This is a genomic window from Enterococcus crotali (assembly GCF_000633635.1).
GTDB classification, from domain to species: Bacteria; Bacillota; Bacilli; order Lactobacillales; family Enterococcaceae; genus Enterococcus_L; species Enterococcus_L crotali.
Genome location: NZ_AYPQ01000004.1, coordinates 230,687 through 338,228 on the forward strand (window position 1 = coordinate 230,687; position 107,542 = coordinate 338,228).

General features: G+C 36.2%; 93 protein-coding genes and 8 pseudogenes. 84 read left to right on the forward strand and 17 right to left on the reverse strand.

Going from position 1 to position 107,542, the window contains the following annotated elements; all coding sequences use genetic code 11:
* Window positions 1-7 precede the first annotated feature (7 nt).
* The 5 genes from V192_RS0111350 (at window position 8) to V192_RS0111370 (ending at window position 5,070) form a co-directional block, all read left to right on the forward strand.
* The gene (locus V192_RS0111350; RefSeq protein ID WP_158001102.1) at window positions 8-370 is read left to right on the forward strand and encodes a DUF1541 domain-containing protein; all 363 of its coding nucleotides are present in this window, start codon (window positions 8-10) and stop codon (window positions 368-370) included.
* A 12-nt stretch (window positions 371-382) separates the two neighbouring features.
* Complete coding sequence (locus V192_RS0111355) at window positions 383-811, forward strand: CopY/TcrY family copper transport repressor (protein ID WP_025871828.1); 429 nt, start codon at window positions 383-385, stop codon at window positions 809-811.
* Between the two features lie 42 nt (window positions 812-853).
* Window positions 854-3,319, forward strand: a complete 2,466-nt coding sequence (locus V192_RS0111360; protein WP_025871830.1) for a heavy metal translocating P-type ATPase — start codon at window positions 854-856, stop codon at window positions 3,317-3,319.
* Between the two features lie 33 nt (window positions 3,320-3,352).
* A complete protein-coding gene (locus V192_RS0111365) occupies window positions 3,353-3,565 on the forward strand; it encodes a heavy-metal-associated domain-containing protein (RefSeq protein ID WP_025871832.1) in 213 nt (70 codons plus the stop codon).
* Window positions 3,566-3,657: 92 nt separating this feature from the next.
* Entirely contained in the window at window positions 3,658-5,070 is a 1,413-nt protein-coding gene (locus tag V192_RS0111370) for a multicopper oxidase family protein (protein ID WP_025871834.1), read from the forward strand.
* A gap of 103 nt (window positions 5,071-5,173) precedes the next feature.
* Here the strand turns inward: V192_RS0111370 and V192_RS0111375 are convergent, their stop codons facing one another.
* The gene (locus tag V192_RS0111375) at window positions 5,174-6,505 is read right to left on the reverse strand and encodes a serine hydrolase domain-containing protein (RefSeq protein ID WP_025871837.1); all 1,332 of its coding nucleotides are present in this window, start codon (window positions 6,503-6,505) and stop codon (window positions 5,174-5,176) included.
* The gene (locus V192_RS0111380; RefSeq protein ID WP_025871839.1) at window positions 6,495-7,520 is read right to left on the reverse strand and encodes a serine hydrolase domain-containing protein; all 1,026 of its coding nucleotides are present in this window, start codon (window positions 7,518-7,520) and stop codon (window positions 6,495-6,497) included. Before V192_RS0111380 ends, V192_RS0111375 begins: the two co-directional genes overlap by 11 nt.
* Before the next feature lie 238 nt (window positions 7,521-7,758).
* Between V192_RS0111380 and V192_RS0111385 the strand changes: the two genes are divergently transcribed.
* The 3 genes from V192_RS0111385 (at window position 7,759) to V192_RS0111395 (ending at window position 11,211) form a co-directional block, all read left to right on the forward strand.
* Window positions 7,759-8,547, forward strand: coding sequence for a 7beta-hydroxysteroid dehydrogenase (locus V192_RS0111385; protein WP_025871841.1), 789 nt, complete (start codon window positions 7,759-7,761; stop codon window positions 8,545-8,547).
* A 433-nt stretch (window positions 8,548-8,980) separates the two neighbouring features.
* A complete protein-coding gene (locus tag V192_RS0111390) occupies window positions 8,981-10,183 on the forward strand; it encodes a multidrug effflux MFS transporter (RefSeq protein WP_025871843.1) in 1,203 nt (400 codons plus the stop codon).
* A gap of 119 nt (window positions 10,184-10,302) precedes the next feature.
* Entirely contained in the window at window positions 10,303-11,211 is a 909-nt protein-coding gene (locus tag V192_RS0111395) for an AEC family transporter (RefSeq protein ID WP_025871846.1), read from the forward strand.
* A gap of 105 nt (window positions 11,212-11,316) precedes the next feature.
* Here V192_RS0111395 and V192_RS0111400 read toward each other — a convergent pair whose 3' ends face one another.
* Window positions 11,317-12,837, reverse strand: a complete 1,521-nt coding sequence (locus V192_RS0111400; protein ID WP_025871848.1) for a UDP-N-acetylmuramoyl-L-alanyl-D-glutamate--L-lysine ligase — start codon at window positions 12,835-12,837, stop codon at window positions 11,317-11,319.
* Between the two features lie 446 nt (window positions 12,838-13,283).
* On the opposite strand from V192_RS0111400, the gene V192_RS0111405 reads away from it, so the two are divergent.
* The 4 genes from V192_RS0111405 (at window position 13,284) to V192_RS0111420 (ending at window position 17,706) form a co-directional block, all read left to right on the forward strand.
* Window positions 13,284-14,933, forward strand: coding sequence for a putative polysaccharide biosynthesis protein (locus tag V192_RS0111405; protein WP_025871850.1), 1,650 nt, complete (start codon window positions 13,284-13,286; stop codon window positions 14,931-14,933).
* A 208-nt stretch (window positions 14,934-15,141) separates the two neighbouring features.
* A complete protein-coding gene (locus V192_RS0111410; protein WP_025871853.1) occupies window positions 15,142-15,864 on the forward strand; it encodes a pseudouridine synthase in 723 nt (240 codons plus the stop codon).
* 136 nt (window positions 15,865-16,000) lie between these two features.
* Complete coding sequence (locus tag V192_RS0111415; protein ID WP_025871855.1) at window positions 16,001-16,888, forward strand: ABC transporter ATP-binding protein; 888 nt, start codon at window positions 16,001-16,003, stop codon at window positions 16,886-16,888.
* Complete coding sequence (locus tag V192_RS0111420; RefSeq protein ID WP_025871857.1) at window positions 16,885-17,706, forward strand: ABC transporter permease subunit; 822 nt, start codon at window positions 16,885-16,887, stop codon at window positions 17,704-17,706. Before V192_RS0111415 ends, V192_RS0111420 begins: the two co-directional genes overlap by 4 nt.
* Window positions 17,707-17,886: 180 nt before the next feature.
* On the opposite strand, the gene V192_RS0111425 is transcribed toward V192_RS0111420, so the two are convergent.
* On the reverse strand, window positions 17,887-18,738 hold the full coding sequence (locus tag V192_RS0111425; RefSeq protein ID WP_025871860.1) for an NAD(P)H-hydrate dehydratase: 852 nt from the start codon (window positions 18,736-18,738) through the stop codon (window positions 17,887-17,889).
* A gap of 153 nt (window positions 18,739-18,891) precedes the next feature.
* Between V192_RS0111425 and pepV the strand changes: the two genes are divergently transcribed.
* The 3 genes and pseudogenes from pepV (at window position 18,892) to V192_RS0111440 (ending at window position 22,966) form a co-directional block, all read left to right on the forward strand.
* Complete coding sequence (gene pepV / locus V192_RS0111430; protein WP_025871862.1) at window positions 18,892-20,307, forward strand: dipeptidase PepV; 1,416 nt, start codon at window positions 18,892-18,894, stop codon at window positions 20,305-20,307.
* A 190-nt stretch (window positions 20,308-20,497) separates the two neighbouring features.
* Window positions 20,498-21,447: pseudogene (locus tag V192_RS20035) on the forward strand (ABC transporter ATP-binding protein).
* 1 nt (window position 21,448) lies between these two features.
* Entirely contained in the window at window positions 21,449-22,966 is a 1,518-nt protein-coding gene (locus V192_RS0111440) for an ABC transporter permease/substrate-binding protein (protein WP_025871864.1), read from the forward strand.
* 729 nt (window positions 22,967-23,695) lie between these two features.
* Here V192_RS0111440 and V192_RS0111450 read toward each other — a convergent pair.
* Both V192_RS0111450 and V192_RS20040 read right to left on the reverse strand, forming a co-directional pair.
* Window positions 23,696-24,679, reverse strand: a complete 984-nt coding sequence (locus V192_RS0111450) for a LacI family DNA-binding transcriptional regulator (protein WP_025871866.1) — start codon at window positions 24,677-24,679, stop codon at window positions 23,696-23,698.
* A gap of 13 nt (window positions 24,680-24,692) precedes the next feature.
* Window positions 24,693-26,173: pseudogene (locus tag V192_RS20040) on the reverse strand (sucrose-6-phosphate hydrolase).
* 248 nt (window positions 26,174-26,421) lie between these two features.
* Here V192_RS20040 and V192_RS20045 point away from each other — a divergent pair.
* Window positions 26,422-28,382, forward strand: a pseudogene (locus V192_RS20045) (sucrose-specific PTS transporter subunit IIBC).
* Window positions 28,372-29,984: pseudogene (locus V192_RS20050) on the forward strand (glycoside hydrolase family 13 protein). The pseudogenes V192_RS20045 and V192_RS20050 overlap by 11 nt, the downstream one beginning before the upstream one ends.
* A gap of 124 nt (window positions 29,985-30,108) precedes the next feature.
* On the opposite strand, the gene V192_RS0111470 reads toward V192_RS20050, so the two are convergent.
* A complete protein-coding gene (locus V192_RS0111470) occupies window positions 30,109-32,295 on the reverse strand; it encodes an alpha-galactosidase (RefSeq protein ID WP_025871868.1) in 2,187 nt (728 codons plus the stop codon).
* Between the two features lie 88 nt (window positions 32,296-32,383).
* Between V192_RS0111470 and V192_RS22240 the strand changes: the two genes are divergently transcribed.
* The 5 genes from V192_RS22240 (at window position 32,384) to V192_RS0111490 (ending at window position 35,993) form a co-directional block, all read left to right on the forward strand.
* Entirely contained in the window at window positions 32,384-32,872 is a 489-nt protein-coding gene (locus tag V192_RS22240) for a hypothetical protein (RefSeq protein WP_239644657.1), read from the forward strand.
* A 65-nt stretch (window positions 32,873-32,937) separates the two neighbouring features.
* On the forward strand, window positions 32,938-33,180 hold the full coding sequence (locus V192_RS22245; RefSeq protein WP_239644658.1) for a helix-turn-helix domain-containing protein: 243 nt from the start codon (window positions 32,938-32,940) through the stop codon (window positions 33,178-33,180).
* A 157-nt stretch (window positions 33,181-33,337) separates the two neighbouring features.
* Entirely contained in the window at window positions 33,338-33,793 is a 456-nt protein-coding gene (argR, locus tag V192_RS0111480; protein WP_025871871.1) for an arginine repressor, read from the forward strand.
* Window positions 33,794-33,830: 37 nt separating this feature from the next.
* Window positions 33,831-35,339: a phosphohexomutase domain-containing protein gene (locus tag V192_RS0111485; RefSeq protein ID WP_025871873.1), complete on the forward strand. Its 1,509-nt coding sequence runs from the start codon at window positions 33,831-33,833 to the stop codon at window positions 35,337-35,339.
* Between the two features lie 120 nt (window positions 35,340-35,459).
* A complete protein-coding gene (locus tag V192_RS0111490) occupies window positions 35,460-35,993 on the forward strand; it encodes a DUF5067 domain-containing protein (protein ID WP_025871875.1) in 534 nt (177 codons plus the stop codon).
* A gap of 53 nt (window positions 35,994-36,046) precedes the next feature.
* On the opposite strand, the gene V192_RS0111495 is transcribed toward V192_RS0111490, so the two are convergent.
* Together V192_RS0111495 and V192_RS0111500 are read right to left on the reverse strand one after the other, a co-directional pair.
* A complete protein-coding gene (locus V192_RS0111495) occupies window positions 36,047-36,907 on the reverse strand; it encodes an RluA family pseudouridine synthase (RefSeq protein ID WP_035011306.1) in 861 nt (286 codons plus the stop codon).
* Between the two features lie 575 nt (window positions 36,908-37,482).
* Window positions 37,483-38,439 (reverse strand): endo-beta-N-acetylglucosaminidase family protein, encoded by a 957-nt coding sequence (locus tag V192_RS0111500; RefSeq protein WP_025871879.1) that lies wholly within the window; start codon window positions 38,437-38,439, stop codon window positions 37,483-37,485.
* Window positions 38,440-38,960: 521 nt separating this feature from the next.
* On the opposite strand from V192_RS0111500, the gene V192_RS0111510 reads away from it, so the two are divergent.
* From V192_RS0111510 to V192_RS20930, 4 genes are all read left to right on the forward strand, one after another.
* Window positions 38,961-41,123, forward strand: a complete 2,163-nt coding sequence (locus V192_RS0111510; RefSeq protein WP_025871880.1) for a PBP1A family penicillin-binding protein — start codon at window positions 38,961-38,963, stop codon at window positions 41,121-41,123.
* Window positions 41,124-41,191: 68 nt separating this feature from the next.
* Window positions 41,192-41,533, forward strand: a complete 342-nt coding sequence (locus tag V192_RS0111515; protein ID WP_025871881.1) for a YlbF/YmcA family competence regulator — start codon at window positions 41,192-41,194, stop codon at window positions 41,531-41,533.
* Window positions 41,534-41,857: 324 nt separating this feature from the next.
* Complete coding sequence (locus V192_RS20925) at window positions 41,858-42,625, forward strand: helix-turn-helix domain-containing protein (protein ID WP_051581951.1); 768 nt, start codon at window positions 41,858-41,860, stop codon at window positions 42,623-42,625.
* A 53-nt stretch (window positions 42,626-42,678) separates the two neighbouring features.
* Window positions 42,679-43,395: a hypothetical protein gene (locus V192_RS20930; protein ID WP_051581952.1), complete on the forward strand. Its 717-nt coding sequence runs from the start codon at window positions 42,679-42,681 to the stop codon at window positions 43,393-43,395.
* On the opposite strand, the gene V192_RS0111525 is transcribed toward V192_RS20930, so the two are convergent.
* Window positions 43,381-44,904, reverse strand: coding sequence for a helix-turn-helix domain-containing protein (locus tag V192_RS0111525; RefSeq protein WP_025871882.1), 1,524 nt, complete (start codon window positions 44,902-44,904; stop codon window positions 43,381-43,383). The genes V192_RS20930 and V192_RS0111525 overlap by 15 nt on opposite strands.
* Window positions 44,905-45,061: 157 nt before the next feature.
* Here V192_RS0111525 and V192_RS0111530 point away from each other — a divergent pair, with 157 nt between their 5' ends.
* The 19 genes from V192_RS0111530 to V192_RS0111610 all read left to right on the forward strand — a co-directional run bounded on the left by V192_RS0111530 (window position 45,062) and on the right by V192_RS0111610 (window position 64,208).
* A complete protein-coding gene (locus V192_RS0111530) occupies window positions 45,062-45,745 on the forward strand; it encodes a winged helix-turn-helix domain-containing protein (RefSeq protein ID WP_025871883.1) in 684 nt (227 codons plus the stop codon).
* 142 nt (window positions 45,746-45,887) lie between these two features.
* Entirely contained in the window at window positions 45,888-46,523 is a 636-nt protein-coding gene (locus V192_RS0111535; protein WP_029948237.1) for a hypothetical protein, read from the forward strand.
* A 40-nt stretch (window positions 46,524-46,563) separates the two neighbouring features.
* Entirely contained in the window at window positions 46,564-47,625 is a 1,062-nt protein-coding gene (locus V192_RS0111540; protein WP_025871885.1) for a WxLIP family cell surface protein, read from the forward strand.
* A gap of 2 nt (window positions 47,626-47,627) precedes the next feature.
* Entirely contained in the window at window positions 47,628-47,951 is a 324-nt protein-coding gene (locus V192_RS0111545) for a hypothetical protein (RefSeq protein WP_029948238.1), read from the forward strand.
* A gap of 14 nt (window positions 47,952-47,965) precedes the next feature.
* On the forward strand, window positions 47,966-48,190 hold the full coding sequence (locus tag V192_RS21270; RefSeq protein ID WP_082266022.1) for a hypothetical protein: 225 nt from the start codon (window positions 47,966-47,968) through the stop codon (window positions 48,188-48,190).
* 69 nt (window positions 48,191-48,259) lie between these two features.
* Window positions 48,260-49,036, forward strand: a complete 777-nt coding sequence (locus V192_RS0111555; protein ID WP_025871889.1) for a WxL domain-containing protein — start codon at window positions 48,260-48,262, stop codon at window positions 49,034-49,036.
* 163 nt (window positions 49,037-49,199) lie between these two features.
* Window positions 49,200-50,270, forward strand: a complete 1,071-nt coding sequence (locus tag V192_RS0111560; RefSeq protein WP_025871891.1) for a DUF916 domain-containing protein — start codon at window positions 49,200-49,202, stop codon at window positions 50,268-50,270.
* Window positions 50,271-50,334: 64 nt separating this feature from the next.
* On the forward strand, window positions 50,335-52,419 hold the full coding sequence (locus V192_RS0111565) for a hypothetical protein (RefSeq protein ID WP_025871893.1): 2,085 nt from the start codon (window positions 50,335-50,337) through the stop codon (window positions 52,417-52,419).
* Window positions 52,416-52,994 carry a WxL domain-containing protein gene (locus V192_RS0111570; protein ID WP_025871895.1) on the forward strand — a complete coding sequence of 193 codons (579 nt, stop codon included), beginning with the start codon at window positions 52,416-52,418 and terminating at the stop codon, window positions 52,992-52,994. Before V192_RS0111565 ends, V192_RS0111570 begins: the two co-directional genes overlap by 4 nt.
* A 192-nt stretch (window positions 52,995-53,186) precedes the next feature.
* Window positions 53,187-55,658, forward strand: a complete 2,472-nt coding sequence (locus V192_RS0111575; RefSeq protein ID WP_128080819.1) for a lectin-like domain-containing protein — start codon at window positions 53,187-53,189, stop codon at window positions 55,656-55,658.
* Window positions 55,659-56,070: 412 nt separating this feature from the next.
* On the forward strand, window positions 56,071-56,676 hold the full coding sequence (locus V192_RS0111580; RefSeq protein ID WP_025871900.1) for a CDP-alcohol phosphatidyltransferase family protein: 606 nt from the start codon (window positions 56,071-56,073) through the stop codon (window positions 56,674-56,676).
* 21 nt (window positions 56,677-56,697) lie between these two features.
* Complete coding sequence (locus V192_RS20065; RefSeq protein WP_239644659.1) at window positions 56,698-57,465, forward strand: phosphatidylserine decarboxylase; 768 nt, start codon at window positions 56,698-56,700, stop codon at window positions 57,463-57,465.
* Window positions 57,466-57,559: 94 nt separating this feature from the next.
* Window positions 57,560-58,438, forward strand: a complete 879-nt coding sequence (locus tag V192_RS20070; RefSeq protein WP_239644660.1) for a metallophosphoesterase — start codon at window positions 57,560-57,562, stop codon at window positions 58,436-58,438.
* Window positions 58,439-58,482: 44 nt separating this feature from the next.
* Window positions 58,483-58,689, forward strand: coding sequence for a metallophosphoesterase family protein (locus V192_RS22250; RefSeq protein ID WP_239644661.1), 207 nt, complete (start codon window positions 58,483-58,485; stop codon window positions 58,687-58,689).
* Window positions 58,690-58,857: 168 nt separating this feature from the next.
* Entirely contained in the window at window positions 58,858-59,466 is a 609-nt protein-coding gene (locus tag V192_RS22255; RefSeq protein WP_239644662.1) for a metallophosphoesterase family protein, read from the forward strand.
* The gene (locus V192_RS22260) at window positions 59,430-60,089 is read left to right on the forward strand and encodes a hypothetical protein (RefSeq protein ID WP_239644663.1); all 660 of its coding nucleotides are present in this window, start codon (window positions 59,430-59,432) and stop codon (window positions 60,087-60,089) included. Before V192_RS22255 ends, V192_RS22260 begins: the two co-directional genes overlap by 37 nt.
* Window positions 60,086-62,782, forward strand: coding sequence for an ATP-binding protein (locus V192_RS0111600; RefSeq protein ID WP_025871902.1), 2,697 nt, complete (start codon window positions 60,086-60,088; stop codon window positions 62,780-62,782). Before V192_RS22260 ends, V192_RS0111600 begins: the two co-directional genes overlap by 4 nt.
* A 2-nt stretch (window positions 62,783-62,784) precedes the next feature.
* Complete coding sequence (locus tag V192_RS0111605; protein WP_025871905.1) at window positions 62,785-63,729, forward strand: 3'-5' exoribonuclease YhaM family protein; 945 nt, start codon at window positions 62,785-62,787, stop codon at window positions 63,727-63,729.
* Between the two features lie 17 nt (window positions 63,730-63,746).
* Window positions 63,747-64,208, forward strand: coding sequence for an ASCH domain-containing protein (locus V192_RS0111610; protein WP_029948240.1), 462 nt, complete (start codon window positions 63,747-63,749; stop codon window positions 64,206-64,208).
* 45 nt (window positions 64,209-64,253) lie between these two features.
* Here the strand turns inward: V192_RS0111610 and V192_RS0111615 are convergent, their stop codons facing one another.
* The 3 genes from V192_RS0111615 to V192_RS0111625 all read right to left on the reverse strand — a co-directional run bounded on the left by V192_RS0111615 (window position 64,254) and on the right by V192_RS0111625 (window position 66,365).
* Window positions 64,254-65,306: a peptidylprolyl isomerase gene (locus V192_RS0111615; RefSeq protein WP_025871909.1), complete on the reverse strand. Its 1,053-nt coding sequence runs from the start codon at window positions 65,304-65,306 to the stop codon at window positions 64,254-64,256.
* Window positions 65,307-65,595: 289 nt separating this feature from the next.
* Window positions 65,596-65,937 (reverse strand): YtxH domain-containing protein, encoded by a 342-nt coding sequence (locus tag V192_RS0111620; RefSeq protein ID WP_051581953.1) that lies wholly within the window; start codon window positions 65,935-65,937, stop codon window positions 65,596-65,598.
* Entirely contained in the window at window positions 65,937-66,365 is a 429-nt protein-coding gene (locus V192_RS0111625; RefSeq protein ID WP_025871914.1) for an HIT family protein, read from the reverse strand. Before V192_RS0111625 ends, V192_RS0111620 begins: the two co-directional genes overlap by 1 nt.
* Before the next feature lie 135 nt (window positions 66,366-66,500).
* Here V192_RS0111625 and V192_RS0111630 point away from each other — a divergent pair, with 135 nt between their 5' ends.
* The 6 genes and pseudogenes from V192_RS0111630 to V192_RS20935 all read left to right on the forward strand — a co-directional run bounded on the left by V192_RS0111630 (window position 66,501) and on the right by V192_RS20935 (window position 71,937).
* The gene (locus tag V192_RS0111630; RefSeq protein ID WP_025871916.1) at window positions 66,501-67,238 is read left to right on the forward strand and encodes an ABC transporter ATP-binding protein; all 738 of its coding nucleotides are present in this window, start codon (window positions 66,501-66,503) and stop codon (window positions 67,236-67,238) included.
* Between the two features lies 1 nt (window position 67,239).
* Window positions 67,240-68,457, forward strand: coding sequence for an ABC transporter permease (locus V192_RS0111635; RefSeq protein WP_025871918.1), 1,218 nt, complete (start codon window positions 67,240-67,242; stop codon window positions 68,455-68,457).
* A 2-nt stretch (window positions 68,458-68,459) separates the two neighbouring features.
* Window positions 68,460-69,316, forward strand: a pseudogene (gene dat, locus V192_RS20080) (D-amino-acid transaminase).
* Between the two features lie 116 nt (window positions 69,317-69,432).
* Window positions 69,433-70,211, forward strand: a pseudogene (locus V192_RS20085) (phosphotransferase family protein).
* Between the two features lie 153 nt (window positions 70,212-70,364).
* Window positions 70,365-71,008, forward strand: a pseudogene (gene trmB, locus V192_RS20090) (tRNA (guanosine(46)-N7)-methyltransferase TrmB).
* A gap of 296 nt (window positions 71,009-71,304) precedes the next feature.
* A complete protein-coding gene (locus V192_RS20935; RefSeq protein ID WP_025871920.1) occupies window positions 71,305-71,937 on the forward strand; it encodes a TMEM175 family protein in 633 nt (210 codons plus the stop codon).
* A gap of 65 nt (window positions 71,938-72,002) precedes the next feature.
* On the opposite strand, the gene V192_RS0111660 is transcribed toward V192_RS20935, so the two are convergent.
* Complete coding sequence (locus tag V192_RS0111660; RefSeq protein ID WP_025871922.1) at window positions 72,003-72,344, reverse strand: PepSY domain-containing protein; 342 nt, start codon at window positions 72,342-72,344, stop codon at window positions 72,003-72,005.
* A gap of 251 nt (window positions 72,345-72,595) precedes the next feature.
* Between V192_RS0111660 and pepA the strand changes: the two genes are divergently transcribed.
* The 11 genes and pseudogenes from pepA to lepB all read left to right on the forward strand — a co-directional run bounded on the left by pepA (window position 72,596) and on the right by lepB (window position 82,928).
* Entirely contained in the window at window positions 72,596-73,672 is a 1,077-nt protein-coding gene (pepA, locus tag V192_RS0111665; protein ID WP_025871924.1) for a glutamyl aminopeptidase, read from the forward strand.
* 10 nt (window positions 73,673-73,682) lie between these two features.
* A complete protein-coding gene (locus V192_RS0111670) occupies window positions 73,683-73,997 on the forward strand; it encodes a thioredoxin family protein (RefSeq protein WP_025871926.1) in 315 nt (104 codons plus the stop codon).
* 64 nt (window positions 73,998-74,061) lie between these two features.
* Window positions 74,062-74,523 carry a universal stress protein gene (locus tag V192_RS0111675; protein WP_025871928.1) on the forward strand — a complete coding sequence of 154 codons (462 nt, stop codon included), beginning with the start codon at window positions 74,062-74,064 and terminating at the stop codon, window positions 74,521-74,523.
* 185 nt (window positions 74,524-74,708) lie between these two features.
* Window positions 74,709-75,326 carry a YtpR family tRNA-binding protein gene (gene ytpR / locus V192_RS0111680; RefSeq protein ID WP_025871930.1) on the forward strand — a complete coding sequence of 206 codons (618 nt, stop codon included), beginning with the start codon at window positions 74,709-74,711 and terminating at the stop codon, window positions 75,324-75,326.
* A 462-nt stretch (window positions 75,327-75,788) separates the two neighbouring features.
* Window positions 75,789-78,314, forward strand: coding sequence for a WxL domain-containing protein (locus tag V192_RS0111685; RefSeq protein WP_025871932.1), 2,526 nt, complete (start codon window positions 75,789-75,791; stop codon window positions 78,312-78,314).
* A 17-nt stretch (window positions 78,315-78,331) separates the two neighbouring features.
* Window positions 78,332-78,664: an LPXTG cell wall anchor domain-containing protein gene (locus tag V192_RS0111690; RefSeq protein WP_025871934.1), complete on the forward strand. Its 333-nt coding sequence runs from the start codon at window positions 78,332-78,334 to the stop codon at window positions 78,662-78,664.
* Window positions 78,651-79,472 (forward strand): WxL domain-containing protein, encoded by an 822-nt coding sequence (locus tag V192_RS0111695; RefSeq protein ID WP_025871936.1) that lies wholly within the window; start codon window positions 78,651-78,653, stop codon window positions 79,470-79,472. The genes V192_RS0111690 and V192_RS0111695 overlap by 14 nt, the downstream gene beginning before the upstream one ends.
* A 64-nt stretch (window positions 79,473-79,536) precedes the next feature.
* Complete coding sequence (locus V192_RS0111700; protein ID WP_025871939.1) at window positions 79,537-80,391, forward strand: WxL domain-containing protein; 855 nt, start codon at window positions 79,537-79,539, stop codon at window positions 80,389-80,391.
* A 326-nt stretch (window positions 80,392-80,717) separates the two neighbouring features.
* Window positions 80,718-81,604 (forward strand): annotated as a pseudogene (locus V192_RS20095) (WxLIP family cell surface protein).
* 19 nt (window positions 81,605-81,623) lie between these two features.
* Window positions 81,624-82,295 carry a hypothetical protein gene (locus tag V192_RS0111710; protein WP_025871941.1) on the forward strand — a complete coding sequence of 224 codons (672 nt, stop codon included), beginning with the start codon at window positions 81,624-81,626 and terminating at the stop codon, window positions 82,293-82,295.
* A gap of 18 nt (window positions 82,296-82,313) precedes the next feature.
* Window positions 82,314-82,928, forward strand: a complete 615-nt coding sequence (gene lepB / locus V192_RS0111715; RefSeq protein ID WP_025871942.1) for a signal peptidase I — start codon at window positions 82,314-82,316, stop codon at window positions 82,926-82,928.
* A 95-nt stretch (window positions 82,929-83,023) separates the two neighbouring features.
* Here the strand turns inward: lepB and V192_RS0111720 are convergent, their stop codons facing one another.
* The gene (locus tag V192_RS0111720; protein ID WP_025871944.1) at window positions 83,024-84,322 is read right to left on the reverse strand and encodes a S1C family serine protease; all 1,299 of its coding nucleotides are present in this window, start codon (window positions 84,320-84,322) and stop codon (window positions 83,024-83,026) included.
* 424 nt (window positions 84,323-84,746) lie between these two features.
* Between V192_RS0111720 and rlmH the strand changes: the two genes are divergently transcribed.
* The 17 genes from rlmH to V192_RS0111815 all read left to right on the forward strand — a co-directional run bounded on the left by rlmH (window position 84,747) and on the right by V192_RS0111815 (window position 98,479).
* A complete protein-coding gene (gene rlmH, locus V192_RS0111725; protein WP_025871947.1) occupies window positions 84,747-85,226 on the forward strand; it encodes a 23S rRNA (pseudouridine(1915)-N(3))-methyltransferase RlmH in 480 nt (159 codons plus the stop codon).
* Between the two features lie 316 nt (window positions 85,227-85,542).
* Window positions 85,543-85,869: a hypothetical protein gene (locus tag V192_RS0111730; protein ID WP_025871949.1), complete on the forward strand. Its 327-nt coding sequence runs from the start codon at window positions 85,543-85,545 to the stop codon at window positions 85,867-85,869.
* A gap of 378 nt (window positions 85,870-86,247) precedes the next feature.
* Window positions 86,248-87,141, forward strand: a complete 894-nt coding sequence (locus V192_RS0111735) for a helix-turn-helix domain-containing protein (protein ID WP_025871951.1) — start codon at window positions 86,248-86,250, stop codon at window positions 87,139-87,141.
* Between the two features lie 95 nt (window positions 87,142-87,236).
* A complete protein-coding gene (locus tag V192_RS0111740) occupies window positions 87,237-87,557 on the forward strand; it encodes a DUF960 family protein (protein WP_025871953.1) in 321 nt (106 codons plus the stop codon).
* A 47-nt stretch (window positions 87,558-87,604) separates the two neighbouring features.
* Window positions 87,605-88,060 carry a JAB domain-containing protein gene (locus tag V192_RS0111745; RefSeq protein ID WP_025871955.1) on the forward strand — a complete coding sequence of 152 codons (456 nt, stop codon included), beginning with the start codon at window positions 87,605-87,607 and terminating at the stop codon, window positions 88,058-88,060.
* Window positions 88,061-88,132: 72 nt separating this feature from the next.
* The gene (locus V192_RS0111750; RefSeq protein WP_025871956.1) at window positions 88,133-88,444 is read left to right on the forward strand and encodes a hypothetical protein; all 312 of its coding nucleotides are present in this window, start codon (window positions 88,133-88,135) and stop codon (window positions 88,442-88,444) included.
* Between the two features lie 167 nt (window positions 88,445-88,611).
* Window positions 88,612-89,157: a DUF1643 domain-containing protein gene (locus V192_RS20940; RefSeq protein WP_025871959.1), complete on the forward strand. Its 546-nt coding sequence runs from the start codon at window positions 88,612-88,614 to the stop codon at window positions 89,155-89,157.
* 137 nt (window positions 89,158-89,294) lie between these two features.
* Window positions 89,295-89,585, forward strand: coding sequence for a Mor transcription activator family protein (locus V192_RS0111765; RefSeq protein ID WP_025871961.1), 291 nt, complete (start codon window positions 89,295-89,297; stop codon window positions 89,583-89,585).
* Entirely contained in the window at window positions 89,585-89,893 is a 309-nt protein-coding gene (locus V192_RS0111770; protein ID WP_025871963.1) for a hypothetical protein, read from the forward strand. The genes V192_RS0111765 and V192_RS0111770 overlap by 1 nt, the downstream gene beginning before the upstream one ends.
* 13 nt (window positions 89,894-89,906) lie before the next feature.
* On the forward strand, window positions 89,907-90,341 hold the full coding sequence (locus V192_RS0111775) for a hypothetical protein (protein ID WP_025871965.1): 435 nt from the start codon (window positions 89,907-89,909) through the stop codon (window positions 90,339-90,341).
* Between the two features lie 111 nt (window positions 90,342-90,452).
* Entirely contained in the window at window positions 90,453-91,463 is a 1,011-nt protein-coding gene (locus V192_RS20945; protein WP_025871968.1) for a DUF4767 domain-containing protein, read from the forward strand.
* A 319-nt stretch (window positions 91,464-91,782) separates the two neighbouring features.
* Complete coding sequence (locus tag V192_RS0111785; protein WP_025871971.1) at window positions 91,783-92,955, forward strand: hypothetical protein; 1,173 nt, start codon at window positions 91,783-91,785, stop codon at window positions 92,953-92,955.
* Between the two features lie 472 nt (window positions 92,956-93,427).
* Window positions 93,428-94,273 (forward strand): replication initiation factor domain-containing protein, encoded by an 846-nt coding sequence (locus V192_RS0111790; protein WP_167331077.1) that lies wholly within the window; start codon window positions 93,428-93,430, stop codon window positions 94,271-94,273.
* Window positions 94,274-94,341: 68 nt separating this feature from the next.
* On the forward strand, window positions 94,342-94,983 hold the full coding sequence (locus V192_RS0111795) for a hypothetical protein (RefSeq protein WP_025871975.1): 642 nt from the start codon (window positions 94,342-94,344) through the stop codon (window positions 94,981-94,983).
* Window positions 94,970-95,200: a hypothetical protein gene (locus tag V192_RS0111800; RefSeq protein WP_025871977.1), complete on the forward strand. Its 231-nt coding sequence runs from the start codon at window positions 94,970-94,972 to the stop codon at window positions 95,198-95,200. The genes V192_RS0111795 and V192_RS0111800 overlap by 14 nt, the downstream gene beginning before the upstream one ends.
* 218 nt (window positions 95,201-95,418) lie before the next feature.
* Window positions 95,419-96,627, forward strand: coding sequence for a recombinase family protein (locus V192_RS0111810; RefSeq protein ID WP_025871979.1), 1,209 nt, complete (start codon window positions 95,419-95,421; stop codon window positions 96,625-96,627).
* Between the two features lie 166 nt (window positions 96,628-96,793).
* Complete coding sequence (locus V192_RS0111815) at window positions 96,794-98,479, forward strand: recombinase family protein (protein ID WP_025871980.1); 1,686 nt, start codon at window positions 96,794-96,796, stop codon at window positions 98,477-98,479.
* 285 nt (window positions 98,480-98,764) lie between these two features.
* Here the strand turns inward: V192_RS0111815 and V192_RS0111825 are convergent, their stop codons facing one another.
* Together V192_RS0111825 and V192_RS0111830 are read right to left on the reverse strand one after the other, a co-directional pair.
* Window positions 98,765-101,890, reverse strand: coding sequence for a hypothetical protein (locus V192_RS0111825; protein ID WP_128080820.1), 3,126 nt, complete (start codon window positions 101,888-101,890; stop codon window positions 98,765-98,767).
* 71 nt (window positions 101,891-101,961) lie between these two features.
* Entirely contained in the window at window positions 101,962-103,710 is a 1,749-nt protein-coding gene (locus tag V192_RS0111830) for a hypothetical protein (protein ID WP_025871985.1), read from the reverse strand.
* 563 nt (window positions 103,711-104,273) lie between these two features.
* On the opposite strand from V192_RS0111830, the gene V192_RS0111835 reads away from it, so the two are divergent.
* From V192_RS0111835 to V192_RS0111855, 5 genes are all read left to right on the forward strand, one after another.
* A complete protein-coding gene (locus V192_RS0111835; protein ID WP_025871987.1) occupies window positions 104,274-104,561 on the forward strand; it encodes a TIGR04197 family type VII secretion effector in 288 nt (95 codons plus the stop codon).
* Window positions 104,561-104,728 carry a hypothetical protein gene (locus tag V192_RS21545; protein ID WP_158001103.1) on the forward strand — a complete coding sequence of 56 codons (168 nt, stop codon included), beginning with the start codon at window positions 104,561-104,563 and terminating at the stop codon, window positions 104,726-104,728. The genes V192_RS0111835 and V192_RS21545 overlap by 1 nt, the downstream gene beginning before the upstream one ends.
* Window positions 104,729-104,936: 208 nt before the next feature.
* The gene (locus V192_RS0111845; protein ID WP_025871989.1) at window positions 104,937-106,202 is read left to right on the forward strand and encodes an LXG domain-containing protein; all 1,266 of its coding nucleotides are present in this window, start codon (window positions 104,937-104,939) and stop codon (window positions 106,200-106,202) included.
* A gap of 14 nt (window positions 106,203-106,216) precedes the next feature.
* Window positions 106,217-106,555 (forward strand): hypothetical protein, encoded by a 339-nt coding sequence (locus V192_RS0111850; RefSeq protein ID WP_025871991.1) that lies wholly within the window; start codon window positions 106,217-106,219, stop codon window positions 106,553-106,555.
* Between the two features lie 215 nt (window positions 106,556-106,770).
* Window positions 106,771-107,196: a hypothetical protein gene (locus V192_RS0111855; RefSeq protein ID WP_025871993.1), complete on the forward strand. Its 426-nt coding sequence runs from the start codon at window positions 106,771-106,773 to the stop codon at window positions 107,194-107,196.
* Window positions 107,197-107,542 lie beyond the last annotated feature (346 nt).

Here is a 107,542-nt window from a genome sequence, read left to right on the forward strand (position 1 = left end):
TGAGCACGTGACCCTATCAACAGGATACAGCGCAGGTATGCAAGGAATGACAGGAAAAATCACAGGCTCATATGATACAAGAGCATATACCGTTACCTATCAACCAACGAATGGGCAACCGTTAGTTGTTAATTATAAATGGATCGTCCAAGAAGAAATCGTAAATTCACCTAAAGAGAAACTGACCAACGGGAAAATGATTTTGTTAAAAGCGGATCATCAAGTCGGTATGGAAGGTGCCAAAGCGGTTATTGAGTCTTCAATAGATACGACAGTTTATAAAATAGAATATCCCGAAATACGGAATGAAAGAGTCGCTCATCAAGTTTGGGTGATCGAAGAGGACTTAATGCAGCCAAAGAATGGTTAGGAGGTAATGTTGATGACAGCGGGAGCGATACAACACATAACGGATGCAGAATGGGAAGTTATGAGAATTGTTTGGACGCAAGAGACAACCACAAGTAAAGAAGTGCAGCAATTTCTCAATCAAAAAATGGATTGGAAAATGACCACGATCAAAACATTACTCGCTCGCCTAGTTGAAAAGAAATTGTTATCTACTGAAAAAAGCGGTAATAAATATATTTATCGATCTCTAGTTGAAGAAAAAAGCAGTATCCAATCTGAAACTGCGGAGCTATTAGAGAAAATCTGTGCAAAAGAAGTTGGTGCAGTCCTTAAAACAATCATCGATGAAAGTCTGTTAAGTTTTGATGATATTGCACAATTAGAACGAGCATTACAAGCTAAAAAGGAAAACGCTGTGGAAGTTGTGGGGTGTAATTGTACACCGAATCAACATTCATAGAAAGTATAAACACAAATCTTATTATTAGAGGAGATGGGGAAAATGGAAGCAAAGACGTTTGATATAGAAGGGATGACGTGTGCATCTTGTGCGCAAACGGTCGAAAAGGCGACAGCTAAACTAGCTGGTGTGTCTAAAGCCACAGTTAATCTGGCAACAGAAAAATTAAACATTGAATACGATGAAAGCAAACTTTCAGAACAAGACATTCAAAAAGCGGTGTCGGATGCTGGTTATGAGGCATTAAGCAATGTTCAACAACGAACCTTTGACATTGAAGGAATGACGTGTGCTTCATGTGCACAAACGATTGAAAAAGCAACAAACAAATTAAATGGTGTGACAAAAGCATCGGTTAACTTAGCCACTGAAAAAATGGTCGTTGCTTTCGATCCAACAGTTTTGAATGTTTCCGATATTACCAAAGCAGTATCCGATGCTGGATATGGCGCAGTTGAGCAAATCGATTCAGCTGATACGGTCGATAAAGACCGTGAGAAAAAACAAAAACACATTAAAAATATGTGGCAACGTTTCTGGATGTCAGCGGTCTTCACAGTTCCATTATTATATGTAGCAATGGGGCATATGGTTGGGTTACCTTTACCAGCATTCCTAGATCCAATGATGCATGCCGATGTTTTTGCAACAGTTCAGTTGATCTTGACGATTCCTGTGTTGTATTTAGGTAGAAGCTTCTTTACCGTTGGATTTAAAGCCTTATTCAAAGGTCATCCTAATATGGATTCCCTAGTCGCTTTAGGAACAAGTGCTGCGGTAGCTTACAGTTTATATGGAACAGCAATGATCTTTGCTGGCGATCCGCAATTTACAATGGCACTGTACTATGAGTCTGCCGGCGTGATTTTAACGTTGATCACTCTAGGAAAATATTTTGAAGCAGTTTCAAAAGGAAAAACCTCAGAAGCAATCAAAAAACTGATGGGATTAGCTCCAAAAAATGCCCGTGTTTTCCGTAATGGTCAAGAAATGGAAATTCCAGTTGATAGCGTGCAATTAGAAGATATTATTGTTGTTCGTCCAGGAGAAAAAATTCCAGTCGATGGTGTTGTGATGGAAGGATCATCAGCGATCGACGAGTCCATGCTAACAGGAGAAAGTATGCCTGTTGAGAAAAAAGTCGGTGATAATGTCATCGGTGCAAGTATCAACAAAAACGGCAGCTTCCGCTTTAAAGCAACAAAAGTTGGTAAAGATACTGCATTATCACAAATCATTAAATTAGTAGAAGATGCCCAAGGATCAAAAGCACCGATCGCTAAAATGGCGGATAAAATTTCTGGTGTCTTTGTACCGATCGTTATGGTTCTATCTGTTTTAGCTGGTTTGGCATGGTACTTCTTAGGTCAAGAGTCATGGGTTTTTGCTCTAACCATTACAATTTCAGTGTTAGTTATAGCTTGTCCATGTGCGTTAGGTTTAGCAACACCAACAGCGATCATGGTTGGAACAGGAAAAGGCGCTGAAAATGGCGTATTGATTAAAAGTGGTGATGCACTTGAAACGACACATAAAATCCAAACAATCGTGTTCGATAAAACAGGAACGATCACAGAAGGAAAACCAAAAGTTACGGATATTGTAACAGCAAATGGGATGGAGCAAGATGAGTTGCTACGTTTAGCTGCTTCTGCTGAAAAAGGTTCTGAACATCCGTTAGGTGAAGCCATTGTCAATGGCGCTGAAGAAAAGAATTTGACATTTGCAACAACGGAAGCATTTTCAGCGATTCCAGGTCATGGGATCGAGGTAACGATCGAAGGTAGTCGTTTATTATTAGGAAATAAAAAGCTGATGGATGATCGCGCTATTTCTTTAGGAAATCTAGGCACAACATCTGATCAATTGGCAGAACAAGGGAAAACACCGATGTATATTGCAAAAGACGGTGAAATCGCTGGAATTATCGCTGTTGCAGATACGATCAAACCAAATAGTATCCCGGCAATCAAAAAATTACACCAAATGGGTATCGAAGTGGCAATGATCACAGGTGACAACAAACGGACAGCTCAAGCAATCGCCAAACAAGTGGGCATCGATCGTGTTCTAAGTGAAGTTTTACCAGAAGATAAAGCCAATGAAGTAATGAAACTTCAAAAAGAAGGTAAGAAAGTGGCAATGGTTGGTGATGGCATCAATGATGCACCAGCACTAGCACAAGCAGACATCGGAATCGCCATCGGTTCTGGTACAGACGTAGCAATGGAATCAGCAGATATTGTGTTGATGCGTAGTGATTTGATGGATGTACCGACAGCCGTAGAGTTGAGTAAAGCAACAATCAAGAATATCAAGGAAAACTTGTTCTGGGCATTTGCCTATAATACACTAGGCATTCCAGTTGCAATGGGTGTGCTTTATCTATTTGGTGGACCTTTATTGAATCCGATGATTGCTGGCGCTGCAATGAGTTTTAGCTCAGTATCTGTGTTGATCAATGCGTTAAGATTAAAAGGATTTAAACCTTCTGCACTAAAAAAGTAAAAAGAGTGATCAAGATAAAGGAGCGAGAATAGAATGGAAAAAACAGTTGAAATGACCGGTCTATCATGTGAAGGATGCGCAACTAACGTAAGAGAAAGATTTGAATCAGTAGCAGGGATTCAATCAGTATCAATCGATTTAAGCCGAAAAACAGCAACGGTTATTAGTGACCAGGTTGTGGACAAAGCAACGCTAGATCAAGCGCTAGCAGATACAAAATATAAAATTGTTAATGAATTAGCTTAAAAAGAAAAATAATGAAGAGTTGGTTTTCTAAGCTCTTCATTATTTTTTAACAAAAATGACTACGAATGTAGATGTAAAAAGGAGTATTATTCATGGATAACAATATTTACACAGACTATTTTTTTGACGACCCAGTTTTTGATACGAAAGGAGATAGTTATTTTCCTTTAGAACAAGCGGATTCTCCTCAAAATCCATTAGCTATCCCTCCGATATTAGTGCCGGATTCAGAATCCGACCTGTATACGACGTACACCATCACGTCACAAGAAGGGGAAACAGCTATTTTACCGGGAAAGAAAACTAAGACCTGGGGATATAATGCTTCTCTATTAGGAACGACAGTTATTTTGGAACGAGGTAAAACCTATGGCGTATCTTTAAAAAACGAGCTGCTGGAGACAACAACGTATCACTGGCACGGTCTGAATGTTTCCGGACCTGAGACCGACGGCGGACCCCATGCGCCAGTCAAGCCTCAAGAAACACGTGAAATTGAGTTCACCGTTGACCAGCCCGCATCAACGGCATGGCTGCATCCGCATCCTTGTCCAGATACGGCTGAACAAGTGTGGAAAGGTCTAGCTGCGATGGTGATCATAAAAGATGAGCAGGAAAGTAAACTGGCTTTGCCTCGGGACTATGGAATCGATGATATTCCAATCGTTTTACAAGACAGAAGCTACCACGATAATCAATTAGATTATCAAAAAGACTATAATGTAGATGGTACATTAGGCAAGTTTCCGTTGATCAACGGGACTGTGAATGCCTACTTTGACGTGACAACTCAACAATTACGATTGCGTTTGCTGAATGGTGCGAACCGTCGAGAATTCCGCCTGCATTTTTCTGATGATCTACCTTTTTCGCAAATTGCCTCTGATGGCGGTATTTTGCCAGAGCCGATCACATTTACACATCTTATGTTGACTTGTGGAGAAAGAGCAGAGATCATCGTTGATTTCAAAGAGTATTCAGTGGGAGAAGAAGTGATTCTTTATAGTGATGATCGTCCGCTAATGACGTTTAGAATAGGTGAATTCGAAAAAAATCAATGGACCGTTCCAGAAAAATTAATAGAAGTTGAACCGCTCAAAATAACTGACTCAACGAAGCTGGAAGAAACAGTGATGTCTGGGATGAAGGATTTTGTTAAGATCGATGACAAAATTTTTGATATGAAACGAATGGATAAACAACAGAAGATGGGAGAAACTCAAATCTGGGATGTATCGAACATCAACCCAGCAGATGTAGGGATGATCCATCCATTCCATATTCACGGAACACAATTTCAAGTCATCAGTAGAAATGGTCAACCACCTTATGCAAACGAACGTGGCTGGAAAGATACAATTGGTGTAAATGCACAAGAGACAGTCAGAATTGCAGTCAAATTTGATGTTCCAGGTATTTTTATGTATCATTGTCATATTTTAGAACATGAGGATACTGGCATGATGGCGCAAATAGAAGTGATCGATGGGGAAAAGGATCGTTAAATGAGATAGAAAAGTGAAGGATCTGAGCGATAACATTTCGTGTTATGGCTCAGATCCTTCAAGTGCAATAATTACGGAGGCAAACATAGCTTACTTCTTGAATTTAACTATTTTTAGCAGACGCTTTGGCGGTGTCATTTTGTTTTGTTAGAGGGATCGTTATTCCCTGACAATCTGTATATAAAATCTTCTCAAAATTATTTAGGTCCTTATAGATAAACGTAATCGACTCATTGATTTTTTCTGTCGCAAATACGAGTGTTTCATTGCTTGACTGAACTAGTTTGAGTCTGAATTTATAATTTATTTCATATAGTTTAGGCACGATGAGAAACAAAGAGTCTTTTTGTACGACAATTTCAAAAAGAGTAGCATTTGCTGTTTTGTAATAGCCGACAAATTTTTCTAAAGGAACAGCCTTCGTGATTGGTGAGAGAGGAGTAGCTGGTGCAAAGTCACTGTCAAATTTCAATCGGGCAATTTCTTTAGTGATTGTTGTCACGGGTATAACATCTAAGTTACTGAGCAAGATGATCGTTAAATCTTCCTCTTCAAATTGTTTGATCGAGCTAACAAACCCACTAATATTACCAAAATGCTGACGATAACGATGGGTATTGAGATAGGCGATATCCCAACCACAAGCATAACTGTCTTGATTGACCGTGAACAGTAAGGTTGTTAAGTGCTCAGGAATCAGTTGGTTTTTTCTGATTGCTTGATCCCACAGATACAAATCCCTTGTAGTTGAGTAGAGTCCATAGGCGCCTAATGGAAATGAATTATTTGTCTGCGGCGTATTGATTTCTTTCTCCCAATAACTATAACTAGAAGCTAAATTCAAAATAATATCTGTTTCATTCATGCATCCTGTGCTTGTCATGTTTAACGGCGTAAAAATTTCTTTTTCTAAGAACTGTGCATAAGTTTGTCCCGTAATCACTTCAATTATTTTTGTCAAAACTAAATAACCAGAACTAGAATAGGAAAACTGACTACCGGGTTCAAATTCAAGTGGCAACTCTTTAAACAAATCCAGCATATCATCTAATGTCCAACTGAGCCGCATCGTAGTTTCCCAAAAATGATCGAATGAAGCAAAGTCAGGAATGCCAGATGTACAAGTCATACAATGGTAAATCGTTATTTTTTCACCATTTGGGAAACCGCTTAGATACCTATCGATAGAATCATCAAGCGACAGCGCGCCATGCTGTTGTAAAATCAATAATGCCATAGAAGTAAAGGCTTTTGTTAATGAGCCGATTTGAAATTTAGTATCTGACGTATTGGCAACATTGTACTCAATAGAAGCTGATCCAAAACCTTGTTCCAATAAGATGCCAGTTTTATCTGCAATGAGTAGACTCCCTTGTAAGTATCCTTGTTGTTCATAAGAATCTACGTAGTTGTCTAGTTTCGTTTTAAAATCCATTATTTCCTCGCTTTTCTTTTGGCGGTTCCTCGTCAGAAAAAAGTGCAGAAAGTTCTTTATGCAACGTCCACACATTCTGCTCTAAATTGCTCATAATTGTGATCTGTAAATTCAATGAGCGATTGTATGAGGAGATAAATGAAATACCAGGATCATGTCCTTGCATGTATGGAAACGCATGCTGATCCTTTTTAGCAATCCAAAAACCGTAGCCATAATGATCTGTTGCTTGTATCGTGTGCATCATATTAACTGCATGCTCTGAAATAATTTTCCCACTAAAGAGTATCTGCCAAAAACGTTCTAAATCTTTTAAAGTCGTGAAACAGCCACCTGCGCCAGTTCCTTTGACATCGATACTATAGATATTGGAATAATAGTCAGCTGTTTCATCGTCATAAATATAGCTGTTGGCAACGTTGCCTGGTAGTCGATCCAAGGCAAAATAGCCAGTGGAAGTCATACCAGCTGGTTCGAATAGTATGTGCTTTAAATAGCAGTCAAAAGCTTGACGCGTTACTTCTTCGATGATCATAGCCAGCAGCACATAGCCTGTATTATTGTATTGAAATTTTTTACCAGGAGCAGCCACCATTTTTTTATCAATAAACAAAGGGAGTAAGTCATTGTTTTTGCGTATCTTATAATTAGGAAAGTCTTGCCAAAGATCAGCATAATCAGAAATCAGCTCTTCATCGTAGTAATCCCCAATTCCAGATGTGTGATTTAATAATTGGTGGACAGTCACATTTGGATCGATATGGGGCATCTGTTTTGAAAGAATATGCTTGATTGGCTGGTCGATCCCAATTTTCTTTTCTTCAATCAATTTCATGATTGCAACAGCGACGAAAGTTTTACTGCCAGATGCGGTACAAAAAATCGTCTCTACATTATTCTTTATTTGATTGGGAAGATCCCGATAACCGTAAGCGGCACATAATAGTGATTCATCATTGGAGGTAACAGTGACAAAGCCACTAAAATCATTAGGGATAGATTGCTTGATGTTCATAGGCAAAGCTCCTTTGTATTGGATCATATAGAATATTCCTTCAGTGAAATCAGTTTATCATTAATTGGCAACTAAATGTCTTGTTTTTACTATTTTCTGAGTTTTTCAGCAGAAAATTTCGAATATAGAAAGGCGGATGATGCTCCTTTGGAAATCAAGCATTGCTTATAAAAGCGATTACAGATACAATAATAAATAGGAGTATATTCAAGTAGCGTACAAAGAAGGAGGAGAAAAAATGGTAGAATTTAAAGCGAAGTACGGCGAGTGGGGGATTATTTTTGGTGCCACAGATGGTGTTGGTAAGGCAATGGCTAAGTCCCTAGCTGAAAGAAAGCTAAACGTTGTGTTGATTGGTAGAAGAACAGAAGCGTTAGAGACTTTAGGCACAGAGCTTGTTGAAGAATATCAGGTAGCTTATCAAGTTATAACAGAAGATCTATCCACTGATCAGGCGATCGAGCGAATCATTGAACAAACAAAAGGTCTGGACATTGGTTTTGTTTCCTATGTGGCTTGTTTAAGCGTATTTGGTCCATTTTATGAGCAAACGTGGGAACAAGAGCAGCAGATGATCAACATCAATATTATTTCGTTTATGAAGTATTTCCATTATTATACAAAATTATTCAAAGAAAAAAATCGTGGTGGCATCATCAATATCGGTTCAATGTCTGGCATTACTGGGGCACCGTATATTGCTCAATATGGTGCAGGTAAATCATTTATCAGTAAGATGACTGAAGCTGTGGCATTTGAAATGTTAGATACGGAAGTAGATATTATGGTGCCGATTCTAGGTTCAACAATTACCCCAAGTTTCTTAAAATCATTGCCAGATACAGAGGCTGGAAAAGCTGCGTTAGCTGCTGCGATGACGCCAGAAGAATGTATGGAAGAAATTTTTGAAAACTTTGGAAAAACCCGTTCGATGATTCTTGGCGATCTTAATCGAGAAAATGCTAGAGCTATGGCAAATCAGACTTCTGATCAAACAATTGAATTTGTTGGAAATCTGTTTAAATAAGTTAAGTATATCTGCAACTCAAGCTAGAGTCTGTGTTATCATAGACAAGATGAGAAGTGATTAAATAAAATTAAGAGAAGGAAGTGACACTAGCAAATGAATACGTACCAATTAATATTGATTATGCTCCCGCCGCTTCCCGGAGATAGATGTTTTTTTTCAACCTTGTAATGTAATTGATTAGCTGAATGAGCTAGCTTCTCGGAAAAAAGATAAAACCTGAATGAGGCTAAAAAGCGCCTCAGTCTTGTTTTCCTATTTTTCAATCGAAGCTATACGAGCCCATTTCGCTTTTATATCTAGCTGTATGGGCTAGCTTCTCGGAAAAAAGATAAAACCTGAATGAGGCTAAAAAGCGCCTCAGTCCTGTTTTTCTATTTTTCAATCGAAGCTGTACGAGCCCATTCCGCTTTTATATCTAGGAGGAAGTATTTTGAAAAAAAGCATCAGATCTCGTGTGCCATCTTTATTATTACTGATTGTATTAGTGGGGTTTCCTCAGATCAGTGAAACGATTTTTACACCGTCATTGCCTGATATTGCTTATGATTTTCAGGTATCGATGGCAATGGTTCAATTAACGTTGAGTATATATTTTTTAGCGTTTGCTTTAGGTGTGTTCTTTTGGGGTTGGTTGTCTGATTTCATCGGACGACGTAAAGCCATGCTATTTGGTTTATTATTTTATGGAGTCGGCAGCTTTCTTTGCTTTCGATCACCAACGATCGAGGTTTTGTTACTGGCCCGATTTGTCCAAGCGTTCGGAGCGAGTACGGGTTCCGTTGTGACTCAGACGATACTGCGTGAAAGTTATTCTGGCAATCAGCGTCACGCACTATTTGCACAAATATCAGCAGCGTTAGCGTTTACTCCAGCAATAGGTCCATTGATTGGAGGGATTGTTGATCAGTCTTGGGGCTTTCGCGCCGTTTTCTTTGTGCTAGTGTTGATGAGTATCTTGATTTTTTGTTACGCTTTTTTACGTTTGCCTGAAACACTGGTTGCAAATGAGCGAGTATCAATAAAATTAGTGCCGATCATCAAACGCTTACTATCAAATCCGAAGGTCTTGACTTACGGTTTTCTGATTGGAGCGATGAATGGCGTGTTGTTCAGCTACTATGCAGAGGCGCCGTTTATTTTTATTGAACAGTTTCATTTATCGACAGCAATGTATGGCTTTTTAGGAATGGGTGTGGCTAGTGCTTCGATTCTAGGCTCATTACTGTCCAAACGGTTGTTAACAGTTTATCAGCCGGAAAAAATTATTCTGATTGGAATCGGAACTATGCTAGTTGGTGCGTTATTTCTACTGCTTGCTAGTGCAGTGACGGTTTTTCCTAACGAGGTTCAGTTTTGGCTGATACTATTGGGATTGTTCATTTTACTGACTGGAATGGGGATGTCATTGCCTAATTGTCTTAGTTTGGCTTTGGTAGATTTTCAAGATGTGGTTGGAACAGCTGGAGCTATCTTTAGCTTAGGTTATTATTTGTTAGTTAGCTTATTTACATTTGGTATGAGTAAATTTCATAATGGGACTTTACTGGCAATGCCGCTATATTTTCTTGTTATTGGCAGTGCGATGTTTTTTTTAGCATGGAAGTTTTTACCAATAAAGGGTAAGCAAAACTAAAAAAGTGATTTAAAAGTGACTCGAAAATCATCTGCGTTAAAAATTGCGCAGATGTTTTTTGAGTGAGTGTTTTTTGCTATACTCTAAGGTGAGGGTAAAAGAAGTGAGGAGCGAATGATGTGAGAGAAATTTTACTACAGGCAATCGGGTTTTGTTTTGTCATATTTTTGGGGTATTTAATGAAACGAATGGGTTTATTGAGTAAAGCTGATGGGGGGATGTTGTCAGTTATTATTGTAAACATCACTTTGCCGGCAACGGTAATTGTTAGCTTGGCAAGTGTGGTTGTTTCAGGCACGTTATTCTTTTTATTGGTGATGGGCATTATATTGAATATCCTGGTGATTATGATCGGTAGCCGAGCAAGTAAAAAACGACCTGTCTTAGAACAGAAATTTCAGATGTACTCAATGTCAGGATATAATATTGGTAATTTTAGTTTGCCATTTATACAAGGATTTTATCCTCTGGCAGTCCCGTTTCTATTGATGTTTGATATAGGAAACAGTGTGATGTTAACGGGTGGAAGTACCTTGTTGATCGATAAAATGGTTGGCTCAAAAGAAGAGACGACTTTGAAAAAAATTATGTTATCTTTGCTTAAATCAGCCCCTTTTACTGCTTACATGATCATGCTCTTATTACGAATTGTTCAGATTGGACTACCTGTAGAAGTTTTAGGCATATTAGAGATGGTTGCTAAAGCAAATGGTTTTTTATCAATGTTTATGATTGGCTTGTATTTTGAATTACGTTTACCTAAAAAAGCACTGCATCTGGTGAAAGAAGTTTTAGTTTGGCGTTATCTATGCGGGATCTTCTTTGCTTTGCTGTTTGCTTTTGTTATTCCGTTAAGTCCGTTATTACGGGTTGTTTTAGTTGTATTGAGTGTTGCACCAATGCCGACATTTTCGGTAATTAATAGTGTCAAAGCTGGGATGCCAGAAGAAACAGTCGGGTTTACTTCGTCTGTAAGTATCTTGATCAGTCTAGTGTTGATGACGCTTGTGATGATGTTGATGGGATAGCCGTGGGAAATTGATGGATAAGCTCAGAATAAAAAACCAACGTTGAGGCAAAACGCAACGTTGGTCAAAGTTATGGGAAAAGCTATAGATTGTCACTATTTTTTATTAGCCTAAAATCAAGCGTTCCGCGATTTGAAAATCGCCTTCATAAGGTATATCTTCTCCGCTGACTTTTTGATATAAATCAGCCCCTTTACCAGCTAAAATCACAGCATCTGTCTGGCGGCTCATGGCTAGGGCCTCCTTGATTGCTTCACTACGGTCAACGATTATTTCAACCGGAATATCCGTTGTGATGTAGCTTTGGATCTCTTGGCAAATACTCATTGGGTCCTCGTCTGCTGGATCATCAGTCGTTAAAATAGCGACATCTGCCAGTTCAGATAAGACTGTCCCAAAATCTTTCCGTCTTGAGATGGCCTTATTACCAGTACTGCCAATCAGGACAAGCAGGCGACCATTAGGATGTTCTTCTTTGACAAAGGTTAAAAGATTCTTTAAACTGTCATAATTGTGTGCGTAATCGACATAGATTTTGGCCCCATTTGTATTAGTTAACAACTCCATGCGACCAGGGACGGTCGTTTCTTTAATGCCTTGTTGACAATCACTACGCGTCGCTCCAACTAAGGCGCTGGCAAGAACGGCACTTAACGCATTTCCTTTATTGAAATCACCGCCTAAGCGTAATTGATATTCACCGGCTACAGCTAATGTATCATTTGCAGCGTTGATAGAAAAAGCTAATGAGTCATCAGGAGTTGTTTGATAGATATAATCAGTTTCTGCTGATTGTTGATTGCCATACACGATATAAGGTACTTCCTGGAGCTCGGCCGTTTCTTTTAATAAATGAAAATAATCAGATTCGTGATTTAAGATTATCGTTTTTGAATGCTTGATCAGTTGGCGTTTACAATAAAAATAATCGTCAAATGTTGGATGTTCAATCGGGCTGATATGATCAGGTGTAATATTCAGGAAAATACCGACATCAAAGAATAAACCATACACACGATTGGTTTTATAAGCTTGCGATGAGACTTCCATAATGAAATGAGTCATATTGTTTTCAACAGCTTCAGCCATCATTTTATAAAGATCAAGAGACTCTGGTGTAGTTAAATGGGATTTGAAATAAGTCTGCCCATCTAAAGTTGAATTCATCGTAGACAACATTGCGGTTTTTTTATTGGTGGCTTGATCTAAAATAAATTTAGTGAAATAAGCAGCGGTCGTCTTGCCTTTCGTACCAGTAAAACCGATTAATTGTAATTTATTTTGTGGATAGTCATAAAAAGCCATGCTTAAAACAGCCATCGCTTTCTTGATGTCGGTCACAATGATCCCAAGTTTCGCTGGGACGTCATCATAAGGCTGCTCTGCTACATAAACGTCAAGACCAGCATTAACAGCTTGTTCCAAATAAGCTGCTTTGAAATTTAGTCCTTTACAGAAAAAAAGGGTCTCTTGGTTTACGGCACGGGAATCATAAGAAAGTGTGTCGAATTGTTTATCATTTAATAAAATCGGTAAGGTCAAAGACCAGCCTTCCCCTGAAATAAATTCTTTTAAAAGATGTTCTTTAAGTAAACATTCACGGATTTTTTTTAAAGAAATAGTCATCATTATGCCTCCAAGCGGTATTTAAAATCTGAATGTAGTATTAGGGATAAAAAACTTTAGAAATTCATCATACAATTTAAACGACAAAACTTCAAGACGCTTGGCTGAGTGATGAAAAAACCATTAAGAGAAAAGCCCTATTTTATTCGTTTTGAAAAAAATAAAATAACAATCATATATATATTGTATTTAGTGGAAATAAAGAAATAAAGAAAAGATAAAGGGCGAGATTAACACTTTATTCCTTAAATATAAGCAAAAAAGAAATAGTTCCAAAGAGAGATACTCTTTGATTTTTAGATATTTTTATAATGATAACCAACGTTTTTTTAAGAAAAATACAGGCAAAATATAAATTAGTTAATTTCTTCAAGAAAGTCGTTGCATATACTTGGTTTAACAATTAAAATAAAGAAAGCATGTTTGAAGAAAGTTGGAGGAGTTAAATGATAAATCAACCAAATCCTGCTGATCAACCGATCTTGACTAACCAAGAGAAAATGGTTAGAGGATCTGCTTGGATGACAGCTAGTAATATAATTTCTCGTTTGTTGGGTGCAGTTTATATTATTCCATGGTATGCATGGATGGGGGAGCATGCCAACGAGGCGAATAGTCTATCTTCTATGGGCTATACAGTATACGCTCTCTTTTTACTGATATCTACAGCAGGTATTCCTGCGGCTATCGCTAAACAGACTTCCTATTACAATTCACTGAATGAATATAAAATTAGCCGACAGCTTTTTTATAAAGCGCTCCAATTAATGGCTATTTTAGGGGCGATTTCAGCAATTTTAATGTTTCTTGCTGCTCCACTACTGGCAAAATGGTCAGGTGGCGGTACCGAATTGATCCCGACGATGCGGGCATTGAGCTTAGCCGTTTTGATTTTCCCTTGTATGAGCGTTGTTCGCGGCTATTTCCAAGGAAATCAAGACATGATGCCGTTTGCCTTATCACAAATCGTTGAACAAGTAGCGCGTGTTTTTTATATGTTATTGACGGCATTCATCATCATGAAAGTTTATGAAGGGAATTACGTCGATGCAGTAACACAATCAACACTTGCTGCATTTATCGGAATGCTTGCTAGTTTTATTGTTTTATTCTTCTATATTCGTAAACAAAAACCGATGTTCGATTATCTTGAAGCGCATAGCGCCAATGAACATGAGGCTTCGACTCGAGACTTATTAACGGAAACGTTAAAAGAAGCAATTCCTTTTATCATTGTTGGTTCAGGTGTGACAGTCTTTAAATTAGTCGACCAATTTACCTTTTCTAATTTTATGAGTACTTTTACAACATATTCTGGTAGTCAATTACGGACACTATTTGCAATCTTTAATGCAAATCCAGACAAATTGACAATGGTCGTGATTGCTTTAGCAACATCGATTTCAGCTACTGGATTACCATTGATCACTGAGGCGATCACTTTAAAAAAATACCGCGAATTATCCAAATTGATCAGCAATAACTTACAGTTATTTATGTTTGTGATGTTACCAGCGACATTTGGTATGATCGTTTTAGCAAAACCACTTTATACGATGTTTTACGCACCAGATGCTTTAGGCGTGTCGGTCTTGATCCAAGCATGCTTTGCAGGTTTGTTTATGGGACTGTATATGTTATCATCTACAATGTTGATGGGAATGTATGAAAATAAAGCAGCAATCAAGTATTTTGGTTTAGGATTAGCGTTGAAGTTGCTTGTTCAATACCCAAGTGTGCGATTGTTTGAAGTATATGGACCATTGATTGCAACGATGATCGGTTTTACTTTATCTTGTGTGTTGATCATGAGGAAAATCAAAAAAGTCAGTCGTTTTAATTTTGGTTTGACTTTACGACGTGGGTTGCTGATTTTCTTGATCACATTAGTAATGATGATCGCAGCGATCGTAATGAGACAATTCTTGTACTTATTCTTAGATCCAACAAGTAAATTCCAATCCTTTGTGATCATTCTGATCGTAGCGTCATTTGGTGGAGCCGTTTACGGCTATATCACATTGAAACTGCGCTTAGCTGATAAATTATTAGGTGCAAAAATCGGTAAAATTCGCCGTAAATTGAAAATAAAATAGAAACAATCAAATAGCGGGACGTAAAGTTCCGCTATTTTCTCTAGGAAAATAGTATTACTTGCACTCCAATTTGAAGTGAGATGAAACCTTGCTAGCTATAGAATATCTATCGATACGGGCTAGTCAGTCACAGCTACTCTTTGAGTGCCATCACTCTCTAAGAGCTAACGTCTTAAAGAGTGAAGGGCTCAACAGAAAGGAGAATTCCATGCGTTTAGACAAATTTCTTTCAGAAACAGGAGTTGGCAGTCGTAAAGAAGCCAAGCTACTGTTGAAAAAAGGTTTAGTGACCGTAAATGAACAGATTATCAAAGATGGTAAATGTCAAATCAACGAAATCCAAGACATAATCATGTTTGCTGGAGAGAAATTGACTTATCAACAATATTATTATTATATGCTGCATAAACCACAAGGCGTGATTTCAGCAACAGAAGATAAATGGGATCAAACAGTGATCGACCTACTGAGAGACGAAGACTATCGAGAGGATTTATTTCCCGTTGGTCGTTTGGATAAAGATACTGAAGGATTGCTGTTACTAACAAACGATGGACAATTGGCTCATCGCTTATTATCTCCCAAAAAGCATGTAGATAAAGAATATTTTGCAGAAATTCAAGGGATCGTAACACAGGATGACATTCTTCAGTTTGCAGAGGGGTTTGCACTAACCAACAAGGAACTGGTCAAACCAAGTGAACTAATAATTGACTCTATAAACGAGGAAGCCGAGCAATCACGTATTCGTCTGATTATTCAAGAAGGTAAATTTCACCAAGTAAAACGTATGTTTGAAGCTGTAGATAAAAAAGTTGTCTATCTAAAACGATTGCGGATGGGAAATTTATGGTTAGATGAAGAGCTGGAACTTGGGGAATATAGAGCTTTGACGGATAAAGAACTAGAAGGATTAAAAATGAATAATTAGAAGTTATACCAAAACACAAGTGAGAGTGATTCCCTTATTTTGAGACGATCATTTTTACTTGTGTTTTCTTTGACTAGCTAGTCAAGGCGGGTATATACTTCGATTGACTAACGAGTCAAAAAGGAGGAATAATAAAATGAATGCCATTGAACTTAAAGGGTTGACTAAACTATATAAAAAACAGCCGGCTGTTGATCAAGTGGACTTAACTGTGGAAAAAGGGGAAATCTATGGTTTTATCGGTCCAAACGGTGCAGGAAAATCAACGACGATCAAAGCAATGATGAATTTTATTTATCCAGATCAAGGAACAGCTACTTTACTTGGCTTGGATAGTATCAAAGATACAAAGGAGATTCGCAAGCGGACGGGATATGTATCAAGTGATGTTCGTTTTTATCCGAATATGACCACGATTGAAGTATTAAAGTATGTTGCTGAATTTCATCAATTAAAAGATAGTAAGCAACAAATCGATTATTTTATTGAGTTATTCGATATCGATACGAAGAAGAAAATGTCTGAATTATCTTTAGGGAATAAAAAGAAAATCGCAATCACCGCTGGAATTCTACCTAATCCAGAACTACTGATTTTAGATGAACCAACCAATGGTTTAGACCCTCTGATGCAACATCGTTTATTTGAAGAATTGGAAAAATACAATCAAAAAGGTATGACGATTTTTTTATCCAGTCATGATTTAAATGAGGTGCAACAGCATGCACATCGAGCTGCGTTTATTCGTGAAGGAAAAATCATCACCGTACAAGATATCACAAAAGAAAAATCTTTAGGGAAAGTCATTACATTGATTGGCGACCACATTCCATTATCTTTATTTGAACAGATGGGGGCAGCAATTTTAAAACATCAAGGAAACGAGACCCGTTTGTTATATGAAGGGAATTTACATGAAGTCTTGCCGTTATTAGGTGATCCTTCGATTCAAGATTTTACGATCACAAATCCGGAGTTGGAAGATCAATTTATGGCCTTGTATGAAGGAGGGACAGTGAAATGACCACAGCTAAAATTGAAAGCAAAGGACTTATCAAAGGACTAATTATTTGGACAATCTTATTTGCAGTGATTATTTTTGGTTTTAGCGCCGTTTATCCTCAAATGCATAGTTCTGCTATGGAAGATCTCTTAGGGGCAAAGCTAAACGGTTTATCCCCTGCGCTTTTAAAAACCTTCAACATTCGTGTGAATGGTCAAGCAAGTTTTTTAGTTGCTTCTGGTTTCTTTGCTTATTATTTTCAATATATGTTTTTAGCAGCGTCGATTTACGCTATGATGCTCGGTAGTCAAGCACTGATCAAAGAAGAAACAGATGGCACCATTGAATTTTTATATGCGCAGCCTGTGACACGTAGAGAAATCTTAACGAGTAAATTTGTTGCGAACCTCTTTATTTTCGCTCTCTTCTGGTTGATTTCATTAATTGTTTCTGTAGGCTCAACATTAATCTATCGTCAATCAACTGATTCAGCTCAAGCAATCACACAAGAAATTAGTAAAATATTTATGCAGGAAAGCTTGATTTTGTTGTTTTTCTTAACGCTGGGCTTTTTTGTTTCAACATTTTTAAAATCAAGTAAACAAAGTACCAGTGTTTCTTTAGGGATTGTGTTCGGCTTTTATTTGATTGGGATATTCTCAGATCTGAATGATTCATTTAGTTGGGCAAAAAACATTTCTCCCACACATATGGGAATTCCAAGTAACTTGTTGGATAAAGGATTATCTAGTGGAAATGTGCTGTTGTTGAGTATTTTGATTATTTTATTTCTTGTTGGTACGTACATGGTTTATCAACGGAAGGATCTAAAAGTCTAGGACAAAAAATCAAGATCGCTCAACAAAAATATAGTGATCAAAAAGCGAATACAATTGAAATAGTGAAAGATGCGGATATTTCTAGAGAATTGATTTTTCATTATTTGGCAAAAAACAAGTGCGTTATATGGGAATTTTACAAAGAGGGTTTCTAGCTAATAAAGCAGCCGAAAATGATCATCATTTTTCGGCTGCTTTATTATTTAACTGTTCAAATCGCTTCATGTAACATGGCAAGTGCTTGCTAATTTCAGTCGGGAGTACAACATAGTTTTCATGCCCGAGTTCTTCTCCAATCAAACTATGTAGATAAACGGCAGCGCAAATTGCAGCTTCTTTGTCTTGAAATTGAGCTAAAAAACCAGTAACCATACCTGCTAAAGTATCACCCATACCACCAGTTGCCATAGCAGGTGTACCTAGAGGATTTTTATATTGAGCATTAGCAGTGTAAATCTCTGTACGATGGCTTTTTAGGACAATAGTTGCCCCTAATTGTTTTTGGGCTTCTTGATTTTTTGCAACGGTTTGCTTGCTGATTTTAAGTCCACTTAGCCGTTCCCATTCCATTTGATGAGGTGTGAAAACTACATGTTTTGGATGATTTAAAGAATAATGATTTTGGGAAAATAACGTAATGGCAGACCCATCGATCACGAGCCATTGTTCAGGTTTTTGTTGCTGCAACACGTTTTCTAAAAGCTGCTGACTATGAGTATCCAAACCCAAACCAGGTCCAATCAAGATCACGTCTGCTGTATCTAATAAATCATCGAATTCTTGCGTAAGTGTCCAATCGAGGACCATCGCCTCAGGTAAGCGAGCATGAAGAGATGTTCGGTTTTTTGCTGCTGTAATGACGGAAGTTAAACCGCATCCTGCTTTGACACAGGCTTCTGCACTCATGATGATCGCACCACCATACAATTCATTTCCACCAATCAAAACGGATCGTCCAAAGGTTCCTTTATGGGAATGTTGTGGACGAGAGTGGATCACCGCAGTCAGATTTTTTTGTGAGAGTTCTTTCATTGTTAGGCACCTTCTCGAGGGATTTACCTTCAGTATAAATCTGTTTCCAATCAAGCGCAAAATATTACGGGAAAAAACTGTTCCCGCCTTTTTCTTTTAAGCGAGTTAGTGGTATGATGGGAAGGTAGAATAATGAATTGGAGTGACTAAAAAATGACAATTGATTGGCAAAAAGAAGTAGACGCACGTAAAGATGCGCTATTAGAAGATTTACAAAATTTATTACGTATCAACAGTGAGCGTGATGACTCTAAAGTAACACCAGAGGCACCATTTGGACCAGGACCTGTAGCTGGCTTAAAACATATGTTAGCGTATGGCGAGCGTGATGGTTTCGTTGTGAAAAACGTTGATAACTATGCTGGTCACATCGAATATGGCGAAGGCGATGAAACATTAGGGATTTTCGGACATATGGACGTTGTACCTGCTGGTGACGGTTGGGATACTGATCCGTATGAACCTGTTATCAAAGACGGCAAAATCTTTGCCCGTGGTTCAAGTGATGACAAAGGCCCAAGTATGGCGGCTTATTATGCATTACGAATCATCAAAGACTTAGAGTTACCATTATCTAAAAAAGTTCGCTTTGTCGTTGGTAGTGACGAAGAAAGCGGCTGGGGCGATATGGATTATTACTTCAAGCACGAAGAAAAACCTGACTTTGGTTTCTCACCAGATGCAGAATTCCCAATCATCAATGGTGAAAAAGGAAACGTCTCTTTATATGCTCGTTTTGGCGGATCAAGCGAAGGCGAATATGGGTTAGAAAGCTTTAACGCTGGTTTACGTGAAAATATGGTTCCAGGTACAGCGACTGCAGTGATCACAGTTCCAACTGCCGAAGCTGCTGAAAAAATGCAAGGCGCCTTTAGCGTTTTTGTTGATGAAGAACCAATTTCTGGTGAATTAGAAGCAAACGACACAACGATTACGATCAAAGTTGTAGGGAAAGGTGCACACGGCGCTAGCCCACAATCTGGGATCAATGCGGCGACATTCTTAGCCTTATTCTTAAACAGCTATGGATTTGCTGGTGCGGCGAAAGAATTTATCCAAGTTGCAGCAACACTTGTTCACGAAGATTTCTATGGTGAAAAATTAGGCGTAGCTTTTGAAGATGCTAAGATGGGTAAATTAACAATGAATGCTGGTTTATTTGTCTTCAAGAAAGATGCTGAAGACGGCAACTTTATGAGCTTGAATTTCCGTTACCCTAAAGGAACAACAGCAGCAGATTTACAAGCTGGCGTAAAAGCAACAGCAGGCGCGATCGGTGCAGAAATCGTTCAAGGTGGACGTAACCAAGAACCGCATTATGTTCCAGCAGATGATCCATTGGTAGAAACATTATTACAAGTTTATGAAGATCACACTGGTCAAAAAGGCCATGAACAAATCATCGGTGGTGGAACTTACGGCCGTTTACTAAAACGTGGTGTGGCGTACGGCGCAATGTTCCCAGGTTATACAGATACAATGCACCAAGCCAATGAATTTATGGCATTGGATGATTTATTCCGTGCAACAGCAATTTATGCGGATGCGATTTATCGTTTGGCGAAGTAAGCTTCGCTACTACAATTTGAAAACAAATCAGAAAACCTGACAGACAGTTGTCAGGTTTTTTTCTGTACAATAGAAACAAGTCGTTAGAAACATCGGACATTTTCAAGTATACTTATAAACATACTTAAAAATAATGAAAGATTACCTAAAGATAAATAGCATATGTACACAAGAAAAATGAGGTGAACAAATGATTAATTTTCAAAACGTATCAAAAAAATACAACGATCAGTTAGTATTGGAAGATTTCGATATTTCAATTGAAGACGGTGAATTTTTTGTATTAGTAGGACCTAGTGGGAGTGGGAAAACCACTACCTTAAAAATGATCAATCGTTTGATCGAACCGACAGACGGTGACATCTATTTTAATGATCAAAGACTGATCGATTATAATCTAAAAGAGCTACGCTTAACGATCGGCTATGTCCTTCAACAAATCGCACTATTCCCAAATCTAACGGTTGCTGAAAATATCGAATTGATTCCAGAAATGAAACATTGGAGCAAAGCGAAAAGACGGGAAAGAACCGAAGAGCTACTAAGAAAAGTCAGTTTACCACCTGAAGAATATCTTTACAGAAAACCAGCTGAATTATCGGGTGGGGAGCAACAACGTATTGGAATTTTGCGAGCAATCGCGGCTAAACCAGATATTATTTTAATGGATGAGCGTTTAGTGCCTTAGATCCGATTTCAAGAGGTCAATTACAATTGCTGATCAAAGAGCTGCATAAAGAGCTAGCCAGCACAGTTGTTTTTGTAACCCATGATATGAACGAAGCCTTGCTTTTAGGTGATCGAATTTGCGTGATGAAAGAGGGGAAAATCGTTCAAACAGATACACCAGAAGCTATCAAAAGTCATCCAGCCAATGAATTTGTGGCACAGTTCTTCCAACATGAACACGCTAATTTGGGAAATTATTGTGCAGAAGATCTAGTAACCGCTGGATTTGTAGAGGATGGTCAAGTAGAGAGTGAAACCATCGTGAATTTAGGAACAGACTTGCCAACTGTGATTCGCCTACTTGTAGAAGGAAAAACCGTTGTCTTAGTCGATGAAAATGGCCCAATCGGTGAAATCACGGATCGAACGATTCTACGCTTCGTAGAGACAAAGATAGAAGGTGATCAATAATATGGGAAAACTGATCGAAACATTCATTGCCCGTAAAGAAGACTTTATTCAAGCGGTCGTCGAACATATCCAATTATCATTATTGTCACTATTGATTGCGATTCTTATCGCAATTCCGTTAGCGATTTTATTGACAAATTATAAAAAAGTCGCTGAATTTGTTCTGCAAATTACTGGGATTTTTCAAACGATTCCATCACTCGCTTTATTAGGATTATTGATTCCAGTTATTGGGATTGGTAGTCCGCCAGCGATTGTGGCGTTAGTGATTTATGCACTATTTCCGATTTTGCAAAATACGTATACAGGGTTGACCGAAATCGATCCTTCTTTGGAAGAAGCAGCCGAAGCTTTTGGGATGAATAAACGGGAAAAACTAATCAAGTTTGAGTTGCAGTTGGCTTTACCATATATCATTTCAGGTATTCGTACAGCAACCGTAATGATCATTGGAACAGCAACACTAGCGGCTCTGATCGGTGCAGGAGGTCTCGGGACCTTCATTTTACTTGGAATCGACCGAAACAATGTCTATCTGATTTTGATCGGTGCAATTTCTTCAGCTGTCTTAGCGGTCTTGTTTAACTTTGGGATTCATTTGTTGGAAAAAGCCACAGTGAAACGGATCGTAGCAGCATTTATGGTATTACTTGCTTTATTAGTGGGTTCATTTGTCTATACCCATCAAGAAGCAGAACAAAAAGAAATCACGGTTGCAGGAAAATTAGGTGCAGAACCGGATATTCTGATCAACATGTATAAAGAATTGATCGAAGCGAATAGTGATATCCACGTAAATCTAAAATCAAACTTTGGGAAAACCAGTTTCTTATTTAATGCTTTGAAATCTGGAGAAATCGATGTTTATCCTGAGTTTACTGGAACCGTTCTTGAAACATTTTTGAAGGACAACAAAAACACATCCAATGATCCAAGAGAAGTGTACGAATACGCACGAGATCAAATCAAGAAACAAGAAAATATGGATTACCTTGAACCAATGCGTTATCAAAATACGTATGCAGTAGCAGTCAAACGATCATTTGCAGAAGAGAATGGGTTGAAAACAATTGAAGATCTGAAAAAAGTTGAAAGTCAGTTAAAAGCTGGTTTTACACTTGAGTTTATCGATCGTGAAGATGGGTATAAAGGATTGCAAAAATTGTATAACTTGAATTTAGATGTGAAGTCGATGGAACCGTCATTGCGTTACCAAGCAATCAATAATGGCGATGTTAATGTGGTAGATGCGTATTCGACTGATAGTGAATTGAAGCAATACGATTTAGTGATTTTAAAAGATAATAAACAACTATTTCCACCCTATCAAGGTGCGCCTTTGCTGAAAGCTGAGACGCTAGAGAAATATCCGGAGTTAAAAGAACTATTGCAGCCTTTGGTTGGTAAGATCACAGAAGAAGAGATGAGTGAGATGAATTACCAAGTGAATGTGGAGCAAAAAGATCCAGCGACGGTTGCGCATGATTATTTGGCGGAGCATAAGATGTTGGAAAAATAGTAATGGGTAAACGAACAGATACAATAAAGGAGATGAATCGTTATCTTCCTTGTTGTATCTGTTCTGACTATCATAAGTTGTTTTTTGCATGCTTTATAAGGTATAATAAATAAGAAGGTAATCATTATTTATTATGATTACAAAAAAGCCAGTGCGTAAACACTGACTCTTTAGTTGAATATTGACTAAAGCTCGAAAGTGTATAACATCGCCACTATCTTACTTTGGTCGGGCAGATAGTGGTCTTTTTTTGTCTAGCATCACGAACTAACCCTATCGACAAATAGATAAAGTCACACAAAGATAAAAAGCATCTTTGCATGACTTTCCTAATTTGCTTAAGGGCTAAACGAGTTCGCTCTGCTTTTCCGTATCAAAAATAGAAGTGATAAAGAGTTTAATCCCTTCGACAATATAGTAAGCCACAAGCGTGACAACTATTTTCGAAGCGATATCTTTTAACAAATCTTTCAAGGACCGCTTTTCCAATGCATTAAAGCAGGACAAAAGCGATAAAGACATATCTTTATGGCATCAACTCCTTTTTCAGAGCTTCAGCCGTTATTCAACTAGTTATAGTATAACAAATATTAAAGTATTTATGTATTAAATATTTTACTAAAATACACAAGAGCGTCAAGTCTGTTAAGAGAAAAACAGACTTGACGCTCTTTCACTTTTTTTACAGTCCCATCAAAACAGACAGGTGACTCCCTTAAACCCAAACCATCAAGTTGTCTGCCCCTGAATTAATTTTACAGGCAACAGATAATTCTTCTCCAATTTTTTTTCAGGATTTTGTATCCTCTGCAATAAAAGATCAACTAAAATATCTGCATAATCAGCCATTGGTTGAGCAATCGTCGATAATTGGGGAAAATAGTTCTGAACAAATTTTGTCCCATCATAGCCAATGATCTTCAGCTGTTCAGGAACATTTATCTTTAATTGCTGACATTGATTATAGGCAAGAATAGCCGTTAGATCATCTGTACAAAATAAACTGTCAATGTCCTCCGTCTCCAAAATATGCTTGATCTCTAAGTTTTTTAGCGTCGTTGAGCGAGCCGTCGTTTGAATATGAAAAATTTTAGGGGCTAAGTCATGTTCTTCTAAAAAGTTTAAATACCCGTTTAAACGAAAATTTGTTGGGGAGTTTGATTCTTGTGAACCTGTCAAGATCGCGATTTTTCTGGCTCCTCTAACGTATAAGGTCTCAGTCGCTAAATACCCGCCTTGGAAATTGTCACTGCCGATAATGGGAATAGTATTGCCTAAAAAGCGGTCAAAAGAAACAATCGGAAGTTCAACATCCTCATATTCTGTGATCCCTAAGTTGTGCGCACCAGCAATAATGCCATCAACTTTATTTGCAGCAAGCATATTTATATAATGACGTTCTTTTTCCTTATTATTGGCACTATCACACAAAATAACCCGATACCCCAAATCAAAAAGTTTTTGTTCGATTCTTTCCACTAACTCCCCAAAAAAGGGATTCGCAACAGTTGGAAAAATAAGCCCGATTAATTGTGTGTTTTTACCTTGTAGTGAACGAGCTAAAGAGTTTGGTTGGTAATTAAGCTCTTTCATCGCCTGATTTACCTTATCGATTGTTTTTTTGCTTAATGAGCCGTAATTATTAATAACACGGGAAACAGTCGTAGGAGAGACACCAGCTTTTTTTGCTACATCTGTTAATTTGACGACCATACAATTCCATCCTTTATTGGTTAGTTTTCCGCAGTTGCCAAAGTTGTCCTTGATAGTCTCCGTCACACGTTAAATGAAATCCTGTGTGACCTGCTTCTGGGAATGCTCGCATGGTTGCTACTTTTTCACCATCGTTGATGAAGAGTTCAACAACGGAAGAATCGACAAATATTTGTAAATTCAATGGTTTTTGTTCGATAGAAAATGATCGTACAACGCCATAATCTTCTCCAAAAGGAACACCAGCATGACTGCGGTCTATTGTCATTTTACCACGTTGGGAATCAAAATGAATCGTTAATCCTTGATTCTGTTCTTTATCTGCATATAAGGTAAGGGTTCCGGTAGCTAGAGAATCAAATGATAGGGCTAATTCATAATGATTTGTTGCAGTCTCATGATAAGAATCCTTGCTGTTATCAAAATGTATTCCTTCGTCTATGCGTAGTTGTTTCATCTCTGCAACAGGACGTTGGTACAATTTTTTATCCTCTACAATCAGTTCCTTCACGATGCTTAAGCAATGTGCCCATTCCTCTTGATCAGTGGGATAATCAATTTCCGGCAACCCGATCCAGCTGATCGATAATAAGCGCTCGTCGGGTGCTTTAAATGCTTGTGTAGCGTAAACATCAAAGCCTTCATCTAAGTTTTTCAAGCTAGAAGGATTCGTCAAACGGTTTGATTCAGACTGATAAGAATCACCAATGACATACATATTTGGGTAGATATTTTGGTAAGGGCAAACGTCAGGATCTAACCCTTGCGGACAAAAAATAAGTAGAGCGAATTCATCTGTCAAAAGTAAATTGGGGCATTCGATCATAAAACCCATGTCCTGATCAGTAAACTCTAATTCCCCTACACATTGCCAAGAAAGTAAGTCAGAACTTTGATAGGTTAGAATTTTTCCTTTTTCTGCTTCATCTTGCGCTCCGATCGTCATTAGATAGCCAGATTTATAACGAAAAACTTGAGGGTCTCTGAATTCAGACGTATAACCAGCTGGAGGTTCAGCAATCAGCGGCTGTTCGATTTTTTTAATGCTCCCAGATCGATCCATCCAAGCGCCTAATTGATACGAATGGCGAGTCCAATCACTATCACGAACGTTACCTGTATAAGCAAGAAATAACTGGTCAGAAATCGGTAGAGCAGTTCCTGAATAAACGCCATGACTGTCGTATAAGCTGTCTGGGAATACTTTTGTTCCCTCTTCTTTCCAATCAATCAGATTATCAGAGATCATGTGATACCAAGATTTTATACCGTGAACAGGGCCCATCGGATAAGATTGATAAAAAACATGCCACTGATTATTGAAAAAAGAAAAACCATTTGGATCGTTTAATAAACCTGTAGCGGGTTGAATATGATAGCCTAAACGCCAGATTGACGTGTCTATTTTCTGTTTTAGTGAGGCAAGATATTCTGGCTCCCATTTTTCATAGGCTGATAACGTTCTTCTCTAGACCAAACTTTTTTTTCGGACATATATATTCTCCTCGTAAGCGTATTCTCACATATAGTGTAACGATTTAGCGTTATAATGTCAAACGTATAACAATTATTAATCTATTTTAATGAAGGTAAATATGTTTATGCGTTTCAAATTGATATACGTTTGACAATTCATCAGAATCGTGGCATACTTTGTATGTGAAAAAGCGATTACATTTTTGAAACACAATACAGTTTCTTCTATTTTAGTAGCGCTTAAATGACAATTAGGGGGAAAGAAGATGGATTACAAAAAAGTAGCAAAGGAAATCAATGAAGCACTTGGAAAAGACAATATTCAGGCTGCCGCACATTGCGCAACGCGTTTAAGGCTTGTTCTAAAGGATTCAAGTAAAGTGGATCAGAAAGCTTTAGATAATAATGATGCTGTGAAAGGAACGTTTGAAGCCAACGACCAATTTCAAATTATCATCGGTGCTGGCGATGTAAATAATGTATACGATGAACTTATAAAAATCACCAATGTGAAAGAAGCGTCTACCGCTGACCTAAAAGCAGTCGCATCAAATGGTAAAAAAATAATCCTATTATGGCATTTATTAAGGTATTATCTGATATTTTTGTTCCGATTGTCCCAGCATTAGTTGCGGGTGGGTTATTGATGGCATTAAACAATGTCTTGACTGCTCAGGATTTATTTGGTCCTCAATCGGTCGTAGAACTATTTCCGAATGTAAAAGATTTTGCGAGTATCATTAATCTACTAGCTTCCGCACCATTCGCTTTCCTACCTATCTTGGTCGGCTTTTCTGCTACTAAGCGCTTTGGTGGAAATCCTTATTTGGGTGCTGCGATGGCAATGGCGATGGTTATGCCTGATTTAGTTAATGGTTATGGTGTAGCAAATGCGATCGCAGATGGAAGTATGCCTTATTGGCATATTTTCGGAATGGATGTTGCGCAAGCCGGCTATCAAGGTTCTGTGCTGCCTGTATTAGCGGTTTCGTGGATTTTAGCGTCTTTAGAAAAATTTTTCCACAAACGTATTCCCAACGCGTTTGATTTTACATTTACACCAATGCTAGCCATTATTATTACTGGTTTTTTAACATTTATCGTTGTGGGTCCGATGATGAGAATTGTATCAGACGGTCTGACGAATGGACTTGTTTGGTTGTATGATACAACAGGAGCACTCGGCTTAGGTGTCTTCGGTCTATTTTACTCACCGATTGTCATCACGGGCTTGCATCAAAGTTTCCCAGCCATTGAAACGACTCTGTTAGCAGACGTAGCGCGAACTGGCGGATCATTTATTTTCCCAGTCGCTTCTATGGCCAATGTAGGGCAAGGGGCAGCAACGCTTGCCATCATGTTATTAACGAAAAATAAAAAACAAAAAAGCTTAGCAACGTCAGCAAGTATTTCTGCTATGTTAGGTATTACTGAACCAGCGATTTTCGGGGTCAATTTAAAACTTAAATTTCCATTTATTTGTGGCATGATTGCCTCAGCTGTGGCTTGTCTATTTATCGGCGCTTTCCATGTACTTTCAGTAGCGATGGGGCCAGCAAGTGTGATTGGATTTATTTCAATCGCACCAAAATCAATTTCCTATTTCATGATCGGTATCGTTATCAGTATCTGTGTAGGATTCGTGACAACGTACGCATACGGAAAACGTCATATGGAGGTTTTTGTAGGCGATGATGAATCAGCTGGAGAAGTTGCCGTTGAAATCAATGAAGATCCTGAAGCAAATGCAGCGTCTGTTCAAGATGAAGTGTTGGCAGCGCCCGTAAGTGGTACTCCTATTTCACTAAAAAAAGTAAATGATCCTGTATTTGCACAAGAAATGATGGGAAAAGGGATTGCAGTGATTCCAGAAGAAGGCACTATTTATGCACCTGCTGATGGAGAATTAACTGTTGTTTATGATTCGAAACATGCGTATGGACTTAAAACGACGAATGGTGCAGAGGTATTGATCCATATCGGAATCGACACAGTCGGATTAAAAGGCGAAGGCTTTGAAACAACTAGAAAATACGGTGAATTAGTAAAAAAAGGAGATATTTTAGGGACAGTTGATTTAGAGAAGCTTAAACAAGCTGGTTTAGATAGCACCGTAATGATGATTATTACAAATACGGATGCCTATGCTGCTGTCGAAGCGATTGATCTACCAAAAGTGGATGGAGGCCAAGATCTATTGGCGGTAAGTGCACATTATGAAAACTAATTGGTGGAAGAAAGCCACGATCTATCAAATTTATCCACGCAGTTTTCAAGATACAAACGCTGATGGTATTGGGGACATAAAAGGGATTATCCAGCGTTTGGATTATCTGGCCTTACTAGGAATAGAGGCGATTTGGCTCAGTCCTGTTTATCAATCACCCAATGAAGATAATGGCTACGATATTAGTGATTATGAAGCGATTGGCTCAGAGTATGGCACCATGGAAGATATGGATAATCTGATTGCTGAAGCACAAAAAAGAAACATCAAGATTATTATGGATTTGGTCGTGAATCATACGTCATCAGAACATCCGTGGTTTCAGTCCGCACTGCAAAATCCTGCGAGTGAGTATCATGATTTTTATATCTGGAGAAAAGGAAACGAACGTGAAAAACCCAATGAACTTCAATCAAATTTTGGTGGTTCTGCGTGGACTTTTGTCCCGACGCTCGGGGAATATTATTTTCATTTACATGCGAAAGAACAGCCTGATTTGAATTGGGAAAATCCTGTGATGCGTCAAGAAATTTATCGTATGATGAATTATTGGATTGAAAAAGGCGTTGGCGGTTTTCGTTTAGACGTTATTGATTTGATAGGAAAAGAACCAGATCAGTTGATTACTAAAAACGGACCAAAGCTGCATGAACTTTTACAAGAAATGAATCAAAACACATTTGGAGACTATGACTTAGTTACAGTCGGTGAAACATGGGGTGCAACACCAGAAATCGCTCAGCTTTATTCTGATGAGAACCGAGAAGAGTTATCAATGGTTTTTCAATTTGAACACATCAATTTAGATAAGCAAACAGGCAAAAGAAAATGGGATATCAAAAAATTAGATCCTAAAGAATTGCATCAAGTGTTTTCTAAATGGCAAACAGAATTAGCGGGAAAAGGGTGGAACTCGCTATTCTGGAATAATCATGATCTACCTCGAATCATCTCTCGCTGGGGAAATGATCAGGAGTATCGAGTGATCAGTGGGAAAATGCTAGCCATCTACCTTTATTTTCTTCAAGGAACACCTTATATTTATCAGGGAGAAGAAATCGGCATGATCAATTATCCGATTCAGACGATTGACGAGGTTGATGATATAGAAAGTCGCAGAATGTATGATGAGCGTATCAATCTGGTTATACGGAAGAAGAGATCATAGCGTCAATCAATGCAAAAGGACGTGATAACGCACGTCACCCGATGCAGTGGGATAGTTCTGACCAAGCTGGTTTTACAAAAGGGATTCCTTGGCTTCCAGTAGGAAACTCAAATGAGATCAATGTGGAAGCAGCGTTAAATGATCCAAACTCTTTATTTTATACGTATCAAAAACTGATTCAGCTTCGTAAAGAAATGCCGATTATCATAGAAGGAACATTTGAGAGCATTCCGACTGAGGATGTAACAGTTTTAGCCTATATTCGCGAATATCAAGGTGAAAAGTTACTTGTTGTCGTTAATTTCTCTGATCAGCCAGCACATTTTGCATTAGAAAAAACACGAGTGATAAAAGAGATGCTCATCCATAATTATGATAAAGAGATTACAGATGAACTACTAGCTTATGAAACGTATGCAGTATCTCTAAAATAAGCAAGAGAGAAAAAGTATATAGCTCAGAAAAATAGACCAACGTTTACAAGGAGTAGAAGAGGATTCTTGTAAATGAAGGCTTATTTTTCTGAGCTGTTTTGGTTCTGAAAGTTTATTATAGAGACTATTTAGTTAGTTCATCTAGCACAGTCCAATGTTTGTAAAAGCATTGGAAATCGCCTTTTATTCTTGGAACCAATACGCCGGCATGATTTAATTCACTACCGCTGTATATATTTCCCGTTTCCGTGTCTTTGTAGTGTGCAGATGCGTCTAAATAGTTTGTCTTTACATATTGAACAGGTTGAGCAGGTTGTGCAAGGCCATTGGAGTAAACAAGTAATGCCTCTGTTTCATTTTTAAATAACCACGCTGTAGCATAAGTGGAATCAATTTCTTTGATTCGATAGAATTGCCCAAATTGCAATAATCTTCGATGCTTTTTATAAAAAGTAATTTGCTCCTTTATTTCTGCTAACGCTTGTGGAGACTGTTTTTCTATTGCTAGTTCATAACCGAAATTCCCACTCATTGCAATTAGGAATCGGCTTTCTAATGGTGTATTTCTGCCTACTTGATGGTTAGGGCTATCTGAAACATGCGCACCCATCATGATAGGTGGATAAAGATAGCTATATCCGTATTGAATTTTTGTTCGACATAACGCATCGGTGTTATCACTTGTCCATGTTTGAGGCATATAAGCGACCATTCCAGGATCAAATCGTCCTCCGCCGCTCGAACAATTTTCAAATAATACGTGTGGAAATTGTTTTGTTATTTCAGATAAAATGTGATACAACCCTAAAACATACCGATGACTCACTTCTTTTTGTTGATCATTCGGCAAAATAAAACTGCCAACTTCAGTCAAGTGTCGATTCATATCCCATTTTATATAATCGATTTTATTTGAAGAAAGATAATCGCTTAGTACCTGAATAAGATAATCTTGAACTTGGGGCAAACTTAAATTTAAAACAAGTTGTTGTCTTCCTTGCGTTTGAGGATAGTCAGGTACTTGTAAACTCCATTCAGGATGTGCCTCAAATAGACGACTTTTCACAGAAATCATTTCTGGTTCAAACCACAAACCAAATTTCATATTCTGTTGATGTAGAATATCTGCAACATGTTCAACGCCATTGGGCAGTTTGGTTTTATTGACAACCCAATCACCTAAGGACGTGGTATCATCTTCTCGTTGACCAAACCAACCATCATCTAAAACAAACAATTCAATCCCTAACTCCTGTGCTTGTTTTGCTTGGCTAATTAAGTCCTCTTCTGTAAAGTCAAAATAATTTCCTTCCCATGAATTAAGTAGAATTGGTCGCTCTTGTTCTTGCCAATATTCAGGTATTAAATAATTTTGATACAGTTTATGAAATGTTTGAGACAGTTGGTTAAATCCCTGATCACTAAAATTTAGCACGACTTCTGGTGTTTGAAAACTTGATTCAGGCATCAATTTCCACTCAAAAGTTTCGGGATTGATTCCCATCTGAATACGTGTGCTACCATATTGCTCTACCTCGGCTTGGGCAACAAAATTCCCGCTGTAAATAAAATGAAATCCATAAACCTGACCTTGCTCTTCATTTGTATAGCGATCGGCAAGTCCTAAAAACGGATGATGCTGTGGACTGCTCGTTCCTCTAGTCGAACTTATTTTTTGAATACCTGGATGAAGTGGTTGCCGATGTATTGTCGCCTCATTCGTATGTGAACCATTAAGTGTTAATAGATCAAAATCAGAACGTGGTAAATCTAGCAACATGGAGCCTGCATTTTCCAAATAAATAGCCTGTGATCCATTATTTCGATAGTCAACATTGCGCGTAATAATTGGGAGATCGTCATAAATTGTATACCGAAGAACCATTTCAAGAGATTGGATAGGATCGATAAGATAGATTTCTAACGTTTGCTGTGTTTCTCCACGTAATGAAGGTAACTCTTTTAAAGGACACTTACCTTGCAAAATTTCAAAGCGATCATACACAAAATCTGTGATCCGAAAACCATCTGAATTTCGAAATTGATAATTACCCACCCGATAATCCAAACTTCCTTGTGTGCTCGTTTCAAGAGGCAATGTGTTTAAAGAAAATGTTCGTTCTTCACTGATCGGATTTGTAGCAAAACCACGATCGATATGCTGTAACTGGTTGACTTGATGATAGCTGTTTAAATACGGGCCAAAATATCTATGGGTAAGATATTTTTCTTTTTCGATACCTATAATATAACTTATTGTATTGTTGCTTAGATGGAAAATATTTTGCGAATCATCAAAATAGATAGTCATATAAGTCATTCCTTTTCGTTTATTATATACATAGTATCGAGTATAATAGGAATCAACAAGACGAAATAATTTCAAGGAGGGTAATAAATTGCAAAATTTCGTTCGTCAATTCCATTATACGGATGATCACCATTTGCCGATTATTCGTGGAGTTGGTATAGGTGAGGGGAGTACTACTTATAATTGGGATGCTCGTGTGCGAAAAGAGCAACTGATAGTTTTGCAGGTAACATTAACGGGTGAAGGTTTCTTGGAAATGGGAGGGAGAACAATTGCTCTTAGGGAGAACAACGCTTTCTTTGCTAAAATACCTGGGAATTATCGCTATTTTGGTAAGGAGTGGCGTTTTTTATTTATCGAATTTTCTACTATAATGACGCAGTGGCTGGATACATCGATTTCTATTATAGAATTATCAATGGATTTGATTGAAAGACTTAGAAGTGTTGTGCTCGATTTGAAAAATCGTGAGTTGAGTGCAGTACAAAATGCTAAAATAGCATTTGCTCTTTTTTGGATATTAAGGAAGCGATCCAGAAAGAAATTCAAGAAAAAACGGATGGAATTCAGGCAGTAAAAAAATATATTGATGCCCATTATTTTGAAGATATAAGTTTAGATTTACTATCTGAAAGGTACATGTTGTCAAAGTATACACTGATTCGTCAGTTTGAAGAAGTCTATAAAACATCACCTATCCACTATTTAAAACAAGTACGAATTATTCAGTCTCTGTCTTTATTATGGGAAGAAGAAACAATTGGTCAAGTCGCAAAAAAAGTTGGGTTTTCAACAGGAAATTATTTTAGTAAAGTGTTTAAAAAGGAGATGGGCATGTCTCCAAGTGAGTACAGAAATCAAAAAGAAATTTATCTTCCACGATAATCAGCGAATCGGAAAGTGAAGGCTGTAAAGTTAAGTTGCAGTGAATAATTTCCTTATTTTTTCATAAATAAAGTAATTTTTACCAAAAAGAAATGCAAATTTCCTAAACTTTCGCTATAATAAAGAAAATAACCAAAACAGGAAGTGTAAACGAACCATGAAAAAAGCAGACCGACAACGCTTGATCAAACAACTGATCACAGAAAATGAAATAGAAACCCAAGACGATCTGATTGCACGTCTTGAACAATCTGGTGTCAAAGCAACCCAAGCCACTGTTTCCAGAGATGTGCGCGAAATGAGCATTGTTAAAACTCATGGCTCTGATGGTCGGGTGAAGTATGCTTTATTTTCGCAACAACAAGCATCCAGCAGTGAGGAAAAACTAAAAGAATCCGTGAAAGATTCAGTGATTCGCATGGAACGTGTCCAATTTATGGTGATCGTTCATACAGATATGGGCGCAGCTGATGTCGTGACTAATTTTTTAGATGAAGTCAGTTATGAAGAAATTGCAGGAACTGTAGCAGGAGTGGATACAATCATTATCATTGCTCGTTCAGAAGATGACGCGAAAACTGTCATTGAGCGTTTTGAAGCGATGATGAATTAAACATAACCAATCAAAAAATGAAGGGAGATTTGGTTACATGGAATTGAAAGCGTTACAAAACGGGTCAGACATAAGAGGGATTGCGGTAGATCGTGAAGAAAAAACAGCGAACTTAACACCAGCGCAAGTCGGGAAAATTGCAGTAGGGATGGTTCATTGGCTTCGTGACGAGAACAACTTAGCTGAAAAGCATCAAGCAGGAAAAGTAACAATCGGTATCGGTCATGATAGCCGGATCTCGGCAGATAGCTTAAAACAAGCATTGGTCGATAGTTTCGTTGAGCAAAACATAGACGTCTTGGATTTTGGTTTAGCCACAACGCCAGCCATGTTTATGGCTACGCAATTTCCACAATATGATTGTGATGCAGCGATTATGATCACAGCTAGCCACTTGCCATATTATTTTAATGGCTTAAAGCTGTTCACTAAATCTGGCGGTGCCGAAAAAACGGATATTGCCTACATTTTAGAACACGCTGAAAAACCTGCACTTGAAGCGAAAGGGACTGTAACCAAAACCTCGATTTTAGATGATTATTCCGCTGATTTAACGGAGAAAATTCGTCAAGGCATGAAAACAACAGAAGAAAAACCTTTATCTGGTTTTCATATTATAGTCGATGCTGGGAATGGCGCAGGTGGTTTCTTTGCTGAAAAGGTCTTAGCCCAACTTGGTGCAGATATTACAGGTTCACAATTTTTAGAACCTGACGGTATGTTCCCTAATCATATTCCAAACCCTGATAATAAAGAAGCCATGGCAAGTATCCAACAGGCTGTCTTGAAAAATAAAGCCGATTTAGGCGTGATTTTTGATACGGACGTGGATCGCTCAGCAGTGGTAGATGCATCAGGTGAAGTCATCAACCGAAATAACTTGATTGCTGTCTTAGCGACGATCGTTTTAGCTGAATATCCAGGCAGCAGTATTGTGACAAATTCACCGACATCTAGTCATTTGAAGGTGTTTATCGAATCAAAAGGTGGCAAGCAAGTACGCTATATTTCTGGTTATCGTAATGTAATCAATAAAATGATTGAACTAAACGATGAAGGAATCAATACCCAACTAGCAATCGAAACAAGCGGTCATGCAGCCTTTAAGGAAAACTATTATTTAGATGATGGGGCGTACGTTATCGCAAAAATCCTAATGTTGCTACCTAAATTAAAGCAAGAAGGCTCAACATTAGGTGACTTGATCAAATCGTTAAAACAACCGGCAGAAACGAAAGAATTACGCTTTGAAATTCTAGCAGAAAATGTTCGTGAGTATGGCGAACAAGTGATTCGAGATTTAGACGGTTTTGTCGGGAGTCAACAAGGCATGAAAATAGATCCTGAAAATCATGAGGGCATTCGAATAAATGTTTATGATGAATATGGCAGTGGGTGGTTTTTACTGCGAATGAGTTTACATGAACCACTATTAGTTTTACAAGTGGAAAATGATCAAGTTGGAATGAATCAAAAAGTGTTAGATGACTTGACTGATTTCTTTGCAGAATATAAACAGTTGGATTTGACGAAATTGACAAGATAGTAGTAGCTGGAAATCCCCCAGGTTACTTATCTTGTGCTTATGACTTTCTTAAGATATTCTAGTTCTTTCCTATATAATTTGATACAATTTGGTTTAAAGTATCAAAAAAGGAGTAAAAACATGAAATATTTGAAAAAAATAAGTTTGTTGGGAGTTCTTGTTTTATTTCTATTAGTAGTTGCTGCGTGTGGGTCATCTACCATTAGTGAAGTTGGTAGCGGTCAGGGAAGAAAAGATCAAACTCCTCTGATAAATGAACAGACGGGTGAAACCATCACAAGTACTTCTGGTAAAATTGGAGATTACGAAGTAACGATTTACGATGATTACGAAGTTCTTGAGTATTTTGATGACTCCAATATTATTGTAGTTACCTATGACTTTACAAATAATAGTAAAGAAAACAATACTTTCTCGTCTGCAATATCGGATAAAGTTTTTCAAAGTGGTATTAGAATACACTCGGCACTTTTGACGTATTTTTTAGATGCAAAAAAATTTAAAGGTGACATCACGGAAATACAACCAGGAGCTACCATTACACTTCGTAAAGCCTATAAAATAAGAGATACGACGTCTCCAGTCACAATTGAAATTGAAGGATATGAATCCTCCGATACGACGAAAATAACAAAAGAATTCAACTTACAATAGAATAAAATAAGAAGCTAGGAAAGAACAAAACATTCTCTCCTAGCTTCTTTAACTTACCATAACCCTGGCTCAGCAGTTGCTACAATCGCTTCTCCTGTAAATGGATGAATCAGATGCAGTTCATATGCATGAAGCATCAAGCGCCCGACAGGCTTTGGATGATACAAAGGATCACCAATGATCGGGTGCCCAATACTTGCTAAATGCACACGAATTTGATGGGTTCTCCCGGTTTCCAAAATGCAATAAACGGTTGTTTGATTTGTCTTTTTCAGATAAGAGGTAACGTCAACATGCGTCACAGCCATATCTCCACGTCGTTCATCAACCACACGTTTTCGACGATCATGCCGATCACGCCCGATTTTTTTACGAATGGTCAAAGACTCTTTTAGATCACCTGAAACCACTGCTTGATAACGCCGATAGATTTGCTTACTTTCCAATAATCGACCTAAAATCGGCAATACAAAAGGATTTTTAGCAAATAAAATCGCACCACTGGTTTCTTTATCTAAACGATGAACAACATAGGGGATCTGGTTTTTAGGCGCTAAGTAAGCTGCTAGATGATTAAGGAGTGTATCATGTTCATCTGGTTGATTTGGATGAGTTTTTATTCCAATTGGTTTATTCAAAATAATCAAATGTTCATCTTCAAAGAGCACCTCAACCGCAGGCTCATCTGCTAAAAGAATCATAGGTGTCGGATAGTCCTCTGATTCAAACTGTAGAGTAATAATATCGCCACTTTTTACAGGGAAATGAAATAAAGCTGTCTCACCATTGATCGAAACATTTTTCCGAGTTCGTAAAAAGTGTCGTACTTTGCGAGGAACAAGCCATTCATGTTCAAGCAATTCTCGAACCGTTTTCTCTTTAAAATTTTTTGGTAATTGGATGGATAATTCCATGTGTTTTCCACCTTTTCAATAGCGTTCTCTCTTAGTTTAACAAATGGAAGGATAAGTTCAAGTAGTTAGCTGGAATTAAAGATAGAGGTAAGAATGAAGTTATGTTTTTTGAAGAACTAGAAGAAAAAATTAATGTTTCACAGGATACAAACTATATCACTTGCTATCGAGTTTAATTTTTTTCATGATTCACAGCAATTTACAAGTAAGGAAAGTTTTAGGGAAGTTTATTGTTTTGGTCGGCGTAGTACTTCAATTCTTAGGGCGTTAGCACTTAAAGATTGATGCAATCGAAATGAAGTGGAGTGATTCACAAGTAATGAAACTTCGCTCACTGTGTTCGCCAAGTACTGTTCATCATCTACTCTGGCGAAGCCAATCGTAGTGATTCACAGCAAATACCCACTCTTTGGGGAAGAGTGGGAAAGGAGTTAAAAATGAAAAAGTGTTTTGTTAGGGTTGTTTGTTGGTATACATATATAATACAAATCAAATATGAATTTTTTGTGCATTAATTTAACTGAAACTGTAAAGCTTTTCTAAAGAAGTGTTTAAGATTCAAACCAAAACCCTTGCTAGTTGCCCGTCATCGTATTGATCAAACGTTTTGTCCAGCTAAAATCGGTTTTTGTGATCGTATCATCTCCAAATTGTTTGCCATCCCGATCAATCGCATAGACAAACATCCCGCCTTTTTGACCATCTTTTGGATTCCATTTTGCATAAGAATAGGCACGGCTTGTTTCATAAGGTTCTACAGTATCATTCCAACGATTATGATCTTGTTCTTCAGGGAAAGAAATCCCTGGAAGGAACTGTTGCGGTGTGATCGATGTTTTATACGTATTCCACGTATTATCTAAAGAAGATGCTGAACGACCATATGCTTGGACAAATAAATAGTCAAAGTAAGACGCTGTTTTTTTAAATAAAGAGTGATTATCTTTATTTGTGTCATAAATCAGCAACTTCCCAGTATTAGAATTTGGACCTAATTTTTTGGACAACGCGTTGAACGTACCTACAGCCATTTCTTCTTGTTTAGCAGTCAAACTGGATTCCATATCAACATCTAGACCGTCCAAGTTCCATGGTGTTAAATAAGTATCAATCAGCTGTTGTGCATAATTATCATACTCAGCTGTTGTTGGTGTAGTACCTGCATGAGGGACATTCCAAACTTCTCTGATATCGATCGTACGAATCACGCGAGTTCCTCGAGCGTGTAAGGTAGGTACATAAGTATCTTTCAACGTATCCCAAAATTTCTGTTGATCAGTACCAGGATTCACATAATGGAAAACAGAGACAATATCTACACCTTCGGGAATATCGGTCATCGCAGTAACGTTTTGATCAGGTAAGGTAGAGTTTGCATCGTGAGGCATTGTAACGTCTCGCCAAGTACGATAGTAAGCCATCATGATCGGATCTTTTGAATTTGCCTGAGCGGCAGTAGAATGAGTTGGCAATAGGCTAAAACTTAGTAAAAAGAAAATTGGAATAAGTAAAAATGATCGTTTTTTAGACATAAAAATTCTCCTCTTCTATTTTTTTGTAAAGCGGTTACATTTAAAAAAAGTGTAGCATAGAAAATTCTATAATAACAATTAGTGAGGCCGTAATAAATGATCTAGGTAGAGATTTCAAGTCTGGAAGAATTAGTTGAAAATGTTATCAGAATAAAAAAGACCCACTCTTTGGGGAAGAGTGGGAAAAAGGAGTTAAAAAATGAAAAAGTGTTTTGTTAGGGTTGTTTGTTGGTATACTTATATAATAGAGGGGAAATATGAATTTTTTATGATAAAACCTTTTTTAAATTGGCACTTTTTTATTATGAAAGTAAGAATTTATACCTCAAATAGCTAGTTTATCAAAGAAGAGCAGCGATTTCTTGATGTATTCTTAACCTTTTCTACATAAAAATAAAAGAAAAGCATGGTAAAATAGGCAAAACAAAATCTATGTGTATTATTCATGCTAAAGCCGTATGAATAATAGCAATAATTTATGTTAAAATGGCTTAGAAACTTTTATATAAAGAGGGAGCACTATGGACGTTAAAACAATCATGGGAAAAATAAAATCTGGTTTTCAAAGCTTTTGGGCTTGGATCAAACCGTATCTTGTTCGTTTTCACCATTGGCGGAAGCGAATTTGGAAAAAATATCAAATCAATAAAATTATCTTGCTTTTAGGTATGGTCGTTGTTTTAGTAACCAGCATTTATTTATTTACATTAGCTAAATCAGCGAATGTTGGAGCGTTGAAAAAGGGGCTGGAGGAATCTACCGTTATTTATGATAAAAATGGTGATGAAGCAGGAAAGCTGTTTGGTCAAAAAGGAACCTTTGTGACTATAGATCAAATTTCGCCATATGTTAAAGATGCCTTGATCTCAACGGAAGATCGGAATTTTGAGACCCATCATGGTTATGATATCAAAGGACTGTTACGTGCAGTGGTTGGGAAGCTGAGCTTTGGCATGATTGGCGGCGGCGGTGGCGGTAGTACGATTACACAGCAACTAGCTAAAAATGCCTACCTCACACAAGAGCAAACGATGACACGAAAGGCCAGAGAGCTATTTTTAGCGATCGAAATCGAAAAAAAATACGATAAACAGCAGATTCTAGAAATGTATCTCAACAATTCATACTTCGGTAACGGAGTTTGGGGAATCGAAGACGCGTCACATAAATATTTTGCTGTTAGCGCAAGTGAACTTTCAGTCGGTCAAGCAGCAACCTTAGTCGGGATGTTGAAAGGACCTGGGATTTATAACCCGATAGACTATGTTGAAAATGCTGTGAATCGCCGTAATACAGTTTTACAGTTGATGGTAGATAATGGCAAACTTTCTCAAGGTGAAGCCGATGCTCAAGCAAATGTTGACATGGGCAGTATGCTGATTGACAATTATTCTGATCAAAATTCAGATTACAGATACCCATATTACTTCGATGCGGTCATCGATGAAGCGGTCAACAAGTATGGCTTAAAAGAAGAGGATCTTTTGAATAAAGGCTACAAAATCTATACAGCATTAGATCAAAATTATCAAAAGGCGATGGAACAAACCTATGCGAATGATGCATTATTTCCACCAAATGCAGAAGATGGTGCAATGGTTCAAAGCGGCTCGGTTGCACTTGATCCAAAAACTGGAGGCGTTCAAGGGGTTGTGGGCGGTCGTGGAGAGCACGTATATCGCGGGTTTAACTTCGCAACGCAAACCAAACGTTCACCAGGTTCATCTTTGAAACCAATTTCGGTTTATACACCGGCCTTAGAGTCTGGAATGAAACCAAATAGTATTTTAGAAGACAAACCGCAAGATTACTATCCTGCTGAAAACTATAGTCGGACGAATAGCGGTGAAGTACCGATGTATCAAGCATTAGGGGAGAGCTTGAATTTACCTGCCGTTTGGACATTGCATAAAATTGGTTTAGATAAAGGCTTTGATAAAACAGAAAAATTCGGTATTCCTCTGGCAAAAGAAGATAAATATTATGGACTAGCTCTTGGTGGTTTGAAAACAGGAGTCTCGCCATTGACGATGGCAAATGCTTATAGTGCTTTTGCTAACGGTGGTGTTCAGTCTGAGGCTCATCTAATCACAAAAATCGTCGATTCTACAGGAGCTGTGATCGAGGATAATACGAATGCCAAAACAAAACAGATCATCACAAAAGATACCGCAGATCAAATGACAAGCATGCTTTTAGGCGTATTTAGCTCAGGAACTGGGATCAACGCTGATCCAGCAGGTTACGTCATGGCTGGTAAAACAGGAACGACAGAAACGAACTTTGATACAGATAAAACCAATGACCAATGGGTGGTCGGCTACACACCAGATGTAGTGGTCGCAACATGGTTAGGGTTTGAACAAACGAGTGAAAGTCATTATCTACAAGGCAGCAGTGCGACACATGCATCAACTGTTTTCAGTAGCCAAACCCAAGGGATTTTACCTTATACAGCACAAACGCCGTTTACAGTAGCGGATGCTTATGCAACAGGCGGCATCGTACAGCCGGCAGGAGAGGTTACAACACCTGGGAATAATGATGCCTGGAAAGATAGCGTCAAAGATATTGGTGGTCAAGTCAAAGAAGGCGCCAAAGATATCGGCGGCAAAATCAAAGAAGGCTGGGATAAAACAAAAACTGGTTTGAAAGACTTCTTTGGTGGTTTGACTGGACAATAATCAGTTTGAAAACGAATCAAAGAATGGTACAATCAAAGAGAAGAATTTATAGAAATGAGGGAGATTGAATGAGCAATATTTATGATACAGCCAATCAAGTAGAACGCGAAATCCGTGAAATGGAAGAATTTAAAGCGTTGGAACAAGCCTATGCTGAAGTAAAAGCAGATGAAGAAGCGTATAAATTGTTTAAAGAGTTCCAAACGTTCCAACAAGGATTACAAGAAAAACAAATGCGTGGTGAAGAATTCTCAGAAGAAGACGCTGAAAAAGCGCAAGCTTTAGCAACTGAGGTTCAAAAAGCAGAAGTTATCAATCAATTGATGCAAAAAGAACAAGCTTTCAGCTTGATCGTAAATGATTTAAATCGCATTATCATGACACCGATTCGTGATTTGTATAACGACTAAAAAAAAGGATTAATAAATCAACCTTCAAACGGCCCGATAAAAGTTCATCTTTTTAGGCTGTTTGAAGGTTGTTTTCTTACATAAAATACTTATATAAAGATCTATTTAGAAAGAACTGAAATCAGACTCTTTCTTTTTTTTGCAAATGATCATAAATAGAAAAAATAATAAAAGAAATTAGCCTAATATAGTGTTTAGGTTTTCGATAATCTTCTTCAAGAGTGAGAAAGATGAAAACATTCTTCTCTTTTGGCTGTATATAATTAAGATGTAAAATCTATAAAAAAACAAAATTATTTTTAAATAAAAGAGGTGATTCATTAAATGAGATTGTTTTTAGATGAGATTTATGATCGTAGAATTAAAGTTTTGAGTTATATCAATGGTAGCAGAAAGGCAGTTACAATAACAGAAATAGCTGAAGCAACAGGACTAGCCAAAAGAACCGTATCGATTTTTGTCAAGCAATTTGAACAAGAATTAGATTTGTCAAAAGGTATCTTTAAAGTGCATTATGCTGGACAAATAATCAAGTATGTCTCTGCAAGCAACATTGATTTGAATAGTATTGGCAGTGAGTTTTTATTACAATCTACCATCTATAAAATTGTTAGACATGTTTTTTTGTATGACGGAATAGATGTTAAAAAGTTTTGTGAGACAGAATTTATCAGTGCAGCAACATTTTCAAGATATAGAAAGAAATTAAAAGATATTTTACATACATGCGGTCTAAATTTATCAAGGGAAAACAAAATTGTTGGGGAAGAATTACGAATTAGGAACTTTCTCTTTCTTTTTTTTACAAATGCCTCTAATTTTTGGCTGTTTAATCAGCAGGAATATAAAGAAATGAGTACGTATTTTGCCAAACATCTTGACGAATGGGAAGAGCTGAATAGTATTAAGCAATTAAAATTCAGTTTAATAATCTATATCAGCGCTGTTCGTTCCAGTCAAAAACACTTCTTCGATAATGAAACCTTGATCAAATTAGCACAAAAACGAATACAAGAACCGAGAGTAAAAGTTTTATTCGATTATTTTTCACTAAAAAAAATAAAAATAGTGAACAAATTTGGGCTGAAATAAGTGGAACACAATTTTTCTTTTACAAAGAACATATTTTTAATGAGCCGCTAGAGTTGGAAGGCTATGAAGAGTATTTTTCACAAGAGAATTTCTCTTTTGTTCAACATAGTAAACAATTTACTTGTAAGATTTTATCTCAATTTTTTAACGAATTCACTGATTTGAATTTGTATTTAAGTATTCGTAAAGAGATTGATCTACTTCATCTGATTATAAATACCTGTTTTATTGATCGTAACATTTTTTATTATATTTATGATAAAGAAAACTTTTTTTATGCGGATCAGTTAGAAACTGACATAAAAGAGAAGGTAAAAAAGATCATCAATGAACTCAGAGTAACGGAATACAATGAGTATTACCGAAAAATACCTGATTATATTGATCAGGATAGCTTTCAAGATTATGCCTATCTGATTGTCTACACTTTGTTGACTAGGTTTCAGAAAGTAGAATTCCCTCCAGTAAGAGTGTTCGTTCAAAATACCAAAATTTTTGCTAGTGATTTACTAGAAGAAAAAATCAACTTGCTCTTTGGCAATAGGGTTACAAGCGTGGATACAACAATGTCTAATGCAGATATCATTGTCACCGACACAAGTGTACTCGATGCCAAAGCTGATTTTGAACAAACATATGTAGCAACCTTCTCGGATTTTTCAGATTTCTCTTCTTTAGTAGAAGTTATTCAGGATAAATTACTGGAAAAATATGATCAAAGAATCATGTATTACCAAAAAGCTAGCGATAAGGAGCTAAGCAAAATTTGAATACAGATGTTTACTGATAAATAAAATCAATTCTTGCCACACATGAGTATTGTAAGGATATTCAAAATAGAAAAAAGTATTTGAACGTTCAACATCGTGCAGCTCATGCTCAAAAGCATCAGAAATAATAATATCCGCAGCATGTTCATCAAATGTAAATTCAAGCGTATCTTTTCCAAAAATGATCGATAAATTATTTTTGATCAAATCATACCCATAGCTTGTTTTTGAATACTGGATCAGGATATTCAATTTTTGATGCTTAGTGGCATTTGTCAAAGCTACATGCAGCAATTTAGTCAGGTACTGGATCAAAGTAGAATCCTTATCGATCGTAGGGAAAAGCTCCTGTTGTAACTGCTCATAAGCGAATTGAGTCAATGCCTCTTTGTGGACAGCGAATAAAGGATCCGGTGTTTTATCAACCAAAGGCAATTCATCCGCAAGTTGCGAGAAAGGTGCGTGAATACCAAAAAATTGAATATAGAGTAAGTTAAATAAGATATGGTAATAATTTGAAACATACCGCTCTTCAGTCAATGTAATCTTGAAAGTGGTTAGGAATGAGTTTAAAAAGGTCGACGTAAAATTGGTAAGCGGCAGCTTAGAAGCAATCAATGTATCAACAATTTTTAGCTTATCTTCCATTGAATCAATATTGGCTATATAAAAACGGGCTAAAAAGCCAAAATAGGCTTCTTCTTGATGAATTTGCTGCTGTGACACATGATTTTTATAAAGCAAATCTTTGATTTCAGCAGGAAAAGTAACAGGAGACACTTCTTCAAATAAATCTAAGTAAGCTAAAAAATCTTCAGAAATAGCAACAAATCTTTTGCGATAAATCATTTGCCAGTATGTAAGACTTTGATAATAAGAGAGTCTGATTTTTTGAGATGGAGGCAGTAAGTTATTTTTGATTGGAGCAGGTAGCTCACAAAATAGCTTAGGTGCGCGAAAGAACGGCCATTCGATCCCTTTGAAAATGGACCAGTAACTATAGAACAAAACCATTCGCAAGTTTTTTTCGTTTCCTTGGAAATTTGTTTGACTACTTTCGGCAGAAAAGCCAACGCTAACACCAAACGGTTTTAAAAGTTCATTTGAGATTTTTAAGTTTTTATATGTATGGGAAAGACTTAAGTTAACTTCTTGTGCTAAAGACTCAGCACTGCTGTAATACCGATATGTAACGGCATGGAGAACAGAGAATTGCTGAGATTTTTTTATGTAATGAAGATGCATCTTATCGATGACATAACTAATATCTATAGAAGGATCAATAGATATGGCATAACAACTATTCGTTTTTTTTAGCATAACGGACTGATTTTCAAAAAGAAGGGTCAAATCTTCGGCTAGCTGCTGCTGATAACGATAAACTGTATGAATCGAAATGTCTAGATGAGCCATAATTTCATGAGCAGTCATCCCGTGTTCACTATAAATCAACTGTTTAAGCAACTCAAACTGTTGCTTTTCAATGTGTTTCATAAAGAGATTTTTCATAACTATTGCCCCTTAGTGTTTGGATGTAATGCTTTTTTATTTCAATAAAATCATTGCACTTTGAGTAAAGTGAAAAAAATAAGCAGGAAAATTAAGGTATACTTTTTATATAAATTATAACAAAAAAATATAAAAACAAAAAGAAAGGAGTAATTCAATGGCTAACATAGGTGTTTTAAAAGGCAAGGACGATGAAAAAATGGAGAAATACATAAAAAAATTATCGGATAATAAACATAAAATTATATTATTAGATGATTTTGATGGAATGAAGCATGCAACTGAAAAGCTTCAAGGCATCATAGCCTTTGAAAATGAGTTAAGTGATTTAAATAAAATCTGTGAATTAATTTTAAACATGAAGGAAAATTCTGATTGCTATATTTGGATTATTTCAACGGCAACAAAAGAGATTGGCAAGATGGTTTACCTACAATTAGGTGCGGACATGGTCTTCGCAAACGAAACGAAGGTAGAGGAGATTCAACTTGTTATTCATAATATGCTGTCACGAGTAGCGCAAGTGATCGAGCCTGTAGTAGAGCAAGAAACAGCAGCACTTCAAATGATCCATAGTAATTTTAGTGCATTGCTTGAAGGTGGAAAAGAAGTTCCTTTAACACGTTTGGAATTCCAAATACTTGATCTACTTCATAAAAAACCAAAAGTAGCAGTCACGTATCAAGAATTATATCGAGAACTCTATAAAGAAGATGTAGGTGATAAACATTATAGAGTAGCGAATATTATTTTTCATTTGAGGAAAAAGATTGAAGAAGACGCTGAAAAACCTAAGTACATTATAACTATTCGCTCTAAAGGGTATATGTTGAATGTATAAAGTCAGTGAAGTGTGTGGAAAAGTGAGTGAATAAAAGTGGAGGTTGTTGGTATTCTCCACATAGAAAACGATAAAAAAATAAGCTGTATCGAATAATAAACAACAGATATTGTTTTAGATATGTAGGAGGATGGAAATAAAGATGATAGAAAAAACTATCGAAAAAAGGTCACTAGTCAAAGGGTTATATATCATGCAAGGAGTTTTACTGATTGGGTGGCTTGCATATTTAATTAGTTTTTATCTGTTTTATAAGGAAGCTTATTTTTATGTAGATAAACGATTGTCGCTGTTTCTTCGGATGCTGTCTTTTTTAAATAGTAATTTTGATGGGGCGTTTGTTTATTTTGTTTTAAGTTTCTTTTTATTCACATTTACAATGTTATTGGCTTATTTTCTGTTTTTCATAAGCAAGAAAACGAAGAGGCATGAGAAGTTAAGTTTATTATTCATTTGTCTGGATTTATTTTTGTGTCTATCTTTATTAATCAACGTTAACGGTTTTATCTTTGCTGTCATCCTTATATTAGCGGCAAGTTTAGTTTATATTATGTTGGTTCTTACCAAGGTTAGTTTGGGTAAAGAAGTGAGTCAATATGAAGAAGGAGACGTCATTGAAATCAAAGGACCATTTGGAACAGAAAAAGAAGCACAGGAAGAAGTCATAAGCTTTTTAAAATCATGGAGCAAAGCAAAAGTTGTTTTAGATAAAGATATCTATTTAGATTCAGATAACAAATATTATGCTGATATTTTTGTAGAAGCAATCAAAGAATAGCATCGTAAATTTTTAATGTAAGGAGTAATCAAAATAATAGATGAAAACAAATAAATTTATATGTTTGGTTTTACTGGCAGGGCTGTTTATATTCTTGTTTCCTACTCATTCAATGGCAGAGAGCGAGAACTTAGGCTATTCTGTTCAAGCCATTTTGAACGGGAAACAAATCGATCCGACAAAAAGTTATTTCTATGTTCAAACAACACCTGGGGAAGAACAGGAACTAACAGTAATAGTAAAGAGTACTCAAGTTGAACCAGTCAATGTGAAAGTTTACGTAGAAGATGCGTTTACTGGGAACAAAGGAACAGTCGAATATACAACAGATAAGAAGTTGTTAGATAAAACCTTATCAGACCCTATGAGTTCAATACTTAAAGTAGAAACACCAAGTATGACAGTTGAAAAAGCTGAAGCAAAAGAAGCTAAATTTACTTTAACACCACCAAAAGAGCATTATGCAGGTGTAAAAATGGGAACGTTGGTTTTTGAACTAGATGATTCTGATGATAACAGTACCATGGCAAGTCAATTTGCTTATCGAATTGGTATTCTGACCTCAGAATCTGGAGAGGATTATGAAAATGCTCAAACATTGAATTTGCTTGATGCCAAATCGTTGCTTTTACGAGGGAAAAAAATGATTTTAGCAACATTACAAAATCCAGAACCAAAAGTTCTCTCCAAATTAGCAATCACAGCGGAATTAAAAAATAAGAAAAATCAAAAAGTAATAAAAACAGAAAAGGTCGAGAACTATGCTTTGGCACCTAATAGTAAATTTGATTTTGAAATGGACTGGGGAACTTCTGATATAGAAGCGGGGACATATGTTTTAAGTTTGGTCGCTAAAAATACTCATGGGGATTGGAGTTTTGAAAAGGAATTTATAATCACAGGTGATCAGGCTAAGAGTATGAATGAAGAAAGCGGATTTAAGATTATAACGCCTTTATGGATCAAGGTGACGACTATTGTTTGTCTAGTCTTTATGGTCGGTGCAACAGGAGTATTACTATTAAGAAGAAAAAAAATGGAAACAGAGTGGGAGCGAAGACGAAAAAGGAAGAAGAGAAAGAAAAAGAAAGAAGGAAAATAAAAATGAGGAAATGTATTGTGGGGTTGTTTTTTCTACTGATGGTAGGTGGTTTGCTTATTAGTAAACCAGCTGAAGCAGTAGTTAAATCAGATTTAACAGATGTAGGAATCGTGTTTGAAACGGATACAACTCCAGAAGAACCTTTCGATAAATTACCAGATACGAATGTACCTTATATTCCTAAACCAATTTCCAATGCTAATGGAAAGTTGCCATCGATGGGGGAATTGGTCACGTCACTTATTTGGACATTCATTGGTTGTTCCATTCTGATTTTGTTTGTAGGTATCTTTAGTTTGAGAAATATTATGTTAAAAATCGTATAGGGAGATTAAAACAAATGATTGATTATTTATGGCTGTTTATTTTAAGTGGGATTGCGATTATATCGCTACTAGTTTTCTTGATTACTTTGTCAAGAGACACATTTTTAATAAAGAAATTAAGGAAAAAGAAAACGAGATTTATACTAAACTTTAGCTTACTATTCACTACATTGACATGTTTAGGATTGATTGTTTATCTATTTTCACTATTGAAGGAACAGATAGAAATCCTACAATAGGGTTAATGAACAATTTATAACAGTAACTGTCACCAATCTATATCTGTGCTTGTTAAGGATGGTATAAAAATGAAAAAAGCGATTATGGTTACATTACTTTCATCAGCAGCATTAATGTTAGTAGCAACTCCAGCTAATGCAGCAGAGAAAGAAACAAAAACTGATGTAGGAGTCAGCTTTATTAGTGATGACCCAACGGTTGAAGCAGAAGATATGAGACCTTTTAAAAACAACTTAGCTGTTGTTTTTAAACCAAGTAGCTTCCAATTTGGTAATCAAAAGGCTGTTGGCGGTATTGCAATGTTTGCTAATACTACAGGTGATAATGGTGGAACTATCGGTAATAAACCAACTACAGATAAGAGTCAATACATTGTTGTTAATGATGATAGAGATTATACACAACAAGGCGTGGATGGCAAGAATTCTCCATGGACTCTAAAAGCTAATCTATCTGAACTGAAAACATCTGATGGTGCTGCAACATTACAATCAGCGAAAATAACTATGGCTTTAAATGAGCCTAAGTTATACAACATTGGGGCTGCACTAAATGAGGACGAGACTGATTTTATCGGTAACAAACCTTGGGAAGAGGGCGCTTTAGAAGCATTGCCTAACGATACAGGTGTTGTAGCTGCATCTACTGTAACTTTAGAAGCTGGTGGTACTACAAAAGCAGATATCTTTACAAAGAAAGATGCAAATACATTTAGAAAAGGTGTGTCTTCTGTAATTCAAAATGTAAAACTAAATATTGTTGATTCTGATCAGCAAAATCTTGGTGGTAAATCATTTACAGGTAAAGTTCATTGGACTTTAAATGACGCTCCAGTATTTAACTAAACACACATAACTATAACAAAAAAACACAAATATAAAAAATAGAGCATAGGTATAGATTGCGTAGAGAGTTATTGTTATAAGTTGTTCATTAAAATGGATAACAGATAAAAATAAAAACATGTTTTAGATATATTGATTATTAAAAGAAAGTTGTGCGTAATATATGAAAAAAAAATTATTGTTTGGATGGGTTATAACTGTTTTAATCGCGTGTATCTTTCCAATTTTTAGCTATTCGCAAGAACAGCAAAAAAATAATATCGAATATTTTTCATATGAGCTTATCTTTCCGAAGAATCAGCAAAATAGAAAGCTTGGTTATTATGATCTTCTTGTGAAAAAAGGAGAGAAGCAAACGGTACAACTTAAGCTAAACAACAAGTCAGATAAAGCAATGAAAATAGCCGTGGATTTAAATAGTACTAAAACCAATAGTAATGGCATCATCGAGTACGGCTCTAACCAACTAAAAAATGATAAGTCGTTAGACTATGATTTTCCAACGATAGTAAAAGCACCGGAGGAAGTACTGTTAGAGCCTAAAAGTAGTAAAGTGATCGATTTAGTCATTAATGTTCCAAAGAAAGCCTTTGAAGGATACATTGCTGGTGGAATAAGACTACAACCAGTGAATATCAAAGAAGAGCCTTCAGGCGAAGAAACAATGGTTAAAAATGAATTTGCTTATATTATTGGTATGCTGTTGAGTGAATCAAATGTTGAGAAAGTTACTCCAAAACTAGAATTAAACGAAGTATATTATAAGCTGGAAAATGCAGAAGATAATCTGTTTATCGATGTATCAAATACCAAAGCGATTTTTATTGAAGAATTGGAAGCAGTTATTACGGTAAAAGATAAAAGAACGAACAATAAGGTATTTGAGACTGAAAGAAGTAAGATGAAAATGGCTCCAAATACAAACATGCTTTTAAGAATTCCATTGAAATTTCCATTATATGATAAAAAATTAGACACTGGTGTCTATCTAGTGGATGTTCAATTCAAAGAAAAATCTGGGCTAACATGGTCGTGGTCAAAAAAAATTAATGTGAAAGATCACAGCGATAAACACAATGATAGCCTTGAATCAGACGATACTGATTCAAGTAAAATCAGTACGATATTTATTGTAGTAATTAGCTTATTGATTGCTCTAGGAGTTGTCGGAGGCTATTTTTATAAACGAAAGCGTAAAACTGTAAAAAACAATAAACGAAAGCGCAAGAAATAAAAAAAGGAATTATTATTTAAAAAGGAAAAGCTAATTTGAGAAATATTACAAAAGGAGATTTTAGATGAATGTCACGAGAAAGCTACTAATAAAATCAGCGAGCCTAGTCTTTACGTTATTGATAGGGCTTTTTTTTACTATGACGGCTAATGCAGACGAAAATACCACTGTCTATGGTCCTATTAAAGCAAGTGATATGTACAACGACCCAACGTTAGATGGATGGGTGGATGCAACGAGAGAGTTTACTAGTGGAGGTCTTTCCTCATCTATAATCGATAATACGAATAAGATTGTTGTAAGTGAGTATCCTAAAAGAGAGGCTTATATTAGTAACTCGCTGTATGGTGGAGGAAGAGCTAAAGGAGCGAGTGCGATAACTTTGTTGAATATGTTGTCAATGAGAAGAATTGATCTTCCTTATATTGCCTTTTATCCTGTGTCTACAACTTCAAGTGGTCTTTCTTCTTATAATAGAGCAGAACTTGGGAGAGATCATAATGTCAACAATGCTTACAGTAAAGATAGCGTTTCTTTAGGATTGGTAACTGCGATAAATAGAGATTTAAATACGTTGGAGGAGATTTCAACAGAGGCTCCAGCGGGTGGTAATATTATTAAGGATGATACATTTAAAGTGTATAAAAAAGATTTGTCGTGGATTGGGAATAGTAAGAACTCTGCTAGCATGTATATATATCAAGCTAAAATACATGGTCAGTATCCTATAGAAATAAAAATGACTTATTTACCTAATGAAGCTTCGGGTATGGTTCGGGTCATGTATGATATAACCAATCTGGGAACAGAACCGATTCCCGATTTTATGTTAGGCTTTAACTACTATCTAGCTGCAGCTGAGAATTCTTATGTTAATAACAACTACACTGCATTGAAGAGAGCTGGTGTGTCTTACTTAGGGGGCAATCAAGGAGTTTATACAACTGCTCATAACGATACTTTTCGAGGGGAAATTTATCCCAATATCAATCAAGATGGTGCGGCTAGTTGGGCAGCATGGGCGGAACCAAATACAGCTGCCGCCTCTAAACGAGATCTCAGTATGTTTATGAAAGGATTTACTGACCCTACAAATATTGATTCTACAGGAGACGAATTAGGGGGACAACTTCCTAAAACATCAATTTCTAGCGCAACAGATACGACTTTGCCAATTATTAGTATGAAATGGACGCCTAAAACATTAGAGGTCGGTGAAACAAGACGACACACCTGGGGCTTTGCACCAGAAGTTAAGACCTTAGCACCTCGACTTATGGTTGAGAATAGTCAATTGGAATATGAACCAGCAGTAGGAAATGAAAATAATGCTTTTGTGAATCTGAACTGGCGAAATTATAATGATGATGATACGACTACTCTTTATTATAGATTTAGTGAAGATGACGCTTGGATAAAAGAAGAATTAACACAATATCCGAATTCGAACCTTGTCGGTACAAATATGTCGCATACACTTGGGTTAAAGTTAACGCCGGATAAAGATTATAATGTAGAGCTTAAGCTGACTGGTACGCCTAAAGGTGAAGATAGTACAATCATTCCAGTTCATTTCAAGTTTAAGGTACCTGATCCGAAAATAGAGAGCAAGGCGATCGTCAAAGAAGGAGCCAAAGAAGTAACGGATCTGTATCCAGGCGGGGATTTCTCTTACGAGTACTCCCTTAAAATGACTCAATTATACAGTACGTATACCAATCCTGAGTTTACGTTACCGTTAAATACAAAACTTATTAATCAAACGAGTATCAAGAATATCAAGTTAACAAAAGTTGGCGGTGAAACAGTAGCGGGTTCATTTAGTGTTGCAGATGGAAAGATCAAGGTGAAGCTTGAAAATAGTATCATGATGGATGATCAATTGAAATTAACCTTTGATGCAACAATCATTGATGATGAAGGTTTGGTGGGCCAAACCTTAACCTTACAGCCGGAAATTACTGGGTTTGTCGGTGCGCTAGCTGATAATAGAGCCTATGCGATTCCAAAAGAAGAGATCGGCTCATTAACGCTTCCTATTAAAGAAGGAATGGCAGATGTTGAAATCAGATTTGTTGATGAAACAGGTGTCACAAAGCTGCATGAACCAATTATTCTCTCAAAAAAATCGGAACAACAATTGACTTGACTAAAGAACAATCAATTTTGGATACGATTCAGGCTATTGAAGATAAACATTATGAATTAGACGTAGATAAAAAGCCTGTGGGTGAAACAGCCGTTCCGGTTGAAAAGGGCAATGCTGGTTATACGTATCCATTTAAAGGCGTACTGATGTTTAAATCAACACCTAGTACGATTAATTTTGGCGTTCAAAGACCATCGGTTACGCAAACTATCAATACGGATGATGTGAAGTATGATATGCCGTTTGTGGTATGGGATAATCGACAAACAAAGAAAACATGGCGATTAAAGGCATCACTTGAAAAACCGTTAACAAGTACTGATGGAAAGAATAGTTTACCATATGCAATTCGTTATAAGAAAAGCAAAGATACAGTTCCAGTCCCGCTTTCAGAAGAGTCATTGGTTGTACTTAGTCAGCAACATGAGGCTCAGGTAACTGAATATGATGTCAGTAAAGGGTGGGAAAATAAAGAAACTGGTTTAGAGCTAAACGTATTCAAAAACCAAATTGCCAGCAAACTAGGTGAGTATAGTACAACAATGGTATGGGAACTAGAGGATGTCCCCTTTTAAAGTAGTGTAAATAATCGCATTTTCAGTGATTGTGATGAAACAAAGAACCACAACTAAACGATATATGCGATATATTTGATGGATTTGTTTCAGAGCCTTTCGTAAAAGGTTTTACTAGATCCAAAAAGTAGTAAAGTAATTGATATAAAAATCGGATCTCCTAAAGAACATGAAAGGAGGTGAAAATAAAGAATGAAAGGAATTATAAGGAAATTAAAATCGGTTGTTGTTGTTGCAGCTGCAATTAGTGTTTGTAGTCTTCCTTTAAAAGCAGAGGCACTGGTAACTGTTGAGGCGCCTCAAAGTGTACCACTTGAGGAAATCTTTATCACGCCAAAGGGAGCAAACAGCTATGTACAAGGGAATAACGTGGTCATTACAGAAAAATTGAAGAATCAAATCGGTAGTATCTTCTCAACGGAACAAAACAAAATAAACCTTGCTGAAGATTTTTACTCAGAAATGTATATTTACCTTGATGGTATTGCCGATGGTGTTGCTTTTGTTATGCATAACGAACCCAGTAAATTGACTCAATTTTCAGGTTTAGTCGGAAAAGGATTATCCATTTACGGTCAAGAGGTCAATAATGCAGGTAACGTAACCGGTGGTCAGCTAAAAAATAGCTTTGCGATTGAATTTGATACCTACTATAATGGCGATAGTTATGATAAGCATATTGACGGTAACGGCGATAGAGGGCATGTTGCCTATACTTTTCCAGACAAGCCTTCAAGTTATTACTACTACCAACCGCCAGCGAATTTGATTACGGCTGTTAGACATTCAGGGCTACAGTATCCAACATTTAACATGGGGGATGGACAATGGCGTTTGTTAAAAGTAGATTGGAAAGCGTGGGATGCCACTGATACTGGACAACTTACCTACCAGTATGGAAATTTGGCTCCTGTAACAGTCCCTATTACGAAAGATACATTTGCAACGGATAGCGTATATTGGGGCTTTACCGGTTCTACAGGTGCCTTGATGGAGGATGCAGTTGTTGCATTTAAATCTGTTCCTGGTTTAGTGAATTATAGCGAAGAGGTAGAGCTTAAGAATACTGAGGGACAAAAAATCCAGAGTACCACACAAAACTCTGAAGTTACTGTACATTATACAGGTGAGTATCATGGTGGAAAACAAGAGATTCTAGACCCTGTCTTTTCATTTGAACTAGACAAAAATCAAGCCTATCAAGAAGGTACATTTCTTGTAAATGGTACAGCAGTCACACCAACGTATAGTAATAATGTATTGGAATTCCCATTGGGAAACAACTTATCGATGACTAACAATCTAATCGATATTGAGTTCAAGGTAAAAGATATCAATTTAACTACGGATGCTAAGCTAGCACTGACAGCTAAGGCAACGGCAAGGAATATTATCTCGGACGTACAAGCGTCATATGACATCACGTATGATGGTGAAGCACCTGTAGGAGTAGGGAAAGTGACATTTATTGATAAGAATGATGTAAAAGCAATTACAGAAGCGACGGATTATCGTCCATTTCTCCATCAATACGAAGATAATGTAACGCCTAAAGATCAAATTGCTATAACATTAAAACCTGGACAAGATATTGAAACAGCAGTCAGTTCTATGGGACCGAGTGAGTTTGTTCTAACACTTACCGATAAAATTGGTAATGCTCGTGACGTAACGATTCCACTCTTTGTTAAAGATTCGTCAGTCGTTAAAAGTAGTAAGTATGTGATTTCTGGGAAAGATGTTGAAGTTGCTGTAAAAGATTATCCTAAAACTGAAGTAGATTTGTTGGCGATGATTCGAAACCAAGGAGAGCTGAATCTATGGGAGTACAGTGACACTGCTATAACGGCATTAAATAGCAGTCAATTGACGTTTTCATTAGGGCAACTAGCGAAGCCTCCTAAACCTGCAGTAGCTGGTATTTTTGAGGTGATCGCATCTTATGGTGAAGGCACTGCAAAAGCAGAAAAACCATTGAATGTGACGGTTACGCAAAGTTTTGCTACTGTAAAAATTTCTTTTGTAGACGAAAATAATCAACCGATTGTTGATGATCTCTCATTTGAAGCACTAGTGGATGAGCGCATTGATTTAACCAAGAACCAGCAGCTTTTAGAGAAGCTTGAGGCTGTGAAGGCACTCAATTATGCAAAAGACTTATCACCGGTGGATGAAAAAAATCTATTAATTGTGCCGGAAGGTGTCTCCCGAAAATATACCTTCAGAGGAATGTTATTTATTGAATCAGCGCCCAATACTGTGGATTTTGGTGTTCAAAGACCGTCTGTAACGCAGACTATCAATACGGATGATGTGAAGTATGACATGCCATTTATCGTATGGGATAATCGGCAAACGAAGAAAACCTGGCGATTAAAGGCATCGATTGAAACACCATTAACAAGTACCGATGGAAAAAATAGTTTGCCTTATGCAATTCGTTATAAGAAAAGCAAAGATACGGTTCCAGTTCCACTTTCTGAAGAGTCATTGATTATTCTTGAACAGAAAAATGGCGCACAAGAAAATCAATATGATGTCAGTAAAGATTGGGAAAGTAAAGAAACCGGTTTAGAGCTAAATGTATTCAAAAACCAAATTGCCAGTAAACTAGGTGAGTATAGTACAACAGTGGTATGGGAACTAGAGGATGTACCGTTTTAGACATTCTGCAGAATAGATACCAAAAGAAACACAATAAAATCAACACTAAATAACGAAACAGATGCTTAGGAACTAGACCAATTGTCTACTTACTTAAGTGTCTGTTTCGTTTTTATCCTATATATAATAGAAACAGTCAATCATAGGAATCAAGTAGCTATTTTATTGAAGTTTTGAGTGTAAAACCACCACCTGTCCTTTTGGTTTCCACGAGTACCTGTAACAAATTCTACGCTGTGATAACAGCTACAGCGTGACAATAAATAGAATATTCACAAAGGGACCACCAAAAAATAAAAATAGTGATCTAATTCCACAAAAGATCATTAAAAATCTTAAAAAAGCGCCCAACTGTTGTTGTTTTAATGATATAGTAATATTAAATGAAAAAAAGGATTGGGGCACAAAAAGTATGATTGGTATTTATGATTACACAGTTATTTTAACTTACGGAAATGCAATTTTTTCTATGGTCGGTATGTATTTGGCTCTTACGCAACATGTTGTTGAAGCGATTTTTTGTTTAGTTCTTTCCGGTATTTGTGATATGTTCGATGGATTTGTAGCCAACCTTAAAAAGCGTACGAAAAGTGAGATGTGCTATGGTATTCAAATCGATTCATTAGCAGATTTGATTAGTTTTGGTGTTTTTCCAACGGTTTTAGGATATGCATCAGGATTGACACAAGGGATTTATTTGCCATTATTTGTATTTTATATTTTAGCCGCGTTGATTCGTTTAGCTCACTATAATGTGACTGAGATGGAGAGAAAAGAACAGACAGAAGGTTGTCGTGAATATTATGAAGGATTGCCGGTAACAAGTAGTGCCGCATTGATTCCATTGCTATTTTTTATTGCAGGACGACTGCATATCGCCATTACATTGGTTTATCCAGCGATGTTACTGATTATTGGGTTCTTGTTTATTTCAAAAGTAAAAATCAAAAAGGTCGATCCTAGAAAGCTAGCTTTTGGCGCATTTGTCGGCGCTGTGATTGCCTTTTTTGCTCGCTAAACGTATTAAAGGGGAAAATAGATGGAAAAACGCTTTGAAACGAAGGCTATCACTGAAGATGATAGTTGGGTATTAAATTTTTTATATAAAAATCCGCTTGGACGATTACTGCTAAAAGGAATCATTCAGCCGCCGCTTACGAAAATAGTTGGTATTTATTTGAATAGTTCACTGTCAAAAAGTATGATCAATTCGTTTATCAAAAAAAATCAGCTTCACATGAAAGACTATCCATCAGTGGCTTATACGTCATTCAACCATTTTTTTATGCGGGAAATCAAACGAGAAGCGCGAGTGACACCTCAAGAGACACCCTTGTTGAGTGCACCTTGCGATGGAAAGGTAACAGTATTTCCCATTAATGACAAGCAGGTATTCAAAGTAAAACATTCAGAATATAATCTTTCAGAGCTATTAGATAGCACAGCTCTTGCAGCAGAGTGGCAAGGCGGCTGTGCTGTTATTTTTCGTTTAACACCAGACGATTATCATCATTATTATTATATTGATGAAGGGGCTATTAGTGAACATCGGCAGATAGCAGGCGTTTTCCATACGGTTCAGCCAATTGCGATTCATAATGAGCCAGTATTTTCGAGGAATGCGAGAGAGCTCACGATTATTGAGTCGAACAACTTTGGGAAAATAGCCCAAATCGAAGTTGGGGCCTTAATGGTAGGGAAAATCAAAAATTTAAAACACGCGGGAAATTGTCAACGCTTTGAGAAAAAAGGCTGGTTTGAATTTGGAGGATCAACTGTGATTTTATTATTTCAAAAAATCAAGTGATGATCGATCCTGAAATTTGGCAGAATACTGAGCTTAATCTGGAAACCATCGTGAAATTCGGTCAAGTGGTCGGTCAAAAAAATGGAGGAATGTCATGAATAAACTAGCATTTTTGATTATTGGTTTATTATTCCTGTTAGGGAATTTTTATATTGGTAGAAAATTTCTTTCTATACTGGAACAATTTTCCAGTTTTAAACATCCACTGATTTTGTGGTTGATCATTGGCCTATTTGCGATTGCATCGATGTTGACGATGTTAATGTTTGATGCGAATGTGGGTGCGTTTGTCGGGAAAATAGGCAGCTACTGGTTATCATTTTGGTTTTTAGCGCTGGTTATTTTTGGTTTGACAGACTTGATTTTGAAAATTACAGAGAAGATCACCACAGTTCAAGCTAAAACAGAACTAGTCATTTGGCTAAGCGCATCATTATTGATCGTTGTTTTGTTTTGCTATGGTTCATGGCAAGCGCAACAAATCAAGACAATGAATTATCAAGTAACGATCGAGAAATCAGCTAATAGACAACCTAAAAAAATCAATGCTGTATTGATCAGTGATCTGCATTTAGGCTATGTTAATGATGGTAAGAAGCTCGCAAAAATCGTGACTAAAATCAATCAAATGAATCCAGATGTGGTTTTTATTTCTGGTGATTTATTTGACGGCAACTACAAAGCCTTGCAAGATCCACAAGGTATGGAGCAGCAATTCAAACGGCTTTCATCTACCTATGGAACATATATGTGTTGGGGGAATCATGATGCAGGGGAAACCTTTGAAAAAATGAAAGCACTCGTTGAAGCGTCAGATATCACCTTGCTTGAAGATGAGATGACGGTTGTGGGTGAAGAACTGTTGATTGTCGGTCGAAAAGACAGCAGACCAATAGGGGCACAAGATGGTAACAGAAAAAGTATTCAAGAGCAATTCAAGAAAGTAGCAATCAACTGCCGAAAATCATTTTAGATCATCAGCCTTCAAATATTGATGAGTATGAACAGGCGAATGAGTTGATTCTTTCAGGACATACGCATCAAGGCCAGATTTTTCCGTTTAGCTTAGTGACAAAAGCTTATTTTACTGTAGACTATGGTTATTATCGTAAAAATGAGACTAGCCCTCAAGTCATTGTCTCTTCTGGTGTCGGCACATGGGGACCACCAATGAGAATTGGTACGCAAAGTGAAATCGTTCAAATCGAAATCACCATAAAATAAGTCACTTGATAGAGGGTGGAATGAGGCATACACAGTCGAATTCCTGCCTCTTTTATTTTATCGTTTGCAAAAAATGAAAAACGAACAAATTTTCGTATCTTTTTACTGACCGCTTCAAAATAAAATGATATGATTAAAGAAAAGAAATCAGGCGAACAGGGGGACCATATGAAACTATTACATACAGCAGATTTACATCTGGATCGGTCTTTTGAAGGCCTAAAAAATACGCCTAAACAAATTGCAGAAAAACTACAGCAAGCCAACCACCAAGTAGTTACAGCGATTGTCGATATAGCTATTAAAAATCAGGTAGACGCGGTTATTTTAGCTGGAGATACCTTTCATCAAAGTCGCACATCGATCCGAACGCAAGCCTACTTTATCGATGAGATGAAACGTCTGGATCAAGAGGGCATACCTGTGATCATGTCATTTGGTAATCATGATTATTATGTAGCAGAGCGTTATTGGTTTGATTTTCCCAAAAACATGTTTCTTTTTCAAAAAGAACAGGTCGAGACGCATTATTTTATGACCAAGAATCAAGAAAAGGTGGCCGTCTCAGGCTTTAGTTATGAACATCCGTGGATCAATGAGGACAAACTTTCGACTTTTCCTACAAAAGATTTGGGCGCAGATATCCATATTGGAATGTATCATGGCGATACTACAAACAGTGGTTCTCAGAACTATGCGCCATTTTCATTTAGTGAGATGAAAACCAAGGGCTATGATTATTGGGCATTAGGCATATCCATCAGCCTCAAGTCGTGAGTGCTGATCCGTTGATCGTGTATCCAGGAACCCCACAGGGACATACGAAAAAAGAACGCAGCGTGCAAGGTGTTGCGATCGTTTCAGTAGAATCAGGACATGGGACCGTTCGTTTTGAACCCGTTGCGCAGGTTGTTTGGCAAGTGACAAAGTATTCTTTGAGTCAAGCTGGAAATTTGCAGGAAGCGTTGCGTTTGCTTTCCGATCTTCTTTTGAATACTGAAGTAGATCAACGTTCTGTGACGTTAAAAGAAGTTCACTTGACCGATACAGAGCAGCTGGGGGAGGAATTTTCTTTGTCCTATAAAAATGGTGAGCTGCTTCATTATCTTCAACAGGCAGTGTTACAACAAACGAATCAATCATTATTTGTATTCCGAGTGGAAGTAATTACTGAAGAGCCTGCTAAAAAAGTTAGGATCACAGCTGCACCAGAGCTATTAAGTCAATTAGAGAAGAACTATTTACAATCAGATATATTTTCAAATACGTTACAGGAATTAGTGCAAAACCCCTTGTTTTCTTCAGTCGTGTCCATAAATGAAGAGTGGCGTGAGCGCAGTGTGGAGCAAGCCGATCAAAAAATCAAAGAAGACTTTGTTATTCAGGAGGATCAGTTATGAAACTCATTGCGATAGAACTGGTTGGATTCGGCAAATGGCAACAGCATAAAATTGAGTTCTTGCCAAAAAATCAATTAGTATTTGGCGCCAATGAAGCTGGAAAATCAACGATTTACCAGTTTATTCAAGCGATGCTATTTGGATTTCCAGCTAAAGGGAAAAAGAAAAAAGATTACCAGCCGAAAAACGGTGCTGCGTATGGCGGGCGCTTGTGGTTTGCCCATCCAGTATATGGAGACGTTCAAGTTGAACGATTTAAAGGACAAAATAAAGGGCAAGCAAAAGTCTATTTTAATGATCAGGTGGGTGATGAGGCCATGCTTGAAAAGATGATCTATCCTTTGACCAAAGAATTATTTCAGTCTGTATTTACTTTTCAACAAGAGCAGCTCAGCCAGTTAGAAAAATTAAGTGAAGAGGCATTGCAAACATCATTGCTATCTTTAGGTCTGTCAGGAAGTCAGCAGCTATTAGTGAATCGTGAAGACTATTTTAAGACCGCACAGACGCTCTATAAGGGAAAAGGCAGTCAGCCACCACTAAATCAAAAGCTGAATGCCTATCAACGCTTACAGCAGCGTATCAATGACAAAGAGCAACAAGAGCGTCCGTTTCAACAATTGCTTGAGGAATTAAGCACGACAGAGCAGTTATTAACGACAGATCGTCAAGCTGCTCAAGAAATCAAAAATCAACTCGCATTGCTTGAAAAACAAGTAATGAATTTGCCTTTGTATGAAGAATTACAATCAATTGAACAATTAAAAACAAGCACGGTATTGACGCGTGAAGAGCAAGAACAATTGCTTTCGATGTATCAACAGCATCGATTTTTAAGTGAGGAACTAACGCGCTTAAATCAAACGATTGCTGTGCAAAGTGAGACAGAAGAACAGACGGATGAATATCAGTTTTACTTAAAAGAAGAAGCGCATATCCAGCAATTGCTCAATCAACGATATGATATCGATAAATTACTCTCTGAGATCAAATGGATGACACAATCTCTACAGCAAAATCAAGAAGAAATGTTTCCTTTAGAAAGAAAGTGGAGCTGGAATAAGGAAACACCGCCACAGCTATCTTTTGAAGAACGAGTGGTCAATGAGATGAGAGAAGAAATCGTTGCACGATCAGTTAAACTGCAGGCAGCACAGACTGACTTAGAGCTATTAGAAGAAGAAATTGCAACGCGAGAAGAAAATTTAAGTACTTTTGAAACCATCAATAAAGAAATGTTTCGAAAAAATCATCGGCAAACGAAAAAAGAGGTCAACCTTCTTTTTTGCGGATTTGCTGGAATTTTTTTAGCTTTGAGTTTCTTTTTGCCAGTCCCGTTACGTTATGGGGCGCTTGCTTTAAGTGCAGGCTCTTTGATAGCAGGATTAGTCCCACTTTTTTACCAACCGAAAGATACCTATGAAAATGAAAAACGACAATGGCAGGAAAAGCTGTCACAATTAGACTATCTGAATGATCAATTGCTAAAACTAAAAGCTGAAATTAAAAAAATCCGTGAAGAAGAAAAAGAAATGGATCGTTTTATTGCTCAAAAAGTTAAAGAAAATCATTTGGGTCGAATGGATCAAGTAGAGTTTTGGCTGACTTACCGTGCAGATATTACACGCTATTTGATTTTGATCAATACCAATCAGGAGCTTGAACAGCAACTAGAAGAGGACCAAAGACGGGTCGCAAAATTAGCAGAACAGACGGAGCGCTACACAGCACGATTACCGATTGCAGGTGCTCCTTTAGCTGAAAGAATGCGTGTGATCAGTAGTTTTGCTGACAAAATGGAGAAAGTTCGTTTTGCCCAAGAATATCAAGCCGATGCTTATACACGTCAAACGATCAGGGAAGTCAAAGAAAAACAGCAGCAGGTGCTCGATCAAAGTAGACCGTTATTGCAACGTTTCCAGATTGCTTCGATCAATGATATTCCAGACAAGGTCCAAAAGTATCAAGAAACGACTGCCAATCATAGAAGACAACAAGAATTACAAAAAATGTTGGTAGGTTTGTATCCTGAATCGATCGATCCACAGCAATTGCCTGAAAAGCAGTTGGAAATGACACAAAAGCTCAAAGAACTTGAAATGAGTATTCAACAATTACAGGAAAAAGAGCAAAAAATTCTTTATCAACGGCAGCAAATGTTGTCAGATGGTACGCTAGATGAGTTATATCAGGAGCAAGCAGAACTAAAAACAGAGATTGAAGAGCTTGCCTTAGATTGGTCTGCTCATCAATTAGCAGGTCAATTATTGATGGATCTTCTAACAGAGTTATCAGAAAAGCAACTGCCTAATTTATTGAAAAAAACAACCGATTATTTCAAACTGTTAACACAAAATGCCTATAGAGAGGTTCAGTTAGATGAGGGACAATTGATCGTTATTCGTGAAGACCAACAACGTTTTATGCTCCATGAGCTATCTACTGGGACAAAAGATCAAGTGACCATGGCGGTTCGTTTTGCCTTTCTTTATTTACAAGAACAGCGCGGTCTGTGTCCGATCATGATCGATGATGGTTGGTTGCATTATGATAGTCAACGAAAACAACAGCTAGCACAATTATTTGCCGTTTTTTCTGAGCATCAGCAAGTCATTTGTTTTTCTTCAGACAAAGAAATGGTAAGCTATTATAAAGAGTTAAAACAACCGATTATAGAATTAGAAGGAGCATAAGTATGAAAAAAATCCGTGAGTTAACTGTAGATGAACTATTTGAATTATTTCTGTTGATCAAAAATGCTGATGTCCGTACAGCCAAAAACGGTAAAAAATTTATTGCTTTTACTTTTCAAGATACCTCTGGGACGATCGACGGCAAATATTGGGATGCTTCAGAAGAAGAAATCAGTCGCTTCACTGCAGGTAGTGTCATTCTTTTAAATGGAAAAAGAGAAGTCTATCAAGGCAACCCTCAAGTCAAGATTATTCATATGCGAGTTGCACGTCCAGATGAACCTAGTGAGCCGGCATTATATATGGAGCGGGCACCGCTAAAACGAGAAGAGATGGTTGAAGAGATCAATCAAACTGTTTTTGAGATTACTAATGCTCACTGGCAACGAATCGTTCGCTACTTGTTAACGCAATATCAGAAAGAATTTTTTGATTATCCGGCAGCGAAAAGAAACCACCATGCCTTTGCAAATGGGTTAGCCTATCACACAGTTTCTATGCTACGTCTAGGTAAAGCGATTTGTAAAGAATACAATGAACTAAATGCCGCACTGCTTTATTCGGGCATTATTTTACATGATTTAGGTAAAGTGAAAGAACTTTCTGGTGCGATGACTACGGAATATACCTTAGCCGGCAATTTAATTGGTCATTTGGTGCTTGTTGATGAAGAAATCACAAAAGCATGTATTGCGCTTAAAATCGATGAGAATGATGAAGATGTGATCGTGTTACGTCATATGGTTTTAGCGCACCATGGCTTATTAGAATATGGCTCTCCAGTTCGTCCGCGGATCATGGAAGCGGAAGTATTACATCAAATCGACAATATTGATGCTTCGATTCAAATGATGCTAGGTTCAGTGCGTCAAACGGAGCCAGGACAATATACCGACCGAATCTTTGGCCTAGATAATCGTAGTTTCTACGTACCAAAAGATGTTTAAAGGAGTAGATGAACTGGATGAATCAATCGGCGATTGCGTTGTGGACGCAATTTAAAGAGACACATGGAATCTTACATGATCATTATGAAGCCTGGGCCTTTGGTAATTCACCAGAGATGGCAGATGAGTTATTAGCGCATGTTCTTAAGGGAGAAAAAACGGGAACCTCGTCGCTACATCTTTTATATGAACTTGGGTTAGAAGAAGAAGCGATGCCAGAAGTTGGTCAGTACAGCGTGCTTTTAGATGGCAGGAATCAAGCGCAAGCGATCATCTGTACAAAAGTGGTCGATATATTGCCTTATGCTCAAGTATCAGAAGTGCATGGCTATCTTGAAGGAGAAGGGGATCGAACCTTAGAATATTGGCGCCGTGTCCACCAACCTTTTTTTGAACAGGAGCTGAGAGAGCACCAACTGACTTTTTCAGAAGAATTGTTGATCGTCTATGAACTGTTTGAATTAGTTTTTCAAAAATAAGACAACAAAAAAGAGATGATCGTCATCTCTTTTTTTGTTTACTACTTATTTAGAAGATTCTTCAGTCTTGCTTGATGATTCTTCAGTTTTACTAGAAGATTCCTCTGTTTTACTTGAAGAGTCTTTTGATTTTTCAGAGTCACTTGATTTAGATTTCTTTTCTTCTTTTGTAGAAGAATCGCTTGAGTTAGCTGAATCTTTTGTTTGAATTAAGTTAGACATGATTGAACCAAAGGCATCATCTTTAATCTTAACATTTGCTTCAGTCAATACATCAGAGATTACTTTGCTTTGGAATTCTTGATCACTTAATTTGTTTGTTTCAGCAATTTTTTTCAACTCTTTTTTGTAAGGAGCCATGTCATTGCCTTTGTCTTTGTTTTTCACCATTTTAACAATAGTGAATGCTGATTGGTACGTACTTGGATCTGTTGTTTGGATTGGTTCAGAAATTTCGCCATCTTTTAATTTGAACGCAGCTGTTCTAACAGGCTCAGCAACAGTTTCTGATTGAGAATCAAATTTCACTTTGCCGCCATCTTTGCTAGTTGTAGTGTCTGTTGATTTTTCTTTTGCGATTTTTGCAAAGTCGCCGCCGTCATTTAATTGTTTTTTGATTTCTTTGGCTTCATCTTCAGTAGCAACTTGGATGATTTGCGCTTCTACTTCTGGGTGGAATGTTTCCCAAGTAGCTTTTAGATCTTCATCAGTAATTTTAACGTGTGCTTTCATACCAGCTTGGAATGATAGACCTTGTTTAAGTTGTTTTTTCAATGTTTTCTCTGTAAGACCTGCTTGTTTTAATTGCTCTTCGAAGTTACCACCTTGATCAGTGATGCTTTTCTTCGTTTTATCAAATTCAGCTTGAATATCTTTTTCAGAAACATCTTTACCGTATTTGTCTTCAAATACTTTGTAAATGATCATTTGTTGAACTGTTTGTTGGCTTGATTGTTGAGATTTTACTTGGTTGTAGAAATCTTCAACAGTGATTGTTCCACCTTTCATTGATGCGATGTCTTGTGAACCATTTGAACAAGCAGCTAATGTAAAAATACTAAATACGCCTGCTGCAGCTAAGATTAATTTTTTCTTCATTCTGTTTAGCACTCCTAGGTTTATTTTATTTTTTATTATGTAGAAATTAATTCTCACGCATATTACTATACCACACTATGTTTCATAAAAGAAATACGTATGCAATAGTTTCAATAAATTTTCGAATTTAGGACACAATTTCCTCTATAAAATGCACAGCTTGAAAAGGCTTATTCTAGATAGGTTTATACAAGATTGAATTGATTATTTCAAAAAAGGACAATTATGTTAAATAAAATGAAAAAAGGACAAAATGCCACAAAAGCTCATTTCATCCTTGAAAATACGTCTAGTCTTCTAATGGGATATCAGGTAATTCGGATTGGATTTTGTCTACTTGTTCTTGGATTTGATCTAATCTGGGTTCTGCTTGAAACATAAAGTTTTCAACATCTTGATTGATGCCATCGATAAAAGGCTCAATGTACGTATCAGCCGCTGCTTGTAATGCTTGCGCGGATTCTTTGAATTGATCTAACTTTTCAGTAAAGTCTTCTTTTAAGTCAGACCAGTCCTCTAACTCATCGATAAATTTTTGTCGAGTGTCTTTTCCGCTTCTTGGAGCAAAGAGTAAACCACCCACGCCACCAACAAGTGCGCCAAATAAAATTCCTTTCGAAAATTTTCCCATTATTCTTTCACCTGCTTCATGATTTTTTCAGCGATTTCCTGCATTTCAGCGGGAGAATAAGCCTCTTGATTGTTGCCAAAATGAATAGAGAAATCATCTGATTTTCCATAACGTGGGATTAAATGGATATGGGAATGGAAAACAGATTGATACGCGAGTTCTTTATTATTATTGATAATATTTAATCCCTGCATTTCTGGAAAAGCTTTTTCTAGAGCACGTGCTACTTTAGGTACGCGTGCAAAAATGTCACCGGCTAGTTCCGGTTCGTAGTCAAAGATATCTGTTACATGCTCTTTGGGGATCAGCAAAGTATGGCCTTTTGTCACTTGAGTAAGGTCTAAAAAAGCATAAACTTTATCATCTTCATAGACTTTGTAGCTAGGAATTTCTTGATTGACGATCTTACAAAAAATACAATCTGTCATGGTGTCCCTTCTTTCTTTTAGCTGTTTCTTTTACTTTACCATATCTTGAATTTTATTTGGGAGGAAAAGTTCATGAAACCTTCAAAAAGTTCGTGGTATAATAGATTCACGATAAAAATAGTTGGAGGTATCTAAATGAGTTTAGTCATCGAACATTTAACAGGAGGCTATGGTCATATTCCTGTTTTAAAAGATATTAATTTTGAAGTGAAATCTGGTGAAATGGTAGGATTGATCGGCTTGAATGGGGCTGGAAAGAGTACTACCATCAAAAATGTGATTGGTTTATTAACACCGCAAAAAGGGAAAATTTCAATTGATGGTGAAACGTTGAGACAACAACCTGAAAGCTATCGCAAGAAAATCGGTTATATTCCAGAGACGCCATCGTTATATGAAGAGTTAACATTAAGAGAACATATCGAAATTACGGCAATGGCATATGATATTCCGATTGAGGAAGCATTTAAACGTGCAGATGCTTTGTTAAAAACATTCCGTTTAGAGAATAAATTAGACTGGTTTCCTGCTAATTTTTCAAAAGGAATGAAACAAAAAGTAATGGTTTTATGTGCCTTTTTAATCGAGCCTAGTTTATATATCATCGATGAACCGTTTTTAGGATTGGACCCACTGGCGATCCATGCCTTATTAGAATTAATGGATGAAATGCGTAATCAAGGAGCGGCGATTTTGATGTCGACGCATATTTTAGCAACAGCTGAAAGATATTGTGATCGTTTTGTCGTTTTACATGACGGGGAAGTTCGAGCAGTTGGCTCCATGGATGAATTGCGTGAGGAATTTAGTTTACCAGGGTCTTCTTTGGATGATATCTATATTGCATTGACAAAAGAAGAAAAGGTGGGGTAGTATGTCTGGATTTTTTGGCATTCGTTTATCACGCCATCTGAAAAAAATGATGAAGTATATGCGATACGTATTTAATGACCATTTTATTTTGGTATGTGTCTTTTTGTTGGGCGGTTTGGGTTTCTATTATTCTCAAGTGCTAAAAACTTTACCGGAAAATTTCATCTGGGGTAGACCGATCGTTGCTGTTCTTTGGTTAGTGATATTACAGATTGGTCGTATTGCGACATTGGCGGAAGAAGCGGATAAAGTATTTATTTTACCGAAGGAACCTGAGATGAACGTGTACTTAAATCGTGCGTTGCGTTATTCATTTTGGCTACCGCTAGTTGCGTTGTTTTTATTAGGTGGGATGTCGATGCCGTTAGTTGTTGTTTCAACAGGCTGGGCATTTTCAACGTTCCTTTATTTTATAGTGATGCTGGGCATTTTAAAAAGCAGTCATTTGCGCTTACAGAAATATGAGTTGTATCAGATTTCCGGAAAAGCATATCGTCAATGGTCTGTGCTATGGCTAGTGACCAGCTTATTAGCAATCGTACTTAGTTTATATGTTTTACCAGTAGTTGGACCACTTGTAGCGTTAGTCCAAGCTGTATTTTTCTATTCAGTATTAAGTAAGAAAGAACAAGTAGTATCGTTAGACTGGGAAAATATGATTCGAAAAGAAAAAAATCGGATGCATCGAATCTATCAGTTTATCCACTTATTTACCGATGTACCTGAAATTTCCAGTAGTGTAAAACGTCGGAAATTCCTTGATCCATTGTTAAGCAAAATCAAGAAAACAAGTCAGAATACGTATTTTTATTTATATGCCCGCAGCTTTTTAAGAGGCTCGGAATACAGCGGCTTATTTATTCGCTTGGTGTTAGTTGCTGGAGTGATTTTATTTTTCCTAAAAGAGTTTTGGATTTCAATGGGTGTTTCAGTGTTATTTGTTTATTTGATCGGTTTTCAGTTGATCCCGATCTATACGCAGTTTGATTATATGGTCATGACACATTTATACCCTGTATCTGATAAACAAAAAAAGCAAGCAGTGAGTAAACTCATAACCGTGCTGTTATTTGTCGCAGCGTTGTTGTTTAGTCTATTTGTTTTGATTGCTTTGCCTGATTTAAAAGAGAGTTTGCTGGTTGTAGGTGCACTATTTGTTGAAGTATTCTTGTTCGCCAAGTTTTATGTTCCCTATCGTTTGAAGAAAATGGAGGCTTAATCATGCATATTTTATGGAATGATCAAATTGTTGAACGTGAAGAGGTAAAAATCGATATCGAAGATCGCGGCTATCAATATGGTGATGGTCTGTATGAAGTCGTCCGAGTGTATAACGGTCACCTATATATGGTGGAGGAACATTTGGATCGTTTATGGAGCGGTGCTGAAAAAATCAGAATGCACTTGCCTTTTTCAAAAGAAGAATTGACTGCTAATTTGAAAAAATTAGTTGAAATCGAAGGCATCAAAGAAGGGAAACTGTATTTTCAAGTAACACGCGGTATTGATTCACCAAGAAATCATGCACTGCCCGATCCAGAAAAAGTCAAAGGGGTCTTAACGGCGAATATTCGCCCTTATGAGCGTCCTGTGAAAAAATGGAAGAGGGAATCACAGTTGCTGTTGTTCCTGATACACGGTGGTTACATTGCGATATCAAGTCATTGAGTTTAATGGGAAATATATTGTCATTGGATGAAGCTCGCCGTCAAGGGTTTGATGATGCGGTGCTTGTCCGTGATGACAAAGTAACCGAAGCCTCTGCAGCGAATTTCTGGGTGGTCAAAGACGGGACTGTTTATACTCATCCAGATGGCAATTTGGTCTTACCTGGAATCACTAAAAAGAAAATTATCGAGTTAGCGAGAGAACTAGGTATTCCAGTGAAAGAAGAAGCTGTTTATGAAGAAGAATTAGTTACGGCAGATGAATGTTTTGTCTCTGGTTCATTAACGGAGCTTGTACCCGTTGTAAAAATAAATGATCATATCGTGGGAACAGGAAAACCAGGAGAAATCACCAAACGACTGTTAAATGCTTATATTGCTAGCGTTGATACAGTGTGCAAAACGTCATAAAACGACGGTCGAGGTCAAAAGAACAAGAGAGATGCTTGACGTTGAACGCTATGGAAGCTAAAATGGTACTTACTGTAAATAATTAGTAGAAGTTGTTAGGATAGGAGATAATTTCCATGGCATTTCAGTTGGATAAAGAATGGCGCTTGCAGCAATAAAAGGCGCAACTGGCCAAACTTTCATGGGTATACGTGCGACTGAAAGAGTATTTATTAAAAGAAATACTTCGCCTCTTTTGGCTGCACTGTCTAAAGAAGGAATTGCCCCTAAGCTAGTTTGGACGAAGCGAACAGTGACTGGCGATATTTTAACAGCGCAAGAATGGCTGGATGGTCAAGTGCTTAAAGCCCAAGAAATCGGTCAAAGAAATGATGTTGTGGATGTTCTTTATCATTTACACCATTCACATATGCTAAAAAGCATGCTGGAAAAAATCGGCGGTCAGATCTATTCACCTGCAATGATGCTTCAAGCATATGGTGACAGACTGCCTAAGGAACTTCAAAATAATTCGTATCTTGCCAGAGTGTATCAGTATCTGCAAGAGAATATACCCACTTATTCTGTTCATAATTATATGGTCGTTCATGGTGATGTCAACCATCGAAATTGGATCGTCTCAAATAATTATCTGTATTTAGTTGACTGGGACTCAGTAATGATTGCTGATCCGGCGTTAGACCTGGGCATGTTGCTGGGGCACTACGTTCCACGAGGGAGTTGGAACAAGTGGCTGTTGTCTTACGGCATGCGTCCAAGTGAGGAAGCGTTGACGCGAATCAAATGGTATGCGTTATTCAATTTCTTACAAGAAATTCTCCGACATTATCAATCAGGAGAAAAACGAGAGATGAATGCAGAAATTTTGAAGCTGAAACGAGCTTTTGGGTATTAAAAGAAGGTTGTGACAGAAGTGGATTCTAGTAGCTACTTCTGAAGCTACCGTTTATCCAGTCACCGTTTACTTGAATAATAGAGGGCAGCACAAGACGTTGATCGTTTTGTTCTACCCTCTTAAAATTTGTAATCATAGAAAGGAAACAAAAATATGCGAATGAGAAAAAGACCCGGAGCAGCTGAACTTTTGGCTAGCCATCCTGAATTAGTTGTTGATGAGCCAGAAAAGTGGCAAGGACGTTGGCTGAACGTTTTGGGAATGATCACCCTGTTCATATCGAAATCGGCTCAGGTAAGGGACAATTTGTAGTCGGAATGGCAAAAGCACATCCAGAAATCAATTATATTGGGATCGATATGCAATTGAGCGTTCTTTCCATTGCCTTAGAAAAAGCCTTAGAAGAAGAATTACCAAACTTGCAATTGCTTCATGTCAATGGAGAAGAATTGACGCAATACTTTGCAGAAAATGAAGTAGATCAAATTTATTTAAACTTTTCTGATCCTTGGCCAAAGACACGTCATGAGAAACGTCGTTTAACGTTCAAGACTTTTTTAGCGACCGATGAAAAAATTCTAAAACCGAATGGTGAAATTCATTTTAAAACAGATAATCGCGGTTTGTTTGAGTATTCGTTAAGCAGTTTTTCAAAATATGGAATGATTTTGGAACAAGTTTGGTTGGATTTGCACGCTAGTGATTATGAAGGCAATGTTATGACTGAATATGAAGAAAAATTTTCCGCTAAAGGACAACCGATTTATCGTGTGGAAGCAAGATTTCAAGCTGAATAAACTTAAAAAACGAGGAGGATCCAGTATGACAAGGGTGTTATACTGGATCCTCTTTTTTTTAATTTCGCAAAATTGACAGGTACCTACATGTTTTTGTTGACATTTAAAACAGGTGCCTTTATAATTGTTTTTTGTAAGGTACCTGTTTTAATTTTGATTAATCTATAGAAAAATAGAGTAAGGATGATGAGTATGTTAGCTTGTTTATTTTTGATTTATGAATTTTGTAAAGAATACCGAATGCAGCAAGGGTTAAGGGAAGTAGCTTGATTAGAATAGCAAAGGAAATGAATAGTATGAAAGTAGCAGATGAAAAATTAAGAATAGAATTATTTAGTGATGCTGTTATTGCAATCGTAATTACGATTGCAGCGTTAGAGATTCCAATTCCAAAAATTGGCGTATCTAACCAGTTTATCGAAAGTTTGATTACATTTGCAATCAGTTTTTTTATAGTAGCAGGTTACTGGAACGATCATCGGAAACTGTTTGAACAGGTGGGGAAAATCAATGACCGGTTTGTTCTCAGAAATACGTGTTTTCTCTTTTCACTAGTTTTGATTCCAGTATTTACGAAATGGGCGATGGAAGCGGGCGATAAGCAAGTGCCAATGTTGGCTTACGGTGTATTGTTGATGTTTATCAATGCAACATTCAGTGGCTTATTCATGGCAGGTATTCCCTTAGCACAAGAGCCGACAAAAGATATGATTTACTTTAAACAGCTTTACAAAAATCGTGATCATGTTTATTATGTCGTTATACTTTTAGCAATGGGAATCGGTTATTTTATTCCACAGCTGGCCTTGTTTTTATTTATTGGGTTACCAATCGTTAGTTACTTTTTAAAAACAAATTTTGAAGAAAAATTTGAGGAGCAACATCGGTTAGAGCATCGAAGAAATAATAGGCAAAAGAGGAAATCATAAATGTCTGCAAAAAAGAACAGTTGAAATCACATGTTTGTCCTGTGGCTTCAACCGTTCTTTTTAGTTTAATCTTTGATTCGTTTTACATCGATCACAGTACCTGTAAAAGCGTCCGCAGTAAACTCATACTGAACCATAACGCCATCTTCTAAACGAGAAATCCCACCATTATATGTCTTTGAATGTACCGCAAACTTTCGTAATGGTTTTTTCTCAAATTCGATCCAAGAACCTTCGATCGGTCCTTCTTTTAAAAAGGCTTCTTTTACGTTTTCTAAAACTAAATCAGCATCTAATGTCCGTTTCTTTTGATACCATAAAGTTGAAGCAATTCCGCTTAAAATACCAAGACTTACGCCAATCGCCAAGCCGCCTTTAAAATAGCTTAATTCATTTTCTTCATTCATGGGGAATAACCTCCGTGTATTTTCAAATGTTTGCCAAAAAACTTCGGCTTTAACTCTATTCTAACACATTGTCTGAAAATATCGAAAAACAAAAAACGTGGGCAATTGAAAAAATTTGCGTTATAATGAATATGAAATCATATGAAAGGAGTATCTGCCATTTTTGTTTGAAAATCATGTTATTTTTAACAAAAAAGAACGGTTGATCCTGAAGGAAATAGTAACTAGGAGAACTGGCAGATAATACAACAATGGAAGAAAAAACATTTCAACGCATCAAAGAACTAACAGAATTACAAGGAACAAGCGGATTTGAAGATGATATTCGTGCGTATATGAAAAAAAATATGGCACCATTAGTAGACGAGCTTCAATATGATGGTTTAGGTGGGATTTTTGGTCTAAAAAGAGCGAAAGAACAGGATGCTCCGCGCGTTATGGTAGCAGCCCACATGGATGAAGTTGGTTTCATGCTGACTCAAATCAAAGATAATGGATTGTTCCAAGTGGTTCCTTTAGGCGGCTGGAATCCTTATGTGGTATCAGCACAACGTTTTACCTTAAAGACAAGTAAAGGCAATTACCCATGTATCTCTTCTTCGGTACCGCCACATTTATTACGAGGAACAAGCGGTCAAAAACAATTAGAAGTGACTGATGTATTATTTGACGCTGGCTTTGAATCAAAAGAAGAAGCAGAAAGCTTTGGCGTTCGCCCAGGAGATTCGATCGTTCCACAAACAGAAACGATCAAAACGGCTAATGGTAAAAATATTATCAGTAAATCATGGGATAACCGCTATGGCTGTACGTTAGTGCTAGAAGCTTTAGAAGCATTACAAAACGAACAATTAGGCCACACGTTGATCGCTGGTGCGAATGTGCAAGAAGAAGTTGGTTTACGTGGTTCTAAACCTTCTGTGCATAAATTTAACCCAGATTTATTCTTTGCAGTTGATTGCTCAGCAGCAGATGATATTCAAACGAAAAAAGGCACTTACGGACATCTTGGCGAAGGAACATTGTTACGTATTTACGATCCAGGAATGATCACATTACCTCGTGTACGTGAATATTTATTAGATACAGCTGCTACACACAACATTCCTTACCAATACTTTGTGTCTAAAGGCGGAACCGATGCAGGTGCAGCGCATACAACAAATAACGGCGTACCAAGTACAGTGATCGGTGTTTGTGGACGTTATATCCATACACACCAAACAATGTTCAATATCAAAGACTTTGAAGCAGCCCGCGAAATGTTGATCCAAGTCTTAAAAGGTCTAGACAAAACAACCGTTAATACAATCATTTACGGAAAGTAGAGGATAGTTTATGATTATTCCAACATCTTATGAAGAACTGGCAAGCTATGTTTCAGAAGGAAAAAGTGTTTTTTTCTTCACAGCAGATTGGTGCGGTGACTGTCGTTTTATTAAACCCGTGATGCCTGAAATCGAAGCCGAATTTCCAGCGTTTCGTTTTATTGAAGTCGATCGAGATAAGTTTATGGATCTTGCTTCTGAATGGACTATTTTTGGTATTCCAAGTTTTGTTGTGACGGATCAAGGGAAAGAGTTAGGTCGTTTAGTCAATAAAAATCGCAAAACCAAAGAAGAAATCACAACCTTTTTAAAGAGCGTCAGTTAAGTTTTTAATCGACAATAACTAGCCGATTCAAGAGATAAAAGAAAACAATCGGGAGATGGATACGATGTTAACACAAACATACAAGAATATTTTAGTTGGTGTAGATGGTAGTGATCAAGCGAATTTAGCCTATCAACAAGCAATTGAAGTAGCTAAAAGAAATAATGGTCGTGTGATTGTTGCTCATGTCATAGAAAATAAAGTTTATACAATGATGGGTTATTCCTCTTTGAATGATAGTTTGTTAGATCAAGAAACAGAAAATGCCAAAGAATTACTGGATGATTGTAAAGCCTATGCTAAAAGCGTGGACTTTACTCAAGTAGAACCTGTTTTAACTTATGGTTTAGCAAAAGAAGTGATGTGCAAAGACTTACCAGAGAAATATAATGTAGATTTGATCATGGTAGGGCAATCGGGCTTAAATGCAGTCGAACGTTTAATGATCGGTAGTGTTAGTAGCTACATTATCCGTCATGCACCGTGTGATGTGTTGATCGTCCATCCTGAGGCAAATAAAAAATAAATATCGAATGTAAAATAGGTGAAGCAAGGCGTAACCGTTTTGTTTCACTTATTTTTTTCTGGAACAAAAACTAGTAGAGAAAAATGGCAGCAGCCAAGTTGTTTTTTTGTTAAGATAGGACAGAAGATATAGTATATTATAAAATAGTGTCTTGAAAAATGATAAAAATGGAGTGAGGTAAAAAAATGATTTTTGCTTATAATAAGGAACATGTCGGCGATGTCTTGATGATCATCGTAGCAGATGATAAAGGTCAAGAAAATCGTGTGGAACGTAAAGGAAATGTGGCGCGAGTAAGCGTAGCTGAAGATGGTCAAGTCGTTGCGTGGAACATTTTTGAAGCATCGACGATTTTAGGTACCATTGAAGCGGATGGTCAAGTTGAGTTGACGGAAGAGCAATTCGCAAAAGTAAATGCAGAGCTTGCAAAAGCAGGTTTTACGGAAACTTTGGCACAAGATAATGATTCGAAAATCGTGATTGGTTTCGTAAAATCTTGTAAAAAACATCCTGATTCAGATCATTTATCGATTACACAAACAGAAGTGGACAATGGGGAGATCCTACAAATCGTTTGTGGTGCGCCAAATATCAAAGCAGGGCAAAAAGTGGTAGTCGCAAAACCAGGAGCTATGATGCCGGATGGTATGATGATTTGGCCAGGTGTTTTACGCGGTGTGGAAAGCTTTGGTATGATTTGCTCAGCAGGAGAGTTGCGTTTGCCGGATGCGCCAGCTAAAAAAGGAATTTTGGAGTTGCCTTTTGATGCGGTAGTTGGAGAAGCGTTTCCTGTAGGGAAATAATACCGAAATATTTAACTATTTATAAAAAGAATTAACAAATTATAGTAACAGATAAAGAAACTTGTTTAGACTCATGAATAAGTAAAATGACACAATAATTGACAGCCAGATTATTAATACGAAGTATAAAATAAATTCAGATTTAATCAGTCCATTTTCATTTTGAAATGGGCAGATTAGGTCTGTCTTTTTGTTATTTAAGGGAATATTTATACTAATTAAATAATTTAATATTTGAAAAAAATATATATATTTCATTTTTTGGTGAAAAAAAAGTACAAGATGAATTTTTAGGCTATTAAATATAAAGTATACTTTCTAAGTGGATAAATAATTATAAATGTTTGGTTAGGATAACAGCAAAAAAATATTTCACATTAAAAATATAATATTGAGAAGAATTAATTATTTTGTTTTAGTAAAAAAGTGCAACAAAGTAGTATGAAAAGGAGTACCTGGTATATGTGGAGAGAAATTCAAGCAAAAATCAAATTCATTTTCGCAGTAATTATATGTTTTTCTGCAATTTATGGTTCAGCTTTCATAACAGAAGCTACAGCAGTTGAAAATGAACAATTACAAAACAATAATTTGTTGGCAGAGTCGCTCATACCATTGCCTCGGGTGGGAGAAGATCTTGATGCCATATTTCGTCAATTGGATGAGGGTGAATCTTTAGAGGGATGGCAACAAATGTTGACTAACGAACCAGTAGAATTTCCTGTTGCGGAACAAAATAATATAGCTAATCGAAAATATTATATGTATTTTGGCTCGATTGATACTAGTACAGCTGATGGATTAGGTCAACTATCAAGTAGAGGAAAAACAATTGGGAGTGAGGCGATTAGTGCAGGACAATTTCAAATTATAACCCAAGTAGCAGAAGGCAAACAAGGAGGAGCTTCAGGAGCAGCACAAAAGTGGATGTCCTATAACTTTTTCCAAGGGAGATTGGGACCAGATGCATATGGCTTATCACTTATGAAAACTCCTTTGGGACAAGTTGTTAAAGGCTCTAACTATAAATTTGCTAATTCATTTGAAGGATTTAGTGGAAATTTTAGAATTCAGCGTTTATATCAGCATCCAGATCCTGAAACACCGCAAATAAGAGCCTATGCAGCTATTTATTATATGGGAAATGTAGCAGGAGTTTTACGGGTGACAATGACACCAATTAGTACAAATGGCAAAATGAAACAAGGTAGAGTGCGGGCTGATTTAAGATATATGAACTTAATGGCAGAAAAGGCAGATTATACATTTGCTTATGGAGTTCATTCAGATTTAGCAGGAAATCATAATAGTACCCCAACCTACTCATTAGGAAATCTGGAAGGTCTCTATGTTGGGGTGGATGGAGTAACTGCTTCACAAAAGACACCAGATAATCTACCATATCGTGTTTATTTCTGGCGTGATGGATATGAAAATCAGCCAAAAACAATCCATCCTAATTATTCTTATAGTAATACACCAAGAGATATTTATGAATATATAGGAACAAATCCTGGGGTTGGTACAGCAACACCAGCTTGGAATCCATATGATCTTGGCATGCTATTAAATGATGATCCAGGACGTGGAGTACAAATTAAGGATAAACTGAATCATCCAGTATATGCATTTAAATGGGATCAGATGCCGCTTGCTCAAAACGAAATAGCTAATGTTGCTTTAGATATATCCGTTACAGAAGACGGAGGGGTTCCCCAAGATCCACCAGAACTATCCTTAGATAAAGAAAAGGATTTCTCAAGAGGAGAAGACTACATCTTAACAGGTAAATGGAAAGACAAGGATAGTTCTTCTGTCGAATTATTTTATTCAATTGATGGAGGAACTACACAATCCTTGAATGGTATGATTCAAAATCCCAATAAAGGAACAGAAGAATCTTTCTCAATTCATTTATCAGCAGATGAAATTCCTTTAGGAAACCATACAATTACCGTTTATATCAAAGATAAAGAAGGAAATGAATCTGAGGCAGAATTTTATTTAATTGAACCTACACCGCCGATTATCACCTTGGATCAAACAGAAGATACGTCTCTAGGTATCGACTATACGTTATCAGGTACTTTTACAGATTTAGAATCTGATAATGTAACAATTTGGTATCAGGTAGATGAAAAACCAGCAAAAGCAGCAAAAATGTATTTAAATAAACCGGTCAACACAGCGTTACCTTATGATTTTACAATTCCGTCTACAGAAATTCCTGAAGGACCGCATACGATTAAAGTCTATGCAGTTGACAGTGAAGGAAAACAATCCAATATAGAAATATTTAAATTAACAGAATCTACAGCGGAATTAACTATAGAATTTGTTGATGAGAACAACAAACAAATTCATGCAAGTGAAAAAATAATAGGCACTGTTGGTGTTGATAAAATCGATTTAACAGATAAAAGTAAATATAATATAGTCACTATTATTAGTGAATTAGAAAATGATTCTTATAAATTAATGGAATTTCCTCTTGATCAAACAGAGATTGTCATTCCGTCAGGGGGGCGAACTGTCCAATATGTTTTTGAAGGGCAACTACGGATTGTTTCTGCACCTGAACTCATTCAGTTTGGCAAACAAAAATATGATGCAAAAGTCACACGAATTAACGATCCAATATATGATAAAGATTTAATTGTTAAAGATAATCGCACTTCAATGGGCAGATGGACATTGATGGCAAAATTAACCAAAGAAATGACGAGTACGATAGACACATCGATTATATTAAAAAATGCTATCCGCTATGTCTATGATGGCAAAGAAAGTACCATAAGTAAAGATACGGCACTTCCAATTATGATTCATGAAGCAGTTACAAAAGATCCATACAATATCAGCAATACATGGTCAGGTACGCAAACTGGTGATGGAATTAAATTAGAAGTAGATCCAGGCGATGTCAAAACAATAGGGGAGTATCAGGGAGAAATTCTTTGGGAGCTTGCAGCAACACCAGTATCGTAGAAAAAAGGAGAAGAGAAATGAAAAAAAGAGGTGTTATTTATTTCGCCCTGCTATTTCTGATGGTATTAGGAATGATGTTCTGCAGTTTAAAGGTGGATGCTGATGGCGGTCAAGTAACAGTGGACGGCACAATCGGCTTTTATGAAGAATCAACTGAAGAGTCAACAGCCAGTACAACAACGAAAGAAAAAGAAAATACAAAACCAGTTGGAAGATACCCAAGTACAGGGGAGCTAGTTCAAAAAGGGCTTCCGTGGCTTGGGGGAGGCTTGCTTGTCCTAATCGCTATTATATGGTTTAAAACGAAAAGATCTAAAGCTTGCGAGGAGGAAGAGAATGATAAAAAATAATCCCTTTTATTTAATTTTCCATGGAGTGGGCTTTCTGCTAGTAACATTTATCATAATGACACCCACTGTTTATGCGGAAGAACAAAGCGTAACAGGTAAGGGAACTATAGAAATAATAAGTGGGCTTCCAACAGGTCCTGTTGATCCAGAAAATCCGGAAATGCCAGTAGATCCAGGCCCAGGCCCAGTAACTACTGGGCCATTACGAATAGATTATGTATCATCGTTGAGTTTTGGTAATAATAAGATCCAAAAAGAAAATCGTCAATTTTTTGCCAATGCTCAATTATTTCATGATGGAACAACACCTAGAGGCAGCTATATTCAAATTACGGATGAACGGAGTGGAAAACAGGGGTGGACCTTGCAAGTACGCCAAGAATATCAATTTAAAAATCCAGTAATTCAAGAAGCTGCTGAACAAGAACTTAAAGGAGCCGTTTTATCATTTGATCATGGTTGGGCCAATAGTGCGTATCCGTTAGAAAACCCGCCCAATGTGGTAAAAGATATTATCGAAATAACCGAATTAGCAACAACACAAAATGTTGCAATTGCTAGTGAAAACAGCGGAAAAGGTCAATGGACAATTGAGTTTGGCGCATCAGAAACGAATAAAAACGGACGTAATAATACGCTGTTTCCTAAAAAACAGTCTTCTGGTGAAGCTGTATTGGATCCAGCATTTGAGAACCAACCTATTTTTGAAAATAAGGCAATTTTCTTATCTGTTCCTGAAAGAACAGTTATTAAACCAGTGCAATATCAGACAGAGTTAACATGGCTATTAGCCGCTCTGCCAAACTAATTGGAGTTAACTTGTAAAACAAGTAACTATATACAAATTTACACACATTATAGGAGGAAATGAAATGAAGACAAAAGCATTATGTGCAACAGCTTTAACAGCTATTATCGCAGCATCATTGATTGGGGGAGCATCAGCATCTGCTGAAACTGTTCAAAAAAGTTTAGCTGGAAAAGGAACAGTAGAGTATGTTGAAGATACTGACAGCAATGATAAACTGGATCCAGAAGATGGCGACAAAGAAGTAGTACCAAAAGATGAAGAAGACGTTACTGAAAACCCATCAACAGGTTTTGGTTCAATCACGATCGATCGAGTTGCCGCATTAAACTTCGGTCAACAAAAAGTTTCTACAAAAGCAGAAAAATATGCAGCAAAAGAAATTGCATTAAGCCAAACAGATTTAGATGGAACTAATCCAGTAGATGTTGTTCGTGGACCTTTTGTTCAATGGACTGACAAACGTGCAGGAGCAGATCATACGTATGCAGTCAAAGCAGAATTAACAAAACAATTTACACTAAAAGGCGCTGCTGCTGATCCAGCAAAATTAGATAAAGCAACAATCAGCTTTACAAATGGTGTATTGAACTCATCACAAAATGATCTTTCATACTGGCCAGCGGGCAATCCTGGAAACTTTACTTTAGGATTTGGTACTGACAATACAGGAGCAGGACAACAATTAGTATTTGATAACTCTGCTTCAACTGGTGCTGTAGGTTTAGGAACATATGTTGCAGAATTTGGGCAATCAGCTGATTTTACAGCAGATAAAGTTTCTCGTCCAGGTGCGCCAACAACAGGTGTAGGTCAAGCTTCAAACTCTGTCTTCTTAGATGTTCCTGCTCAAACAATTGAAGTAGGCACTTACGAAGCTGAAATCACATGGTCTATTGAATATACACCAGTTGCATAAAAGCTGATTTTAAACAAATGTACAAAATCATATCATAGTCCCAAAAATTCCGAATAAACTGCTGTAAAAAAACAGCTTCGGTATAGAGCCCGAAACAAAGTTGTCGTTTAGTTTCGGGCTCACTCTTTATTAAAGTAAAGGATGATAGTCTAATGAAAAAAAGAATTAAACATATACTTTTCCTATTGGTGTTTTTTTTAGCCAGCGTAGGGACAAATCAATATACATATGCAAATGAAGTAGCTAAAGAAGAACAGGGTGGTTTTTATTATGAAATCAACTATCCGGAAAATCAACAAGAACAAAAAGGGTATTTTGACCTGCTAATGACTCCTAAGCAGCAACAAACAGTTACTATAGTCTTAAAAAACTTAAGCGATAAAAAGCAAGTGATAGCCGTAAGCATCAACGGAACCCGTACAAATTCAAGCGGAGTTATTGAGTATGGTCCAAGTCAATTAGAAAAAGATGCTTCATTAAAATATGACTTTGTAGATTTAGTCAAGGCTCCAGAAAAAGTTGAATTAGAAGCAAAAGAAGAAAAAACGTTAAATATTGAGATTACAATGCCGGAAAGTTCCTATGATGGGATTATTGTTGGAGGAATTCAATTAAAAGAAATAGCTGAAGACCAAAATCAGCAAAAATCATCAGGAAATGGTGCTGCAATCATTAATAAATATGCTTATCTGATTGGAATGGTGTTGCAGGAAACCAAAACGGAAGTTAAGCCTGACTTATCTTTAAATAAAGTAGAAGCCAATCAATATAATTACCGTAATGCAATTTTTGTAAATGTCTCAAATACCGAAGCTAATTTTTTAAAAAAATTAGCAGTAGAAGTTCAAATCACTAAAAAAGGAAAAAGTGAAGTCCTTTATGAAACGAAAAAACAGAAATGAATATGGCACCAAATACATTTCTAAACTTTCCTGTCAGTATGAACGGTGAAAAAATGATTCCAGGAAAATATGTTGCTAAAATAGTAGCCACTTCTGGTGATCAAAAATGGACTTGGGATCAGGATTTTACGATTTCAGATGAAGAAGCAGACCAATTCAACAATGATGATGTTGATCTAGTCAGAGAAAAAGGAATCAATTGGCCATTAATTATTGGGGTAGCTTTGGGCATTTTTAGTATTATTGTGGTTGTATTAGTACTTGTTCGTGTTATGGGAAATAAAAAAAGCAAAAAATCCAAAAATAGATAATTCAAGGTAGGCGGAATAGATGACTATAGTTGAACTAATCATAGTAGCTGCTCTTACGTTAACCTTACTTAGTTTTTTATTCTTTTTGCTCTTACTTTTCTTATTTATTCAAACAAATCAGGAAGTAAAAATAATCACCAGAAAACGAGCAAAAAATGCGAAACGTAAGCGGCAATTAGCACGTAAACGAAAAATGCTGCGAAGAAAAAAGAAAAAGCAAAAACAATTAGTTATTACGTTTTTAGCCTTAGCTGTACTACTTGGCGGAGCTAGTCTATCAGGACTATATTATCAAGCCAATGCTTTAAGCAAAGAAGATGAAACTTCGGTTGTAAAAGCCTATTTCTTATTAAATGACTTTGAAAAACAGCTGGAGTTGGCCAAAACTGAAAGTGAAAAAAAAGAAAAAGTTGACAGCAATATCCGATACTTAGCAAGTGCTATTTCCAGCTATGGCGCTAAAAAAGCCAGTACACTCAATTCAGAGCAAGGACAATTAACCCTTAATCGCTATTACAAAGCAATGCAGGATATTGGAACCAATACAATGCGTGTAACAGCTGATTTTTATGGAAATCAGGAGCTGGTAGAGGATTATATGGAGGATGTTCAACGGGTACGAACTTACCAAAAACAAGTATTTGAATTATATAAAGTGGATGATGCTGAATTAGAAAATGCCAAAAGGTAGAGGTAATGGACGATCATCATGAGTAAACAAACAAAAGATAATACAGTCCGAAAAAAACGACAGTCAACTTCTGCCATTAAAAAGCAAAAAAAAATCCAGCGAAAAATACAAATTCAAAGACAAAGAAAGCTTCGCTTAATAAAGGAATCTATTTTAGCTGTAGCATTATTACTAGTTTTACTTTATATACAGTCCTTTTTCTTTTTTACTCTGTCTAAAGTGAACAGTTATGCAATGAGTCCTACCTTAAAAATGGGCGAGTATGTATTGGTTGAGAAAAAAAGACGGATTCAGAGGCACGATATTGTCTTAATTAAGCGAGAAAATGCTCAAGCGGTTGAAATCAAGCGGGTTATTGGCTTGCCCAATGAAAATGTGGAGTACAAAGAGGATAAGCTAATTATTAATGGCGTAAAACGAAGTGAACCTTATCTCTCAGCAGAAAAAATCGAAGCTGCCAATAATATTTTTTTGTACACCAATAATTTTATCTTATTTGAATTGACAGGCAACACGAAATTACCAGAAGATCGTTATTTTGTATTAGGTGATAATCGCTTATATTCTACGGATAGCCGTGATTATGGACTCATAAATCGAACTGAAATTATTGGCGTAATAACTATGAAATAAAAGAACGCCCAAAATTGTATTTTCTATACACAATTTTGGGCGTTCTTTTATTTTCTGTTGTTAGAGATAATTCATCTCTAAGCTTATTATTGAGCTTACTCGTTTGTTTGTTTATTGTTTTTTAATGCGGATTGATCAATCGTTAAATCAACATCTACACTTTGTTCTTTTCCATCACGGTAGAATGTGACTTTCATTTTATCACCGACTTTTTTCTTGTAAAGAGCACTTTGCAAGTCAGTTACAGAGTCGATCTCTTTATCATCGATTTTAGTGATGACATCATATCTTTCAAGTCCAGCTTTGTCAGCAGGTGTCGCTGTTTGGACTGAACGAACAAGTACCCCCATCTGTACAGTGTCAGGCAACTTCAAGATTTCTTTTCTTTGTTGAGTAGAAACGTTTGTCAATTCTTCCATTGTAATCCCAAGTGCTGGACGAGTTACTTTGCCGTCTTTTTCTAATTGATTGATGATATTTACAACATCATTACTTGGAATCGCAAAGCCCATTCCTTCAACACTTACTTGGCTTTCAGATTGGACGATTTTAACAGAGTTGATCCCGATGACTTGACCTTCGATATTTACTAAAGGACCGCCGGAATTTCCTGGATTGATCGCTGCATCTGTTTGAATCGCATTGATATTGATCGCTTGGCCGTTATTTTCATTTTGGATATTTCTGTTTAATGAAGAAATGATCCCTTGTGTTACTGAGTTAGCATAAGCTGAACCTAATGGAGAGCCGATAGCTAAGGCTGGTTCGCCGATTTTCAAGTTATCAGAGTTCCCAAATTCAGCAATTGAATCTACTTTATCAGAAGAAATTTTGATTACGGCAAGGTCAGTGTAAGAATCAGTACCAACTAACTCACCTTCAACTTTTGTACCATCGTGTAAAACAACTTCTAATCCTTTGGCTTGATCGACCACGTGATTATTGGTTACTACATAAGCAGTTTTTCCATCCTTCTTATAAATCACACCGCTTCCTTCGCTTGCTGCTTGCAAGCTATCATCTTTAGCGTCAGTGTCATTACTTCCATCATTTCCGCCGAAGAGACCGCCAAACCCGTCACTTTCACTATTTTGACTAGGGCTTTGCAAGTTGATGACGGAAACCACAGAATCTTTTACTTTGTCAACAGCCTTTGTAACATCACTATTTACATCTAAACTAACATTCGTGACTTTTGTATCGCCTTTGTTATCTTTTACTGTGCTAGTCGTTGTGGATGGATTAGATGAAGGAGAATTTTGACCCATGATCGCATAAGCGCCACCAAAAGCCAGTGCCCCTCCGAGCAAGCCCCCAATTAAACCAATCCCAAATTTTTTGAATAAGCCATTTTGCTTTTTATTTGAATCAGGTGTAACGTCTTTTTTTTGCATACAAAGCAACCTCCTAATTAATTATCATTATTTGTTATATTTAGTATAGTCTTTCGAGACACCTTTAGTCTACCGAATAGCTTTGAATTTTTTATGAACAAGTTAGGGAGAAAAACAGATACAAATAATGAAAAAATGATATTGTTGGAATACTTATACACAATAAAGTGTGAAGAACTATTGAAAAACAGAGGAAAACCCCTGTGAAAAAGTTATCCACAAAATGTGGATAATGTGGATAAATAAATGGGAATATGTGTTTGTATCTCAAAATACCATGAAATGAAGGATAATCCAGCATAAACCTGTGGATAAGTCTGTGCATATGTGTATAACTTTGTGGGAAAGTATGTGGAAGAGTCAAAACTTTCATGATAAAATTGTTAACAAGTGAATGAATCAAACAGGAAGAGACGTGAAATCGATGAAAATAAAAATCATTACTGTAGGTAAGTTGAAAGAAAAATATCTAGTCCAAGGAATCAATGAATATTTAAAACGACTGCAAAGCTATGCAAAAGTCGAAATTATTGAAGTAGCAGATGAAAAAGCGCCAGAAAATTTAAGTGAAGCAGAAATGTTACAGGTCAAAGGCAAAGAAGGCGAACGAATTTTAGCAAAAATTTCGGATCAGGATCATGTTTTTGTCTTGGCGATCAATGGGAAACAATTTAGTAGTGAGGAATTCTCAAAAGAGATTGAGCAGCTGGGCATTAACGGGAAGAGTCAGCTGGCTTTTGTGATTGGCGGCTCACTTGGATTAAGTGATGAGGTGTTGAAGAGAAGTCAGCAGCAGATGTCATTTGGGAAGTTGACTTATCCACATCAGTTGATGCGGTTGGTTTTGGTGGAGCAGATTTATCGCGGGTTTCGGATAATGCGGGGGGAGCCGTATCATAAGTAGGGATATTTTTAGAAATTCAGAACATAAGTTAATATCTTTTTAGACAGAAAGGATGCAGAGAATTATATGATAGTTGTATCTAGTCTGAAGAGGTATTGACATTTCATGTTAGTTTTAGTAATTTTAAGAGTAACCGTATTATTTTAATTGAGTAGGGAATAGCTGTAATACTAGGTTGAAAATAAACTATTTATAAGGAGTTGGGTAATATGTTGTTCGGTAAAAAAATCCAGTTAATATTTTGTCTGGAGGTTCGTGGATTTTTCCTAAAGCGAAAGATAGTGTAGAAGTTTCTGTAAAGCGTGGAAGCAATAACATGATTGGATTTACTTATAAATCTTCAGATAAGTTTTTCTATCTTCGTGAGATTATAATGGAGAATGTTTCTGCAGATAATGAGAAACTAGGTATGGCAGGAGCTGTATTTGGTGCTGCTACATCACTTATATCTACTGGGGGCAGCGGTTTTGGTAGTGCTCTATCCTCGGCAAGAGGTGGTAAAAAATTAGGTAAGGAGTTGGCTGGAAAGTCAACAGCTAAACTTAGGCTGTTTGACCCAGAAGAAAATAATGAATTTCAATTAACAATTGATTGTCCACCTGAGACGCATTCAATGTTGTCAAATTATATTGTTTCTGAATAATGACAGAGCATATGTTATTAATTGCAGAAAAAAACTAAAGAATATAACATTAGCTTAAATGTGCTAGATATTTCTGTAGTGAAACATATTAATATTATAATTTAGCTGAAAAATTGAAAAAACGTGAAGGAATCCTATATAGTATTATAGGAGTTACTTCACGTTTCTATTTGTCTGTTCAACAAACTATGGTGCTACGATGATAACAAATGGAACTACTACAGCCAATAATAAAATAGACATACTAATCTCTCCTATCTTAAATTCTGTTACTAGCTTTATCATAACAGAATTCCATTTGATTATAAACGGTATTTAAACTTTAAGTATAAAATAGATTGATATGTGGTATAATTTTACAAAAAAGGAGTATATCTTATGAATGTAAATGAAACATTGCTCTTTTTTAGACAAAATATGAAGTTTACACAAAAAGAGGTATTACCTTATCATGATACTTCCGCTTATTCTAGAATTGAAAGCGGCAAACGAGAAATAAAGATGTCTGAACTAACAGCAATTCTTAATAAGCTCTCTATTTCACCAGAAGAGTTTATCTGTCATTCTTCATTGGACGATGATCAAAAAAGGTTTAGACAATTATTTGAATATTGCGCTACTCATCTTGCGAATCAAAGTAAAAAGAAAGAATTACTTCACTACTATAATCAATTGAAAAATATAGAAAATCAATCATTAAAGGAACGTTCCAATTTTATTGCGATTAAGGTGTTCTTTTCAAATCACTGGTCAGAAGTTGAGCAAGTGACAAAAGAAGGATTAAATGATAGTTTTACTTATTTAAGCAAAAAATCATACTATGTTCAATATGATTATACATTGATGTCAAATATTATTTTTCTTTTAGAAGAGCAACAAGCTGAACTATTAATAAGAAGAGCGATTCCAATAAAAGATGAAGAAAATCGAAATACAGTAACGAAACAATTTGCATATAATTTAATTACTAATCTGATTACCTCCAAACTATATAGTAAGGAATATGGGAAAGTGCAAGACTATTTAGTGCTTGCTAAAAAGCAAAACCCAAAAAATAAGAATTATAAGTATCACATGACCATTAGTTATTTAGAAAATTTATATTTATATCTAACTAAAGGAGATTATACGTACATCAAGAGTGTCTATGATTACATTCATATCCTTCATACTATTGGAGAAGAACAACTTTCTATAATGACTGAGAAAGAAGTTGAGCAGTTGACACTTGCTAGGACAGATTCACCTATTAATACGATGAAGGTGAATTAGTGTATCTAGCTCAAAAATAATTATATATTATATTCATGAAGATCAATCATCTTAATCGATGGTTGGTCTATTTTGTGTTTCAAGGAGGGAGTAAAATGTTTGATAACAAAGAAAATCGTCACATCTCGAAGGGAGTGAATGAACAAGTACAAAAAGAAATCCAACTCTATTGCTGGCAATTAATCGACAAAAAAAGAAGTAAAGCTGAAACAGAATTAGACTATTTACAAATATTTGAAGTCAATCCAGATAATCAACGCCAAGCAATTGAAGTGATTCATCGACAAGAAGAACCATTTTTCATTGATCATCATATCTACACCATAAAGGAAAAGATAGCTGATTTCCAAATTAAAAAATTATGGGTGATCGATGATGGTAGTCATCAAACGATGTTATTACCAGAAGACTATTAATTGGCATTTTTCTAAGAACCAACTACAACAATCATAAAGGAGAAAACATGAAAACAAATCAACCGAGAAAGCGTGTAGCTATCGTCAGTCTTGAACTAGTGAAAGAAGCCTCAACTTTTTACGCCGCTAGAACTTGTACTAGCCCTCAAGCTGTCTATGAATTATTCGCTCCGTTTATTGAAACAAAAGACCGAGAACATTTGGTGGTCGCTAGCTTAAACGTAAAAAATGAACCAACCGCTATTCAAGTTGTTCATATAGGAACCATCAATCAGTCATTAGCTTTTCCTAGAGATATCTTAAAGATGGCGCTGTTGTCAAATAGTGTGTCTATTTGTGTTGGGCATAATCATCCTTCAGGTAGTGTGACCGCTTCATTAGCGGATATTGAATTTACTGCGAAGTTAGAAAAAGCCTGTCGATTACTTCAAATCAATTTACAGGATCATCTGATAATTGGTAGTGATGGAAACTATTTATCTATGAAAGCAGAAGCTATATAACCGATAGTAAGTAATGAAGCCTCAGGAGGTATGCTCGTGAGGTTATTTTTATACCATAGAAAGGAAAAAGCCATGTTAAATGAAGCAATAACGATTTTACAAAAACAAACGCAGCTTGTAACAGTAAAAGAGGAATGGAGCTATGAATCTGTCACATTGGAGAGGGAAGAACTAGACGAAGCTACTCTTCCAGAAGGAGCCAAAAAACAATTACCAAAACTAGTAATGACTCATTTGTATTTATATGTAGATAATCAAGACAATGAATATGTTGTGTATTTTCTTACTGATGTTACGAGCCAAACCACGTTTATCAAAGGTTTGTTAAAGAATAGTACACGACTCTATTCCAAACTTTTATCAATGAAGGATGGAGCTGAATGACAAAAGAGGAATTTTTAGAATTGATTTGTCACTGTATGATGCAAATAGTAGAGGCAATAAGAGAGGGGCGAGAGTAAATGGGTTTATGGATTCGTTTAGCGTGTTTAGTCATTACGACAGTTATCACTGAATTAATTAACTATCATGGATAGAAAAAGGAGAAGAAAATGATTCAAAAACGAAAGATAACGATTCAATCTGAATCATGGTCGAATACAGAAGGGGATCATCGCTATTTATTGAAAAAAGTGTGGGAGGACGGTCCACTTGCAATGATCGTGACGATTCATCCGACGATGATTGACCCACTTGCTTTAGATATGACCACGATGTTGATCCAAGAACAACTACGTAAGCAGGAATTTTCAGGATTTTTAGCGGTGAATTTATTCTCCTCTACAAAAATCAAAGGGACAGCACAATCTTTAACTGGAGGCAGTGACGATCAAACCTTTGCGGTGATTGAAACATGTCTAGCAGAGAAGCAATTAACGGAGATTATTATTGGTGTGGGTTCACTATTGCTGACCAATGAGCTGGCTAAGAAGCAATTAGATATATTCTATGGTCTACTTTCAACGAAGCAGAAAAAACAAGTAAAAATTCTAGTGGATGAGAAAGAACACCCAGCACATCCATTAGCACCAAAAGTTCGTCATGAATGGCGTTATATTAGCTATGCTCAATATCGAAAGAAAAATCCAATTGCCTAAAATTGTAATGAGACCATTAAAAAATAAAAGATTATACGTGTGGGAACGCTTGTTATTTTGCATGTAACGTTCATTATCATAAAAAACACAAGTATGATATTTTTGAATTATTAAGAAGGTGTTGAGGGGGAGAGTAGATGAAAATTGATTTGGACTGCCTAGCAATCTCGTATCAAAGTGTTGCTGAATTTTTACAAGAGGAAGAGCTTAATCCTGATTTACTGGCAAAGTTTCATTATATGTTTAAGGGGCAACAAATTTCATATCCAATGAAGATGTACGACAAAGATAGAGTGGCAGAGAAAATTAAAAAAATGTACCAAGAAAATTTAGAATTAGACATTCGTGAGCTCACTGACCAATATGGTTTTTCAACACGATGGATTCAAAAAGTAATCAATGAAGCAATGAAGGAGTGTGTAGGTTGATGATTGGAATTATTGTTATAGGTGTACTTATTTTTGGAGGATACAAACTAGTTCAATGGGCAAAAGAGAACACTGAGCTAAATTTGTCAGGGAAAAATATTGCTATAGTCATAGGAATAGCTTTTTTGGCGTTGGTCAAGTGGGCGTATAGTTCAGGATCAACTACCAAATCAGTAAGTGGTACATGGCAAAAAACATATCAGTGTAAAAATTGTCATCGGCAAATAACAACCATGTATAATCCAAAGGAGACAGAGAAATCCCCTTGCAGTGGAGGTTATCAACATCGTTGGCAAAAAATAGATTAAGGAGAACTATGTTATGGGACTTTTGGGCGATTTCATGAGAGCAGCAGCGAAAGAAGTTGCAAACGAGCTGATGGAAATACAACAGAAAAACAACGAAAAACAAGTAGAACAAGAAAAAACAGAAGCGCAGTTAATGATGTCACAATTGAGTAGCGAAGAAATACTACAAGTTATTAATCGACCGCATATAAAAGATGACTATTTTGAAGCAGGAACGATGGAAATTGAACAACGGCTTGATGCACATGACCAATTAGTAGCGCAATATGGAGAAGAAATTGTTCGAGAAAAACAAAAATCATTTGAACAGCTATCTATTGAAGAACTAGAAAAAATACTTGAAAACCAACAAGAGTTTGAATCAGAGATCGTGTTATTTGCACAGTTTGAATTGGATAACCGTGATGTTATGCGTATGAAAAAAGAGAAACTACCTTGGGAAATATAGTCATTCGTATGGGTTGAGGAGTAAGTACCTATATATGTATGGTATACTTAACTAATCGATGACTGTATTGGAGAAAATACGGATAAAAAGATTTCATGGAGGGGAATGGAAATGAATCATTTAATTAGAAGTGGAATTGTTGGGCTAAGTTTGCTTATACTGCTAGGTGCTTGTTCAAAAGGAGAGCCTAATGGTTCAAAGTCTGCCAATAGTAATAGGAGTACTGTATTTGAGACAACTAAAGTAGATAAGAAAGAAACTTTACCGTCTTCAACTGAAACGAAAACAGAAGAAACAAAACAAAGCGATGATAAAAAAGTATCTTGGACAGAAAAGAATGCTTCTGATCTCCAACAATTTATGTCTAGTTGGGGAGATACAATGGGGCAAGAATATAAAGAATACAGCAAAGAAAACAATGTGAACTTTTATGGGCTGTCAATTCCATCAGGTCTTTTAGAAAACAAAATGCGTCCTAAGATAAACAATGAATTTGTCGAAATGAGTTGGTTACAATCGAGCCAAAAGGAAGGTAGCTACACTATACTTACGGTTTATTCTGACATAGAGACGACACCATCGGTTGGAGGTCATTGTTATCTATTTACTATGTATCAAGATAGACCTGTGGTTTTAGTGACAATGCAAAACCAAGGAAATACAGAAAATACAATTGTCTTTAAAGAGACGGATAATCAAGAACTAAAGAATGGATTTAACCAAATTATTGAGGGAACTTATGTACCTCAGCAAAATCAATCAGAAGAACAGGTAAATAATCAGAATTTAGATGAAGCTACCCTTAAAACAATCGAATTTTTAAAAGGAACGTATTATAAAGGGGCAAAAGGTGATCCAGTATTTACTATTGATGATATGTATTATACTGATTTTGTAATGAATAAAAAGTATAAGATCGCGTCTATTACTTCAACAGAAGAAGATCATACTGTTTATACTATTGCATGGGATACCGCTGATTTTGAACAACGATACGGAGTTGGAAGTGTAGGTCCAGGGCCTCAACCTTTTATTTATAAACTTGTGGTTGGAATACAAGGAAATGGTTTTGCACTTGTGGACATGAGCGGACAGTCATATACTCAAACACATATGGAGTAAATTCTTTGTTCCTAGTCGTATTCGAAAGTTAGTAAGTTTGTTTTAGATTATATGGACAGCATGTTTAGAAAAGTTGGGATTTTTGGGAATAGAACTAAAGCACTGAATAGACAAGAAAAATAAACAGCTTCCAAGTCCCATATTCCCAAAAGTAAATTGGGAATGTGGGATTTTTTAGGAGCTATTTTTTGAGGAATAAGAGTTGAAAGGACTGTATTTTTAGACTGTTTCCCAAAAATCCCAATAAATTAATTATTAATATCATTCGTTTATGGTTATGATAATGAGGAGGTTTTAAAGAAAGAAGGAGTGACTTTTCATGATAAAAAAAGAGCTAGTGTTAAACAAAACTGAACAAAATATACTTGCACAATGTGCGTTGTATATACCGAAAGTAGCTGCATATAACGAGAAAGGAGAACTGGATGTAAATTATCTGACCCTTTTAGAGATGCGAGGTGAACGTCGTGACATCCAAAAAAACTATGATTCCACAGATAGTCAAAAAGAAAGGATGATACAGGTACTGAAAGAAGAAGAAGAGAATGTTAAAGCGGAAAGGAAAAAAAGTAAAGTAGTCTATCATTTTTATGGAGTACAATTGTTTAAAGAGGAAAATTTACCATCAAGTAAAAGGGATCGCTTTTGGAAAGGAATAAAAATGATTGACAAAATTTTATCAAAATCCAAAACAATCGATGAGTTAAAAATAGAAACAAAAGAAATCCGACCAGAACTGTTGGTTACATATATACTATTCTCTTCTATCGTCCAATTAATAAACCACAATCATCGTGCTCGTATAGACGCATATAATGAAATGATAAAAGAAAATCCTTATATGAGAAAAGAAAAAACGCCCCCTAAAGTAGTTAGTCAATTAAACTTTGATATAGCCCGTACTGAATATGTGTATAGTAAGGAAAAATACTCTAAAGGGGAGTATTTGATTCAAAATTATGAGGAAATTCAAGCGGATAGAAATTTGTTTGACTGTTTGATAGAATGTGTTAATTTGGTTTCAAAGAAACAATCGATAGAACAATTGATGAATGAGATTGCTAGTACAATAAAAAAATCATTTGAAAAACGTGGAGTTAAAAATTTTGTTTTAACGGAACTTCATTTTGTGAAAGCTAAAAATAAGGATATAGAACGTATAAGGACTTTAAACAATATTCTTAAGGAGTGGACTAAGAAACAAGATTTAATTGTTAGAAGTGTAATCATGGATATCTTTGATTTGAAAATTTCCTCAGAAGTGGTAGAAAAAATTTTGCATGATCCGATTAAAATAAAAGAGATGAGGCTGAATTGGATTCGACTTGATGAGATGAAGAACGCTGATTTAGAAGAATTATTAAATACTACAATAGATACTAAAGTACGCTTTGAGGTAGAAGATAAATTGTCTGCTTTAAAATTAATGGATAGTTATTTTAAAAAGGAAAATGATAGGTATATTGATGAAATCTGGGAAGTAACTGATTAGACAAATAAAAATTGAAAAGCTGTTTATTTTTACATAGAAGTATTCCATGATAAAAAGTGACTCTGGTGAGGTAATTTGAATTACATCATTAGAGTCACTTTTTGTCATTTTATTTTTGATAAACTAGGTTTTGTAATTACGAAATGTATATTCACCGGTGAGTAATATGAATCTAGTGGAGGTAAAAAAAATGACAAAAGAAAAAAGAGTAACATTAACAAATGCAGCAGAAAAAATTGCTAATGTATGTCATATGTCTTGACCGTTCTGTTGTCTGTCACTGAAGCTCGTTCATTGAAAACTAAATACATTAAAAATGATTACGTTTATTTTTTGAATGTTGATTACCATCCAAAATGGGTGCTTCAGAATAGATGCTGGAATGTTAGAGAATTCTCTTTCAACGCGCAGGAGAAAGGTAAAACTCATTTTATTATTAAGGAATAAAATGTACAGAAAGGTTGATATAGCAATGAGAGATGAAGATTTTGAACCCCTGAAACCTGTAAGTAATACTAGTAGTATCAGGGCAGGACAGAGTATATTGATTGATTATATTATACTTTCATTTGTTCAAGCAGATATGGCAAGTATTGTTAATTATTTCTTCTACTATTTGCTAGATAGTTTTGAACTGCTAGATAGCCATATGCGTGGTTTTCAGAAAATGTATACGAATGAGAAAATTTTTGTACATTATGAAAATAAAGGAAATAAAGCTGTTGTTTTGGTAGAAATTCGAGCGTGTGGATGTCGTTTTTTGGAGCAACAAGAAGAGCATACCTGGTTTTCCTTTTTTAGGCAAGTTTCTGAAATAGTAGATATGATTCCTGTAGAACGAGTCAACATTAAGCGAATAGATATTGCTATCGATAGTTTTTCTAAAGAAACGCTAACCCCCACTCGAGCCTTAGACTATATTAAACGACAATTAGTCACATCTAGATTCCAAACAGGTCGAATCATTCATGAATTTCGTATCAAAACAACAGAGTTAACTGGAGAAAGCTTTTACTTCGGCAAACGAGCTAGTGATTTGTCTGTTGTGGTTTATGATAAGAAACTTGAGACAAAAAGTGAATCGGAGTGGTTTCGGACAGAAATTAGGTTTAGAAATAGCTGGGCTACAAAGGTTGTTGATGCGCTGCTCGAACAAAGGAAAGATTTCTCGTTGTTTGTGTCTGAGGTAATGAAAACCAATATCCAATTTCGATCAAGTTATCACAAGCGCTCTGAATTAAGACGGCGACCTTTAGCTAAATGGTATGAGACGTATTTATTATATATCAAAAAGCAACGATTACACAGGTTGGACTAAAAAAAGGTGTCAAGATTTGGGTGCAAAGTAAATCACTAAAAAGTATAAAAATATTGGAGGAATTAAATATGTATAACGAACGCAATTTTGATGTTGAAAATGGGAAATCTCTTGTAGCGGAGGAAACTTCTTCTACAGAACACTGTGCAATTCCTAAAAGTATATTTCATAAAAATAACAGAGATTTAATCAAAGATATCCTTGGTGGATATGGACCGAATGCTTTTGGTGGACATGGTGTTGTGAAACATGCACGAGTAGAGAATACTACTAATCTATTCGGCGAAAGTGTGCACTTACTCATTTTAACGCTAAAAATTTCTGACATTTATCCTAGTCATTCATTTGATTATTATATTGACTACCCAATGGAGGTTAATGTTTCTTCTGAAAGCTCATTTTTAGAATTATTAGAACGAATCCAAGAGAATAACTCATATGTTTCTGAAAATCTAAAGAAGTTATCTGGCCTCTTAGTCGAAACGCAAGAAGATTATTTTGAAGAACAAATAAATCTTGTTTCTTTAGAAAAAAGGGAACGTTTATTTCCTTTATTTTGCCAAGCAATTCTCGATTTACAACTTTTCGTTGCTGGAACCGTTTCATACAGTTGCATAGATAAACAACCCCATTTCTTTGTTAATAAACTTGAAATTCGACACTGGCTACATCCTGAACAAGAAGGAGACGATAGCAATGACCGGAATTGAAAAGTTGTATCAATTTATACGTTACACGTATGGACAATGCCCATTTACAACAGAGCAACTCTACGAACAAGCAGATAGAATAGGGATCAAAAAAGGCAGCATTGGAGGCGCATTACAACAGTTAAAAAAGAAGGGATTTCTCATGAATTACGGCGGGCGAGTAACTCAAAATGGTAGAAAGCAAAAGATGTGGAAATTAGTCCGATTTATTGAATGAAATATATTGGCAAAAAAATTTTGCAAGAAGGGAGTGGTGTGGATGGATAAGCATATAAAACATCATTTGCCAACAGAAGAACAAAAACTACAATTTGAAATACTCGCAAAGATATTAGCAAAAGGGCTACTTCATTACTTGTACTAAGAATAATCGGAGAAATGGGAGCGATTGCAGCTCCCTTTCCTAGTTTATTCAAGATAAGGAGGCTGAGCATTTTGAATGTAATTTATGGGCGTTGTTCTCAATGGTATGACGGTAAAGTGGCGATACGTTCACAAATAAATAGCTGTAAAAAGGAAGCTGAGAAGCATAATCAAATCATTTTAGAGGAGCATCTTTTTTTAGATTACGGAAAATCTGGTCGAAATTTAAATCGTCAACAAATGATTCTTCTGCTTGATTGGATTACCTCAGGAAAAATGGACAACGGACATTTGTTCGTGGCTAGCTACGATAGGCTTAGTCGAGACTTGGGCGACCTTACCTACTTGCTTGAATTGTTTGAAGCCCATGACATTCACGTACACTCAGCCAAAGAAAAAATTCCGGATGATATGTTGCCCTCGGCTCGTACGTTCTACATCCATTCATTAGGAGTAATTTCCCAAAATTATTTGGAGACATGTCGTAATCATGCTTTTGTAACCATTGAAAGAAGGCGAAAAGAAGGAAAGCCACTTGGTGCAGCCCCCTACGGATATAAACACACAGGTGATACCTTTATTTTGATTTCAGAAGAAGCAGAAACAATCCAACTCATTTTTAGCTTGTATTTGTCAGGTCTTGGGTACAAAAAAATCTGTAAAGAGCTGAACCAAAGAAGCCAATACATTTATGGAAGACCATTCAAAGATACCGATATTTATCGGATTTTAGTAAATCAAACGTATGCTGGAATTTTTGGTAAAGGAGACCAGTCTTATCAAGGAAATCATCAAGCAATCATCACAATAGCGGAATATGAACAAGTCCAAAAGCTTCGAAAAAGTAAAATACAAGAGAAAAAACATTTTGTAGAATACCCACTAAAAAATAAGCTACGATGTTCTTGTGGCTGGCAACTGAGTGGTCATATGTATGCACCGAAAAAAGGGAAAAAGCGCCGTTATTATGTTTGTTCCAACCCCATTCATCGAGAAAAAGGCTATCCATCAAAATTACCAGCGGACCGACTAGAGACAGAGGTACTAGCGAGGGTAAAGAAATTTTTGACCAATCGCTCGTTTATTCATCAATTAGTCCAAGAAGTCCACCACCAACAAAAAGCGCGCGCTATTGTTGAGATGAAACAAGTAGAATCTATTGAAAAGAAAAAGCAACAGCTCTTTATTCAGTACGAACAGAGCGAACTAACTGCACCAGAGTTAAAGGATCAATTAGATCAATTAAAGAAGAAAGTTTTTATAGTGAGTCGCAAAAATTAGTAACAGAAGAAGAACTATCTGAACTTATACTTACGGATACGCAAATAGAAGATTCATTTTTTTACACGTCAATTCAATGCATTGAGTTAAACAAAACTGATGAAATCATAAGTATCTATTTGCAAAAAGTTCCCACATATAATCTAATGAGGTTGGAGGAATGAACATGTCGCAAGAAATCATTTTACCTGATATTAACAAGTTAACGAGAAAACAACGACGAGAAAAAGGAGTCAAAGTAGCTGTTGGGTATACTCGTGTTTCTACTCAAGGGCAAGTAGACGATGGTCTGAGTCTAGTAACACAAGCGGAAAAAATAGAAGAAAAAGCTGCATCATTAAGCTTGATCTATCACATGACGTACACAGACAGTGGTATTTCTGGCGGAGATATTGCACATCGCTCAGGAATGATTCAATTATTGGAAGATGCCAAGAACGGATTATTTGATGCCGTAATTATTTATTCTGTTTCCCGTGCAAGTCGTGATTTGGATGATTTTTTGACAATTGTCCGTACATTAGAGCGTTACGACATTGAACTAATCAGTATTTCAGAATTGATTGATGCCAGTAATCCAGCAGGAACGATGTCACGAAATTTAATGGCAGTTGTTGCACAATTTGAACGGGAACGAACAAGTGAATTAGTGGCTGAAAGTATGAAAACTGTCGCAAAAGAAGGCCGATTTACTGGTGGTCGTATGTTAGGGTATTATTGTGGGTTAGATGAAGAAGGACGTAAAACACTGCTTATAGAACCGAAAGGAGCGGCTATCGTTCGGACCATTTTTACCAAGTACGCATCAGGTGAAGGCTACCGAGCCATTGCGAATTACTTAAATAGACAAGGAGATACAACCATCACTGGCAAGTCGTTTACTGCAGGTGGGATAAAAACAATCTTATCGAATCAAAAATATGGTGGCATTATTGAGTACGGAAAATATCAACAATGGAAAAAGAAGCGGAGACGAGGATTGAATCCTACGCCAATTGTACAGAAAGGCATCCACGAACCGATTATTGACGAGGCATTATTTTTAAAAGTGAGGGAACGGTTGGAAATGGAAAAAAGGCAACCTAATTGGAATCATCGTGGTGAAAATGTTTTAACAGGACTACTCACTTGTCCAGTATGTCATGGACCGATGGCCGCATCTAACGTGACTAACACACTAAAAGATGGGACAAAAAAGAGAATTCGGTATTATTCTTGTGCTAACTTTAGGAATAAAGGTGCTTCTGTTTGTGGAGCCAATTCTATCCGAGCTGATTATGCAGAACAGTTTGTCTCTGACCGATTGCGGGAACTTGTGACGATCCCTGAGTTCCTCCCTGTACTTGTCAAAGAAATGAACAAAAAAATAGAGGAAGAGCTCCAACCATTGGAACAGGAGCTTGCAGTTCTTCTAGTCAATATGACTGACATTGAGAAAAAAGTAGAAGTATATCACCAATTTGAAGAACTAACAGATGAACACCAAGAAGATATCTCCTCTCAAAAAGAAAAGCTAAAAGAACAACTTATTTATAGTAAACAAAGAGAGCATGAAATTCTTTCTGTATTGAATCATCAGCATGAAAAAATTACTGTTGATAATGTATCACAGATATTTACTGCACTCGATCATTTTCTTAATAAAGCAGATAAGGCAATGATTAAGTCAGTTTACCGCACGTTTATTCAGAAGATTACGTTTGATCCATTAACGAAAGACGCTATTCAACTGACAATGACATTTAACGAAGAAATTATCCATCAACTAAATCAACTCTATCAAGAGACTCTATCCAATCAAACGGATGGGGTCTTTTTTGAGTTGAAGCGTCCATTTACTTTGGTGTTGTAAATAAGCACAATAAATCAGTCGTTTTCAGTTCGTTTCATTTTATCCGTAAGAAAAGTCTCGTGTACTTCATCTAAAGCAATTAAGCTACTTTAGAGAGGTAAAAGCGGTGAATCATTGTAGACGTTATCGGAGAATAGGATGAATGAAGAAATAGCAATAGATAAAACGTGTGGCGTAACAAAATCCCAGCTATTTCAAATAGCTGGGTTCGTTGTTATGGAGGTGCGTAACGAAGGATTCGTATTTAAAAACGTAGTTTATTCATAATTTTTACTAGTTTGAATCTCAAAGCCAAAATGATTGTATATCAAGTTTTTGATCATGGCTTCTAAAATAACTTTGATTATTATCAATGTATTGATCAATTTTTACTCTCCATTCATCGAACAGGTTTTCTGAAAGAAGTGATATAGAAAATTCTCTACCACTATTAAGTCCATTCAAAGAACCACCTATATATAGCCCTTTAGTTTCAGTTAATATATATCTATCATGAATTGGAAGTTTTTTGTTTTTCATATGACCAGCGATAACAATTAACACTTCTGGAGGAGCTTCATTTGATATTTCATTCTTCCAATGGCTTCGAAAACCTTCAATACTATCAAAGCCAAGTTCCTTGTCTACATGCTCTTTACTCGTCAATATCTCAAACTCAAACTTGGAGTTGATAAAGCTTATCTCTTGTATGATATCAAGTTCTTTTTCAGAAAAATAGGGATCGCAGATTGTGATTTTCTTGGTAGCATTTTCTTCAATCCATTTTAAAATAAAGTCAAGTCCTTCTCTACCATCTGAATTTGTAACGATTAATCCTTCTTTTGATGGGCTTTCAGATTTTTCGAAAGTCAAATCGTTTTTTTTCCAGAAAATTATTTTACAACTATTATAGATTCCTTCAAAAACTTCAAAAGGCATGTTCTTTGAGGAAGGTTTATAAGTGTTATTTTCTATCAACCAACTATAAATTTTATATGCAGAGTCCATTGGAAGAGTACTGGCAAAAGGTAAATATTGCTTGTATAAATCTATAATCTTTTTCGGACTATTTTTCTTTCCTTGTAGAAGTCCAAGCCATTCCCAACATATATTAGGGATGTTTTCTTTTTGCTGGTTTGTAAGTAAATCTATATCAGGAGTGTTCTTCTTATCTTTTAACAAATACTTTGTATTTTGCAACTCGTGCTCTTTTGAAGAGTCAATCTTTCTTTTAGAGGATACATCATTAGACTGAATTGTTGATACAAGGCTTTTTCCAAAATCAGGATCAATTTGATAAGCCATATCGATTAGACGGCGTTCTCTTTGTGTTGAAGAATCATCGGATTCTTTTTGAAGAAGCTTAATTCCACTTTCGATTAATTCTTTACTGTATGCCGTTTTTTTCGTTTTAAAAGCCTCTGCTAGCAATTCAAGTTGATAAATTTTTTCACGAGTTAATGGGATTTCTGAAATTTTTTGTTTGCCCTCTATAAAGACCTCCTCAGATAATTTTTGGTAGTGCCGTTGTTTCTCAATATCAGCATATAACATTGTTTTTACAAATATTTTATCTGTTTTATTGGGAAGCGCATTGGCTCTAGTAACCAATGTATTATAAATATTTCGATCAAAACCATTTGCGTTCATTACACTAGATTCGGCTACAATTTTATAACCTTCATGTTGAATATTAAATTTCGAGGGAAACAACTTTTGTGAGTGTTCTTTCAAAATTCTAAATAGTTCATTTTTAGCTTCTTGTTTGAGATTTACATAGTTTGATTTTGCAGCTTTGATTACTTCTCCTATGATACTATATTGAGCGTTGTCATCATTGAACTTTTCGATGATTTCACAGATATCAATAAGGTCTTCATATTGACAAGAGTAAAATTTTGAATCGACATTGTGTATAGGTTCAGAATATGAATAGCCATTAAATAGAAAATGAACTAGTTCATAATAAGTCTGATTACGTTCAGAATTGCTCATTTCAGAGAGTAATCTTTCAAACGTTCCTTTATGGTTCAAGAATAATGCAGGGGAACACAAACGAATGACCCTACACTTATAGTGTTTATCATTTTGAGGAATTGAATTTATTAGATTAGTCATTCTTTTACAGATTTCTTTGCCTTCAAGGATTCGATTATTTTGGAATAGAACTATCGCAGTTTCAGAAAGTAAAATAGCCTCTTCACCAGAAGATTCAAGAAGACTTACTATCTCGAGTAATTTTGGTAAATATACATCATCTTTTCCAATATTATTTTGGGACTCAACTATCCCTCTATAAGCGCGAATCAAGAGCCGTACACATTTGATACTATTCCAAAATTCCATTGGTTCAATAAATTTGAAGGTTTCAATAATATGAGATACGTTTTCATAGTATTTAAGTGCTAAATTCAAATTTTTATCACCAATCAATTTTATTGTTTGAAGACTTAATGAAATCTTTAAAGGCATTAGATCGATCGAGTTAATAAACTTCAAGGCATCATCACTAAGAGCCTGTATTTGTTCTGAAAATCTTTTATCCAAATCATTGGCTAATGAAAGTGAAAGCAGATTCATACACTGGATTTTTGTAACCAAGCTTGTACACTTTTTTATAATGTGTATAAGTTTAGGGACGAGTGTGTGGTCAATTACAAATCCATCATTATCTGAATGCTCATAAAAACAAGAAATAATCATTTCTATAGAATCATCGGAAAGCACGTTATCTTCAGTGATTAATTGAAGTATGTTAATTGATTCAGTGATAAAATCTTGTACAATATCTTCTTGAAGTTCAGTTGAAATACATAAAGATTCGATGATATCATGGTAAAGAAGCTCTCGAAAAACCAGATTATTTACCTTCATAATTACTTCGAGACATCGGGATAAATCTATTGTTGCAATCAGACACAATGTTCCTTTTAGAGAATCATATTGATGAGCGGTATCAGAAAGTATGATGTTAATAATCTCATCAATTGATAAACTTACAAGTTCTGAGATATTGAGATCAATGTCATAATCTTTTTGATAATCAGTTGAATGAAGATATTTTAGTAAATGTGCATAGCATTCTAGTTGAATACTTAAATCTTCTTCTAAAGAAATATAAGAATATATTTCTTCAAGATGTTTTTTATTTAAATCAATATTTATTAGTTCATTTGCCTTTATTATGTTTAAATAAAGTTGAACATACTCTATAGTGGGGCCATTTTTCTGAAGTGTATCCAGATGACCTTCAAACAATTGAGTCATTTTTTCTGTTGTTTTTGGATCTTGAGACTTCATTTGGTTTGATAGCTGTCTGTAAATTCCTGCGTTAGATCGATATTCCTCTGATGAATTAATCAACTTAAAGGCATATTCGCAAATTTCAAAGCTTCGTTCAGAAGGCTGATTGTAATCACACCACATTGACAAAAAATTGATTTTTGCGTTGACTTGCTTAATATTTTCAATTTCATCTATAATGCCGTCCGGGGAAATATCTTTTAAGAAAGTAGAAAAATCAGAAAAAATATCTTGAACTTTCTGATTCTTCGCTTTTTTTTGAGGATCCCTAATACATCAGAAGAATTGCTTAATTCGTTTCCGTTATCTATTGCAGCTAAGCCCATAGCCACCATTGCTCGGTCAAAAGAGTTTTCGTCATTTTCTGAGTCAAATGATTTCTCCAAAAGTGATAATGCGGTTTCAGGGTCGGCAAATATTAATTCAGATGCAATTTCTATCCGCTTTGATCCCAGATATTTTAAGTTTAGACGCATGTATAACTTTTTTATTTGGTTTACTAATTCAATATCTATAGTTCCGTTCTTTTCTTTTTGTAATCTTGCGATAATACAAAGTAAAATTACTCTATTTTCAGGTACTATCTCTGTATCAGCAATATCCCGAGCATCACTATACTTTGAGAGAGTAAATAAAGCTTCTATCAATTGCTTTTTTTGACTGATATCTTGGTTATCAAACATCGAAGACTCAATGGCAAATTTCAGTGAATTTTTTACACTCTCTAGTTCTTCGGATAGAGAAAATCCTCGCTCTACAATTTGTCTAACACTCCCCATTGATTGGGAAGCAATGATTGAATTAATATGTTTGGGTTCGTCAAGGAATGTAAATAATTCAGTGAATTTTTGAGCTCCTTCTAGATATTCCGGGATTAAAACAAAACTTTCTGTTTTTTCTTTTTCGAGTATCCAAGAAGCAATACTCCCATAAGTAGCTTTTTCAAAGTATGTTAACTTATTTTTTAGCTTTGAGTAATAGTTATCATTTATGAGTTCAAAATCCTCATTGGTAACTTCTATGAAAATATTTTTAGATAACGATGCTTTAATACAATGCATCTCCATTCCTTCAATCTCAGCGAGGTCATGTAATGATAGGTTTTGTGATGAAAAAACGATTAATGCTAAGAGTCTTTTATCATCATCTGTGAGTTCAGCTTTTTCCCAAGATAAGGAGAAAAGATCAGAGGGGAGCTGATTTAAGTCTCTAAAACCATTTTGATATTGTCTTTGGAAATTAAAAATTTCTCTAGTATTACCTAAAAAATGAGTACGAATTTGTTCGACATATTCTGATGATACTTCAGGGAATAGACTCTGTATTTCTTGGTTAGATAATCCAATAACACTGACTTCACTAAGGTTACCTTCAGATCTAGTAAGGTCATTTTTGACAAAATCTGATTGTTCATTTATATCTAAAGAGAATATAAATTTTATATTACTGTTCATTGACAAAGGGAGATATTTATTTATAAGATTGTTAATAATGAAAATTTTCTCTTTCGGAATATGGTATATGCCATCAATTACAAAAAAGAGAATTTTTTTATTTGCTTTGCAGATTCTATTTGCCTCAACCATTAATCTCTGTAATTGCTGAAGTAAAAGTTCTTCTGATCTAGGAATTTTTTCTAATGTAGTGCCTTTTATGAAGAAAAAGAGTTGTTCAACTAGGTTAACTAATAGATACTTTTCATCATATGATGCAGGTTTACTTTCTCTAATAAAAAGAGAAAGAGTGTTTTGAGAATTTTTTTCACAAAATTGTCTTAGAACAATAGATTTTCCATTTCCAGAATTGCCAGTGAGTAAAATAATGTCATTTATCTTTAACGCTGTTTCTAATGCATCAAGGATTGTATCTCTTTTTATCTCATTATGATTAGTTTTAGGCAAATAATCAGAGAAGTACAGTAAATCAAGAATAGCATTCTTTTCAACCAAGTTATCTCACAGTCCTTCCTAATAAAATTCTTACTAAATATTATATCATATAGGATTGATAGTTACATATAGATAGTAATAAATTTCATTTTTAAATACATTGATATTTGAAAGAGAAGATAATATTTAATAGGATTGTAGTTGGTAATGGGATTTTTTGTAATTAAATTCACCTGATATGTATAATATTCCGTAAATCAATATTGTAATAGTTATTGCAGGAGTAAAGATAAAAGATAATTCTTATTGTACAGAGTTAGATTAATACACAATTTTTTAATCTCTAAAGATATTTTGTGATCAACTTTGTGTCAAAAATTTGTTGTGTTGATGTACTGAAAAGTTAAATGAAGCTATGCTTAGTTTTTGGGGATCAATAAAACCATTGATCCTAAATTAAACTATCTTTCTATTTTAATATCATTCACTTCCGATACGCAGAACCGTATCATAAATAGGGATATTTTTTGCTTATTAACAAAAAGTATAGAAAATAGATATGCTCTTTGGTAAAGTTAAATAGACACAAAGTTAATGACTTGTTAAAAAAAGGAGAGTACAGCATGTCGATTAATAGTAATTCTACTATTGCCAGTGGGGTTTCAGCCTCATTTAGTCAATCAGCTAGTGCATTAAATAGAATATCCGTTTCTGTCAGCTCTGGACAAATCAACGTGGCTGGTAATAGCACTGCAATTGAAAGTTTTTCAACCTTTCAATCTAGTCTAAAAAGTGTCTCTAACAGTATTGTAAAAGCAGGGGACAATATAAATTCTGTTGCGAAAGAATTTGAACGCATTGACCAAAAAATTGCGCAGTTACCTACTCTTTCAATTGGAGGGATAAGGTAATGACGTTAACTTCGCAACAACGTTTTGACGATCAAAACTACCAGTTTCGAAATCAACTGGAAGAACTTCAAGAAGCACAACGAGACAATAAGAAAGACCAACAGTTTATTGAACAACTGCAAGAACGGTTCTATGCGTTACAACAACAAGAACAACGAATCTATTAGGAATCTCTAAATGAAGTAGAATCAGAAGAGAGAGCTTTTTTCGAGGAACGACAAGATGATAGTTTTCACTTATCACGACAAGCATTACAAGAATTTGAAGAGGAACAAGAACAGCTAGCGCAAGACCGTAAAACCTTGTTAGAAAAAGAAGACTCGGTCCGTTCAGCACATCGAAACTTCTTAAAAACAGAAGAGAAGGAGATGTCGAATGGGACTTAAATTTATTGTGTCAGAAGCACAAGCTAGAAGTTCACAAGCAACACAAGTTAGTAGCCAAGCACAACAAGCTGTGTCTTCCTTACAACAAAGCATCCAACTGTTCTTGTCTGCTCCTTTATCTAGTAAGGCCTATGATTCGGCTAAAAATTATTTTATGGTGGCGTATACGCCCATTGGGCAGTCCATTATCATGACTGCGGAAGCTTTTACCAATGCACATAAGAAATTTGTAAGTGAATATCAAGCTACTGTAGGTGGAGAAGATATAGATGAGGACAAAATTCAAGCAGAGATTGATCAATATCAAGAGTTATTACACACGATTGACGACTTGATTCGGGATGCGAAAAGACCTCGACCAGACTTAGAAAGACGTTCTATGAACGCTTATGAGGCCATGCAAAAGAGAAAAGAAAAACTGGAGAAATTACGGRCATACAGCGCTCAGTCAACAAGCTTTTTTAGTGAATATAATTCTTCTCAACAAGAATTGAAYACAGCGATTAATCAAGTAAAGGATTGTAAAGCGTGGAATGCCTCTACAGGAACTTTTGATATTAGTAAGTTAGATATGAACTGGGCAAAAGCTATTAGTAACAGATGGAAAGATAGACAAGAAAAAATAGATGCAAAAGTAAAAGCGTATAATCTTGCTAATCAAGAAATCACGACAAAATTTGATGACTATGGTAATGTGCTAGGTGTGTATGTTGATGGAAAATTTGATGCTGAATTAACGAGTACATTACAAGAATCGATTAGAACGAAAAATTTTGATATGATTAAAGGATTCGGCTCAGGGTTTATTGATCAATTAGCAAATAATAATGGAAAATCGTTACTAAATGAATGGTTTGGGGAAAGAAAATTTGGTGCAGAATTTGACGGAAAACAAAGCTATGCTGTCGGACAATTCGTGGCGGATTTATCTTCATTAGTTCAAGGCGGAGCAGAATTTTTTGGTGGTGGTTTGTGGGCATTTGGAGGTTCAGCAGCTTCCACTTTCTTTTCAGGTGGTGTAGGTACAGTTGCAGTTCCTGCAATTAATGCAAGTGGTCTTGCAGTAGCGGGCCATGGTGCAGGAGTATTTACTAGTGCATGGAATAGTTTAGGAAATGGTTATGATTTAGATACAGGGGATGTTACTCCTGGAGGAAGATCTCTCTCTAAACACGGTGCAGAAAGAGCAAATGAAAGAGGAGGAATTGTCTCTGTACATTCTCCAGCACCAAAAGGGAAATATATACCAAAGTAGGAGTGAAAAAATCAATGATAGAACTATTTAAAAAAATTTCAGAAGAAATAAATCATGAATATGAACCAGGAATTGGATCAGAGATTAGATCATTTATGGAGTATCAAGAAGAGAGTATAAAAAAATTTAAACTTTCTTTTGATGAAATAAATAAATCGTTTATTCTTAAAATTTATACTAATGAGCTGAAATTAGATGATATACAACAACTTTTTATGAAATTAGTCTTTTTTTTAGAATATCCTTATGTAACAGTCTATACTACGAATAGAACTGAAGAATCAATACACTATCAACTTATTTCATATGCAAAAAATAATATAGGTTTTATATTAGATGTAGAACTGTTCTAAAATGTTGAATAGAATAAAAAAGAGCTAATCAATAAATTGATTTGTTCTTTTTTTACATGTCAAAAAATGTTTTTTAGGAAGAAAAGTTGGATCATAATTTGTTATTGGTGAATTATGAACATCTAATGGTTTAACAGCTGAAGGGTGGGCTACTCCAAATGGTTCTATTATTTCATTGGGAAAAACATGATTATTTTAAAAGGAGATAGGGTTTTATGGCATTAGTACATGAATTTACAATTTTTAAAAATGAAGAAAATATTGATTACAATAATGAGACAAAAAAGCACATGATAAAAATAGAGGATTATCTTATTCTTTATTTATCCGATTCTCTAAAGTGGGTTCCGTCACATTGGGAAAATATGTCAAATCAAAAAGAAGGATTAAACTATTATGGGACTACTATATTTGATGGAGTAGGAATTAAAAAATTTTTGAATATCATAAAATCATGGAAAAATCTATTTGAAAATGCGCCCGATAGTATTGAACTTTCAACCGAAGTATCTGTAGAAGATGGTATTTATTTAAAGGAAAATATTGAAACAAAAAAATTATTGAAACAATTGGATACGCTTATTTCACTATCTGAAAATGCTTTGAACAAGAATGGATTATTAGTTCATTTTGGAATTTAATATTTCTATCAAAAATGATTATCTATTGAGATTAGAGTTTAAAGATTACAAAGTAAAAAAGAAGTAAATAACTATATATTATATCTATGAAGATCAATTATCTTAATCAATAGGTGGAGAAGATATAGATGAGGACAAAATTCAAGCAGAGATTGATCAATATCAAGAGTTATTACACACGATTGACGACTTGATTCGGGATGCGAAAAGACCTCGACCAGACTTAGAAAGACGTTCTATGAACGCTTATGAGGCCATGCAAAAGAGAAAAGAAAAACTGGAGAAATTACGGGCATACAGCGCTCAGTCAACAAGCTTTTTTAGTGAATATAATTCTTCTCAACAA

What these genes read in the sequence shown, in the direction of transcription:
- V192_RS0111730 (WP_025871949.1), top strand. Translation starts at nt 85,543, where the DNA reads ATGATTGGATTTACTTATAAATCTTCAGATAAGTTTTTCTATCTTCGT.
- V192_RS0111635 (WP_025871918.1), top strand. Translation starts at nt 67,240, where the DNA reads ATGTCTGGATTTTTTGGCATTCGTTTATCACGCCATCTGAAAAAAATG.
- V192_RS0111485 (WP_025871873.1), top strand. Translation starts at nt 33,831, where the DNA reads ATGGAATTGAAAGCGTTACAAAACGGGTCAGACATAAGAGGGATTGCG.
- rlmH (WP_025871947.1), top strand. Translation starts at nt 84,747, where the DNA reads ATGAAAATAAAAATCATTACTGTAGGTAAGTTGAAAGAAAAATATCTA.
- V192_RS0111375 (WP_025871837.1), bottom strand. Translation starts at nt 6,505, where the DNA reads ATGGATTTTAAAACGAAACTAGACAACTACGTAGATTCTTATGAACAA.
- V192_RS0111370 (WP_025871834.1), top strand. Translation starts at nt 3,658, where the DNA reads ATGGATAACAATATTTACACAGACTATTTTTTTGACGACCCAGTTTTT.
- V192_RS0111630 (WP_025871916.1), top strand. Translation starts at nt 66,501, where the DNA reads ATGAGTTTAGTCATCGAACATTTAACAGGAGGCTATGGTCATATTCCT.
- V192_RS0111365 (WP_025871832.1), top strand. Translation starts at nt 3,353, where the DNA reads ATGGAAAAAACAGTTGAAATGACCGGTCTATCATGTGAAGGATGCGCA.
- lepB (WP_025871942.1), top strand. Translation starts at nt 82,314, where the DNA reads ATGAGTAAACAAACAAAAGATAATACAGTCCGAAAAAAACGACAGTCA.
- V192_RS0111400 (WP_025871848.1), bottom strand. Translation starts at nt 12,837, where the DNA reads ATGACTATTTCTTTAAAAAAAATCCGTGAATGTTTACTTAAAGAACAT.
- V192_RS0111560 (WP_025871891.1), top strand. Translation starts at nt 49,200, where the DNA reads ATGAAAAAAAAATTATTGTTTGGATGGGTTATAACTGTTTTAATCGCG.
- V192_RS0111525 (WP_025871882.1), bottom strand. Translation starts at nt 44,904, where the DNA reads ATGAAAAATCTCTTTATGAAACACATTGAAAAGCAACAGTTTGAGTTG.
- V192_RS0111535 (WP_029948237.1), top strand. Translation starts at nt 45,888, where the DNA reads ATGATAGAAAAAACTATCGAAAAAAGGTCACTAGTCAAAGGGTTATAT.
- V192_RS0111685 (WP_025871932.1), top strand. Translation starts at nt 75,789, where the DNA reads ATGTGGAGAGAAATTCAAGCAAAAATCAAATTCATTTTCGCAGTAATT.
- V192_RS0111600 (WP_025871902.1), top strand. Translation starts at nt 60,086, where the DNA reads ATGAAACTCATTGCGATAGAACTGGTTGGATTCGGCAAATGGCAACAG.
- V192_RS0111700 (WP_025871939.1), top strand. Translation starts at nt 79,537, where the DNA reads ATGAAGACAAAAGCATTATGTGCAACAGCTTTAACAGCTATTATCGCA.
- V192_RS20925 (WP_051581951.1), top strand. Translation starts at nt 41,858, where the DNA reads ATGAGATTGTTTTTAGATGAGATTTATGATCGTAGAATTAAAGTTTTG.
- V192_RS0111785 (WP_025871971.1), top strand. Translation starts at nt 91,783, where the DNA reads ATGATAAAAAAAGAGCTAGTGTTAAACAAAACTGAACAAAATATACTT.
- V192_RS0111735 (WP_025871951.1), top strand. Translation starts at nt 86,248, where the DNA reads ATGAATGTAAATGAAACATTGCTCTTTTTTAGACAAAATATGAAGTTT.
- pepA (WP_025871924.1), top strand. Translation starts at nt 72,596, where the DNA reads ATGGAAGAAAAAACATTTCAACGCATCAAAGAACTAACAGAATTACAA.
- V192_RS0111620 (WP_051581953.1), bottom strand. Translation starts at nt 65,937, where the DNA reads ATGGGAAAATTTTCGAAAGGAATTTTATTTGGCGCACTTGTTGGTGGC.
- V192_RS0111405 (WP_025871850.1), top strand. Translation starts at nt 13,284, where the DNA reads ATGATAAATCAACCAAATCCTGCTGATCAACCGATCTTGACTAACCAA.
- V192_RS21545 (WP_158001103.1), top strand. Translation starts at nt 104,561, where the DNA reads ATGACGTTAACTTCGCAACAACGTTTTGACGATCAAAACTACCAGTTT.
- V192_RS0111565 (WP_025871893.1), top strand. Translation starts at nt 50,335, where the DNA reads ATGAATGTCACGAGAAAGCTACTAATAAAATCAGCGAGCCTAGTCTTT.
- V192_RS0111855 (WP_025871993.1), top strand. Translation starts at nt 106,771, where the DNA reads ATGGCATTAGTACATGAATTTACAATTTTTAAAAATGAAGAAAATATT.
- V192_RS20945 (WP_025871968.1), top strand. Translation starts at nt 90,453, where the DNA reads ATGAATCATTTAATTAGAAGTGGAATTGTTGGGCTAAGTTTGCTTATA.
- V192_RS20065 (WP_239644659.1), top strand. Translation starts at nt 56,698, where the DNA reads ATGGAAAAACGCTTTGAAACGAAGGCTATCACTGAAGATGATAGTTGG.
- V192_RS0111610 (WP_029948240.1), top strand. Translation starts at nt 63,747, where the DNA reads ATGAATCAATCGGCGATTGCGTTGTGGACGCAATTTAAAGAGACACAT.
- V192_RS20940 (WP_025871959.1), top strand. Translation starts at nt 88,612, where the DNA reads ATGATTCAAAAACGAAAGATAACGATTCAATCTGAATCATGGTCGAAT.
- V192_RS0111625 (WP_025871914.1), bottom strand. Translation starts at nt 66,365, where the DNA reads ATGACAGATTGTATTTTTTGTAAGATCGTCAATCAAGAAATTCCTAGC.
- V192_RS0111710 (WP_025871941.1), top strand. Translation starts at nt 81,624, where the DNA reads ATGACTATAGTTGAACTAATCATAGTAGCTGCTCTTACGTTAACCTTA.
- V192_RS0111800 (WP_025871977.1), top strand. Translation starts at nt 94,970, where the DNA reads ATGACCGGAATTGAAAAGTTGTATCAATTTATACGTTACACGTATGGA.
- V192_RS0111410 (WP_025871853.1), top strand. Translation starts at nt 15,142, where the DNA reads ATGCGTTTAGACAAATTTCTTTCAGAAACAGGAGTTGGCAGTCGTAAA.
- V192_RS0111575 (WP_128080819.1), top strand. Translation starts at nt 53,187, where the DNA reads ATGAAAGGAATTATAAGGAAATTAAAATCGGTTGTTGTTGTTGCAGCT.
- V192_RS21270 (WP_082266022.1), top strand. Translation starts at nt 47,966, where the DNA reads ATGATTGATTATTTATGGCTGTTTATTTTAAGTGGGATTGCGATTATA.
- V192_RS0111580 (WP_025871900.1), top strand. Translation starts at nt 56,071, where the DNA reads ATGATTGGTATTTATGATTACACAGTTATTTTAACTTACGGAAATGCA.
- V192_RS0111415 (WP_025871855.1), top strand. Translation starts at nt 16,001, where the DNA reads ATGAATGCCATTGAACTTAAAGGGTTGACTAAACTATATAAAAAACAG.
- V192_RS0111540 (WP_025871885.1), top strand. Translation starts at nt 46,564, where the DNA reads ATGAAAACAAATAAATTTATATGTTTGGTTTTACTGGCAGGGCTGTTT.
- V192_RS0111750 (WP_025871956.1), top strand. Translation starts at nt 88,133, where the DNA reads ATGTTAAATGAAGCAATAACGATTTTACAAAAACAAACGCAGCTTGTA.
- V192_RS0111555 (WP_025871889.1), top strand. Translation starts at nt 48,260, where the DNA reads ATGAAAAAAGCGATTATGGTTACATTACTTTCATCAGCAGCATTAATG.
- V192_RS0111850 (WP_025871991.1), top strand. Translation starts at nt 106,217, where the DNA reads ATGATAGAACTATTTAAAAAAATTTCAGAAGAAATAAATCATGAATAT.
- V192_RS0111745 (WP_025871955.1), top strand. Translation starts at nt 87,605, where the DNA reads ATGAAAACAAATCAACCGAGAAAGCGTGTAGCTATCGTCAGTCTTGAA.
- V192_RS0111690 (WP_025871934.1), top strand. Translation starts at nt 78,332, where the DNA reads ATGAAAAAAAGAGGTGTTATTTATTTCGCCCTGCTATTTCTGATGGTA.
- V192_RS0111605 (WP_025871905.1), top strand. Translation starts at nt 62,785, where the DNA reads ATGAAAAAAATCCGTGAGTTAACTGTAGATGAACTATTTGAATTATTT.
- V192_RS0111420 (WP_025871857.1), top strand. Translation starts at nt 16,885, where the DNA reads ATGACCACAGCTAAAATTGAAAGCAAAGGACTTATCAAAGGACTAATT.
- V192_RS0111670 (WP_025871926.1), top strand. Translation starts at nt 73,683, where the DNA reads ATGATTATTCCAACATCTTATGAAGAACTGGCAAGCTATGTTTCAGAA.
- V192_RS0111775 (WP_025871965.1), top strand. Translation starts at nt 89,907, where the DNA reads ATGGGACTTTTGGGCGATTTCATGAGAGCAGCAGCGAAAGAAGTTGCA.
- V192_RS0111515 (WP_025871881.1), top strand. Translation starts at nt 41,192, where the DNA reads ATGAGCAATATTTATGATACAGCCAATCAAGTAGAACGCGAAATCCGT.
- V192_RS0111815 (WP_025871980.1), top strand. Translation starts at nt 96,794, where the DNA reads ATGTCGCAAGAAATCATTTTACCTGATATTAACAAGTTAACGAGAAAA.
- V192_RS20935 (WP_025871920.1), top strand. Translation starts at nt 71,305, where the DNA reads ATGAAAGTAGCAGATGAAAAATTAAGAATAGAATTATTTAGTGATGCT.
- V192_RS22255 (WP_239644662.1), top strand. Translation starts at nt 58,858, where the DNA reads ATGAAACTATTACATACAGCAGATTTACATCTGGATCGGTCTTTTGAA.
- V192_RS0111490 (WP_025871875.1), top strand. Translation starts at nt 35,460, where the DNA reads ATGAAATATTTGAAAAAAATAAGTTTGTTGGGAGTTCTTGTTTTATTT.
- V192_RS0111695 (WP_025871936.1), top strand. Translation starts at nt 78,651, where the DNA reads ATGATAAAAAATAATCCCTTTTATTTAATTTTCCATGGAGTGGGCTTT.
- ytpR (WP_025871930.1), top strand. Translation starts at nt 74,709, where the DNA reads ATGATTTTTGCTTATAATAAGGAACATGTCGGCGATGTCTTGATGATC.
- V192_RS0111615 (WP_025871909.1), bottom strand. Translation starts at nt 65,306, where the DNA reads ATGAAGAAAAAATTAATCTTAGCTGCAGCAGGCGTATTTAGTATTTTT.
- V192_RS0111355 (WP_025871828.1), top strand. Translation starts at nt 383, where the DNA reads ATGACAGCGGGAGCGATACAACACATAACGGATGCAGAATGGGAAGTT.
- V192_RS0111530 (WP_025871883.1), top strand. Translation starts at nt 45,062, where the DNA reads ATGGCTAACATAGGTGTTTTAAAAGGCAAGGACGATGAAAAAATGGAG.
- V192_RS0111740 (WP_025871953.1), top strand. Translation starts at nt 87,237, where the DNA reads ATGTTTGATAACAAAGAAAATCGTCACATCTCGAAGGGAGTGAATGAA.
- V192_RS0111385 (WP_025871841.1), top strand. Translation starts at nt 7,759, where the DNA reads ATGGTAGAATTTAAAGCGAAGTACGGCGAGTGGGGGATTATTTTTGGT.
- V192_RS0111380 (WP_025871839.1), bottom strand. Translation starts at nt 7,520, where the DNA reads ATGAACATCAAGCAATCTATCCCTAATGATTTTAGTGGCTTTGTCACT.
- V192_RS0111765 (WP_025871961.1), top strand. Translation starts at nt 89,295, where the DNA reads ATGAAAATTGATTTGGACTGCCTAGCAATCTCGTATCAAAGTGTTGCT.
- V192_RS0111360 (WP_025871830.1), top strand. Translation starts at nt 854, where the DNA reads ATGGAAGCAAAGACGTTTGATATAGAAGGGATGACGTGTGCATCTTGT.
- V192_RS20070 (WP_239644660.1), top strand. Translation starts at nt 57,560, where the DNA reads ATGAATAAACTAGCATTTTTGATTATTGGTTTATTATTCCTGTTAGGG.
- V192_RS0111425 (WP_025871860.1), bottom strand. Translation starts at nt 18,738, where the DNA reads ATGAAAGAACTCTCACAAAAAAATCTGACTGCGGTGATCCACTCTCGT.
- argR (WP_025871871.1), top strand. Translation starts at nt 33,338, where the DNA reads ATGAAAAAAGCAGACCGACAACGCTTGATCAAACAACTGATCACAGAA.
- V192_RS0111795 (WP_025871975.1), top strand. Translation starts at nt 94,342, where the DNA reads ATGTATAACGAACGCAATTTTGATGTTGAAAATGGGAAATCTCTTGTA.
- V192_RS0111770 (WP_025871963.1), top strand. Translation starts at nt 89,585, where the DNA reads ATGATTGGAATTATTGTTATAGGTGTACTTATTTTTGGAGGATACAAA.
- V192_RS0111675 (WP_025871928.1), top strand. Translation starts at nt 74,062, where the DNA reads ATGTTAACACAAACATACAAGAATATTTTAGTTGGTGTAGATGGTAGT.
- V192_RS0111500 (WP_025871879.1), bottom strand. Translation starts at nt 38,439, where the DNA reads ATGTCTAAAAAACGATCATTTTTACTTATTCCAATTTTCTTTTTACTA.
- V192_RS0111450 (WP_025871866.1), bottom strand. Translation starts at nt 24,679, where the DNA reads ATGGTCGTCAAATTAACAGATGTAGCAAAAAAAGCTGGTGTCTCTCCT.
- V192_RS0111660 (WP_025871922.1), bottom strand. Translation starts at nt 72,344, where the DNA reads ATGAATGAAGAAAATGAATTAAGCTATTTTAAAGGCGGCTTGGCGATT.
- V192_RS0111470 (WP_025871868.1), bottom strand. Translation starts at nt 32,295, where the DNA reads ATGACTATCTATTTTGATGATTCGCAAAATATTTTCCATCTAAGCAAC.
- V192_RS0111720 (WP_025871944.1), bottom strand. Translation starts at nt 84,322, where the DNA reads ATGCAAAAAAAAGACGTTACACCTGATTCAAATAAAAAGCAAAATGGC.
- V192_RS0111510 (WP_025871880.1), top strand. Translation starts at nt 38,961, where the DNA reads ATGGACGTTAAAACAATCATGGGAAAAATAAAATCTGGTTTTCAAAGC.
- pepV (WP_025871862.1), top strand. Translation starts at nt 18,892, where the DNA reads ATGACAATTGATTGGCAAAAAGAAGTAGACGCACGTAAAGATGCGCTA.
- V192_RS0111545 (WP_029948238.1), top strand. Translation starts at nt 47,628, where the DNA reads ATGAGGAAATGTATTGTGGGGTTGTTTTTTCTACTGATGGTAGGTGGT.
- V192_RS0111790 (WP_167331077.1), top strand. Translation starts at nt 93,428, where the DNA reads ATGAGAGATGAAGATTTTGAACCCCTGAAACCTGTAAGTAATACTAGT.
- V192_RS0111495 (WP_035011306.1), bottom strand. Translation starts at nt 36,907, where the DNA reads ATGGAATTATCCATCCAATTACCAAAAAATTTTAAAGAGAAAACGGTT.
- V192_RS0111440 (WP_025871864.1), top strand. Translation starts at nt 21,449, where the DNA reads ATGGGAAAACTGATCGAAACATTCATTGCCCGTAAAGAAGACTTTATT.
- V192_RS0111835 (WP_025871987.1), top strand. Translation starts at nt 104,274, where the DNA reads ATGTCGATTAATAGTAATTCTACTATTGCCAGTGGGGTTTCAGCCTCA.